112 protein-coding genes, 2 tRNA genes and 1 pseudogene (2 of these 115 cut by a window edge) are annotated in these 109,869 nt (G+C 60.9%); 52 read left to right on the top strand and 63 right to left on the bottom strand.

All coding sequences use genetic code 11. The features are described from left to right. Together ASG68_RS00850 and ASG68_RS31785 are read left to right on the top strand one after the other, a co-directional pair. Nucleotides 1-461: the 3' end of a chromosome segregation SMC family protein gene (locus ASG68_RS00850; RefSeq protein ID WP_062575958.1), read on the top strand. The gene continues 3,004 nt to the left of window position 1, outside the view; 461 of the gene's 3,465 nt are visible here — the last part of the coding sequence; its start codon lies off the left edge, out of view; its stop codon occupies nucleotides 459-461. 81 nt (nucleotides 462-542) lie between these two features. Beyond that, complete coding sequence (locus tag ASG68_RS31785) at nucleotides 543-689, top strand: hypothetical protein (protein ID WP_164491897.1); 147 nt, start codon at nucleotides 543-545, stop codon at nucleotides 687-689. Between the two features lie 37 nt (nucleotides 690-726). On the opposite strand, the gene ASG68_RS00845 is transcribed toward ASG68_RS31785, so the two are convergent. Next, on the bottom strand, nucleotides 727-1,263 hold the full coding sequence (locus tag ASG68_RS00845) for a hypothetical protein (protein ID WP_062575959.1): 537 nt from the start codon (nucleotides 1,261-1,263) through the stop codon (nucleotides 727-729). 242 nt (nucleotides 1,264-1,505) lie between these two features. Between ASG68_RS00845 and ppdK the strand changes: the two genes are divergently transcribed. Continuing rightward, the gene (gene ppdK / locus ASG68_RS00840) at nucleotides 1,506-4,172 is read left to right on the top strand and encodes a pyruvate, phosphate dikinase (RefSeq protein ID WP_062575960.1); all 2,667 of its coding nucleotides are present in this window, start codon (nucleotides 1,506-1,508) and stop codon (nucleotides 4,170-4,172) included. 37 nt (nucleotides 4,173-4,209) lie between these two features. Here ppdK and ASG68_RS00835 read toward each other — a convergent pair whose 3' ends face one another. The 3 genes from ASG68_RS00835 to ASG68_RS00825 form a co-directional block, all read right to left on the bottom strand. Beyond that, the gene (locus ASG68_RS00835; protein ID WP_062575961.1) at nucleotides 4,210-5,058 is read right to left on the bottom strand and encodes an alpha/beta fold hydrolase; all 849 of its coding nucleotides are present in this window, start codon (nucleotides 5,056-5,058) and stop codon (nucleotides 4,210-4,212) included. Between the two features lie 138 nt (nucleotides 5,059-5,196). Further along, nucleotides 5,197-5,457 (bottom strand): hypothetical protein, encoded by a 261-nt coding sequence (locus ASG68_RS00830; RefSeq protein ID WP_062575962.1) that lies wholly within the window; start codon nucleotides 5,455-5,457, stop codon nucleotides 5,197-5,199. A gap of 37 nt (nucleotides 5,458-5,494) precedes the next feature. Beyond that, the gene (locus tag ASG68_RS00825) at nucleotides 5,495-5,884 is read right to left on the bottom strand and encodes a hypothetical protein (RefSeq protein WP_062575963.1); all 390 of its coding nucleotides are present in this window, start codon (nucleotides 5,882-5,884) and stop codon (nucleotides 5,495-5,497) included. A 300-nt stretch (nucleotides 5,885-6,184) separates the two neighbouring features. Between ASG68_RS00825 and ASG68_RS00820 the strand changes: the two genes are divergently transcribed. Further along, complete coding sequence (locus ASG68_RS00820) at nucleotides 6,185-7,093, top strand: DUF1499 domain-containing protein (protein ID WP_062575964.1); 909 nt, start codon at nucleotides 6,185-6,187, stop codon at nucleotides 7,091-7,093. A gap of 3 nt (nucleotides 7,094-7,096) precedes the next feature. Here ASG68_RS00820 and ASG68_RS00815 read toward each other — a convergent pair whose 3' ends face one another. The 5 genes from ASG68_RS00815 to ASG68_RS00795 all read right to left on the bottom strand — a co-directional run bounded on the left by ASG68_RS00815 (nucleotide 7,097) and on the right by ASG68_RS00795 (nucleotide 11,583). Next, entirely contained in the window at nucleotides 7,097-7,990 is an 894-nt protein-coding gene (locus ASG68_RS00815) for a LysR substrate-binding domain-containing protein (RefSeq protein WP_062575965.1), read from the bottom strand. A 200-nt stretch (nucleotides 7,991-8,190) separates the two neighbouring features. Next, nucleotides 8,191-9,882: an SDR family oxidoreductase gene (locus tag ASG68_RS00810; RefSeq protein ID WP_062575966.1), complete on the bottom strand. Its 1,692-nt coding sequence runs from the start codon at nucleotides 9,880-9,882 to the stop codon at nucleotides 8,191-8,193. Further along, a complete protein-coding gene (locus ASG68_RS00805) occupies nucleotides 9,879-10,334 on the bottom strand; it encodes a thiol-disulfide oxidoreductase DCC family protein (protein WP_062575967.1) in 456 nt (151 codons plus the stop codon). The genes ASG68_RS00810 and ASG68_RS00805 overlap by 4 nt, the downstream gene beginning before the upstream one ends. Beyond that, a complete protein-coding gene (locus ASG68_RS00800; protein WP_062575968.1) occupies nucleotides 10,334-11,275 on the bottom strand; it encodes an MBL fold metallo-hydrolase in 942 nt (313 codons plus the stop codon). Before ASG68_RS00800 ends, ASG68_RS00805 begins: the two co-directional genes overlap by 1 nt. Nucleotides 11,276-11,286: 11 nt before the next feature. Then, nucleotides 11,287-11,583, bottom strand: coding sequence for a cupin domain-containing protein (locus tag ASG68_RS00795; RefSeq protein WP_062575969.1), 297 nt, complete (start codon nucleotides 11,581-11,583; stop codon nucleotides 11,287-11,289). A gap of 383 nt (nucleotides 11,584-11,966) precedes the next feature. Between ASG68_RS00795 and ASG68_RS00790 the strand changes: the two genes are divergently transcribed. Together ASG68_RS00790 and ASG68_RS31035 are read left to right on the top strand one after the other, a co-directional pair. Then, nucleotides 11,967-12,041 (top strand) — tRNA-Gln (locus tag ASG68_RS00790). A gap of 177 nt (nucleotides 12,042-12,218) precedes the next feature. Next, on the top strand, nucleotides 12,219-13,166 hold the full coding sequence (locus ASG68_RS31035) for an HNH endonuclease (RefSeq protein ID WP_156373786.1): 948 nt from the start codon (nucleotides 12,219-12,221) through the stop codon (nucleotides 13,164-13,166). Between the two features lie 78 nt (nucleotides 13,167-13,244). Here ASG68_RS31035 and ASG68_RS00785 read toward each other — a convergent pair whose 3' ends face one another. Continuing rightward, nucleotides 13,245-13,664, bottom strand: a complete 420-nt coding sequence (locus ASG68_RS00785) for a hypothetical protein (RefSeq protein WP_062575970.1) — start codon at nucleotides 13,662-13,664, stop codon at nucleotides 13,245-13,247. A gap of 194 nt (nucleotides 13,665-13,858) precedes the next feature. Beyond that, on the bottom strand, nucleotides 13,859-14,371 hold the full coding sequence (locus tag ASG68_RS00780) for a hypothetical protein (protein WP_156373787.1): 513 nt from the start codon (nucleotides 14,369-14,371) through the stop codon (nucleotides 13,859-13,861). A 262-nt stretch (nucleotides 14,372-14,633) separates the two neighbouring features. On the opposite strand from ASG68_RS00780, the gene ASG68_RS00775 reads away from it, so the two are divergent. From ASG68_RS00775 to ASG68_RS32915, 4 genes and pseudogenes are all read left to right on the top strand, one after another. Then, nucleotides 14,634-14,710 (top strand) — tRNA-Pro (locus ASG68_RS00775). 241 nt (nucleotides 14,711-14,951) lie between these two features. Continuing rightward, nucleotides 14,952-15,431: a DUF2938 domain-containing protein gene (locus tag ASG68_RS00770; RefSeq protein WP_062575972.1), complete on the top strand. Its 480-nt coding sequence runs from the start codon at nucleotides 14,952-14,954 to the stop codon at nucleotides 15,429-15,431. A gap of 33 nt (nucleotides 15,432-15,464) precedes the next feature. After that, nucleotides 15,465-15,710 carry a hypothetical protein gene (locus tag ASG68_RS00765; protein WP_062575973.1) on the top strand — a complete coding sequence of 82 codons (246 nt, stop codon included), beginning with the start codon at nucleotides 15,465-15,467 and terminating at the stop codon, nucleotides 15,708-15,710. Nucleotides 15,711-16,295: 585 nt separating this feature from the next. Continuing rightward, nucleotides 16,296-16,496 (top strand): annotated as a pseudogene (locus ASG68_RS32915) (CatB-related O-acetyltransferase); the annotation flags it as partial. Between the two features lie 264 nt (nucleotides 16,497-16,760). On the opposite strand, the gene cysN reads toward ASG68_RS32915, so the two are convergent. From cysN to ASG68_RS00745, 3 genes are read right to left on the bottom strand one after another with little or no spacing between them, the layout of a single operon-like run. After that, a complete protein-coding gene (gene cysN / locus ASG68_RS00755) occupies nucleotides 16,761-18,248 on the bottom strand; it encodes a sulfate adenylyltransferase subunit CysN (RefSeq protein WP_062575975.1) in 1,488 nt (495 codons plus the stop codon). Between the two features lies 1 nt (nucleotide 18,249). After that, nucleotides 18,250-19,203 (bottom strand): sulfate adenylyltransferase subunit CysD, encoded by a 954-nt coding sequence (gene cysD, locus ASG68_RS00750; protein WP_062575976.1) that lies wholly within the window; start codon nucleotides 19,201-19,203, stop codon nucleotides 18,250-18,252. 46 nt (nucleotides 19,204-19,249) lie between these two features. After that, complete coding sequence (locus ASG68_RS00745; protein WP_062575977.1) at nucleotides 19,250-20,020, bottom strand: phosphoadenylyl-sulfate reductase; 771 nt, start codon at nucleotides 20,018-20,020, stop codon at nucleotides 19,250-19,252. 290 nt (nucleotides 20,021-20,310) lie between these two features. Here ASG68_RS00745 and ASG68_RS00740 point away from each other — a divergent pair, with 290 nt between their 5' ends. Continuing rightward, entirely contained in the window at nucleotides 20,311-20,583 is a 273-nt protein-coding gene (locus ASG68_RS00740; RefSeq protein WP_062575978.1) for a YlcI/YnfO family protein, read from the top strand. Then, a complete protein-coding gene (locus ASG68_RS00735; protein ID WP_062575979.1) occupies nucleotides 20,580-20,879 on the top strand; it encodes a type II toxin-antitoxin system RelE/ParE family toxin in 300 nt (99 codons plus the stop codon). Before ASG68_RS00740 ends, ASG68_RS00735 begins: the two co-directional genes overlap by 4 nt. A 3-nt stretch (nucleotides 20,880-20,882) precedes the next feature. Here the strand turns inward: ASG68_RS00735 and betA are convergent, their stop codons facing one another. From betA to betI, 5 genes are all read right to left on the bottom strand, one after another. Continuing rightward, nucleotides 20,883-22,535: a choline dehydrogenase gene (gene betA / locus ASG68_RS00730; protein WP_062575980.1), complete on the bottom strand. Its 1,653-nt coding sequence runs from the start codon at nucleotides 22,533-22,535 to the stop codon at nucleotides 20,883-20,885. Between the two features lie 42 nt (nucleotides 22,536-22,577). Beyond that, complete coding sequence (locus ASG68_RS31030; RefSeq protein WP_156373788.1) at nucleotides 22,578-23,054, bottom strand: hypothetical protein; 477 nt, start codon at nucleotides 23,052-23,054, stop codon at nucleotides 22,578-22,580. Nucleotides 23,055-23,333: 279 nt separating this feature from the next. Beyond that, nucleotides 23,334-24,797, bottom strand: coding sequence for a betaine-aldehyde dehydrogenase (gene betB, locus ASG68_RS00720; RefSeq protein ID WP_062575982.1), 1,464 nt, complete (start codon nucleotides 24,795-24,797; stop codon nucleotides 23,334-23,336). 1 nt (nucleotide 24,798) lies between these two features. Continuing rightward, nucleotides 24,799-26,328 (bottom strand): choline-sulfatase, encoded by a 1,530-nt coding sequence (gene betC, locus ASG68_RS00715; protein WP_062575983.1) that lies wholly within the window; start codon nucleotides 26,326-26,328, stop codon nucleotides 24,799-24,801. Next, nucleotides 26,325-26,951 (bottom strand): transcriptional regulator BetI, encoded by a 627-nt coding sequence (betI, locus tag ASG68_RS00710; RefSeq protein ID WP_062575984.1) that lies wholly within the window; start codon nucleotides 26,949-26,951, stop codon nucleotides 26,325-26,327. Before betI ends, betC begins: the two co-directional genes overlap by 4 nt. 150 nt (nucleotides 26,952-27,101) lie before the next feature. Here betI and ASG68_RS00705 point away from each other — a divergent pair, with 150 nt between their 5' ends. The 6 genes from ASG68_RS00705 to ASG68_RS00680 all read left to right on the top strand — a co-directional run bounded on the left by ASG68_RS00705 (nucleotide 27,102) and on the right by ASG68_RS00680 (nucleotide 32,100). Then, entirely contained in the window at nucleotides 27,102-27,536 is a 435-nt protein-coding gene (locus tag ASG68_RS00705) for a GFA family protein (RefSeq protein ID WP_062576576.1), read from the top strand. Between the two features lie 130 nt (nucleotides 27,537-27,666). Beyond that, nucleotides 27,667-28,278 (top strand): hypothetical protein, encoded by a 612-nt coding sequence (locus ASG68_RS00700; RefSeq protein WP_062575985.1) that lies wholly within the window; start codon nucleotides 27,667-27,669, stop codon nucleotides 28,276-28,278. 147 nt (nucleotides 28,279-28,425) lie between these two features. Next, nucleotides 28,426-28,881: a hypothetical protein gene (locus ASG68_RS00695; protein WP_062575986.1), complete on the top strand. Its 456-nt coding sequence runs from the start codon at nucleotides 28,426-28,428 to the stop codon at nucleotides 28,879-28,881. 187 nt (nucleotides 28,882-29,068) lie between these two features. Next, nucleotides 29,069-29,506, top strand: coding sequence for an EamA family transporter (locus ASG68_RS00690; RefSeq protein ID WP_062575987.1), 438 nt, complete (start codon nucleotides 29,069-29,071; stop codon nucleotides 29,504-29,506). Nucleotides 29,507-29,587: 81 nt separating this feature from the next. Next, nucleotides 29,588-30,136 carry an HdeD family acid-resistance protein gene (locus ASG68_RS00685; RefSeq protein WP_062575988.1) on the top strand — a complete coding sequence of 183 codons (549 nt, stop codon included), beginning with the start codon at nucleotides 29,588-29,590 and terminating at the stop codon, nucleotides 30,134-30,136. Nucleotides 30,137-30,282: 146 nt separating this feature from the next. Continuing rightward, nucleotides 30,283-32,100, top strand: a complete 1,818-nt coding sequence (locus ASG68_RS00680; RefSeq protein WP_062575989.1) for a GGDEF domain-containing protein — start codon at nucleotides 30,283-30,285, stop codon at nucleotides 32,098-32,100. A 114-nt stretch (nucleotides 32,101-32,214) separates the two neighbouring features. Here ASG68_RS00680 and ASG68_RS31025 read toward each other — a convergent pair whose 3' ends face one another. Next, nucleotides 32,215-32,472 (bottom strand): DUF1344 domain-containing protein, encoded by a 258-nt coding sequence (locus ASG68_RS31025; protein ID WP_062575990.1) that lies wholly within the window; start codon nucleotides 32,470-32,472, stop codon nucleotides 32,215-32,217. Between the two features lie 325 nt (nucleotides 32,473-32,797). On the opposite strand from ASG68_RS31025, the gene ASG68_RS00670 reads away from it, so the two are divergent. Further along, a complete protein-coding gene (locus ASG68_RS00670) occupies nucleotides 32,798-33,796 on the top strand; it encodes an NAD(P)H-quinone oxidoreductase (RefSeq protein WP_062575991.1) in 999 nt (332 codons plus the stop codon). 282 nt (nucleotides 33,797-34,078) lie between these two features. Here the strand turns inward: ASG68_RS00670 and ASG68_RS00665 are convergent, their stop codons facing one another. The 3 genes from ASG68_RS00665 to ASG68_RS00655 form a co-directional block, all read right to left on the bottom strand. After that, nucleotides 34,079-34,390: a type II toxin-antitoxin system RelE/ParE family toxin gene (locus ASG68_RS00665; RefSeq protein WP_082499420.1), complete on the bottom strand. Its 312-nt coding sequence runs from the start codon at nucleotides 34,388-34,390 to the stop codon at nucleotides 34,079-34,081. A 9-nt stretch (nucleotides 34,391-34,399) separates the two neighbouring features. Further along, a complete protein-coding gene (locus tag ASG68_RS00660; RefSeq protein WP_062575993.1) occupies nucleotides 34,400-34,678 on the bottom strand; it encodes a CopG family ribbon-helix-helix protein in 279 nt (92 codons plus the stop codon). A 74-nt stretch (nucleotides 34,679-34,752) separates the two neighbouring features. Further along, entirely contained in the window at nucleotides 34,753-35,490 is a 738-nt protein-coding gene (locus ASG68_RS00655; RefSeq protein ID WP_062602636.1) for a DUF3750 domain-containing protein, read from the bottom strand. Nucleotides 35,491-35,564: 74 nt separating this feature from the next. Between ASG68_RS00655 and ASG68_RS00650 the strand changes: the two genes are divergently transcribed. After that, complete coding sequence (locus tag ASG68_RS00650) at nucleotides 35,565-36,569, top strand: asparaginase (protein WP_062575995.1); 1,005 nt, start codon at nucleotides 35,565-35,567, stop codon at nucleotides 36,567-36,569. Nucleotides 36,570-36,590: 21 nt separating this feature from the next. Here the strand turns inward: ASG68_RS00650 and ASG68_RS00645 are convergent, their stop codons facing one another. Continuing rightward, nucleotides 36,591-37,343 carry a DeoR/GlpR family DNA-binding transcription regulator gene (locus tag ASG68_RS00645; protein ID WP_062575996.1) on the bottom strand — a complete coding sequence of 251 codons (753 nt, stop codon included), beginning with the start codon at nucleotides 37,341-37,343 and terminating at the stop codon, nucleotides 36,591-36,593. Between the two features lie 101 nt (nucleotides 37,344-37,444). Here ASG68_RS00645 and ASG68_RS00640 point away from each other — a divergent pair, with 101 nt between their 5' ends. After that, nucleotides 37,445-37,816 carry a hypothetical protein gene (locus ASG68_RS00640; RefSeq protein ID WP_062576578.1) on the top strand — a complete coding sequence of 124 codons (372 nt, stop codon included), beginning with the start codon at nucleotides 37,445-37,447 and terminating at the stop codon, nucleotides 37,814-37,816. Between the two features lie 54 nt (nucleotides 37,817-37,870). On the opposite strand, the gene ASG68_RS00635 is transcribed toward ASG68_RS00640, so the two are convergent. Further along, on the bottom strand, nucleotides 37,871-38,059 hold the full coding sequence (locus ASG68_RS00635) for a hypothetical protein (protein WP_062575997.1): 189 nt from the start codon (nucleotides 38,057-38,059) through the stop codon (nucleotides 37,871-37,873). Between the two features lie 92 nt (nucleotides 38,060-38,151). On the opposite strand from ASG68_RS00635, the gene ASG68_RS00630 reads away from it, so the two are divergent. Beyond that, a complete protein-coding gene (locus tag ASG68_RS00630) occupies nucleotides 38,152-39,054 on the top strand; it encodes a LysR substrate-binding domain-containing protein (RefSeq protein ID WP_062575998.1) in 903 nt (300 codons plus the stop codon). Nucleotides 39,055-39,069: 15 nt separating this feature from the next. Here ASG68_RS00630 and ASG68_RS00625 read toward each other — a convergent pair whose 3' ends face one another. After that, nucleotides 39,070-39,735, bottom strand: a complete 666-nt coding sequence (locus tag ASG68_RS00625; protein ID WP_062575999.1) for a glutathione S-transferase family protein — start codon at nucleotides 39,733-39,735, stop codon at nucleotides 39,070-39,072. Nucleotides 39,736-39,837: 102 nt separating this feature from the next. After that, nucleotides 39,838-41,211: a TIGR03808 family TAT-translocated repetitive protein gene (locus tag ASG68_RS00620; RefSeq protein ID WP_062576000.1), complete on the bottom strand. Its 1,374-nt coding sequence runs from the start codon at nucleotides 41,209-41,211 to the stop codon at nucleotides 39,838-39,840. Nucleotides 41,212-41,442: 231 nt separating this feature from the next. On the opposite strand from ASG68_RS00620, the gene ASG68_RS00615 reads away from it, so the two are divergent. Together ASG68_RS00615 and ASG68_RS00610 are read left to right on the top strand one after the other, a co-directional pair. Continuing rightward, nucleotides 41,443-43,752 (top strand): EAL domain-containing protein, encoded by a 2,310-nt coding sequence (locus ASG68_RS00615; RefSeq protein ID WP_062576001.1) that lies wholly within the window; start codon nucleotides 41,443-41,445, stop codon nucleotides 43,750-43,752. A 198-nt stretch (nucleotides 43,753-43,950) separates the two neighbouring features. Continuing rightward, entirely contained in the window at nucleotides 43,951-44,754 is an 804-nt protein-coding gene (locus tag ASG68_RS00610) for a L,D-transpeptidase family protein (protein ID WP_062576002.1), read from the top strand. Between the two features lie 54 nt (nucleotides 44,755-44,808). Here the strand turns inward: ASG68_RS00610 and ASG68_RS00605 are convergent, their stop codons facing one another. From ASG68_RS00605 to ASG68_RS00595, 3 genes are all read right to left on the bottom strand, one after another. Beyond that, entirely contained in the window at nucleotides 44,809-45,195 is a 387-nt protein-coding gene (locus tag ASG68_RS00605; protein ID WP_162243572.1) for a response regulator, read from the bottom strand. Nucleotides 45,196-45,197: 2 nt separating this feature from the next. Further along, a complete protein-coding gene (locus ASG68_RS00600) occupies nucleotides 45,198-47,129 on the bottom strand; it encodes a sensor histidine kinase (RefSeq protein WP_156373789.1) in 1,932 nt (643 codons plus the stop codon). 80 nt (nucleotides 47,130-47,209) lie between these two features. Further along, nucleotides 47,210-47,689: a MarR family winged helix-turn-helix transcriptional regulator gene (locus tag ASG68_RS00595; protein ID WP_062576005.1), complete on the bottom strand. Its 480-nt coding sequence runs from the start codon at nucleotides 47,687-47,689 to the stop codon at nucleotides 47,210-47,212. A gap of 151 nt (nucleotides 47,690-47,840) precedes the next feature. On the opposite strand from ASG68_RS00595, the gene ASG68_RS00590 reads away from it, so the two are divergent. The 3 genes from ASG68_RS00590 to ASG68_RS00580 all read left to right on the top strand — a co-directional run bounded on the left by ASG68_RS00590 (nucleotide 47,841) and on the right by ASG68_RS00580 (nucleotide 52,376). Beyond that, on the top strand, nucleotides 47,841-48,263 hold the full coding sequence (locus ASG68_RS00590; protein WP_062576006.1) for an organic hydroperoxide resistance protein: 423 nt from the start codon (nucleotides 47,841-47,843) through the stop codon (nucleotides 48,261-48,263). A 138-nt stretch (nucleotides 48,264-48,401) separates the two neighbouring features. After that, nucleotides 48,402-49,145 (top strand): LuxR family transcriptional regulator, encoded by a 744-nt coding sequence (locus tag ASG68_RS00585; protein WP_062576007.1) that lies wholly within the window; start codon nucleotides 48,402-48,404, stop codon nucleotides 49,143-49,145. Nucleotides 49,146-49,316: 171 nt separating this feature from the next. Continuing rightward, complete coding sequence (locus ASG68_RS00580; protein ID WP_062602639.1) at nucleotides 49,317-52,376, top strand: M10 family metallopeptidase C-terminal domain-containing protein; 3,060 nt, start codon at nucleotides 49,317-49,319, stop codon at nucleotides 52,374-52,376. A gap of 106 nt (nucleotides 52,377-52,482) precedes the next feature. On the opposite strand, the gene ASG68_RS00575 is transcribed toward ASG68_RS00580, so the two are convergent. Then, complete coding sequence (locus ASG68_RS00575; protein WP_062576009.1) at nucleotides 52,483-54,036, bottom strand: helicase HerA-like C-terminal domain-containing protein; 1,554 nt, start codon at nucleotides 54,034-54,036, stop codon at nucleotides 52,483-52,485. Nucleotides 54,037-54,314: 278 nt separating this feature from the next. Between ASG68_RS00575 and ASG68_RS00570 the strand changes: the two genes are divergently transcribed. Beyond that, nucleotides 54,315-54,710 (top strand): DUF2780 domain-containing protein, encoded by a 396-nt coding sequence (locus ASG68_RS00570; RefSeq protein WP_062576010.1) that lies wholly within the window; start codon nucleotides 54,315-54,317, stop codon nucleotides 54,708-54,710. Here the strand turns inward: ASG68_RS00570 and ASG68_RS00565 are convergent, their stop codons facing one another. Continuing rightward, nucleotides 54,711-55,886: an MFS transporter gene (locus ASG68_RS00565; RefSeq protein WP_062576011.1), complete on the bottom strand. Its 1,176-nt coding sequence runs from the start codon at nucleotides 55,884-55,886 to the stop codon at nucleotides 54,711-54,713. Between the two features lie 223 nt (nucleotides 55,887-56,109). Here ASG68_RS00565 and ASG68_RS00560 point away from each other — a divergent pair, with 223 nt between their 5' ends. From ASG68_RS00560 to ASG68_RS00550, 3 genes are all read left to right on the top strand, one after another. Beyond that, entirely contained in the window at nucleotides 56,110-57,795 is a 1,686-nt protein-coding gene (locus ASG68_RS00560; RefSeq protein WP_062576012.1) for a calcium-binding protein, read from the top strand. A gap of 70 nt (nucleotides 57,796-57,865) precedes the next feature. Continuing rightward, on the top strand, nucleotides 57,866-58,375 hold the full coding sequence (locus tag ASG68_RS00555) for a MarR family winged helix-turn-helix transcriptional regulator (RefSeq protein WP_062576013.1): 510 nt from the start codon (nucleotides 57,866-57,868) through the stop codon (nucleotides 58,373-58,375). Further along, complete coding sequence (locus ASG68_RS00550; RefSeq protein WP_062576014.1) at nucleotides 58,372-59,049, top strand: GNAT family N-acetyltransferase; 678 nt, start codon at nucleotides 58,372-58,374, stop codon at nucleotides 59,047-59,049. The genes ASG68_RS00555 and ASG68_RS00550 overlap by 4 nt, the downstream gene beginning before the upstream one ends. Before the next feature lie 286 nt (nucleotides 59,050-59,335). Here ASG68_RS00550 and ASG68_RS00545 read toward each other — a convergent pair whose 3' ends face one another. Next, on the bottom strand, nucleotides 59,336-60,169 hold the full coding sequence (locus ASG68_RS00545) for an aldo/keto reductase (protein ID WP_062576015.1): 834 nt from the start codon (nucleotides 60,167-60,169) through the stop codon (nucleotides 59,336-59,338). A 96-nt stretch (nucleotides 60,170-60,265) separates the two neighbouring features. Then, complete coding sequence (locus tag ASG68_RS00540; RefSeq protein ID WP_062576016.1) at nucleotides 60,266-61,447, bottom strand: MFS transporter; 1,182 nt, start codon at nucleotides 61,445-61,447, stop codon at nucleotides 60,266-60,268. A 156-nt stretch (nucleotides 61,448-61,603) separates the two neighbouring features. On the opposite strand from ASG68_RS00540, the gene ASG68_RS00535 reads away from it, so the two are divergent. Further along, nucleotides 61,604-62,497 carry a LysR family transcriptional regulator gene (locus ASG68_RS00535; RefSeq protein ID WP_062576017.1) on the top strand — a complete coding sequence of 298 codons (894 nt, stop codon included), beginning with the start codon at nucleotides 61,604-61,606 and terminating at the stop codon, nucleotides 62,495-62,497. 47 nt (nucleotides 62,498-62,544) lie between these two features. On the opposite strand, the gene ASG68_RS00530 is transcribed toward ASG68_RS00535, so the two are convergent. After that, on the bottom strand, nucleotides 62,545-63,033 hold the full coding sequence (locus tag ASG68_RS00530) for a hypothetical protein (RefSeq protein WP_062576018.1): 489 nt from the start codon (nucleotides 63,031-63,033) through the stop codon (nucleotides 62,545-62,547). Between the two features lie 278 nt (nucleotides 63,034-63,311). Here ASG68_RS00530 and ASG68_RS00525 point away from each other — a divergent pair, with 278 nt between their 5' ends. Further along, entirely contained in the window at nucleotides 63,312-64,058 is a 747-nt protein-coding gene (locus ASG68_RS00525; protein WP_244484065.1) for a gamma-glutamylcyclotransferase, read from the top strand. Here the strand turns inward: ASG68_RS00525 and tam are convergent. The 6 genes from tam to ASG68_RS00500 form a co-directional block, all read right to left on the bottom strand. Next, nucleotides 64,036-64,806 (bottom strand): trans-aconitate 2-methyltransferase, encoded by a 771-nt coding sequence (tam, locus tag ASG68_RS00520; protein WP_062576020.1) that lies wholly within the window; start codon nucleotides 64,804-64,806, stop codon nucleotides 64,036-64,038. The genes ASG68_RS00525 and tam overlap by 23 nt on opposite strands. Before the next feature lie 15 nt (nucleotides 64,807-64,821). Continuing rightward, nucleotides 64,822-65,472, bottom strand: coding sequence for a haloacid dehalogenase type II (locus ASG68_RS00515; RefSeq protein WP_062576021.1), 651 nt, complete (start codon nucleotides 65,470-65,472; stop codon nucleotides 64,822-64,824). Between the two features lie 193 nt (nucleotides 65,473-65,665). Further along, nucleotides 65,666-66,241, bottom strand: a complete 576-nt coding sequence (locus tag ASG68_RS00510) for a phosphatase (RefSeq protein ID WP_062576022.1) — start codon at nucleotides 66,239-66,241, stop codon at nucleotides 65,666-65,668. 140 nt (nucleotides 66,242-66,381) lie between these two features. Next, nucleotides 66,382-66,591, bottom strand: coding sequence for a hypothetical protein (locus ASG68_RS00505; RefSeq protein WP_062576023.1), 210 nt, complete (start codon nucleotides 66,589-66,591; stop codon nucleotides 66,382-66,384). A gap of 62 nt (nucleotides 66,592-66,653) precedes the next feature. After that, entirely contained in the window at nucleotides 66,654-66,821 is a 168-nt protein-coding gene (locus ASG68_RS31780; protein WP_112405649.1) for a Thivi_2564 family membrane protein, read from the bottom strand. 211 nt (nucleotides 66,822-67,032) lie between these two features. After that, nucleotides 67,033-68,073 (bottom strand): zinc-dependent alcohol dehydrogenase family protein, encoded by a 1,041-nt coding sequence (locus ASG68_RS00500; RefSeq protein WP_062576024.1) that lies wholly within the window; start codon nucleotides 68,071-68,073, stop codon nucleotides 67,033-67,035. 154 nt (nucleotides 68,074-68,227) lie between these two features. On the opposite strand from ASG68_RS00500, the gene ASG68_RS00495 reads away from it, so the two are divergent. From ASG68_RS00495 to ASG68_RS32695, 4 genes are all read left to right on the top strand, one after another. Further along, nucleotides 68,228-69,115 (top strand): branched-chain amino acid aminotransferase, encoded by an 888-nt coding sequence (locus ASG68_RS00495; protein ID WP_062576025.1) that lies wholly within the window; start codon nucleotides 68,228-68,230, stop codon nucleotides 69,113-69,115. 131 nt (nucleotides 69,116-69,246) lie between these two features. Next, nucleotides 69,247-70,284, top strand: a complete 1,038-nt coding sequence (locus ASG68_RS00490; protein WP_200943270.1) for a D-alanyl-D-alanine carboxypeptidase family protein — start codon at nucleotides 69,247-69,249, stop codon at nucleotides 70,282-70,284. A 106-nt stretch (nucleotides 70,285-70,390) separates the two neighbouring features. After that, nucleotides 70,391-71,323, top strand: a complete 933-nt coding sequence (locus tag ASG68_RS00485; protein WP_062576027.1) for an MYG1 family protein — start codon at nucleotides 70,391-70,393, stop codon at nucleotides 71,321-71,323. 104 nt (nucleotides 71,324-71,427) lie between these two features. Beyond that, complete coding sequence (locus ASG68_RS32695; RefSeq protein WP_062576028.1) at nucleotides 71,428-72,372, top strand: calcium-binding protein; 945 nt, start codon at nucleotides 71,428-71,430, stop codon at nucleotides 72,370-72,372. 62 nt (nucleotides 72,373-72,434) lie between these two features. Here ASG68_RS32695 and ASG68_RS00475 read toward each other — a convergent pair whose 3' ends face one another. The 5 genes from ASG68_RS00475 to ASG68_RS00455 form a co-directional block, all read right to left on the bottom strand. Further along, nucleotides 72,435-75,377, bottom strand: coding sequence for a calcium-binding protein (locus tag ASG68_RS00475; RefSeq protein ID WP_082478291.1), 2,943 nt, complete (start codon nucleotides 75,375-75,377; stop codon nucleotides 72,435-72,437). A 212-nt stretch (nucleotides 75,378-75,589) separates the two neighbouring features. Further along, nucleotides 75,590-76,402, bottom strand: a complete 813-nt coding sequence (locus tag ASG68_RS00470; RefSeq protein ID WP_062576029.1) for a hypothetical protein — start codon at nucleotides 76,400-76,402, stop codon at nucleotides 75,590-75,592. Further along, nucleotides 76,399-77,679, bottom strand: a complete 1,281-nt coding sequence (locus tag ASG68_RS00465; protein WP_062576030.1) for a hypothetical protein — start codon at nucleotides 77,677-77,679, stop codon at nucleotides 76,399-76,401. Before ASG68_RS00465 ends, ASG68_RS00470 begins: the two co-directional genes overlap by 4 nt. Nucleotides 77,680-77,769: 90 nt before the next feature. Further along, entirely contained in the window at nucleotides 77,770-78,174 is a 405-nt protein-coding gene (locus ASG68_RS00460; protein ID WP_062576031.1) for a VOC family protein, read from the bottom strand. 83 nt (nucleotides 78,175-78,257) lie between these two features. After that, complete coding sequence (locus ASG68_RS00455; protein ID WP_062576032.1) at nucleotides 78,258-78,764, bottom strand: hypothetical protein; 507 nt, start codon at nucleotides 78,762-78,764, stop codon at nucleotides 78,258-78,260. Between the two features lie 272 nt (nucleotides 78,765-79,036). On the opposite strand from ASG68_RS00455, the gene ASG68_RS00450 reads away from it, so the two are divergent. Further along, nucleotides 79,037-79,231 carry a hypothetical protein gene (locus tag ASG68_RS00450; protein WP_062576033.1) on the top strand — a complete coding sequence of 65 codons (195 nt, stop codon included), beginning with the start codon at nucleotides 79,037-79,039 and terminating at the stop codon, nucleotides 79,229-79,231. A 97-nt stretch (nucleotides 79,232-79,328) separates the two neighbouring features. On the opposite strand, the gene ASG68_RS00445 is transcribed toward ASG68_RS00450, so the two are convergent. Next, nucleotides 79,329-80,219 (bottom strand): dihydrodipicolinate synthase family protein, encoded by an 891-nt coding sequence (locus tag ASG68_RS00445; protein WP_062576034.1) that lies wholly within the window; start codon nucleotides 80,217-80,219, stop codon nucleotides 79,329-79,331. A gap of 107 nt (nucleotides 80,220-80,326) precedes the next feature. Then, nucleotides 80,327-80,656 carry a hypothetical protein gene (locus ASG68_RS00440; protein ID WP_062576035.1) on the bottom strand — a complete coding sequence of 110 codons (330 nt, stop codon included), beginning with the start codon at nucleotides 80,654-80,656 and terminating at the stop codon, nucleotides 80,327-80,329. Nucleotides 80,657-80,900: 244 nt separating this feature from the next. Here ASG68_RS00440 and ASG68_RS00435 point away from each other — a divergent pair, with 244 nt between their 5' ends. Continuing rightward, nucleotides 80,901-81,497 (top strand): superoxide dismutase, encoded by a 597-nt coding sequence (locus tag ASG68_RS00435; RefSeq protein ID WP_062576036.1) that lies wholly within the window; start codon nucleotides 80,901-80,903, stop codon nucleotides 81,495-81,497. A 131-nt stretch (nucleotides 81,498-81,628) separates the two neighbouring features. Next, nucleotides 81,629-82,480: a metallophosphoesterase gene (locus ASG68_RS00430; protein WP_062576582.1), complete on the top strand. Its 852-nt coding sequence runs from the start codon at nucleotides 81,629-81,631 to the stop codon at nucleotides 82,478-82,480. 81 nt (nucleotides 82,481-82,561) lie between these two features. Here the strand turns inward: ASG68_RS00430 and ASG68_RS00425 are convergent, their stop codons facing one another. The 3 genes from ASG68_RS00425 to ASG68_RS00415 are packed head-to-tail and all read right to left on the bottom strand — an operon-like array spanning nucleotide 82,562 to nucleotide 83,963. After that, nucleotides 82,562-83,203 carry a glutathione S-transferase family protein gene (locus tag ASG68_RS00425; protein ID WP_062576037.1) on the bottom strand — a complete coding sequence of 214 codons (642 nt, stop codon included), beginning with the start codon at nucleotides 83,201-83,203 and terminating at the stop codon, nucleotides 82,562-82,564. Continuing rightward, on the bottom strand, nucleotides 83,200-83,637 hold the full coding sequence (locus ASG68_RS00420; RefSeq protein ID WP_244484064.1) for an SRPBCC family protein: 438 nt from the start codon (nucleotides 83,635-83,637) through the stop codon (nucleotides 83,200-83,202). Before ASG68_RS00420 ends, ASG68_RS00425 begins: the two co-directional genes overlap by 4 nt. Continuing rightward, nucleotides 83,637-83,963: an ArsR/SmtB family transcription factor gene (locus tag ASG68_RS00415; RefSeq protein WP_244484063.1), complete on the bottom strand. Its 327-nt coding sequence runs from the start codon at nucleotides 83,961-83,963 to the stop codon at nucleotides 83,637-83,639. The genes ASG68_RS00420 and ASG68_RS00415 overlap by 1 nt, the downstream gene beginning before the upstream one ends. A gap of 148 nt (nucleotides 83,964-84,111) precedes the next feature. On the opposite strand from ASG68_RS00415, the gene ASG68_RS00410 reads away from it, so the two are divergent. The 3 genes from ASG68_RS00410 to ASG68_RS00400 all read left to right on the top strand — a co-directional run bounded on the left by ASG68_RS00410 (nucleotide 84,112) and on the right by ASG68_RS00400 (nucleotide 87,026). Continuing rightward, entirely contained in the window at nucleotides 84,112-85,119 is a 1,008-nt protein-coding gene (locus ASG68_RS00410; protein WP_062576583.1) for a LacI family DNA-binding transcriptional regulator, read from the top strand. Between the two features lie 91 nt (nucleotides 85,120-85,210). Beyond that, the gene (locus tag ASG68_RS00405; RefSeq protein WP_062576040.1) at nucleotides 85,211-86,002 is read left to right on the top strand and encodes a 3-methyl-2-oxobutanoate hydroxymethyltransferase; all 792 of its coding nucleotides are present in this window, start codon (nucleotides 85,211-85,213) and stop codon (nucleotides 86,000-86,002) included. Between the two features lie 13 nt (nucleotides 86,003-86,015). After that, complete coding sequence (locus ASG68_RS00400) at nucleotides 86,016-87,026, top strand: sterol desaturase family protein (protein WP_062576041.1); 1,011 nt, start codon at nucleotides 86,016-86,018, stop codon at nucleotides 87,024-87,026. Nucleotides 87,027-87,150: 124 nt separating this feature from the next. On the opposite strand, the gene ASG68_RS00395 is transcribed toward ASG68_RS00400, so the two are convergent. Then, entirely contained in the window at nucleotides 87,151-87,855 is a 705-nt protein-coding gene (locus tag ASG68_RS00395; RefSeq protein ID WP_062576042.1) for a helix-turn-helix transcriptional regulator, read from the bottom strand. 149 nt (nucleotides 87,856-88,004) lie between these two features. Here ASG68_RS00395 and ASG68_RS00390 point away from each other — a divergent pair, with 149 nt between their 5' ends. The 3 genes from ASG68_RS00390 (at nucleotide 88,005) to ASG68_RS00380 (ending at nucleotide 90,274) form a co-directional block, all read left to right on the top strand. After that, on the top strand, nucleotides 88,005-88,643 hold the full coding sequence (locus ASG68_RS00390) for a LysE family translocator (RefSeq protein ID WP_062576043.1): 639 nt from the start codon (nucleotides 88,005-88,007) through the stop codon (nucleotides 88,641-88,643). Nucleotides 88,644-88,823: 180 nt separating this feature from the next. Then, nucleotides 88,824-89,261: a c-type cytochrome gene (locus tag ASG68_RS00385; RefSeq protein WP_062576586.1), complete on the top strand. Its 438-nt coding sequence runs from the start codon at nucleotides 88,824-88,826 to the stop codon at nucleotides 89,259-89,261. A 95-nt stretch (nucleotides 89,262-89,356) separates the two neighbouring features. Continuing rightward, nucleotides 89,357-90,274 (top strand): c-type cytochrome, encoded by a 918-nt coding sequence (locus tag ASG68_RS00380; protein WP_062576044.1) that lies wholly within the window; start codon nucleotides 89,357-89,359, stop codon nucleotides 90,272-90,274. A gap of 4 nt (nucleotides 90,275-90,278) precedes the next feature. Here ASG68_RS00380 and ASG68_RS00375 read toward each other — a convergent pair whose 3' ends face one another. The 3 genes from ASG68_RS00375 to ASG68_RS00365 form a co-directional block, all read right to left on the bottom strand. Further along, nucleotides 90,279-90,683: a type II toxin-antitoxin system HicB family antitoxin gene (locus ASG68_RS00375; protein WP_062576045.1), complete on the bottom strand. Its 405-nt coding sequence runs from the start codon at nucleotides 90,681-90,683 to the stop codon at nucleotides 90,279-90,281. A gap of 4 nt (nucleotides 90,684-90,687) precedes the next feature. Continuing rightward, nucleotides 90,688-90,876, bottom strand: coding sequence for a type II toxin-antitoxin system HicA family toxin (locus tag ASG68_RS00370; RefSeq protein ID WP_062576046.1), 189 nt, complete (start codon nucleotides 90,874-90,876; stop codon nucleotides 90,688-90,690). Between the two features lie 70 nt (nucleotides 90,877-90,946). Then, nucleotides 90,947-91,897: a GlxA family transcriptional regulator gene (locus tag ASG68_RS00365; RefSeq protein WP_062576047.1), complete on the bottom strand. Its 951-nt coding sequence runs from the start codon at nucleotides 91,895-91,897 to the stop codon at nucleotides 90,947-90,949. Nucleotides 91,898-92,001: 104 nt separating this feature from the next. Here ASG68_RS00365 and ASG68_RS00360 point away from each other — a divergent pair, with 104 nt between their 5' ends. After that, complete coding sequence (locus tag ASG68_RS00360; protein WP_062576048.1) at nucleotides 92,002-92,817, top strand: SDR family NAD(P)-dependent oxidoreductase; 816 nt, start codon at nucleotides 92,002-92,004, stop codon at nucleotides 92,815-92,817. Between the two features lie 89 nt (nucleotides 92,818-92,906). On the opposite strand, the gene ASG68_RS00355 is transcribed toward ASG68_RS00360, so the two are convergent. Continuing rightward, nucleotides 92,907-93,410 (bottom strand): GNAT family N-acetyltransferase, encoded by a 504-nt coding sequence (locus ASG68_RS00355; RefSeq protein ID WP_062576049.1) that lies wholly within the window; start codon nucleotides 93,408-93,410, stop codon nucleotides 92,907-92,909. Nucleotides 93,411-93,785: 375 nt separating this feature from the next. On the opposite strand from ASG68_RS00355, the gene bla reads away from it, so the two are divergent. Continuing rightward, entirely contained in the window at nucleotides 93,786-94,676 is an 891-nt protein-coding gene (gene bla, locus ASG68_RS00350; RefSeq protein WP_062576588.1) for a class A beta-lactamase, read from the top strand. A 9-nt stretch (nucleotides 94,677-94,685) separates the two neighbouring features. Here bla and ASG68_RS00345 read toward each other — a convergent pair whose 3' ends face one another. Further along, nucleotides 94,686-96,038, bottom strand: a complete 1,353-nt coding sequence (locus tag ASG68_RS00345; protein WP_062576050.1) for an HD-GYP domain-containing protein — start codon at nucleotides 96,036-96,038, stop codon at nucleotides 94,686-94,688. Nucleotides 96,039-96,210: 172 nt separating this feature from the next. Here ASG68_RS00345 and dmeR point away from each other — a divergent pair, with 172 nt between their 5' ends. Both dmeR and dmeF read left to right on the top strand, forming a co-directional pair. Beyond that, nucleotides 96,211-96,483, top strand: coding sequence for a Ni(II)/Co(II)-sensing transcriptional repressor DmeR (gene dmeR, locus ASG68_RS00340; protein ID WP_062576051.1), 273 nt, complete (start codon nucleotides 96,211-96,213; stop codon nucleotides 96,481-96,483). 24 nt (nucleotides 96,484-96,507) lie between these two features. Beyond that, complete coding sequence (gene dmeF / locus ASG68_RS00335) at nucleotides 96,508-97,542, top strand: CDF family Co(II)/Ni(II) efflux transporter DmeF (protein WP_062609094.1); 1,035 nt, start codon at nucleotides 96,508-96,510, stop codon at nucleotides 97,540-97,542. Nucleotides 97,543-97,642: 100 nt separating this feature from the next. On the opposite strand, the gene ASG68_RS00330 is transcribed toward dmeF, so the two are convergent. The 3 genes from ASG68_RS00330 to ASG68_RS00320 form a co-directional block, all read right to left on the bottom strand. Continuing rightward, entirely contained in the window at nucleotides 97,643-98,782 is a 1,140-nt protein-coding gene (locus ASG68_RS00330; RefSeq protein WP_244484062.1) for a sugar ABC transporter substrate-binding protein, read from the bottom strand. A 62-nt stretch (nucleotides 98,783-98,844) separates the two neighbouring features. After that, nucleotides 98,845-100,203 carry a sensor histidine kinase gene (locus tag ASG68_RS00325; RefSeq protein ID WP_062576053.1) on the bottom strand — a complete coding sequence of 453 codons (1,359 nt, stop codon included), beginning with the start codon at nucleotides 100,201-100,203 and terminating at the stop codon, nucleotides 98,845-98,847. Nucleotides 100,204-100,350: 147 nt separating this feature from the next. Continuing rightward, nucleotides 100,351-102,693: a glucose/quinate/shikimate family membrane-bound PQQ-dependent dehydrogenase gene (locus ASG68_RS00320; RefSeq protein ID WP_062602643.1), complete on the bottom strand. Its 2,343-nt coding sequence runs from the start codon at nucleotides 102,691-102,693 to the stop codon at nucleotides 100,351-100,353. Nucleotides 102,694-103,035: 342 nt separating this feature from the next. Between ASG68_RS00320 and ASG68_RS00315 the strand changes: the two genes are divergently transcribed. Together ASG68_RS00315 and ASG68_RS00310 are read left to right on the top strand one after the other, a co-directional pair. Beyond that, nucleotides 103,036-103,278: a hypothetical protein gene (locus ASG68_RS00315; protein ID WP_062576055.1), complete on the top strand. Its 243-nt coding sequence runs from the start codon at nucleotides 103,036-103,038 to the stop codon at nucleotides 103,276-103,278. Between the two features lie 318 nt (nucleotides 103,279-103,596). Further along, nucleotides 103,597-104,073: a hypothetical protein gene (locus tag ASG68_RS00310; protein ID WP_062576056.1), complete on the top strand. Its 477-nt coding sequence runs from the start codon at nucleotides 103,597-103,599 to the stop codon at nucleotides 104,071-104,073. A 14-nt stretch (nucleotides 104,074-104,087) separates the two neighbouring features. Here ASG68_RS00310 and speC read toward each other — a convergent pair whose 3' ends face one another. The 3 genes from speC to ASG68_RS00295 all read right to left on the bottom strand — a co-directional run. Continuing rightward, nucleotides 104,088-106,340, bottom strand: a complete 2,253-nt coding sequence (gene speC / locus ASG68_RS00305; protein ID WP_062576057.1) for an ornithine decarboxylase — start codon at nucleotides 106,338-106,340, stop codon at nucleotides 104,088-104,090. A 145-nt stretch (nucleotides 106,341-106,485) separates the two neighbouring features. Then, nucleotides 106,486-107,835, bottom strand: coding sequence for a putrescine-ornithine antiporter (gene potE, locus ASG68_RS00300; protein ID WP_062576058.1), 1,350 nt, complete (start codon nucleotides 107,833-107,835; stop codon nucleotides 106,486-106,488). 166 nt (nucleotides 107,836-108,001) lie between these two features. Beyond that, nucleotides 108,002-109,869, bottom strand: partial view of an Orn/Lys/Arg decarboxylase N-terminal domain-containing protein gene (locus ASG68_RS00295; protein WP_062576059.1) — the 3' portion only. It continues 430 nt past the right edge of the window; 1,868 of the gene's 2,298 nt are visible here — the last part of the coding sequence; its start codon lies beyond the right edge, outside the window; the stop codon is at nucleotides 108,002-108,004.

Here is a 109,869-nt window from a genome sequence, read left to right as displayed (position 1 = left end):
ACATCGTCAACGTCCAGTTCCAGCGGCTGTTCACCCATCTGTTCGGCGGTGGCACGGCCGAACTGCAATTGATCGAAAGCGACGATCCGCTCGACGCCGGCCTTGAAATCCTCGCCCGGCCACCGGGCAAGAAGCCGCAGACCATGACGCTGCTATCGGGTGGCGAACAGGCGCTGACGGCCATGGCACTGATCTTCGCGGTGTTTCTCACCAATCCCGCGCCGATCTGTGTGCTGGACGAGGTGGACGCGCCGCTCGATGACCACAATGTCGAGCGCTACTGCAACCTGATGGACGAGATGGCGGCCTCGACCGAGACCCGCTTCGTCATCATCACCCACAACCCCATCACCATGGCCCGCATGAACCGTCTCTTCGGCGTCACCATGGCCGAACAGGGTGTCAGCCAGCTCGTTTCCGTCGATCTGCAGACGGCGGAGCAATTGCGCGAAGCGGTGTGAGTGCTTTCACCCGTTTGCTCGAACAAACCCGCTCCTTGATCGTTCTGTTGGCGTAACCCGTCAATATTGCAAGGAAATTCCGTGAACAAAAACGTCCTCTACATGATCATCGGCGCCCTCATCGTTGTCGTCGGTGGTTTCTCCTATTACGCCTACCAGGAAGAAAAGAAGCCTGACGGTGTCGAGATTCAGGTGGGCAAGAACGGCCTGTCCATTCAGGAGAATTGAGGCTGCCTACCGGGTGTGTATCCCGATGATGCGTCCTTCATTGCCGCGTTTTTATTTCGCGTAAATACGCTTCGACGGCGACGGGAGCCAGGTTCCGTATGTTGGCAAGATATCGGGTATTCCCGATATCTACGCTCAGTTCACGATAGGATTTACCCGCCGAGAAAATGACTTCGTCGTGCCAGCCCTTGGAGTAGGACTGCTCATATCGTCCTCGAAGGCGCTCCAACGGCATCTCGTAACGGTAGTCGTCCAGCATGTAACAGCCCGTTTCGACCAGGTTCGCGCTGTCCGTGAAAAGTTCTCGCCGGTGGTGCTGGAAAAGGACGATCGCACCGAGCATCAGGAAAAGTAACAAGGGAAAAACCCGGAAGCCTTTCACGGCAATCCGGATGTTTCGTGCGCGCCAACCGGTGGCGCTCACGCTGAACCAGCGGCCGGCGAAGATTGCCGCAAGGTGAATGGTGCCGATGGCGACGACCGTGTAGAAAATGCCGAAGCCCGCGACTGTGCGGCAGGAAAACTGAGACCATTCGGCGACATCGAGCAGCACGTTCTTTTCAATCTCCCGCACGTTGCATTTTTGCCGCCCCGACGGCTGGCGAGCATCCTGCTTAAAGCTTGGGAAGCGTCAACGCGATCGGATAAATCCGCTGGAGTTTTCGCCGAGAGACAAAGCAGCCGAGATTTCGCGAATCCGAACTCAGGCTGCGTCGCATTTTTGCTGCATTGCAGCAAAAATTTGCCTCCGATGCATTTTAAACGTGAAAGGGATACTGTAGCGTTCGGTGGGAGCCGAATGGGTGGAGAAATGTAATGAAGAAGTGGGTTTACACCTTCGGCGGCGGAGAGGCCGAGGGCAAGGCGGGCGACAGCCATCTGCTGGGCGGCAAGGGCGCCAATCTGGCGGAGATGTGCAATCTCGGCCTGCCGGTGCCCCCCGGCCTGACGATCATCACCGAAGCCTGCGGACGCTATTATGCCGATGGCCGCACCATTCCGGCCGATCTGAAGGCGCAAGTCTCCGCCGGTATCCATAAAATGCAGGCGATCACCGACCGCATCTTCGGCGATACCAATAAGCCGCTTCTCCTGTCCGTGCGCTCCGGCGCCCGCGCTTCTATGCCGGGCATGATGGACACCGTGCTCAATCTCGGCCTGAACGATCGCACGGTACAGGCGCTCGGCCATGACGCCGGCGACGCTCGCTTCGCTTGGGACAGCTACCGTCGCTTCATCCAAATGTATGCCGACGTGGTCATGGGGCTCGATCACGACGTCTTCGAGGAAATCCTGGAAGACGAGAAGGGCCGGCTCGGCCATGAGCAGGATACTGAGCTGTCCGCCGTCGAATGGCAGCATGTCATCTCGCTGTACAAACGCACGATCGAGGAAGAACTCGGTGAGGCCTTTCCGCAGGATCCGGAAGTCCAGCTCTGGGGCGCTGTTGGCGCTGTCTTTGCCAGCTGGATGAACCCGCGCGCCATCACCTATCGCCACCTGCACAACATTCCCGCCGATTGGGGAACCGCAGTCAACGTCCAGGCCATGGTGTTCGGAAATCTCGGCAACACCTCGGCGACCGGTGTTGCCTTCACCCGCAATCCGTCGACTGGCGAGAACGAGCTTTACGGCGAGTTTCTCGTCAATGCGCAGGGAGAAGATGTCGTGGCCGGCATCCGCACGCCGCAAAACATCACCGAGGCTGCTCGCATCGCGTCGGGCTCCGACCGTCCGTCGCTGGAAAAGCTGATGCCGGAGGCCTTCGAGGAGTTCCAGGCCATCTGCCACAGGCTGGAAAACCACTACCGCGACATGCAGGATCTGGAGTTCACCATCGAGCGCGGCAAGCTCTGGATGCTGCAGACCCGGTCCGGCAAGCGCACCGCAAAGGCAGCGCTGCGGATCGCCGTCGACATGGCCGAGGCCCGGATGATCAGCACGGATCAGGCCGTCGCCCGCATCGATCCCGCCTCGCTCGACCAACTGCTGCATCCGACGATCGATCCGCGCGCACGCCGCGATATCATCGGCTCCGGCCTGCCGGCATCTCCGGGGGCGGCAACGGGTGAGATCGTCTTCACGTCCGATGAAGCGGTTCTCGCCGAAAAAGAGGGGCGCAAGGTCATTCTGGTCCGCGTCGAGACCAGCCCGGAGGATATCCATGGCATGCATGCCGCAGAGGGCATTCTGACCTCGCGCGGCGGCATGACCAGCCATGCTGCCGTCGTCGCCCGCGGCATGGGCATTCCCTGTGTCTCGGGTGCCGGCAATCTCCGCGTCGACGCGCGCAACGAACTGCTGATCGCCGCCGGTATCACCTTGAAGAAGGGTGACATCATCACCATCGACGGTTCCTCCGGCCAGGTGCTGAAGGGCGAAATCCCGATGCTGCAGCCGGAGCTTTCCGGCGACTTCGGCAAGATCATGGCTTGGGCGGATTCCAGCCGCCGCATGACCGTACGCACCAATGCCGAGACGCCGGCGGATGCACGCGCAGCCCGCTCCTTCGGTGCCGAGGGCATCGGCCTTTGCCGTACCGAGCACATGTTCTTCGAGGGCGAGCGGATCAATGTCATGCGCGAGATGATCCTGGCCGCAGACGAGGACGGGCGTCGGGTATCGCTCGCCAAGTTGTTGCCGATGCAGCGCTCGGACTTCGCCGAACTGTTCTCGATCATGCACGGCCTGCCAGTGACGATCCGCCTGCTCGACCCGCCGCTGCATGAATTCCTGCCGAAAACGGATGAAGAGATTGCCGACGTTTCGACCGTGCTCGGCATGAAGCCGGCGGAACTGCGCCAGCGCGTCGATGCCCTGCACGAGTTCAACCCGATGCTCGGCCATCGCGGCTGCCGGCTGGCGATTTCCTATCCGGAGATCTGCGAAATGCAGGCCCGCGCTATCTTCGAGGCCGCGGTGGAGGCCGCCCGTGAAACCGGTGCTCCGGTGGTTCCCGAAATCATGGTGCCGCTCGTCGGGCTGAAGGCGGAACTGGATTACGTCAAGGGCTGCATCGACGCGATTGCAAAAGAGGTCATCGGCGAATCCGGCATCGAGATCGAATATCTCGTCGGTACGATGATCGAGCTTCCGCGCGCCGCCCTGCGTGCCCACGTCATCGCCGAAAGCGCCGACTTCTTCTCCTTCGGCACCAACGACCTGACGCAGACCACCTTCGGCATTTCCCGCGACGATGCCTCGCAGTTCCTCAACACCTATATCCAGAAGGGCATCGTCGAGAAGGACCCGTTCGTTTCGCTCGATTTCGATGGTGTCGGCGAACTCATCCAGATCGCCGCGGAACGCGGCCGGCGCACCAAGAATGGCCTGAAGCTCGGCATCTGCGGCGAACACGGCGGCGACCCGGCATCCATCCGCTTCTGCGAGGAAACCGGTCTGGATTACGTCTCCTGCTCCCCCTTCCGCGTGCCGATCGCAAGGCTGGCCGCTGCACAGGCGGCGATCAACGGGAAGGGGTGATTTGTTCTCCGACGCTGACGTCCGTCGGAGAGCCCAGCTACTTATCAATAAAATCCCGCACCGCCTTATTGTACCCCTCCGGGTCCTGCAGCATGGCGAAATGGCTGGCGTCCTTCAGGATGATCAGTTCTGCGCCCGGAATGGTCTTGGCGAGGTAATCGGTGTGCTCGAGGCTGATCGCTTCGTCGTGGTCGCCGAGCACGATGGCCGTCGGCGTGGTGATCTTCTTCAGGTCTTCATCGGCCCAGTTCGGCTGCGTCGCCCACATATTGCTGATCTGAGTGACGAAAGCGTCGTATTCGGTCGGCGTCGGAGAAATCTTCTTGTAGACCTCGCCCGCATGCTCGATATAGGCCGCGAAGGTCTTGTTTTCCATCACGGTCGGGATGACGCCGTCGATCTTCGAATTGGCCGCGTGGGCGAAGAGGCGCGTCAACCGCTCGGGGTGATGAATGGCGATATCGAGGCCGATAATGCCGCCATCGCTCCAGCCGACGATCGCCGTCTTGTCGACTTTCAGGTAATCCAGCAGGGCCAGATAATCCGAAGACATCAGGTCATAGCTGTACGGATCGGCATTGCGGGTCGAGCGCCCGTGGCCGCGGCTTTCCGCGACGATGACAGTGTGGTCCTTGGCCAGATCAGCCACCTGCGCGCCCCACACATCGGCGTAACCGAGGCCGCCATGGATCAGGAGGACATTGGGGCCAGAGCCATAGATGGCATAATACATGTCGATGCCGTTGACCGGGGCTGTGCCGGTCTTGGCGGCCTGGGGCAGGGCTGCAGGTTCGGGCAGTTCCTCCCAGCGTTCGGCGGACAGGGCAGGGCTGGTGGAAAGGACAAGCAGCGCGCAGAGCGCGCCAAGCACGGCAGTGATTTTCATGAAGTGATCTCCCGTTGGTTGCGGGAACATCATAGGCGCGATTTGCCGCCGCCAAAGCAAAAGAAACGGGATCGTGAGGCTTCCGGAGAAAAATCCGTTCTAGGATCAGAAGCAATCGGCTGAATGGAAACGTGTCGTTCAGCGGTAGACGACCACCGGCCTGTCCCAGCCCCACATCATCGGGTCGCCACCATAGCGGAAGGCACGGCTCTCGGCGCGCCGGTCGAGATCGATCCGCTGCAGGCAGGTTGCCAGAGCGTCGGTGTTGCGGCGGAAGCCGTAGGAGAGGCAGGTCTTCTCGTCCGCCGCACGGCGTTCTTCCGGCGTCATGGTCGCGCAGGAAGAGAGAAAAAGCAGACTGCCGAGGATCGTCAATGACAGGGTCTTGCGGAAATGCATGCTCTGGCCTTGTGAGGTTGCGCAGACCCGATCCCTATCAGATGCGCTGCAGCACATCCACAAAAGCTTCGGCAAAATTGCGCAGGTCCGCCGTCCGTTGATTGGGCATTTCGACCCTGATCGTGGTGCCGTCGCTGTCCAGGCAGGCAAAGATCGTGGCCATTTCGTCGCTGTCATCGGCCGGGATGCGCATGACGGCGATACGCTCGCAATCGGCGATCAGCCCGGAAGCCGGCAGTTCGAATAGAAAAGCACCGTCGATGACCGTTGCAGCGGCGCGCACATGGTCTGCGAATGTTCCGGTGTCCGGTTCGTAGCCGTCGAGGGAAAGCTCCAGTTCGAGCAGTTCCATGGTCAGCCCGGGATCGACCGGGCTCATGGCTGTCTGCGCGCCGGATGTCACCGTTGTTGGTTCGGATGATAGCATGTCACTCTCCTTTCAGGCCGCCGGAACACCGATGTTCGTCGCATGCCTGCAAATGTCGATGTGTGTGCCAACCGGTCCTCCAGCCGCGGAGACCGGGAACACGCCTGATCCCCGTTATTAAGACATGATCAACGAGCATGGCGAATTTGCGGCGCAGCCCTTGGCGGGCAGGGGCTGCGGGGCAAAGGGGCCGCCCGTGGGTGCAGTCGTGCGTTCGAAAACCGCTTCACAGCCTTCGCCAACATGCTCTAAACAGGATGGAGAGGTTGCGGCGTCCGGCCAAGGGATTGATTCTGCCAGATGATGATCAAGTATGAGCGCCCCACCTCCCTTGCCGCCCGCTGGGCACGCCGGATCGCCCGTTTTGCCTTCGCTCTCTTCGTCGCCGCGTTGCTCGCACATCGTTTCGGCCCGCTGATTACGCCGCATTTCATGGCGCTTGCGGCTCTCTCCGCAGGCCTGGCGCTGCTTGCCGTGCTGCTGGCGGTCATCGGTTTTGTCCGCCTCTGGCAGGTGGCGGCCGTCGGCGGCATCGCCTCCTTCGTGGCATTTGTCTACGCCATCGTGCCGATCGGCGCTGCCGGTTATGCGCTCGGCGAATATTTCTCCAAACCTGCCATCTACGATGTCAGCACGGATACCGTGACGCCACCGCCATGGATCAAGATTCCTCAGGTAGAGCAAGGATGGTTGAAGCGAGCGCCGGAGGTAACGCCGGAGGATCGCGAGGCGCAGATCGTCGCCTATCCCGGGCTGACCGGCCGGCGCTATGACGGCGCGCTTGACCGCGTCTTCCAGGGTGTGAAGATCGTCGCGGAAAAGACCGGCATCACCATCGTCGCCCAGGAGGGTGCCGAAAATGCCGAGGCCGACCTGGAAGACATGCCGGCCAAGCCCGAGGAAGCGGCTCCCGCCGACACCGACCCCGACGACGTGCCGATCCCGCTGTCGCGCCCGGATGCTGTCGTGGACATCGAGCAGCCGGGCCGCAGATCAACTGATATCCTCGTCCAGGGCGAATGGCGCACGCTGATCGTCGGCTTCCGCTTCGATGTTCTCATAAGGCTGCGGGAAGAAGCGGAGACCACATTCGTCGACATGCGTGTCGCCTCCCGCTACGGCCCGCACGATCTCGGCCTTGGGTCGGCCTTCGCTGACCAGTTCCTGCATGCGCTGGATGCGGAATTGCTGGGTATTGCGGGGGATTGATCCTCACCCGGCTGCAAAACATTCGCCCATCCAGTCGGCAAACGCTTGGGCCTCCGGTGAAAGCCGCCCGAAATCGCGTGTCACCAGCCAGTAGGCGCCGAGCGGGATCGAGATGTCGAACGGCTGGATAAGGCGGCCGCTGGCAATGTCCTCCTGCACGAACAGGCTGTCGACCAGCGCCACGCCATGGCCGCGGAGCACGGCCTGTAAGGTCAGTGCGCTGTCGGTGTAGATCGGCCCGCGCAGGGCGTCTGCCGGCGGTGAGAAGCCTGCGGCAGCGAACCAGCGCGTCCAGACATCGCGGTTTTCCTCATGCAGCAGAGTATGGGAGAGCAGGTCTTTCGGAGTTGCAAGGGGCGATCCCTCCTGCAGGAGCGTCGGCGAGACGACAGGCACCAGGTGGACGTCGCAGAGATGGCGGGCCTGCGTGCGTGGCCATGCGGTTGACTGGGCGCTGTGGCGGATCGCCAGCGGTGCCGCGTTTCCCCTGAACTCGATCAGTTTGGTATCCGCTTCGACGGAAACATCGATCTGCGGGTGGCGCGCGCGAAAATCCGCCAGATGCGGCACCAGCCAACAGCCCGCAAAGCCCGGCTCCGCGCTGATTGTCAGCACCGATGCGCTGCTCCTCCCGCGAATGTCCTCCAGCCGTTCATCGATGCTGTCGAACGCCGCCGCCAGAGTTTCCAGCAGGCGCGCGCCATCGGCGCTCAGGCGAACCTTACGGTGATGGCGGGTAAAGAGCGGTTTACCGAGCAGGGCTTCCAGTTCACGCACCTGCCGGCTGATGGCCGCCTGCGAGACGAACAGCTCTTCTGCGGCAAGTGTAAAACTCTCCAGCCGCCCCGCCGCTTCGAAACTGCGCAGGGCTGTCAGGGGCAGGCGTCCGCGCTTCATCGCATAACCTCAAGTCACTCGAAGGTGACGATAAGCTCGTTTGTCCACTGCTGCAAGCAGGTTCAGTGTCGGGTCATCAAGGATGGAAAGGACAACGACAATGGGTGTGATCCTCAAACTCTGGATGGATGTGATCCTGCTTCTGACCTTGCAGCGTGACCGGCGCCCCGCAAGTTGCCCGGATGGGCATGGCGGTCGGTTCAACGGTTTTCGGGACGAAGCCAGCCGACATAGCGAACAATGAGCCCGGTGAGCGGACTGCCGATCTCGACATGGAAACGGAACGTGCCGTCCTGCTCCTCCTCGAAGGTCTCGCCGCCCGGTGCGAGAAACAACGGCAACGGCACGCCGAGAAAGCGCCAGCCGCGAATGACCAGCCGCAAACGGCCCTTGTCCGGCACCAGCGCGATCAGCACCCGGAACGGCCCGAAATCCTCGTAGAGCAGACCGGCATCCCGCCCCGTTGCGGCGGACTGCCGGCTGCGAAAGGACCTCGTGCCGAAGGTGCGGATCCAGGTTTCCTGGCCGGCTTCGCAGTCGAAACGGACATGCACGGGAATGTCTGTCGCCTCGGCCGGAAAGCCGATGACGGCGGCGGTGATCCGCGAGAGAAGCCCCTTGCCGCGCTCGACATGCGCCTTGCCCACGACGGTCCGGGTTTCCGTGCTGTCATGCATCGCGGCGACGGCGGGCGTGAGGTCTGCCCAGGCTTCGGCCAGCGCGCGCCGGTAAAGCGGGGCCGTGGGATCGTCGATGTCGTTCCGTATACCCGCGCGGATCGAGAATCGCGAAAACAGCGGCGTGAAATCGGCAAGCGTCAGGGCGCCGGCGGCTGGCCGTGCGCCCGGCTCCGGCTTCCTGCCGGAAAGCCAGCCGCGAATGATTGCCTCGGCCGCCATGCCCGGGATGAACGGGCCATCTTCGCCCTCGGCGATCAGATGCCAGGACCGGGCGAGCGCCTTTCCATGCGCATCCCTGCCGGTGATCGCAACGAACATGCCGCCGCGATGTTCTCCGAAATTCATGACCTGCTGTACACTGTGCATGATCGGTGCCAGCGGCGATAGCGAGGGGAGGAGCCGCAGCCGAACCAACCCGGCGCACAGTCCGAGCAATCGCTGCAGGAATTGCGGCTCGGTGCCGGCGCCGGTGAAGGCCGATTGGATGCCGGGTATGGCGCGGGGCAGCAGGGCCAGATCCGGCGCGTCGGCCAGCACGAACCGGCGCGACTTGAGCGGCACCGCACCGGGCGGCGCGATCGTCCGGCGCACGCCATCCATCAACCCAAATCCCCTGGCCGGCCTGCCATCGCGGACCAGCATCACCCGCTTGCCGGCATAGCTGCAGACGGCTTTCACCACATTCAGACCCATGCGCACGCGGGGTGACGGCGCGATACCGGATGTCACGGTGTCGATGCGCTCGAACCCCGGCCGCAACGCATCGAGCGCCGCGAAGGACAGCGCAGGAAAACTGCTGCAGCCGGACAGAACGAAGATGCCCCGTTCCCGGGCCGTCGCATCCAGGCTGGAAATGCCGGCAACGAAATCCGTCGCGTCCGCCAGATCGAGATAGTTGATGCCGAGCGCGATGCACGCCTTCACCAGATGATACGGATTGGGGCCGGCGTCCTGAAATGGACCGGAGGCATCGACGACGAGGTCGGGTTTCAGCTGAGCGAGGATTTTGGCGGCATCTGCCATCCGGTCCATCGCTATTGGCTGCAGCGTCGCCTTCGCCTTGATCGTCGCGGCAAAAGCCTGCGCCTTGTCGAGCGAGCGTCCGGCGATCAGCAAGGTCAGCCGCGGCTCGTCCGCCAGCAGTCGCACCAGCCTGCCGCCAAAGGTGCCATAGCCGCCGAGGATCAGCACGCGCAAGGGCTGCGCGCTCATGCGATAAACCGGCTGCGATGCTCCGGCGTCGGCACGAAGCAGGCGTTGCGCCGGCCGGCGATGCGATAGCGGTTGCGCGCCACCAGTTCATAGAGCGGATCGCGCAGCGCTCGGGGGATCAGCCGCAGGATGCCGGTCAGGTTCCACGGAAAACCGAGGCCTGCCGCCATCCTGAGCGAACCCTCCGATTTGAAAAAGGCGGTGCCATCCTCGATCAGGATATTGGTTTCGTAATCGCGGCTGTCGAACCCATAATGCCGGTAGAGCGCCGCGCCGAGCGGCGATTGCGCGGTGATGAAGCGATAGCGGCCCTGCCGGTCGTGCCGAAGCACGAAATTGACCCAGCCGGAGCAGAAGATGCATTCGCCGTCGAAGACGATGATCGGATGATCGTCGGCAAAGGCGGGCACAGCCGGATCGTTGCGATAGCTGTAAGCCGGCGGCGACTGCATCAGCTTGCTCCGGTGGGCGCGAGCCGGAAGGCGCCGGTGAGCGAAGGCGTGCCATCCGTTTCCACCTGGCCGCGCTCCAGCAGGTCCTCCAGATGGGCAAAGACGGAGAGCGCTGCGGCGCCATGCAGGCGCGGATCGGTGCTGGCATAGATCACCTTCACCATGTCGGGGATCAGGATATCGCCGGCCCGCACGCGCTCCAGAACCGCGCGCTCGCGCATACGCCGATGGGCGCGCAAGCCTCGAAGGAATGGTGCGGGTTCCTTCACCGGGCCGCCATGCCCCGGCAGATAGAGCCGGTCGTCACGGCCGAGCATCTTCTCCAGCGACGCCATGTAATCGGTCATCGAGCCATCCGGAGGCGCCACGATCGTCGTCGCCCAGGCCATGACATGATCGGCGGAGAAGACCGTGCCGGTATCGCCGTTTGCGTTGCCGAGCGCGAAGGAGGCGTGGTTGGCCGTGTGACCCGGCGTCAGGATCGCTGTCAGCGACCAGCCGTCGCCGGAGACTGTGTCGCCATCTGCAAGCGCGATATCCGGCACGAAATCCATGTCGGAGCTTTCGGCGAAGGGGTTGACCTCGCCCTCATGCAGCAGCCGCGCCGCCCGGTGCGGTCCCTCGGCGACGATGAGCGCGCCGGTCTCCGCCTTCAGCCGGCGGGCCAGCGGCGAGTGGTCGCGATGCGTGTGGCTGACGGCGATATGGGTGACCTCGCGACCCCTTAGCGCCGCCATCAGCGCCTGGAAATGCGCCTCGTCCTCCGGGCCGGGATCGATCACCGCCACCGAGCGGTCGCCGACGATATAGCTGTTGGTACCGTGAAAGGTGAACGGGCCGGGATTGTTGACCGTCAGCCGCTGCACGCCGTCGGCCACATCGACCGCCTCGCCATGGGCCGGCTTGAAATCGAGATCGAATGCCACATCCGGATCGCTCATGCGGCGTCTCTTCACTTGTACTCGATCTCGATGAACGACATGAAGTCCTTGCCGGCATTGACGACATTGTGCTCGACGCCCGCCTCGCGCCGGTAGGCCTGCCCCTTGGCAATATCCACCCGCCGCTCGCCGCCCGGCTCCTCCAGCAGAAACCGGCAATCCGTCATCGGCACGACGACATAGCCCATGCCATGCACATGATGCCCCGTATCCGCCCCCGGCTCGAAATCCCACCGCGTGATGCGCACCACATCGTCATCGAGAAGAACGGTCGGCTTGGCAGGCGGGCGGGCGCGAAAAATGCTCATGTGGGTCTCCGGATTCTGTGGAGGAGACTAGAGCGCGGGGCAGGGGATGGGAAGGGGAAACGGTGCGTCTCATGGTCGCTTGATCGTGCCATGGCTTACGAGGACGCGCCTCCCTTCTCCGTCATCCCGGACTTGATCCGGGATCCAGCGGCGCGAAGTCCTTCGCGCCAGAGAACTCTTTGAATGGTCTGGAATGGCTTGGGCTTGATTCCTCTCGCCGCGCAGACGCGCGTCGGCTGGATCCCGGATCAAGTCCGGGATGACGGGACCTGGATTGCTCTCCGCAAAAATCCGCGCAAACCCGAACTTAAGCGTTGTCGCATCCGTTCACCTTTGCTAAACCGGCTCTCGATTTGGCCCGGCGATTTGCCGGAAGCCGATGGTGGGGCGTAGCCAAGCGGTAAGGCACTGGTTTTTGGTACCGGCATCCCCAGGTTCGAATCCTGGCGCCCCAGCCATTTTTTACATATAGTTTCAAATCTTTATTCTTGACTTGATATAGCGCTTGAAAGCTGTTGGTGGATGTTACCTGCAACGCGGGCGCGACAGTTACTGTCCGTCTTATCCATGGAAATTGCGCAGCTATTTCCATTAGAAGAGAATCGAACGCGGTGGATTCAATTGGGAGTATCTAGTTGATTTATGTCGAAATGGCCCGCGATGTCGATCATGGCGGTGAAGGCTGGTCTTTTCCTTCTTGCCTGTGGGCGCCGACCTTGAAGGAAACGGGAGCACATTGGCCTTTTTGGACCAATGTAAAGCTAGTAAAATCCGGTGATATTATCCTGCATATACGCGGAAAAAAACCTGCGTCAGCATTTGTGGGGCTTTCAATAGCGAGTTCGGATGGCTACGAAACTACGCGACGGCCACCTGTGCCCGGTAAATGGGCGTATTCCAAATCGTTTTACAGAGCAGATTTGCATCAATACGTGCCATTTCCAGAGCCAATCAATTTGGATTTATTATTTCTCTCCAAAAAACAATATTTGGAGGATTATGCAAAAAATAAAAAGATATCATCTAGCCGTTCCAATCTATTTTATGTGATTCAATCAGGCAGATTACAATGTCAGAATGGCGGATATCTATCAGGAGCAGACGATGCACTGTTAGATATTTTGTTCGGAATGACAATTGATGCAGCGTCTAAGCATCCGCCTGTGGTGTCCACGTCAGAGGTTTTGAGGGAGATTAAGGCTAGGGTTGGTCAGCAGCTTTTCAGCGCTATGATCAAAAGCAACTACAATAATAGCTGCTGCTTTCCACAGTGCGGTGTTGTGGATTCTCGATTCCTAGTTGCCGCGCACATTGCGAGATGGAGCGACAATAAGAGACTCCGGGGCCATGCCGGCAATGGCCTTTGTCTGTGTCTTATGCACGATAAAGCGTTTGAGCTGGGTATGTTTACGCTTGATCAAAATTTCGCGATATCAATACAATCTGGTGAAATAGGTGTCGATCAAGCGTCGCAAGATTTGCTTGCGCAGAATGGGAAAGTGATAAAATTAGGGCTCGTTCCCCCATGTGAAGAAGCGCTTGCTGAACATCGTGTCCGAACAAATTTTCACGGAAGAATGTGATTAATATCTAGCGAATCTAGAGAAAACCCGCCGGTTTCCACCGACGGGTCCAACAATCCAATCCAGCCGTCAAAAGCCTTACTTCGCCTTCTCAGCCTTTTCCCCACCCAGAAACTCATCGCACCAGCTCGGCCCGGACGACTTCTTGACGTCGCCGAGCACGTGGATGGAGCGGATGACGTAGTCGGAGGAGACGGTCAGCTGGACGGAGCAGGAGAGGAATTCGGTGCGGGCATTGGCGATCTTCTTGCCCTTCTTGCCGTTTTCGCCTTCGGCATACTGCGCCGGGATCGTACGCTTCTTGTAGCCGCCCTTCCAGGCGTAGACCGTGTTGTCGCCGTTCTGGACGTCGGACTGCGGCGGGCCGAACTGGGCGAAGAAGGTGCCGGCCGGCTGGCCGTTCCAGCGGGATTCAACGGCGTTGCGGGCGGGTCCCACGGTGGTGCAGCCGGCAAGAGCCAGCGCAAGGCTGGCCACGGTCATCAAGCGGAAATTCATCTGTCCAAGTCCCTTTGGCGTTCGTTCTGAAACATCGGTCTGCCAAGGCGGCGCAATCGCTTGTGGCCAAGGCTTTTCGCCTCAGCCTCTAGCGCTAAACCGTTTGAAAGAAAATCGGTTCAGGCACTTATATGCATGGTTGCGCGCATAAATTCACAAGCGTTGCCGAAAGGTCCCACGGACAGGCTCCCGGCCTACTTGGTGACCTCGAGAACCTCGGCGCAACGCGACAGGCTGAGGCCTGCGCCGGTCGTGTCGTTGCTGGCGCGGATGCTCATGATGCGGTCGTCCGCACCGGCATTGATCTGCACTTCGCAGAACAGTTCCTCGGTGCGCGCCGGCGAGATCATCCGCGGCGTGTTGTCGGAAAAGCCGATCGAGGTGCGCGTGGTGGTCGTCACCTGCTCGTCGCCATCGTCGGAGGTGCGGGTGACGGTCCGCGTCTTCGTGCGGGCGAAGTCGTCGTCATCGTCGGGCGTGACATATTGCGCCGGGATGTAATTGGTCTTTTCGCCACCGCGCCAGGTATAGATCGTGCCGCCGTCGCGGGTCGGGAAATCATTGACCGGCGGCCCGTAGCGGGTGAAGAAGGCATCGGCCGGCTGGCCGATCCAGCGCGACTGGATGGCGGTGTTGGCCTCTTCGGTGGTCGTGCAGCCGGACAGCATTGCCACAGCAACTGCCATCATAGTCAAACGGTATTTCATCTGTGTCCCCCATATCGGCCGGCCGGCCGCAGCGCCGCATCCCGGGCCCTCCCAATTCCCCGGGCGCAATGAACCAACGGCTGTGGGTGGCGTCAAGTGTTGTCGAGCAAAATCAAGCGCTTCATCCCCACCTGCAATGTGACGATGTGTGACGTGTCTGCGGTATCGCTGCGTTCGGAAACTTTTCCACCGGGGCCTCATATTTTTGTCATTTGCGGCTTGTGGAATGGAAACGGCTGTTCTATAGAGGCGCCGCTGGTCACGGAGTGTAGCGCAGTCTGGTAGCGCACGTCGTTCGGGACGACGGGGTCGGAGGTTCGAATCCTCTCACTCCGACCAGCTAAAATTCCGACCCGTTTATGCCGGTCGGGATGCCGAATTCCCGAAGAACACACTCTTCCACGACGCCTTTGTCTTCTAATTTCGCGCCGAAACTCCCTGTATCGCGCCACCGCCTTCCTTGACCCAAAAAGCGAAGATGAATTACAACGGCTGGCGCCCGCATTCCTGCGGGCTTCCGTTTTTCGCGTGACCGTCCCCCTTTGCGATCATGCTTCCCGAGCCGACAGGAATCCTTGCCATGTTCGATATCTTCTGGCGTTGCGCGCTGATCGGCGTCGGTGGCACGGTGCTGATGGATATCTGGGCCATCCTCCTGTCCTTCTTGCCGGGGCAAAGCAAGCCGAACTGGGCGCCGGTCGGCCGCTGGTTCTGGCATCTGCGCAACGGCAAGGTTTTTCATGACGATATCGGCAAGGCCGAACCCTATGCGCATGAATTGGCGCTCGGCTGGATCGGCCATTATGCCGTCGGTATCGTCTACGGCTTCCTGCCGCCGGTGATCGCCGGTACCGCCTGGCTCGCGGCGCCGACCTTCCTGCCGGCCTTCATCGTCGGCATCGTCACGGTCGGGGCAGGGTGGTTCCTGCTGCAGCCGGGCCTCGGCATCGGCTGGGCGGCCTCGAATACACCGAACCCCAACAAGGTCCGTTTCCTCAATCTCGTCGCCCATACGGTGTTTGCCGCCGGCATGTACTGGACGGCGTTGTTGATCAGCTAAGCCGACGCGCGACCGCCTTTTAAGGACTGCTCTTTGAAAAAGATCGACGATCTCATCGCCTCCGTCACCAGCATTCACGATCGCTACAAGGCGGGCCGGATGGAGCGAGAGACGGTGCGCGAATGGGTGCTCGGCCTCGGCGGGTATCCGGCACCGTATGCAGAGCCGTTGCAGGAGGCTGCCGCCTGGTTCCGCCCGATTCACATGCTGGAGCCGGACACGCTGAAGGTGGATGATTTGCAGAGGCTGAAGGCGATCATCGAGGCTGGTCGGGCCTGAGGCCAAGGTCGTATAGTGCAGCCAAGCCGCTCAAAGATGAGCGTTTTCATTTGTGTTAGAGTTTTATCGGTTTGGTTTCACATGTGCCGAGAGTATTGATGCAATTCATCCACTCACTAGGCAGCACCTGTTTGTCAGGGCTGCGAGGTGACCTGGAAGACGGAAGGTTCCCCATAAACAATTGATCCACTGCAGTTTGATCACACGGTTGTGCGCATGAAGTTCGACAAGCAGACCATCGCAGCGGCCGCAAAGGCTGGCATTGCCCTAAACAGCCAGATGACCCTTGAGAAGTCGGCGGCGGTGCTGGTGGAGCCCAACGTCAAGATTTCCTCTGTTCAGCTGTCCCTAAAGGGCTCAATCGGCGCCTACAGCTATCTTCGCTCCGGCGGTCGCATTGCCGGCCGTACCGAGTGCATCGGGCGTTATTGCTCGATCGCGCCGGGCGTGACCATCGGCGACGGCGATCATCCGACGGACTGGCTGGCGACACATCCCTTTCAATGGGCTGCCAATGGCTGGGTGACCAAGGAGGAACGGGAAACACATCGATTTCCGGCCTCCAAGGTCAAGCCAATGGTGAAAATAGGCAATGACGTCTGGATCGGTGCCAATGTCATCGTCTTGTCGGGGGTTGAGATTGGCGACGGTGCCATCGTTGCCGCAGGCTCCGTCGTGACAAGGAATGTTGAACCGTACACGATCGTGGCGGGCATCCCCGCGAAAATTATCCGCCCGAGATTCAGCGGGGAAATCATTACGCGCCTGGAAGCCCTTAAGTGGTGGCTTTATACGCCGCAGTCCTTGTTTGGTGTTCCATTCGACAAGATCGAGCAGGCCGTCTCAGAATTGGAGAGGCGCAAGAAGGCGAAGACGTTGGTACCAATCCCGCAGATACTGTTCAAGCTGTCGACGGCTGGCCTCTCTCCTGTCGACGGCATGTGGGAGAAGCACAAATATTTTAGGCGCTATAAGTAACTGACGCCTGGAGATCAAAAGGATAAGGGGCCAATCGGCCCCTTTTGCATGTCGATTTTGCCAATCTTGGGCTCAGATGTCGATGGCCGCATCCTTGAAGATGTCGGCTGCCTCGGTCGAGGTCATGCGGCGCACTTCGGTCTCATCACGGCGGCGCGAGAAGAGTTCGGTTGCCATCAGCTGGTCGGCGAGGTCTGCCGGCAGCGAGAGGACGACGCGGGCTTCTTCCGAGCGGATGCCGGTCAAAGTCGAGCGCTTGGCGGTGATCATGCCGCCGGCGACCGTGTTGTGCGTGTCGGCATCGATCAGGATGAAGGCGCCGGTCGTGCGGTTCTGGTCGTAGGCGTCAAACACGGCCTGTTCGTCGAAGGACAAGTGGACCTTGCCGATCGCGTTCATGGCGAGAACACCGTCCTGCGGGTTCCAGCTGCCGGTCTTGAGATCGAGCTGGCTCACCGGATTGACGCTGACGCGCTGGCGCCGCGCGCCGCTCTTCAGCCAGTAGCGACGGCCGGGCTGGATGCCTTCCGGCTGCAGCGAGACGAGCTGGGCGTCGAAATCGAGGCCGACCTGCGGCTGGCTGTCGATCGAAACGATCATGTCGCCGCGCGCCACGTCGACCTGGCGGTCGAGAACGAGCGTGATCGCATCGCCCGAAACGGCGGCGTTGCGCACGAGGTCGAAGGTAATGATCTTGGCGACGTTTGCAACCATGCCCGAGGGCAGGATGACGACGCTGTCGCCAGGCTTCACCGAGCCACCGGCAACCGTGCCCTGATAGCCGCGAAAGCTTTCGCCAGGGCGCGAAACGCGCTGGACCGGCAGGCGGAAGCCGACGGTCTGGGTCGAGCGGACGGTCGCCAGCTCCAGTGCTTCGACGAGCGTCTGGCCGTCATACCAGGGCATTGAGGCCTTGCCGTCATAGACGACGTTTTCGCCCTTCAGTGCCGACATCGGAATTGCCGTGATCTGGCGCACGCCGAGCGACAAGGCCAGTTCGCGGAAATCATGGGTGATCTGCTCGAAACGGGCGCGGTCATAGCCGACGAGGTCGAACTTGTTGACGGCCAGAACGAACTGCTTGATACCCATCAGCGAGGCGATGGTCGCATGGCGGCGGGTCTGCTCCAGGAGGCCGGTGCGGGCATCAACGAGCAGCACGGCGAGATCGGCTGTCGAGGCGCCGGTTGCCATGTTGCGAGTGTACTGTTCATGGCCGGGCGTGTCGGCGACGATGAAGGAGCGCTTGTCGGTGGCGAAATAGCGATAGGCGACATCAATGGTGATGCCCTGTTCGCGCTCGGCCTGCAGGCCGTCAAGCAGCAGCGCAAAATCCGGCAGGCCGAGATCGTTCTGCTTGCCGCTGGAATCGCGGCGCAGGGTTGCCGCCTGGTCTTCCTTGACCGCCTTGGTGTCCCAGAGCAGACGGCCGATCAGGGTCGACTTGCCGTCATCGACCGAACCGCAGGTGATGAGGCGCAAGGGGCGCGTATCGCGGGAAACGACGGCGGTCTGGGCATCCGGCAGGGCGGTTGCGAGTGCTGTTACGCTTGCGGTCATCTCAGAAATATCCTTCGCGTTTCTTCTTCTCCATCGAACCGGACTGGTCGCGGTCGATGGCCCGGCCCTGACGCTCGGACACGGTTGCAATTTCAAGTTCTGCGATCACCTCGTCGAGGGTCTGCGCCTGCGAGCGGATGGCGCCGGTCAGCGGCCAGCAGCCCAGCGTCCGGAAGCGGATGTTGTCTTCTTGGATCTGTTCGCCCGGCAGCGGCTCGAAGCGCGGATCCTCGGCCCAGACCAGCATGCCGTCGCGATCGACGAACTTGCGCTTGGCGGCGTAGTAGAGCGGCACCAGCGGAATGTCTTCCGCCTGGATGTAGCGCCAGATATCGACTTCGGTCCAGTTCGACAGCGGAAAGGCGCGCACGCTTTCGCCGCGGCGGATCATGCCGTTGTAGATGTTCCAGAGTTCCGGACGCTGGTTACGCGGATCCCATTTGTGATCGGGCGTGCGGAACGAGTAGATGCGCTCCTTGGCACGGCTGGCTTCCTCGTCGCGGCGAGCGCCGCCAAAGGCAGCGTCATACTTGCCGGCATCGAGCGCCTGGCGCAGCGCCTCGGTCTTCATGATATCCGTATAGAGCGCCGAACCATGGGTGAACGGCGTGATGTTCTCGGCCGCGCCGCGCGGGTTCTTGTGCTCGATCAGGTCGAGGTCGTAACGCTTGGCGATCTCGTCGCGGAACGTGATCATTTCCGGGAACTTCCAGCCCGTATTGACGTGCAGGAGCGGGAAGGGCACGCGGCCGGGATAAAAGGCCTTGCGGGCGAGATGCAGTAGGACGGACGAGTCCTTGCCGATCGAATAGAGCATGACCGGCTTGTCGAACTCGGCGGCCACTTCGCGGAAGATGTGGATCGCTTCGTTTTCGAGCGCCTTCAGATGCGGATCGAGCGGCGCCTTGGCCGACTGGGGATTATGCAGTTCCGTTTCCGGAAGGGTACTGGGCATTTCAAGTCTCCGGGAGAAGTTCTGGTTGGCGGGCAGCCCGCGCGGATCAACGCGCAATGCTGCTTGCCAGAATGGAAGATTGCGGAAGGGCCGAGGCAGCGGTTTCCGGCACATGCAGGCCGCATTCGCGCTTCTCGTCGTTTTCCCACCACCAGCGGCCGGCCCGTTCGGGCTCGCCGGGCTTGATGGCGCGGGTGCAGGGCTCGCAGCCGATCGACGGATATCCGCGCGCATGCAGCGGATTGACCGGGATCGCTTCCGCCGCGACATGGGCGCGGATCGTCTCGATGTCCCAGTCCGCGAGCGGATTGATCTTGATCAGGCCACGGTCGAGATCAGCCTCGGCAAACGGCGTGTCAGCACGATTACCGGACTGGCCGCGTCTGAGGCCGGTGATCCAGAAGGATGCCCCCTCGAGTGCGCGCGCAAGGGGCTTTACCTTACGCGCGCCACAACAGGCATGCCTGGCTTCGACGCTGTCGTAAAAGCCGTTCATGCCGTACTTGGCGGCAAAAGCGTCGATATCGTCCTGTTCGGGGTAGAAGCGCTTGATGAGAATGCCGTAGGCTTCCTCTGTCTCGTCGATCAGCGCCACGGTCTCGTTGAACAGGCGGCCGGTTTCCAGCGTCGAGACTTCGATGCCGAACCTGCCGGTGCCGATGGCGGCGGTGATGACCTGATCCTCGATGCCGAGGCTAGTGGTGAAAACCGATTTTCCCTCGAGCGAAGCAACGAGTGCCAGTCGACCCGACAGGTCGAGGCCTTCGAGTTGGCTGTTGAGCGCGTGGGCGCGGTTTTCAAGCGATGCGGATGTCATGGGGAGGATATCCTGATTTTCGTATGCCGGAATATCGCAGTCATGTGTGACAAAAGACAGAAAAACGGATTTCTAATGTCAGCGGATCAGAGCAAATATCTCTCCGAACAGCAAAAAACGCAGAATAGTGGGCAGAATGCCGCGTTTTATGCCTAAAATCTATAATTTTTGTAGTTTATATATGCGTCTTTCCACCGTGATCCGCGCGGCGTGCGGGTTGCGCTGCTTCGTTGAAACGCTCGCCTTTTTTTGATATCGTGCATCGCAATTGCAACGCGAGAGGCACGATTATGAAAACTGCGACACTTCCTTCGCTCAGGGTCGATCCGGAATTGAGAGCCGCCGCCGAAGGCGTGCTGCAGAAGGGCGAGACACTGTCCGCCTTCGTGGAAAATGCCGTCAAGGCGCAGGTGCATTATAGAAAAACACAGGCCGAATTCATCGCCCGTGGCCTTGCATCGCTCGAAGAGGCGAAGCGCACCGGAGTTTATCACAGTTCGGAAGATGTCCTGGCTATGCTGAAGGCAAAAATTGATTCAGCCAAAGCCTCGAAACAGAAATGACCTATACAATCCGCTATACCAATGAAGCGCTGGAGGATTTTGATCGCCTCTATGACTATTTGGTTGTTTTCGACGTTGCGTTGGCGGATCGCGCTTATGAGGCTCTCCAGCAGGCAATAAAGCTGCTGGAGAGTTTTCCTTTCAGTTGCCGAAAAGTCTCGACGGAAAATGCCCTGCTGCGCGAGCTCGTCGTTCCATTCGGTGGATCAGGCTACGTCGTGCTTTTTCGGATAGACAGCAATGACGTTGTGACCGTCGCCGCTGTCCGCCATCAGCGCGAGGACGATTACCACTGAGCCTTACCTATCGCTCGTCTCCCAGCGCGGGTTGATCCAGGGCTCCTGGTTGCTGCGTGCCAGCATGCCCTTGCCGAGAATATGGTCGGCGGCCTTTTCGCCGGTCATGATCGAGGGGCCGTTGAGGTTGCCGTAGGTGACATGCGGGAAGATCGAGCTATCCGCGACACGCAGGCCATCGACGCCGATGACGCGGGTCTGCGGATCGACGACGGCCATCGGGTCGTTCGCATCGCCCATCCGGCAGGTGCCGCAGGGATGATAGGCGCTTTCCAAGTGCTCGCGCAGAAACGCGTCGATCTGATCGTCGGTCTGCACGGCTTCGCCCGGCTGGATTTCCGGGCCGCGATACTGGTCGAACGCTTTCTGTCCGAAGATCTCGCGGGTGAGGCGCACGCAGTGGCGGAACTTTTCCCAGTCTTCCGGATGGCTCATATAGTTGAACCTGATCACCGGATCGGCCTTCGCGTCCGGCGAGCGTAGCGTGACATTCCCGCGCGATTTAGAGTGGTTGTAGCCGACATGCACCTGGAAGCCGTGGCTCTTCGCCGCCGCCTTGCCGTCGTAGGAGATGGCGACCGGCAGGAAGTGATACTGGATATCCGGCTGGCGCACGCCCGGTGCGGAGCGCAGGAAGGCACAGGATTCGAACTGGTTGGAAATGCCGAGCCCCGACTTGGTGAACAGCCACTGCGCGCCCGCGACACCCTGCCAGAACCAGGGAAGCCAGGAATAGAGCGAGACCGGTTTGGTAGAGACCTGCTGGAAATAGAACTCCATATGGTCCTGCAGATTGGCGCCGACACCCGGCCGATCGACCTTCACCTCGATGCCCATGTCCTTGAGATGCGCCCCCGGGCCGATACCCGACAGCATCAGCAGTTTCGGCGAATTGAACGACGATGCCGAGACGATGACCTCGCGGTTCGCCTTCACCACCTCGATCTTGCCACCACGCTCGATCTCGACGCCGATGGCGCGGCCATTCTCGATCACCACCTTGCGGGCAAAGCAGCGCAACAGTTCGACATTCGGGCGCTTGAGGGCAGGGCGCAGATAGGCGGAAGCAGCCGACCAGCGGCGGCCATTGTGCACCGTCTGCTCCATCAGGCCGAAACCTTCCTGCTTGGAGCCGTTATAATCGTCGGTCAGCTCGAACCCGGCCTGCTGGCCGGCATCGACGAAGGCTTTGAAAAGCGGGTTCTTGTAGGAGCCGCGCCGCACATGCAGCGGGCCATCGGTGCCGCGCCAACCGTCCTCGCCGCCATGGGAATTTTCCATGCGCTTGAAATAGGGCAGCACATCCGCATAGGCCCAGCCCTGGGCGCCGAGCTCTTCCCACTCGTTGTAATCGGTCATCGAACCGCGCACATAGACCATGCCATTGATCGACGATGAACCGCCGATGACCTTGCCGCGCGGCGCCGTGATCCGCCGGTTGTTGAGGTTCGGCTCGGGCTCGGACAGGTAACCCCAGTTGTACCGGCTCATGCTCATCGGCCATGCCAACGCCGCCGGCATCTGGATGAACGGCCCGATATCCGAGCCGCCATATTCCAGCACCAGCACTGTATTTTTCCCGTCCTCCGACAGGCGGTATGCGAGAGCCGATCCGGCCGAGCCGGAGCCGATGATAATATAGTCTGCCTGGTGCATGGTTGTGGCTCGCTTAAGATTTGTTAGGCATGGTTAAATGTTTCAATGCCGGATGTTGGTTCTCGATTGAAATACCGCGAGATCGGCACGACCTTCGTGGATGTATTCGTGTTCTGGATTGGCGTGTGAATGACTGCGAAGGGCTTCCGGGGAAGGCTGCTGCAAAAGCTGAGCACGACGGAGCGTGACCGTCTGGCAAGCGAGGCCATCCGTATCAAGAACAAGCCGCGCCCCCGCTTCAAGGTGCATTGGGATCGCATTGGAAATGCGTTTCTGCAGGACATGCGCTTTTTTCTGAAAATATGCGCCGTGATCTTTGCGTGGATATTGGTCGCTATACTGGCGGGACATATTTCGCCGGTCCTGGCTGTCGCCTGGGTTCTCGCGTCCTGCCTTGTCGTTCTTTATGGCATGTGCCGATTTCTGTTCGTCGTCGTCAGCGCGATATACGCTACGCTGACCTGGAAAAGCCCCAGATAGGCGGCTTCCTGAGCTGATGTAGTCATATATCTGCTGCATGAAATTCCCCCTTGGGGTCTTTACGGAACCGCTAAATAAACTTCGGTGGGTGGTGTCGAACCCCTCACCAACTTCGGCCAAGGGTTCGACTGCGTCTCACCCGGCCTTCGTATCCTCTCCCACAAGGGGAGAGGTAAACCCGCGGCGCCGTCCTTGCGTCAGACGAGGACCGACGTTTGTGGCACCCTACCTCTCCCCTTGTGGGAGAGGATAGGAAGTCCCCAAGAGCCGAAGGCGATTGGCTGGACGAACTTGGTGAGGGGTTGATCCCTCAGCGCCTCAATACGGTGCCTCGACCTTCCCCATCGCGACATAGACGCTCTTCAGCTCGGTATAGTGATTGAGCGCCGCCAACGAATTTTCCCGCCCGAAACCGGATTGCTTCGAGCCGCCGAAGGGCACTTCCACCGGCGCGAGGTTGTAGGTGTTGATCCACAGCGTGCCGGCTTCAAGCTGGTCGACGACGCGGTGGGCGCGGGTGAGGTCGGATGTGAAGACGCCGGCGGAGAGGCCGAGTTCGGTGGCGTTGGCGCGGGCGATGACCTCTTCCTCATTGTCGAAATCGAGCACGCACATCACCGGCCCGAAGATCTCCTCCCGCGCGATTGTCATGTCGTCGGTGACATCAGCGAAGACGGTCGGCTGGATATAGGTGCCCTCGGCCGAGACCGCGTTCGGAATGCCGCCGCCTGTCAGCAGCGTCGCGCCTTCCGCCTTGCCCTTCTCGACATAGGAGAAGACCTTGTCGAGCTGGGCGCGCGAGACCATCGGGCCGAGCTGCGTCGCCTCGTCCATCGGGTCGCCGATGACGATCGCCTCGGTGCGCTCCTTCAGCCGGGCGAGGAACCTGTCCTTGATGCCCTTCTGCACGAAGACGCGGGTGCCGTTGGAGCAGACCTGGCCGGTAGAGTAGAAATTGCCGAGCATGGCTCCGCCGATGGCGCTTTCGAGATCGGCATCGTCGAAGACGATCAGCGGCGACTTGCCGCCGAGTTCCATCGTCACATGCTTGAGGCTGGAGGCGGCAGCACCCGCCACCTTGCGGCCGGTTTCGACCGAACCAGTCAGCGAAACCTTGGCGACATCCTTGTGGTTGACCAGCAGCGGCCCGGTCGAGCGATCGCCCTGAATGACGTTGTAAAGCCCCTTCGGCAGGCCGGCCTCGATCAGGATTTCGGCAATCTTCAAGGCGCCGAGCGGCGTGTTTTCCGATGGCTTGAAGACCATGGAATTGCCGGCGATCAGCGCCGGCGCGCCCTTCCAGCAGGCGATCTGCTGCGGATAGTTCCACGCGCCGATGCCGACGCAGACGCCGAGCGGCACACGCTTGGTGAAGGCGAAATCGCCGCCGAGCGGGATATAGTCGCCATTCAGCGCCGCCGCCGCCACGCCGCCGAAGAACTCGAAGGCGTCGGCACCGGAGGTCGGGTCGGCGACGATAGTTTCCTGGATCGGCTTGCCGGTATCGAGCGTCTCGAGTTCGGAAAGCTCGCGGTTGCGTGTCCGCATTATGTCGGCGGCCCGCTTGAGGATGCGGCCACGGGCCGTCGGGCTCATGGCGGCCCATTCCTTTTGCGCTCGCTTGGCGGCGGCAATCGCCTTTTCGACGATGGCAGGTGTTGCGGCATGGAGCTTGGCGATCACCTCGCCGGTGGCCGGATAGATGCTGTCGAACGGCGTGCCCGCCGTGTCCTCGACGTATTCGCCGTCGATGAAGTGGGAGGCTTTGGGTTGGGCTCTCATCTTATTCTCCCCGCGGAAAGCGTTTGGATTCTTCGAGATTGTCGAGATTCATGTGGTTGCGCATGTAGCGTTCGGACGCCTTCTGCAGCGGCTGATGATCCCAGGGGTAATAGGCGCCGTTGCGCAGCGCCTCGTAGACCACCCAGCGCCGCGCCTGGCTTTCGCGGACGCTCGCGTCGAAGGCCTCCATATCCCAGCGGCTGTCGCGCATTGCCTGGAAGGCGCGCAGCGTCGGGGCATGGGCAGGAACCTCGGCGAGATTGGTCAATTCCAGCGGATCGGCATCGAGATCGTAGAGCTGGTCGGGATCGAGCGCGCAGTGGATATATTTCCACTTGCCTTCGCGAATGCCGACCAGCGGCGCGTAGGAGCCTTCGGCGGCATATTCCATCACCACCGGCGTGGTGCGCTCGGTGCCGTTGATGACCGGCACCAAGCTTTCGCCGTCGGTCCACGGCATGATCTCGTCCATGGAAATGCCGGCGAGGTCGCAGAGCGTCGGGGCAACATCGAGATTGGATGTCGGCGCCAGATGCAGGCCGGGCGTCACGCCGGGGCCGGCGATCATCAGCGGCACACGGGCTGATCCTTCGAAGAAGTTCATCTTGAACCACAGGCCGCGTTCGCCCAGCATGTCGCCATGATCGGAGCAGAAGAGGATCAACGTATCGTCGAGCATCCTTGTGCGCGTCAGCGTGTCGACGAGTTCGCCGACCTTCTCGTCGAGATAGGAGATATTGGCGAAATAGGCCTGGCGCGAGCGGCGGATATTCTCCTCCGTCACCGCAAAATTCTGGTAGTCGCAGGAATGGATCAGGCGCTGCGAATGCGGATCCTGTTCAGCCAGCGGGATTTCGCCGACTTCGGGCAGAAGATGCTCGCAGTCGTTATAGAGGTCCCAGAATTTGCGGCGGGCGACATAGGGGTCATGCGGATGAGTAAACGAGACCGTCAACGCCCAGGGGCGGCGGGCCTCGTCGCCATGTTCGCGGCTCAGATGATAGAGCTTCTGGTTGGCGAGGAAGGCGACTTCGTCGTCATATTCCATCTGGTTGGTGATCTCGGCCACCCCGGCGCCGGTGACGGAGCCGAGATTGTGATACCACCAGTCGATCCGTTCGCCCGGCTTGCGATAATCCGGCGTCCAGCCAAAATCGGCCGGGTAGATATCCGTCGTCAGCCGTTCCTCGAAACCGTGCAACTGGTCCGGGCCGACGAAATGCATCTTGCCCGACAGCGCCGTGTAATAACCGGCGCGGCGCAGATGATGCGCATAGGTCGGGATGGAGGAGATATATTCGGCCGCATTGTCATAGACCTGCGTGCGGCTCGGCAGCTGGCCGGCCATGAACGAGGCGCGGGCAGGGGCGCAGAGCGGCGAGGAGGTATAGTTGTTGCGGAACCGCGCCGACCGCTTGGCCAGCGCCTTCATGTTCGGCGCATGCAGGAACTCGGCTGGACCGTCGGGGAAGAATTTCCCGTTCAGCTGATCGACCATGATGATGAGAATATTCGGCTTCTGCGCACTCACGGCGTCGGTCCTTTGGTTTTCGGTATCGAAATGTCTTGATTTGAAACGAGCCGCAGATGCGCCGTGACATAATCCTCCACCAGCGCAATCGAGGAATCGATGCTGACGGGAGCAGATTTCAGGCCTTGCCGCAGGTAAAGCCCGTCGATCATCGCCGACGCCCCCTCGGCGATCCGGGCGGCATCGGCAAGCGGGCAGAGTTCGCGCAGGCTCGCCAGAAAGTTCGAACGTAGCCGGCGCGCATAGACGACCAGCAACCGGCGGGTTTCCTCGGAACGCTGGGCTTCGGTGTAAAACGCCAGCCAGGCGGCGACCGTTTCCGGGGCGAACTGATGCGCCTGGAAATTCACCCGGATCACCGCCGACACTCTCTCACGCGGGGTCGTTGCCGCACCAAGGGCCGCCACCGTATCCGCCCGCAATTGCCGCAGTAGGCTGCGAATGGTTTCCAGCACCAGCTGTTCTTTGGACCCAAAATAGTGATGTGCGAGTGCCGCCGAAACACCGGCATGGCGGGCGATTTCCGACATGGTGACGGTCAGCGACCCGTGATCGCCCACGGCCCGCAACGTCGCATCCACCAGCGCCTTCCGGCGCACCGGTTCCATCCCGACCTTCGGCATTCGAAATCCCCTTGTTGAGGATGAGCTTATTTTTGATTGATCCATCAATCAATAAAAAAATGAACTGTGATGTGATCGATTTAGCTTTGATCGGCAGAGTTGCTTGTTGCTAGTCTGCGGAACACGACGCCGTTGGTCGAGGAGACGCAGATGGATAGCAATATCAACGAAATCGACGGCGCCTGCCACTGCGGCACGGTCCGGTTTCATGTGCGTCTGACCGATGGTCTCAATACGGCAAGGCGGTGCAATTGCTCCTATTGCCGTATGCGGGGCGCAGTGGTCGTTTCGGCCGATCTGGATGCCATCGGCATATCGGAGGGCGAAGAGGCACTGAGTCTGTATCAGTTCAACACGAAGTCGGCGAAGCATTATTTCTGCTCGAAATGCGGGATCTATACCCATCACCAGCGCCGCTCGAATACCAATCAGTACGGGGCCAATGTCGCCTGTCTCAAGGGCATAAGCCCGTTCGATTTCCAGAGCGTGCCGGTCAGCGACGGTGTTTCCCATCCGGCGGATGACAAGACAGGGCGCGGGGCGCGGCTCGCAGGCATCCTGACCTTCACGCCCTCCGAGGATTGAAGGGCGGACGGAGAGCAAATCCTCTGCCATCTCGGGCTTGGGCGCTGTTATACTCCGCCCTTGCCGCAATGGTGACGATTTGGCTGGCGAGATATCGCGTGTGTGTGGCTTGCAGCAAGGTTCGATTTGAATGGGCGCCAAAGAGGTTGGCGTTATCTATCTGAAAAGCCTGGGATGGATCTTGGTCGCAATTGCCTCGGCTGTTACGATTCATCTGTCGCTTGAAGTTCTCATCATCGATTTTATTCACGAGAACCCAAACAGACCGAAATCGAACGCCGCTCTGATGCTGGTCGTCACCACGCCGATTTTCGCAGTGATCAGTTCCGTGCTGGCAGCCTTGGTCCTGGCCTTGCCGCAATCATTCGAGGCGTTTTGGACCTGGCTGATGGCTCGACAAGTCGGCGTGAGAGGGCAGTTTTCGCCAGTGTTTGCCCTGCCGTTTACGGCGGTCGTTACCTGGTACTGCTACGATTATCTGACGCCCAGCAACATGAACCTTGGAATCAACGAGGGCGCCGACTGGGTGCCATATGAGCATGGTCTCACCCTCAGCCGATATGCTGCCGCTTTGGCCTGTCAGGCGCCGGTCACGCTCTTTAACATCGGCTATCTGGAAGCACGCACTCGGAAGGCGCCTAAAAGGTGCTTGGTCCTGATGGTTTTGGGATTAGCGGTTGTGATCGAACTCATCGTCCGCCTCAGCCCTCTATCAAACCTCAGCGAAATCGGCGCGTGGTGAGGTCGGCAGGTTGCGATTGGCCCCAATGAGGATACAATCGAAGCCTTATCCGGTTCGCGTAACATCGACGGTTTTCCAGCCGTTCAAATACGCCGGGGCCTTCTCGTTTTTGGCTCAAACTCATATGCCACAAATGACAACGTATTGATGGCGTTCAAGGATCTTGCGAATCCGTTTTTCCATTTGGCCCAACGATCTCAATATCGCTTTCTGATGAAAGCTGTATCGTCGTGGCACGAGGACCGTGACCCAGATCTGTTCCCGGATGAGCGATCTCAACCGGGGATTCCTGCGGATATCACGGCGCAGTTCGGGAAATCGCGACAGAATTTCAAGCCAGGTTTCTCGATCGACCCATGTGACGCCCCAATGGCGGTAATTTGGCCCCCAGTCCGGAAAAAACTCCGCCACGATACTTTCGACAAAATAAAAAGCTTCTTCCCTGACGCTGAAGACATCGGGATGGAGACGGTCATAGTCGAGATTGCCGCTATCAGCATGGTTACATGGGATGAAATTGAAGGTCAATCCGCCTCTGGGGCCGGACAAAACCTTGTAGTGCTTTCGCATTGGAAAAGCGGGCACCGTGTGCCGCACAAGTGAACGATGACTTTCGATAACAGGAGAATCCTTGAAAGGTCAACGTCTGCCGTAGCGTTGGATCGGGGGATGCGCGGGTTCTACGGCGATAGAGCCATGACGGGTTCTATCTGTTCTCTCACATTGAAACTTGCGCTTCGATCGTGAAGAGTCCCGGGTAATATTGCCTCTTCCTGATCGGAGACCCATCTTGAAATCCCTCCTTCTATCTTGGCAGGCCTGGGCGCTGCTCTCCGCCGGCTTTGCCGCACTCACCGCCATCTTCGCCAAGGTCGGCATCGAAAACGTCAATTCGGATTTCGCCACCTTCATCCGCACCATCGTCATTCTCCTGGCTATCGCCTTCATGCTGTCCGTCACCGGAAACTGGCAGGCGCCGGGGACCGTCTCGGCGAAAAGCTGGCTGTTTCTGGTCCTGTCGGGGCTGGCGACCGGGGCGTCCTGGCTGTGTTATTTCCGGGCTCTGAAGCTCGGCAATGCCGCGCAGGTCGCGCCGGTCGACAAGCTCAGCGTCGTTCTCGTCGCAATCTTCGCGGTTGTATTCCTCGGCGAACGGCTGTCGCCCGCCCATTGGGCTGGCGTCGCGATGATCGCTTCGGGCGCGGTGCTGCTGTCACTGAAGATTTAATCGACGACCTGCTTTGCTTTCTTGCGGAATTATTGCTTTATTTGCACCTCTAAATTGTTTGCGTATCATGGAGACTGCATCTTGGCTGAAGCTTTCAACCCCTCTGCGAAGTCCGTGCCCAGCGATAAGTGGGGCTGGTTCGTGGCGCTCGGTGTCCTGATGATCATGGGCGGCGGCATAGCCTTCGGCAATGTGCTCGCCGCCACCGTCGCCTCGGTCTATACGGTCGGTATCGTCATGCTGGTCGGCGGCATCCTGCATCTGGGCCAAGCCTTTCGCGTCAAGTCCTGGGAAAGCGCCATCTACTGGAGTCTGAGCGGGGCCTGCTACACGATCGCCGGTATCTTCGCCTTCTTCAATCCGCTGCTCGCCTCGGCCATTCTCACTTTCCTGATGGCGGTCGCCCTCGTTGTCGCCGGAGCCTTCCGCATCTGGACCGCGTTCAAGCTGCGGCCGCTGGCCGGCTGGGGCTGGATCGCGCTGGGCGGCGCCCTGACGCTTCTTGCCGGCCTTGTCATCGCCGCCGGCTGGCCGGTCAACAGCCTGTGGCTGCTCGGCCTGTTTCTGGCGATCGACCTTGTGATGCAGGGGCTGGCGCTGATTGCCTTCGGGGTTCTCGCGAAGGGATAAGGTAATTGCCCGGGGGTGGTTGCATATTTCCGCTAACGCCCGGCAGTCATTGAACTTTCATGAAACTGTCATGTCCGGGAAACGGAAAATTCAGGTCTGGAAGGCGATCTTCCGCGCGACCTTAAAGTCCGTCCCGGAGTTCCCGCATGTCCGCCGTCCCGAGTGCCGTCCCCGTCGAAATGCTGTCGCTCCGCCGCTTCGGCGACGACCAGATCGTCACGCTTGCCAAGCTGGCTATCGAAAACGCCTTCCAGCCGATCGCCGAGATCGCGACAGGCTCCGTCTTCGGTTACGAGACGCTGATGCGCGGTTTCGAGCGGCTGGGCTTCAAGTCGCCGATCGAACTGCTCGACAAGGCGGAGGAGGCGGGGCAACTGCTGGCGCTGGAGCACATGATCAACACGCGCGCCTTCGCCGGTTTCGCCGGTCTTCCGGATTTCGCGTCGCGCACGCTGTTCGTCAACTTCGATAGCCGGCTGATCGGGCTGGAAGGCGATGTGGTCGAACGGCTCGGCAGTCACCTGAAGCGGTCCGGCATTCCGCCGTCTTCGATCTGCTTCGAACTGTCTGAGCGTTTCGACAGCGGCAAGATGCCGGATTTTTCCAAGCTGGTGAAAAAGCTGCGGCAGGCCGGCTTCAAACTGGCGATCGATGATTTCGGCGTCGGTTTCAACGGGCTGAAGTTGCTCTGCGACCAGCCCGTCGATTATGTGAAGATCGATCGGCATTTCATTTCCGGCATCGAATCCAGTCCGCGCAAGCGCCATATCGTGCGCCATACGGTCAACACGGCGCATGTGCTTGGCACGCGGGTCATTGCCGAAGGCGTCGAGACCGAGGCAGAATTCGCCACCTGTCGCGATCTTGGCTGCGACCTCGTCCAGGGCTATTTCGTCGCCCGGCCGACAGTGCATTTCGCCGATCTCCAGCCCGCCTATCCGCATCTCGAACAGACGGCCAGCACCCGCCGGCAATCCACCTCGCTCGACAGCATCCTGATCCGCAAGCAGATCGAGCAGGTGCCGGCGCTGCGGGAGAACGACGATCTCGACTCGGTCTTCGAACTCTTCCGCCGCTCACCGCAGCGCAGCTTCTTCCCGGTAATCAATGCCAATGGCGAGCCGCGTGGCGTCCTGCATGAATATCACGTCAAGGAGATGATCTATCATCCGTTCGGCCGGGATCTGCTGAAGAACCATATCTATCAGCGGCATATCTCGCATTTCGTCAGCCCGGCGCCGATCGCCGACCTCGAGACGCCAGCCGATGAAATGCTGAAGATCTTTGCCGGCATGGATGGCAGCGATTGTGTCATCCTGACGGAAAACATGCGCTATGCCGGCATCCTGTCTGCCTCGTCGCTCCTTAAGATCATCGGTGAAAAGCAACTGAAGACCGCGCAGGAGCAGAACCCGCTCACCGGCCTGCCGGGCAATCGCGCCATTCGGGACTATGTGCAGGGCGCCGTGCTCGATGCCGACGAGGCGCGTTACTTCTGCTACTGCGATTTCGACAGTTTCAAGCCGTTCAACGATCACTACGGTTTCCAGAAGGGCGATCTGGCGATCTCGCTGTTTGCAGCCCTGATGCGCCGGCATTTCATCGGCGAGGAAAAATTCCTCGGCCATGTCGGCGGCGACGATTTCTTCATCGGCGTCAGCGGCTGGACGTGCGACGAGGTCGGCGCGGTGCTGTCTCGGGTCCTCTCCGAATTCAGCAACGATGTCCGCCAACTCTATTCGGCCGAACATCGCGAGGCCGGTTACATGACCGGTCACGGCCGCAGCGGCGAGGCGACCATCTTCCCGCTGATGCGCTGCTCGATCGCCGTTCTGATCCTGCCGGAGGGTTTTGCATTCTCCGATGCCCAAGCCGTCAGCGCCCGCATTGCGGAGATCAAGAGCTTGGCGAAGGAGAGCGACAACGGGCTTGTGTTCGAGACCTTTGGCGGAGAGGTCGACTGAACCGATCACCTCAAAAAGCGGCGGGCTGGATCCCATCATGGGGTCCAGCCCGTTTCTGCATGATCCCGAAGCGTCTAGCCGCGATCGGGTACGCTCATGCGGACGCTATGCGTGTCACTGCGCCAGCGTCACCGCCGTTGCCTGATGTTTCTTGCCGATCATTTCATAGGCGACCTTGACCTTTTCGCCGACCTTGATGCCGGGGTCCTTGAAGCTGGCCGGCAGCATGTAGCTGGTGCCGTCCTTCAAGGTGAGCGTCTGGGCCTTGGCGTCGAAGGCGCGGACGGTGCCGGTGGCGGTACTGGCCGCAAAAGCGGCTGACGAAAGGGAGATTGCGGAAATGAGGGTAAGCGAAGTCAGAAGAGCACGCATGGGTGTCGTCCTTGATATGGTCCAGTCATCGGGACCGATAGTCTGAAACCGTCCGGAGTTCGTCGCGTCGCGGCCTGGGGGAAGCCGCCGGCGTCTCCCGGTTTCGAGGACGAAGCTAGGCCCGGTTTTCTGCCGTTTCAAATTAAAGAAGTTTAATTTTCGGAAGGCTTTAGCGCGCGCAATTTTGCCATGATGCGGCGCAGCATCGCGCTGCTTCGCTGGGTTTTTGCCGCAATGTTTAAGGGGCTCCTGGCACAAACTTGGCTTTGCCGTTTGCATGCGGCGCGCTAGATAGTCGGCAACGAGAAAATCCAGGGAGAGTGCCGTGAGCCTGCCGACCGAAATGACCTATGTCGATCTTCCATCTCCCGGCGGGCCGGAGAAGATGGTGCTGGCGCGCGGTCCGCTGCCGGATCTGAAACCCGGAGATATCCTCATTCGCGTCGAAGCCTCCGGCGTCAACCGGCCGGATGTGTTGCAGCGCCTCGGTAATTATCCGCCGCCGCCCGGCGCGAGCCCGATCCTCGGATTGGAGGTCGCAGGTGAAGTCGTGGCGATGGGCGCGGGCGCGGAAGGCTTCATCGTCGGCGACAAGGTCTGCGGCCTCGCCAATGGCGGCGGGTATGCCGAGTTTTGTGCCCTGCCGGCAACGCAGGCCATGCCTTGGCCGAAGGGATACGATGCGGCCCGCGCAGCGGCACTGCCGGAAACCTTCTTCACCGTCTGGGCCAATGTCTTCCAGATGGCCGATCTGGTCGAGGGTGAAAAGATCCTCATCCATGGCGGATCGAGCGGCATCGGCACGACCGCGATCCAGCTTGCCCGGGCGTTCGGCGCTGAAGTCTTCGTCACCGCAGGCAGCAAGGACAAGTGCGATGCCTGCGTCTCGCTCGGCGCCAAGCGGGCGATCAATTATCGCGAGGAGGATTTCAAGGCTGTTATCCTCGAGGAAACCGGCGGGCAGGGCGTCGACGTCATCCTCGACATGGTCGGCGCCCCCTATTTTGACCGCAATATCGGCTCGCTTGCCAAGGATGGCCGCCTGTCAATCATCGCCTTCCTCGGTGGTGCCGTCGTCGAAAAGGCCAATATCGCCGCCATCCTCGGCAAGCGCCTGCATGTCATGGGCTCCGCCATGCGGCCGCGCACGGCCTCCGAAAAGGAGGCGATCCGCGATGATCTGGAGGACAATGTCTGGCCGCTGCTGGAAGACGGCGACATCGCGCCGGTCATGCACGCCATCGTGCCCTTCACCGAGGTGGTCGAGGCACACCGGCTGATGGAGGCCGGCGATCACATCGGCAAGATCGTCATGACCTTCTAAAGTCCAAGGCTGATGCCCTTGCAATTCGGCGAAATGGGACTACCTTTGAATCATGTTCAACGTAATGAAAGGAAGGTGGTCCAGTGTCTAATGAGATTTCGAACCTCGTAGCAGGCATGGGAATTGTGGTGGCAACGACGAGGCAGCCCTCGATCTGAACCAGCCTTCCTGCGGGTCATGTTCCAGCAGAACATGGTCCGGGCCTGTTACCTGGCCAAAACCTCATGGAGGGTCGCTGCGAAGCGGCCCTTTTTGTTTGTCTGGAGGGTCGTGAATGTTCGACTATTCCTTCTCCCCGGGATCGGCAAGCGTGCCCGGATCAAGAGGATAACGTCTGGCGCTGTAGATGCGCAGGATGAACACGACGTCATCAATGATCGTGTACGGAATTATAGACCCGTAACGCGGCTCGACGAGTTCGCGAATGTCCTCTCGCAGAGTCTTGCGGCCAATGACGGGATGGTCGGCAACAGGCCGGATTGTTTTGGATATCTGTGCCGCGACCGATTTGAAACCGGCGGGATTTTTCAGGCGAAGCCATTCCTTCAGATCGTCGAGGTCGCGCATCGCATGGGACGTGAACCGTATCCGCATCGGGCGGTTCTATCGCTTTGAAGGCTCGGGTCTGCCTTTTTCGCTGTCGCTGTCCCAACTGTCGAGCCAATCCAGCACATCGGCGCCGTCATAGGATTGCCCTTGCTTCGCATCGAGAACCGCGGCGTCCATATCCGTCAGCCAGCGAAGCTGGTTGTTGACATAGGTGTCGATGGCTTCATTGACGATGACTGCACGAGACCGTCCGGTTTTCTGCGCCAGCGAAGCGACCTGCGCCTCCAAGCTTTCCGGAAGCTCCACGATCTGACGTTTCAATGATTGCGTCATGTCTGTCTCCGCACGGGATTTCCAAGTCGATCCTATCACAATTTTTCAAAGTCACATCCCGCAAGCAGTCTGTCTTACACCCCGAACCGCCCCAGTGCCGGAACCTTGATCGCCGGGCGCATCACGTCGATGCCGGCCACAAGGCCCATGAAATGCAGTTCGAGACCGCTGCGTGCGCCGACCGAAACGCCGAGCAGGCCGTAGAGCGTCGCATGCGCGTCGAGCCCATCTGCATCGAGCGAAAACAGCTTGCCTTCCGGCAGGTAGTCGCGGCCCACGGCATCCGGCGGCAGCACGGTGCCGATTTCGGGCACGGACCGCAGCACATGGGCGACGAAGGTGTTGGAGTTCGGTCCCGGCCAGATGCGATATCCGCCCGGCTTTGAATAGGGGTAGGAGCGGATCGCCGCTTCGATCTTCGGGATCAGCCGCGTCGCCTCGTCGCCATGGATGGCGGTCACAAGATGCGGCAGGTTGGAATACCAGCGTGCATCGGCGGCATAGGCGTTGCGGCGGATCGGCGATCCCCAGCCGACCTTGTCATACCGGTTGTAGCTGTCATCGCCCTCCTGCTTGGTGACGATCCAGGAATGGCTGGCAACGGCCCCCTTCATGCCGCCGGTCGTGGCGGAGAAGACGTAGATGGCCGCTTCCCTGTTGTCCTGCGGCTTCGGCAGGATTCCCGTGGAAGACCAGTCTGCCTCCCGCCAGTTCGCCGGCCTGTCCTTGACATACCACCATCCGGCGGAGGCGAGTGCCGGCAGCAGGTAGACAAACAGGATGGCGAGAAACAGCCGTTTGAGAAATTTCATGGCGGGTCCGGGTTTTGCAAGATTTCGTCTTGCGATAAGACACTGCCGGAACTTGGATTTTTGAGGGCATAAAAATGTCGAACCCGGTACTTGTTGAAGTCACGCGCGGCAATCTCGTCGAAAGCCGCCATCGCGGCATGGTGATCGCGGTCGATGGCGACGGAAAGACCGTGTTTTCGCTCGGCGAGACCGATGCCGGCGTCTTCCCGCGTTCGGCCTGCAAGGCGATGCAGGCGCTGCCGCTGATGGAGACGGGTGCGGCCGATGCCTACGGCTTCGACAACCGGGCGCTGGCGCTCGCTTGTTCCTCGCACAATGGCGAGCGCGAACATGTAGAGCTTGCGGCCGCCATGCTCGCCGCTGCCGGGCGTGACGTGTCGACGCTGGAATGCGGCGACCACTGGTCGTTCGATCAGCATACGATCATCGATCAGGCCCGCACACTCTCGCATCCCACAGCGCTTCACAACAATTGCTCCGGCAAGCATGCCGGCTTCGTCTGCGCATGCTGCCACAGCGGCGAGGAAACGGCGGGTTATGTCACCTACGATCACCCGCTGCAGCGTGAAATCCGCGGCGTCATGGAAAACCTCACTGGTGCCGTTCTCGCGCACGACAATTGCGGCACCGACGGCTGCTCGATCCCGACCTATGCCGTGCCGCTCAAGGGTCTTGCCCACGGCTTTGCCAGGATGGCGACGGGCAGCGGCCTGGAGCCCCTGCGTGCCAAGGGCTCGAAACGCCTGATCGAGGCCTGCATGGCCGAGCCGTTCTACGTTGCCGGCACGAAGCGCGCCTGCACGCGGCTGATGCAGACAGCCCCCGGCCGCATCTTCGCCAAGACCGGCGCTGAGGGCGTTTTCTGCGCGGCCATCCCGGAAAAGGGCATCGCGATTGCGCTGAAATGCGAGGACGGCACTACCCGCGCCGCCGAAGCCATGGTCGCCGCCACGCTTGCCCGCTTTTTTACCGATGAACCGGACCTGCACGCCGCCCTGATGGCGCAGGCCAATCATTCGATGAAGAACTGGAACGGCATCCATGTCGGCGATGTCCGGGTGACCGAGGCCTTTGCCTGAGCCACGCCCGGTCTGAGACCGTCAAGCCTCAATGATATCGACGTGGCTTTGCCGGTAGGGGGCGATCCTGTCTTCGCCCAGCCCGGCGGGCAGGATCATCCTCGCCATGTCGCTGATGCCGGCGATGTGATGCGGTGAGACGGCGTCGAGCTTCTTATCCGTCAGAAGGGTGACGGTTTCGGCCGATTGGCCGATAATGGCGCGCTTGATGGCCGCCTCTTCATGGTCGCCGGTCGAAAGCCCGTGGACGGGGTGAGCGGCGGTCGCGCCGAGAAAGAAGATATCCGGCCGCAGCATGCCGATGGCAGCCAGAGCCGCTGCCCCGGTCGCGACCATGGAATGCTTGTAGAGCCGTCCGCCGATCAGGATTACCTCGGCCCGGTGCTTTTCCAACAGAGACGCAATCGCCGGGCTGTGTGTGGCGATCGTGATCGGCATCTCCCGCGGCAGCGCATGGACGATCTCCGCATTCGTCGTTCCGCCATCCAGGAAAATCAGTTGTCCGGCCCGCACCATCTGCGCCGCTGCCCGGCCAAGGCGCTTTTTCACGTCCGTTGAGATCGCCTGGCGGGTTTCCAGATCCGGCAGCGGTGCATCGACCGGCAGTGCGCCGCCATGCACGCGCTTCAGGAGACCGGCGGCAGCCATGTCGCGCAAGTCGCGCCGGATCGTGTCTTCCGACAGGTCCAGTTCCTGCGCCAGCGCGCCGGCAATCACCTGCCCATCACGTGCAAGCCGCTGCAAAATCAGCGCCCGCCTTTGTGTCGTCAGCATGCCTGTCTCCGTGTCATATCTTGACATTGCACGATATTGCATGATTTATCACGAAATATCCAGAATTATCTGGAGATTCGTGCAAATGTATGGAGCTGCACATGCTGATTTTGATTGCCGGTCCCTATCGTTCCGGAACGGGAGACGATCCCGCCAGGATGGCGGCCAACCTGAAACGGCTTGAAGCGCCGTCTCATGAATTGTTCAAGGCCGGTCATGTGCCGATGATCGGCGAGTGGGTGGCATTGCCGGTGTGGCATGCGGCCGGCGGCCGCGAGATCGGCGATGACCTCTATGAGCAAATCTTTCATCCGGTCGCTGGGCGGCTTCTGCAGCTTTGCGATGCCGTGCTGAGGCTGCCCGGTGACTCGAAGGGCGCGGACAACGATGTGCGGATAGCCCGCGAGCGCGGCATTCCTGTCTATTTCAGACTGGAAGATGTTCCGGGCTGCGCGGCTCTTTCGCCGGCCTGACACCTGTGATGACCCCGGCGTGCGTCACGCAGCGCCGGGGGGGCATCGCTGACATCAGGAGTAGCAGGTTGCGGCTGCCCGCACCGGCCGGGCAGGAAAGGGCAGGTCCCCCAGTTCGCGCGGATCCATCCGGGCAATGTCCGGATGTCGTAGGGGGTCGGTGCCCCAATCCACGGCTGTTTCGTTTCGGTCCCGGTCATCGGCCGTCAGGAACCGCTCAAGCAGGGAAAGCAGGTTGATCATGGCATCACCTTCGATGTTGTATGCCCCTACACTCTGCCTGCCACGGCTGCTTTTCAATTGAGTTTGCTGGGACGCTGCTATAGAAAAACTATATGAAACATCTCAATGCCGTTCATCTCAACGGACTGCGCGCCGTCGAGGCTGCCGGCCGCCTCGGCTCGCTGCAGGCGGCAGCGGATGAGCTTGGCGTCACGGTCGGGGCCGTCAGCCAGCAGATTATCAAGACGGAACGGCAGTTGGGCCGCGCCCTGTTCGAGCGCACCACCCGTGGGCTGGCGGCCACGTCCTTCGCTGAAGGTTTCCTGCCACGCTTGACTGGCGGTTTCGAAACGCTCGATCAGGCGGTCGCAACCGCCCGGCGGCGCGACGAGACGGTCCTGACCATTTCCGTGGCTCCGGTTTTCGCCGCCCGCTGGCTGGTCTGCCGGCTGGATCGCTTCGCGGAGAAGCATCCGGATATCAGCCTGCGCATCGATGCGACGACGGCCCTGGTCAATCTCGAAAATTCCGGCGTCGATCTCGGCATTCGCGTCGGCACCGGCAACTGGCCGGACGTCAAGGCGGAGCTGTTGCTGGAGCAGGAAGTCTTTCCGGTCTGTTCGCCCGCCATGGCGGAGGGATTGAAGACACCGCGGGACCTGCTCGATGTTCCCGCCGTGCTGGATGGCCGTTCGATGTTCAGTTGGGAAACGTGGCTGCGCGACGTCGGCCTCTCGGGTGAAGCGATGAAGGCACGCCATGTCTTCAACGAGGCCTCGCTCTGTCTGGACGCCGCCATTGCCGGGCAGGGCGTCATGCTCGCCTGGCAGACTCTGGCCGGTTATTCGATTATCGAAGGCCGCCTTGTCGTGCCGTTTCCGGTAAGGGTGAAAACCGGCTTCGGACACTATTTCGTCACGCCACCCTCGCGGCGTGAGACGCGAACGGTCACCGCCTTCAAGCAATGGGTGCGCGAGGAAATCGAAGACAGCATGCAGAAGCTCGGTTTCGCCTGAGCGCTCGCCGCCGGATCAAGCCTCCGCCACTTCCTTCTGCCGCGCCGCCATCATTCGCCCGAAGGCCGGGCGAGCGTGGCAGCGGACGAGCCAGTCCTTTACATGGCTGTATTTGTCGAGCAGATAGGTCTCGCTCATCGCATAGCGCATCACTTCCGCGAGGTTGAGATCGGCGACGGTGAAGCGGTTGCCGACCACGTAATCGCTAGCCTGCAGATGGGTGTTCAGGCGCGCCAAAGGCTTTTCCAGTCCCTGGACCGCGGCCGCAATGACCGCCTGTCCGTCCGGCGTCTTGTCGAGGGCATTGTCATAGGTCAGCACGATTTTCACGGAATGTGGCTCGACCTCCGTCGCCGCCCAGAGCGTCCAGGTCATCATCTCGCCTTCCTCGCGGACATCGGCGCCGGAGAGCGGACCGCCATGCTTGCGCGCGAGGTAGAGATTGTTGGCGAGCGATTCCGCCAGAACCAGTCCGTCATCCTCGATCACCGGGATGAACCCCATCGGATTGACCGAGAGAAAGGCCGCGGATTTGGTGTTGAGGGGCGCGCCGGGCGACAGCGGATCGGCAAGGCGTCTGGCCTGGATGACCGGCACGGACAGGAAGGGAATGCCGAGTTCCTCCGCCATCCAGTAGTTGCGCGATGCGCGTGAGCGGTAAACGCCGTAGATCGTCAGCATGGTCATTCCTCCTCGATCGATCGGCGCAGGGTAGGCGAGACAGAACGGCGCAAGAAGCGAATACCGGTGATATCAGCCATGAAATCTTTTGATGTTTTCGGCTCAGCTGACGCGATTGCCTGACAGGGTGAGATGCTTGAAGGCCTCGCTGCCGCTCTTCATCAGGTCGCCGGTGGTCTTCTCGTTCCAGCGATAGCCGAGGATGCCGCCGTCTTTCACGTCCTGGAACAGATTGTTGGCGATGAGCGCGGTGCCGGCCCCCTCGACCACCGTGACGTAGCAGCCGCCACCGACGCCGCGAACCAGGTTTCCGGTGACGACGACATCGCGCATGAAGGGTCCCCATCCCAGCATCAGCCCCCATTTCGGCGCGTTCTCGATCACATTGCCGGTGACGACCGTGTCGGCCTCGACCGCGATGCCGAAACCAAAGCCGGCACCATCGTGGATATAGGGGCCGTCGACATGCAGGTTGCGGATGATGTTGTCGTTGACCGTCGCGAGCCGCCCGCCCTCGTTGAAATTGCAGACGATGATGCCGTTGGCGGCGCCATCGATCAGGTTGCCGGAGATGATCGCGCCCTGAAAGCCGAACTCTGAATAGATGGCGGTCTCGCCCGAGCGCAGGCATTGATTGTCTGATATCTGCACATTGCTGGCGCTGTTGGCGCGAATGGCGGAAAAGGCGCAGTCGGAAATGTGATTGTCCGTCACCATCACGCCCGCGGCGCGGAAGATGTTGATGCCGTTGCCATTTTCCCCGGTGCCGCCATCCTTTGCCGAGATGCGGTAGACGCGGTTGCCGCTCACCATCGTGTTGTCTTCGCCCGTCTCCCAGCGATGGACCAGGATACCGCCATTGCCGCAGTCGAACACGGTGTTGCCGGTGATCGCCAACCTCTCGCTTTCCACCGCGTAAATGCCGGAAAAGGCAGCGCCGGAAATGCTGTTGTCCTCGATCCGGCCGCCGCAATGTTCGGCATTGATGCCGTGTTTTACAGAGCCGGTGATCGTGCAGTTGCTGATAGTAAGGTCCTTGACGGCGCGCAAGTTGAGAAGCCCCTCGACGTCGTCCGAAAGTGATTTGCCGCCCCCGTCGAAAACGAGGTCCGACAGGGTGAGCTTGCCGAGCCCTTCAGCAGTCATGAAGCTGCTAGCGCCCGCATGGATCAACCGCGTCCGGCCGGGGACGCCGCTCAGCCACAGATCGTCGGGTAGGACGATGCCGGCAACGAGGTAATCCCCGGCAGGCAGGAAAACCGGCAGGCCCTGAACGGCTGCATCCCGCAGCAGCCGGTTCATTGCCTGGCTTTGGTCCGCCACTCCGTTGGGAATGATATCATAGCCGGATATGTCGATCGTGCCACGCAACCCGTCGGTTTGCGGCTTCAATTGTGCGGCCATGGCGAGCCTGCCGGTGGCGGCGCAGAGGCCAAGCGAAGCGATCGAGGAGAGGAGCAAGCGGCGGGTGTACATGAGCAATCCTTTATGCTTGCCAAGCATAGATCGTGCCAATGCTTTGTGTATCGAAATGATACGAAATTTCAGCATTTCGCGATGGAATAAACGGAAATTGGCGGTGGAGGAAAGCATTATTCGGCCAGTTGCGAATACTGTCTTTAGGGAAGAATAACTTCTCGCTGCTAGAACTCGGGGTGGCAAAAGGCAAACGACGGTTTATCGACGCATCCGTCCCTGGAGGCTTGCTTGACGAAGAGCTTTGACCGGTTTCGAAGGGATGGCAGTGCCAGGATTGCCAGCAACGACGACACACAGCGCCTGATCGCCGCAAGCCAGCGCCTGGCTGCCGAAGTTTCCCGCATGTTCGCCCCTGAACCAGACATCGCCGATCGCCATTACTGGCTCGAGACGATGATGAACCATATTCCCGACTACATCTACGCCAAGGACCTCGAAGGACGCTTTCTCATCGCCAATCAGGCGACCGTTGTCGATAACGGTTTCGAGGAAATGCAGGATATCGTCGGCAAGACCGATTTCGATCTGCATCCGGCCGAAATGGTCGGCCACATGGCGGCGACGGAACGGCACGTCATGGAGAGCGGACAGGCGGTCTTCGGCATGGAGGAAAAGGCCTTTGTCAGCAAGGGCAAGGAGCGCTGGCTGATGACCTCGAAGGTGCCCCTGCGCAACAAGCAGGGTGCCACGATCGGCATCGTCGGCGTCTCCCGTGACATTTCCGACCGGAAGCGGACGGAACGGCTGCTTCTCGGCCAGGCGCGGCTGCTCGAAATGATCGCAACGAGCACGCCGCTCAATATCTTTTTCAACGAGCTCATTCTGATGATCGAGGCGCATCTGCCCGGGATCATCGGTTCGATCCTTTTGTTGTCGCCGGACAGGAAGCACCTGTTGACTGGCGCCGCGCCCGGCCTTGACGCTGCCTATTGCGCGGCAATCCACGGTGTGCCGATCGGCCCAAAGGTCGGGTCCTGCGGCACCGCCGCCTGGCGTGGCGAACCGGTCTTCGTCGAAGACATCATGACAGATCCACTGTGGGAGGACTTCGCAGCGCTCGTCCAGCCGTTTGGATACCGGTCCTGCTGGTCGATGCCGATCCGCTCCTACCAGGGAGAGGTGCTCGGTACCTTCGCCCTTTATTCCTGTGTTCCCGGCGTTCCGACGACGGAGCAGAGTGAACTGATCTCCATGGCCGCGCATCTCGCAGGCATTGCCATCGAGCGCCGCCAGTCGGAAGAGCGTATCCAGTTCATGGCGCATCATGACGCTTTGACGGGTCTGCCAAACCGCGTTCTGTTCGATGAGCGCGTCGCCAATGCTTTGCATCTGGCGAAGACGAGTGGCCAGTGGGTGGCGCTCGCTTTTCTCGATCTCGATAATTTCAAGCTGATCAACGACACGCTGGGCCACAAGGCCGGTGATGAACTGCTGCGCATCGTTGCGGCGCGCATGCTGGCTTGCGTTCGAAAGTCCGATACGATCGTCCGCGTTGGCGGGGACGAGTTTATCGTTCTCCTCAACGGGTTGCCGGCAGAGAGCGATATCTTTGTCTCCCGATTGGAAGAAATACGCGCGGCCATTGGCGCTCCGATGGTGCTCGACGGCCGCAGCCTTCAGGTCAGCTGCAGCATGGGTGTCGTCTGTTATCCCGATCATGGTCAGACAGCTACCGAACTGCTTGCCAACGCCGATTCCGCCATGTACCGCGCCAAGGAAGTCGGCCGCAACAATCTGCAGGTCTTCGATGCGGAAATGGCGGCCAAGGCGCATGAGCGGCTGCAACGGCACGAGGAACTGCGCGATGCTGTTACCCGCGGCGAATTCGTGCTGCACTACCAGCCGCAGATGAACCTCAAGACCAACAGGATTTTTGCCGCGGAATCACTCCTGCGATGGCAGCATCCGCAGCGTGGCCTGATCTCACCTGCTGATTTCATTCCGCTGGCGGAAGAGACCGGGCTGATCGTGCCGATCGGTGATTGGGTGCTGAACGAAGCCTGCCGCCAGAACAAAGCCTGGCAGGATGCCGGCCTGCCGCCGATCGTCGTCAGCGTCAACGTCTCGGCCCGGCAGTTCCGCGAGCGCAACTGGGCATCGCGCGTTGCGGCAGCGCTCGAGGACAGCGGGCTTGAAGCCTGCTATCTCGAACTGGAACTGACCGAGAGCCTGATCATGCAGGATGTCGGCAGCGCGATCGCCACCATGCACGAACTGGAGGCGCTCGGCGTGCACCTCGCCATCGATGACTTCGGTACCGGCTATTCGTCTCTCAGCGCGCTCAAGAGCTTTCCGGTTCGCCGGTTGAAGATCGACCGTTCTTTCGTCCAGGACCTTCCCGGCGACACCGATGACAAGGCAATCACTGGTGCGATCATCTCGCTGGCTCAGAAACTGCAGATGCAGGTCATCGCCGAAGGGGTCGAGACGCAAGCCCAGGTCGATTTCCTGCGGTCCAGCGGCTGCGACGATATTCAAGGCTATCTGATCAGCCGCCCGGTTGGCGCAAACGCCTTCGTCGCCCTGCTTTCGGCCTGAGCCCCCCGCCAGACATTGTGCTCTTTTTGCATCGGTCATTCCGTGTTGCGCTGCAACGGCGGAACCGGATTGCCGCAAGCCCCGTTCCAGCCGCAATTGCCATACTTGTGGCAGGGACCGGTGTTTCATCTCCGGATTGATGCCGCGTGGTCCCTGCCGCGTATCCGCCAATCCGCGTCAACGGAATTATAGAGTTCAATGACCCTGTCCAAATCCTTCTCCCGCCGGCAGTTTCTGACCGCGTCCGGGCTGGCCGTCGCGTCAGCAGGGCTTGCCGGCTGCACGTCTTCCATGAATGCCGACCGTTTCCGGGCCGAGACCGCCCCCTATTTTCGCGATCCGCGGCTGGAAGGCCGCTACTTCGGCCCCCGCTTTGACGGCACACCCGAACAGGCCGTTGGAAACGGCCTGCCGGAAGCCCGGGTGGAGCCCAGTGGCCTGCCGGCGCAATCGGCCTACTATGCCGAAGTGTACGGCCCCGAATATGATGGCGGCTTCTCCATTCCCGCCGTTCCCTATCAGCAGATAGATCCGCGCTTCTATCGTCAGGAGGTCGAAAACACCTTCGGCGAGAAGCCGGGCACCATCATTGTCGATACCGGCGAGCGCTTTCTCTATCTCATCCTGTCGAACGGCCGGGCGATGCGCTATGGCGTCGGCATCGGCCGCGAGGGCTTTGCCTGGTCGGGCAGGGGTGTCATCCAGTGGAAGCAGACATGGCCGCGTTGGAAGCCGCCGAACGAGATGGTCGCGCGCCAGCCGCATCTCGAGCAGTATTCCATCGCCAACGGCGGCATGGCGCCAGGGCTAAACAATCCGCTCGGCGCGCGCGCCATGTACATCTTCAAGAATGGCGAAGACACGCTCTACCGCCTGCACGGTACGCCGGAATGGCAATCGATCGGCAAGGCGACATCGTCGGGCTGCGTGCGGTTGATCAACCAGGACGTCATCGATCTCTATGGCCGCGTGCGCGACAAGGCGCCGATCCTCGTCATCTGACCGGGGTTTTATGGTCCGACGGGCTCTCGCCATCGGCGGGAGCCGCGTCCACGTTCAGGACCCGTGCCTTTCGTCTCCCAGAAGAACGGCCATCGCGCGCAGGTTTTCGGGCGTCAGCGGTTTTTCGAAATAGCTTTTGACGAAGTCGTACTTCATCGCCTTTTCGCGATCGGCGGCGTGGTGCGAACTCGTCAGCATGGCGACCACCGGCGCATGGGTCTCGAACTCCTTGGTATAGTGTTCCAGGAATTCGAAACCATTCATGACCGGCATGTTGATATCGAGAATGATCGCATCCGGGGTGGTGTCTTTCAGCACGCCCAGGGCCTCAAGCCCGTTCATCGCCTTCAGCACCTTGATGTGCGGGTCGAACCTGCGGATCGTGTAGGTGCAGATGAACTGGTCGTTTTCATCATCGTCGATGGTCAAGATCGAGTGCATCTTCATCTCCTGTTATCCTCCGGCAATGTCACTGTAAAAATGCTGCCCTTGTCCTGTCGTCGGTAGGCGACCGTGCCGCCGAGGTGCTCGACGCTCTTGCGCAGGATATAGAGCCCGAGCCCGCTGCCATGGGCGTGTTGCGGGTGAAAGCGCTTGAACATCTGGAAAAGCTGCGGTTCGTATTCCCGCGGAATGCCGATGCCGTTATCGGCGACGGAGAGCACGAAGCGCCCTTTGACGCGCGATGCGCGAATGAAAACTTCCGGCGAAGATTCACTGGGGTCGTGGAAAATGATCCCATTCGAGATCAGATTGTCGAGAATGATCTGGAATCGGCTGACCTTCTTGCTGATGACCATCGCTTCCGGAATGTCGATATGCACGGTCACGCGCCGCTCCCCATCGGAATAATGCAGCCGGTCCACGGTATCGCGCACCATCGCAGCGACTTCGATCGGGCTGTCCGCTTCGTCCATCATCTTCGTCCGCGTGAGGTAGATGATGTTGTGGATGAGATGGTCCAGCTTGCGAAAGCTGCGTTCGATACGGGACAGGACCGGCTGCAACTCCTTGACGTCGATGCCCTGGCGGATCATGTCGTCGGCAATCGCGACCAGCCCCAGTGACGAGGCGATCGGCGAGCGCAGGTCGTGTGACGTCCGGTAGGAGAATTCCTCCAGTTCGGCATTGGCATCGAGAATGTCGCGCTCATAAGCCTTGCGTTCGGATATATCGCGAACGATGCCGCTGTAGATGATCTGGTGGTCGAGATCGATCCGGGCGATCGAAAGATCGAGCGGAAAGGTCGAGCCGTCCTTGCGCTGTCCTTCCGCCTCGCGCCCGATGCCGATGATCTTGGCTTGCCCGGTTTGCCTGTAATTGGCCAGATACTGGTCATGCTCGCCGTGATAAGGCGGCGGCATCAGCATCTTGATGTTCTGCCGCAGCATTTCTTGCTCGGAATAGCCGAAAATCCTCTCGCAGGCCGGATTGATGGATAGGATCGTTCCGCGTTCGTCGATGGTGATGAAGCCGTCGACGGCGGTATCGATGATGGCAGCCAGTCGCTTGCGGCTTTCCGACAGTTGCGTCGCCATGCCGCGGGAGCGTTCGGCACTTCGAAACGCGTAGATGATCAGGCAGGCAAAGACACTGCCGGAGAGTAGCAGCACGCCGAGCAGCGTCGAGCGAGCATTGACATTCTCGCTGGCCGGCAATTCCTGCGTGAACAGCACTTCCTGGCGCATGAGTTCAATGTAGGTCAGCGACAACAGCAGGAGATAGGTGGCCGCCGCAAGCGTCGCCGCCACGATCGCGGGATTGTAGCCGATCTTTTCAAGTCCGAAGAAGATCAGCCCCGTCGAAAGAGCGAAGAAGCACAGCGCCGTCTGTGGCGACATGCGCGCCAATGGCAGCCAGTCCTGTGCGGTCGTGATGCTCAGCGCATAGCCAATCAGGGCGCTGACCGAAATCATGCAGACAAGTGCTGCGCAGACAAGCCGTGGATTCGAGTTGCGCCTGAGCAATGCCGTCAGAACCACGGCCGTATTGATCAGGATGAAGCAGAAGGCAGTATTGGGCGCCATGCGCCCCGGGTGGCTTGCCCCGTTGGTGAAAAAAGGCGTGATGAACAGCCGGTCGACGTTGAGGTCGATCGCGAACAGTTGCTGGGAGAGAATGAAGGCTGCAAATGCGGCCGTGAAGATGGCTGGAAGAATGGCTTGCCTGTGAAGGCTTGTAAAAAGCAGGCAATAGGCGCCGCCGGTCACCAGAAAACTCAACGCGGTGTTGAATTGCATCGCAAACAGCATCGGCACGGCTTTCGCCAGCGCCTCGGGACGGATGAGCCAGAGCGACATCATGGTGAGGCCGATGGCCATGCTCAGGCATCCAGCGCCAAGGCCGAGCTTTTCCCATGTAAACCCGCTGCGCACTGGTACTGCCTCCCAGCGTCAAGAATCGCTGATACAGACATTAGCGCGATGGTTGCGCATTGGAAGGCTGGGCCAGCGCTTTAGCTGCGTTGATTGTCATCCAGATGGCGGTTGAGGTCGCTGAGTGCAGTGCGCAGCGCCGCCGCTTCTTCCATGCTGCAGCCCGTCGCCTTGCCGATTTCCATCAGGATACCGAAGGCTTCCGTCTTCAATTCCCGGCCTTTGGGGGTCAGCGCGATGATCACCTGGCGCTCATCGCTCTTGTCGCGCGTGCGGCTGACAAAGCCCGATGTTTCCAGTCGCTTGAGCAGGGGAGACAGGGTTCCGGAATCCAGCCGCAATTCCTCGCCGATGCCTTTCACCGTCATGCTGTCCTTCTGCCACAGGGCAAGCAGCACCAGATATTGTGGATAGGTCAGGCCGAAACGATCGAGAAGCGGCTTATACGTCCGGTTGAATGCATGCGCCACGGAATAGACGGCAAAGCAAAGCTGCTGGCCGAGCGCCAGGGCTTCCCCATCTTTCAGTACCGTCCCATGGATGTCATGATCGCTGCTCATAACCACATTCTCGCAGTTCCGCCGATGTTTTGCAATTTGCAAAATTGTATTGTGTCCAATTAAATTATGCGCTATTGAAAATCCAGGCAACGAATTTGCCGCGCAATTAACCGCCCCGAACTCAGATAAACCTGGAACCAAGGAGACAGACATGCCCATTCTCTACACAACCAAGGCATCCGCCACCGGTGGCCGCGCCGGCCGCGCCGTGAGTGAAAACGGCGTTCTCGACGTCACGCTGACCGTTCCGAAGGAACTCGGCGGTGACGGCGCCACCGGTACCAATCCCGAGCAGCTGTTTGCGGCCGGTTACTCCGCCTGCTTCCTCGGCGCGCTGAAGTTCGTCGCCGGCAAGGAAAAGGTAAAGATTCCGGATGACGCCACCGTGACCGCAACCGTCGGCATCGGTCCGCGCGAAGATGGCACCGGTTTCTACATTTCGCCGTCGATTTCGGTGAACCTGCCGGGCGTCGACCGCGAAGTCGGCGAAAAGCTCGTCGCCGCCGCGCACATCGTCTGCCCCTACAGCCACGCGCTGCGTACCTCGACGGAAATCTCGGCAACGCTCGCCTGAGCTAATCAGCAGTTCATTGAGAAAAGCCCGGTGGAGCAATTCACCGGGCTTTTCGTTTTTCTGGAAAGGGACGCGACTTGTCAAAGTCCACCCGATGTTCTTCACTGCATACCGCTGGAAGGCATCGGGGGCACTCGCATGGATATGCATATCGGCGATGTCGAGCCGGGCGACATCTTCGCCGCGATCAACGATATCCTGCGGGCGACCGACGCCGAGACGTGCACCGCCATCTTCCGTTCTGTCCTCGATCGCTGCGGCATCGACACCTTTGCGTCGGGCGAGGTGGACCTCAGGTCGCGCTCCCGCTCCGTCTTTCATGTCATCGATTGGCCAGACGATTGGCGCGCCTACTACTTTGGCTCCGGCCTTGTTCATCGTGATCCGCTGGTGAGTGCGCTTGAACACCGTGTCAGCCCCTTCACCTGGGCGGAGTTGCGATTGGACCGCACCTTGCCGCAAGTGGGCACCGAGGCCCTTGAGCGGACTGCGGAAGCCGGCTGGGTCGATGGTCTTGTCGTTCCCCTTCCAAGAGGCGGCGGCAAGCGGGTCGGCATCGTCAGCATTGTCGCGCGAAGATCCATGATCTCTGCCGCTCAGAAACACCTGCTGCCGGCGCTCTGCATCTGCTATCACGAACGCCTGCGCGGCCTCATCTCCGCGCAACGCCTGCCGGTCGCCCCCGCAGGACTGACCTCACGGGAATTCGATTGCCTGCAGCTTGTCGCGCGGGGCATGTCGGACCGCCAGATCGCCGCCGAACTCGGCATCGCCGTCTCGACCGCCCACGAACATGTCGAAAACGCCCGCAAACGCTTTGAAGCCGCCACCCGCGCCGAACTCGCCGCTGCCGCGGTGTCCTTGGGCATTATCCATTTTTGACGCGCGACGCGCCGTGAACGTGCCTGTTAATCCAGAAGAACAATTCTTCTCGCCGCGATTGTTTGTCACACAACCCTTGCTATAAATCATTCATCGCATATCGCGGCAGGGCATTAGGTTCGTCATAGCTTAACCGCCTGAAATGGTTTCGAAACGGGTGGATAGCTGGGCATGGCGAGGATTGTCGGGAAGACGAGCGCGGACGAGACGCTGAGGGGCACGAGCGGTGACGATGTCATCATTGGCGGTGTGGGATACAATACCCTCTTTGGCGGCGGTGGGGCAGATGTCTTTGTGGTCGGCAGCGGTTTCGGTCGCTACAGTTATGATACTATCGAGGACTTCCAGCGTGGAATCGACAAGATTGACGTTTCAGCGATCGGATTCTCCAGTTTCAGTCAGATGATGGATTATGCGTCGGGATATAATCTGTCTCTGGCGACCGGAGTTTCCGCAAATTCTCGGGGATTTGAGCTTGGAAATCTGAAACTTTTCAGATTGTCCCCGGATGATTTCATTTTCAATACATCGAAAACCTATGTCGATCGATCGACAGGCGAAAGCGAAGATCTATTCGGGACGGCCGCCGACGATGTGATGGTTGCCCAGAGAGGAGACTGGGGAGGTGACACGCTGTACGGCGGCGACGGCAACGATGTCATGGATGGCCGGGGCGATATGAGCGCAAGGCTTTATGGCGGTGACGGTAACGACACGATGATCTCCATCGGCAACGATGTCTATGGTGGAAACGGCAACGATACCTTGACGTTTTATGGGGGAGGCATCGCCCTTCTGAACGGAGGTCAGGGCGCGGATATCTTCAAGGTTCCGCCGCGCGTGATCAGCGAGTATTCCGGCCCCCAGGCTGTCATTGAGGATTTCAAGATCGGTATCGACAGGATCGATGTCAGCGGTTTTGGCGTCACCAGCTTTGCCCAGTTGAAGGCGCTCTTTGAGCTGCCTGAGAGAGGTGGCCGCGGCACGTATTTCGACGCCTACTACGGCGCCACCGGGTGGTACTCGGAAGGTGAATACTCGGTCGAAATCCGTGGCATCCGCATGGAAGACCTGAGTGCGAGTGATTTTATCTTCGCGGCATCCACGACAAAACCGCGCGCTGGAACCGCGCTGGATGACGTCATTTTCGCGGGAAGCGGGAATGACAGGATCAACGGCAGCAGCGGGTACGACAAGCTGTTCGGCGGTGCCGGAAACGACGTTCTCATCGGTGGCTATGGTACCAATGAGCTGTACGGGGAAGAGGGATCGGATACCTTCGTCATCAACGCGGCAAGGAATGGGAAACAGTCCTCGCAGCATATCGGGGACTTCGAGGCCGGCGTCGACAAGATCGATCTGTCCGCGACGGGGATTTCCGATTTCGAGCAGCTCCAGTTCATTCTGGAACCGATGGACGGGCAGTTGCGGTTCAGAATGGCAATCGACGAATACGAGCACTCCGTGCTTCTCCGCGGTGTGCGTGCAGGGGATCTTAAGGCTTCCGATTTCATCTTCTATCAAGGCGAGGGGAAGGTGGTTTCCGGATCCACTTTCATGGACCGCATGTTCGGAAGCCGTTTCGCCGATACGCTGAGCGGCAGGGTTGGAAACGACGAACTGCTCGGGGGCGGCGGAAACGACCGCCTCCTCGGTGGGGATGGCGACGACACGCTGTACGGAGGCGCGGGAAACGACATCCTAGAGGGCGGCGCCGGCAACGATCGGCTGTATGGGGGGACGGGCACAGACCTCTTCAAGCTGACACATCGGGGGGGCAGCATGACGTGGCTCGCCGATTTTCAGGCGGGCGTCGATAAGCTTGATCTGTCGATCCTCGGGATTTCGAGCCTTGATCAGGTGCAGATGATGCTCAAGCAGGAAGGCGCTGCCAAGTCATCTTTCACCATTCATTTCCTTGACCGTCTGGTCACCGTCGTCTGGGAAAATTTCGACATCCTGAAGCTCACTGCAGGAAATTTCGTCTTCAACCAGTCAGGATCGAAGAACCTGGTTGGCACCTATGATCGCGATGATCTCTTCGGCAGCACGAAATCAGACACACTGAAGGGTGGTATGGGAAGCGACAGGCTTTTCGGCGGCGACGGCAACGATACGCTTTACGGAGACGACTACGACGACCAACTGTATGGAGGCAGGGGCGACGATACTATCTTCGGCGGCGACGACAACGACGCGATCACTCCGGGCTTGGGCAAAGATCGCGTTGATGGCGGGGAGGGGATCGATACGATCCATTTCGTTTCAAGCGTCGTGCTTGACCTCACAAGCCCCGCCAACAATACCGGCGAGGCCAAATCGGATACCTACACCAATATCGAGGTGTTTCGCGGTTCGGCCTCCGATGACCTGATGACTGGGGACGCTCTGGTAAACACATTCTACGGCGAGGCCGGCAACGATATCGTCAAGGGGATGGCCGGCAACGACAAGCTGGACGGAGGAAATGGCGACGACCGGCTGTATGGCGGTTCCGGCGATGATCGGCTTCTGGGTGGCCGGGGCAATGACCGGCTGTACGGCGAAGCCGGCTTCGATGCGATCGAGGGTAGGGATGGCGACGACACGATCGTGGCGAGCAGCTGGGATGAGGTTAACGGTGGGGAGGGCGTGGACCGGGTCGTGTTTTCAAAGCCCGTCGTGGTGAGTGTAGGCAGACCTTCACTGGGCGAGGGGGAGGCTGAGGGGACGCGCTACTACTCTATCGAAATCTTCGAGGGCTCCAGCGGTGACGACATCATGGCGGGCAGCAGCTATGCCGAAACGCTACGCGGCGGCGGTGGCGACGATGCGCTGGGCGGTATGGCGGGGAAGGATGTCCTGTCAGGCGGCGATGGCGCGGACCTCGTGTATGGCGGTCTGGATGCCGACATGCTTTATGGCGGGAAGGGTGCAGACCTCTTCGCCTATGACGTGGTCTCCGATTCCAGGGTTGCGGAAGCGACGCGCGATACGATCTTCGATTTTTCCGGCAAGGAGGGAGACAGGATCGAATTATCCAACGTCGATGCCAATACGAAGCTCGCTGGCAATCAGGACTTTATCTTCCTCGGCACTGCCGCGTTCACCGGCAAGGCGGGCGAACTCCGCTACGACAAGGCTGCATCCGACACCTATATCTACGCCGACATCAATGGTGATACGAAAGCGGATTTCGCCATCCATCTGGATGATGCCATGGCCCTGTCGAAAGGCTACTTCGTGCTGTGAAGAGGTTGCCCGCTGACACAGCGGGTTTGGGACCCTTGTTGCTCCAAAACAAAAAAAACGGCGGCTCCATCGGGCCGCCGTTTTGCGTTGTGAATGCCGAACGATCCTACCGCTTCAGGCTTCCGAGAATCCCGCGCACCAAAGCCCTTCCGAGCGAAGAAGCGACGGTGCGGGCGACGGATTTCATGGCGGCTTCGGCGACGGTTTCGCGCTGGTAGCCGGAGCGGGCCTTCGGCTTGGGCGATTGCGGCGCGCTGTCGTCACCGAAGCCCGGAAGCGTCCAGCCGCTGCCGCCGGGGGCTGCCGGTGGCGGAGCGTCTTCTGTCTCGCGCTGGGCCTCTGCCTGCTGTGTCGCCTTGGCAGCGCGCTTGGCCAGCAGTTCATAGGCGGATTCCCGGTCGAAATCCTCGTCATAGAGCCCGGCGACCGGGCTGATCTTCATGATGTTGGCGCGCTCGGCCTCTGTCAGCGGGCCGGCGCGGGATGACGGCGGGCGCACCAGCGTGCGCTCGACCATCGAGGGCGAACCTTTGCCTTCGAGCGTCGAAATCAGCGCCTCGCCGGTGCCGAGCGTCGTGATCACGGTGGCGCAATCGAAGTCTGGATTGGGGCGGAACGTGTCTGCCGCCGTTTTTACCGCCTTCTGCTCGCGCGGCGTATAGGCGCGCAGCGCGTGCTGGACGCGATTGCCCAGCTGGGCCAGCACGGTTTCCGGCACGTCGAGCGGGTTCTGCGTGACGAAATAGACGCCGACGCCCTTGGAGCGGATCAGGCGAACGACCTGCTCGACGCGCTCGACCAGAACCTTCGGCGCGTCGTTGAAAAGCAGATGCGCCTCGTCGAAGAAGAACACCAGTTTCGGCTTGTCGGGGTCGCCGATCTCGGGCAGTTCCTCGAACAGTTCGGACATGAGCCACAGCAGGAAGGTTGCGTAGAGCCGCGGGTTCATCATCAGCTTGTCGGCGGCCAGCACCGAGATCGCGCCGCGTCCGTCGCGGGTGGTGCGCATGATGTCGGAGACCTTGAGCGCCGGTTCGCCAAAGAAATTCTTGGCACCCTGCTGTTCGAGGATCAGCAATTCGCGCTGGATCGAGCCGACCGAAGCCTTGGAAATGAAGCCGTATTTGTTGGAAAGCTCGGTGGCGTTCTCGCCCATATAGTTGAGCATCGCCTGAAAATCCTTCAGGTCGAGCAGCGGCAGGCCGCCTTCGTCGGCGATCTTGAAGGCGATGTTGATGACACCTTCCTGCGCGTCCGTTGCGCTCATCAGGCGCGACAGCAGGAGCGGTCCCATTTCCGACATGGTGGTGCGAACGCGGTGACCCTTTTCACCGTAGATATCCCAGAAGATCACCGGGAATTCCTGGAAGGCGAAATCGTTGAAGCCGATCTGTTCGGCACGCTTGGTCACCCAGTCTTTCGCTTCGCCCATCGCGCCGATGCCGGACAGATCGCCCTTTACGTCGGCGCAGAAAACCGGCACGCCGGCATTGGAGAAGCTCTCCGCCAGCACCTGCAGCGTCACCGTCTTGCCGGTGCCGGTGGCGCCGGTCACAAGTCCGTGACGATTGCCGAATTTCAGCTCCAGATACTCGCCCTTGTTGATCGTGTCGTCGGGTTTGCGGCTTGTGCCGATATAGAGCTTTCCGTCCTCAAGCATGCGGGCCTCGTCTCCGTTTCGTGTTGAAAGCGCGGGTAACTGCCTTCATCACATTGTTTTCTCAACGCTGTTATAGGAGGAGTGCCTGTCACCGGCAACAGAAGGATTGCGATGGCGCATCGCCCCAGACATGGCCTTCGCGTCGCATTGTCATTTTGTGCGAGGCATGAAACGATAACCCTGTTCGCGCAGCGGATACCCGATCCGGCTGGCGCTTGAGTTTCCATTCCAGATAATTTACCTTGACGTTCACGTCAATTAAACGAGGAGAATCACCTATGAATGAACTGGTCACCCGCGTGGCGGACAATGTCGGCATCGACCCGGCAACCGCTGAAAAGGCCATCGGCATGATGCTCGGATTCCTGCAGCGCGAAGCTGCGGATGGTCCGGTCGCGAAGATGATCGAAGCCATTCCCGGCGCGTCCGAACTGGTCGCCAAGTTCAACGGCGAAGGCTCGGGCGGCGGCGGGCTGCTCGGTGGTCTGCTGAGCGCTGTCGGTGCCGGCGGCGGCGTCATGGCGCTCGGCCAGCAGTTGATGAGCCAGGGCCTCGGCATGGGCGAAATCACCGCGCTTGCCAAGGAAACCATCGGTTATGCCAAGGAAAAGGCCGGCGCCGAGACGGTGGATGAAGTCGTGGCCTCCGTACCCGGCCTCAGCCAGTTCGTCTGATCAGTCAGCTTTCCCGTTCACAGCCGGTTTCGCCAGCGCGAAGACGGCCGTGAATACCACCAGCGCCAGGCCGACGCCGACGGGTGCTGCGGACGGGCCGAACAGGTCCATCACGGTGCCTGTCGCGCCCGAGCCGGCACCGCTTCCCACTGCATAGGCGAGCGTGAAGGCGGCACTGCCCGCCACCAGCATTCCGCCCCGATATTGTTCGCCGAGCATCGTCAGCGCGCAGGTGTAGAGCGAAAAGCTCGCCGCGCCGAGAAGCGCGAAGTCGATCAGGATCGCTGCCTGCGATGTCAGGAAGGGAATGACGAGGAAGGCGACAGCACCGATCGCTGCCGTTACGGTTGCCACCTGATGGCGCGGCAGGCGGTCGAGCGCCATGCCGATGAAGGGCTGGGCAAGCGCCGTTGGCAGCGCCAGCACGGTGACGCTCAGCGCCGCGAAGGCCTCCGAATGGCCGGTCTTGACGAAATAGACCGGCATGACCGAAATCGCTGCGATATCCGAAAATCCGAAGGCCAGAACCATGGCGACCAGAAGCGGCGCCTTGCCGAAAAAGATGAAGACGTTGCGCGTCGAGGACGCCTCGGGCGTGGTCTTCGTCGACAGCGTCAGGATGGCGGTGGCAAAGGCGACGAGCGCCACATAGACGGCGGTCAGCGCAAAGCCAAAGCCGCCTTCGGTACCAACAAGCGGAATGACCAGCGGACCGGCGGCAAAACCGCCGCAGACGCCGGCGCCATAAAGGCCGGATACCCGGCCGCGTAGCCGGTCGGGGCAGGCGGAATTCATCCAGGCCTCGCCGAGCATGAAGATCAGGCTGGCGAAGAATCCCAGAAGAAATCGCGCCAGAAACCAGGCCGGCAGCGACACGGTTGCGGCAAAGGTCGCAAGGCACAGCGAACAACCGATCAGGCTGACGATGATCAGCCGGTCGGTGCGGATGCGCGAGGTCAGCTGCCCGAGCATCAGCGTCGAGGCGGCGAGACCGAAAGCGAAACCGACGGCATTGAAACCGATCATCGCCGGGGTTACGCCACGGCTTTCCAGTGTCAGCGAAATCAGCGGATAGGTGATGCCCTGTGCCACGGAAAAGGCCGACGCGCCGAGAATGACGGCAACGATGGCCGCCCAATCCGGCATGAAGTCGGCTGTGGCGTTTTGCGTGTGCATGCTGTCCTCCCGGCATCAGGTATTGACGCCCCTCATATCCGAACTTCGACCGGGATGAAATGGCGGTTCAAAGGACGTCTCGATGCGTGTCGCCCATCCGCACTGACCGGCAATCACCCAAAAATAGTCGGCATCACCCCAGCGAAGATCCGAGACTTTTGGCGGCGCGCGCGTAAGCTCTGCGCTCTTCCATTGCTTTCAGTCAACGATCGGGAATCGCATCATGGCGTCCATCATCTTCAATACGGATTCGGTCGGTTCGGGTATCCGTGCTTCTCTGGTCACCTACGAGACGGCATTCGTCGGACTGGGCGTCACGGTCGGATCGACGGATGGCATCGCCATCGACGGTCTCGGCGATGGCATCAATATTAACGTGCAGGGAACCGTCATCGGCCAGACGGCGGCGATCGCCTGGGGATCGACTGGCAATTTCGGCAGCAACTTGTTCATCGGCAAGAGCGGTTATGTCGGCGGCTTTACGACCGGCATTTCGATCGCCGGTTTTGATGGCAGCATCGACAATCGCGGAACGATCTGGAGTGCCGGCACCGGCATCGAGATCGATGCCCAATCCCCTGTCGGGAACTTGAAAACCAGCGAGATCAGCAACAGCGGCGCGATCGAAGGCGAAACGGCAATCCTGAACAGGAATACCGATGCGCTCTATATCCTCAACACCGGCACGATCGAGGGGTCGGCCGATGCCTTCGTGTCGGAGGCTGCGGCCAGCGACATCATCGTCAACGAGGGCACGATCATAGGTGATGTCCTGCTTGGCGATGGTGACGACGACTATGATGGCTCCTCCGGCGTTCTGGAGGGAACGCTCTATGGCGGTGCCGGGCAGGATTATATCACCGGTGGACAAGGCGCGGATGATCTCGATGGCGGTGATGATGCCGATGACATTGCCGGGTGCGCCGGCGATGACTACATCACGGGAGGTTCGGGCACGGACCTGCTGGCTGGCGACGCCGGCGACGATGAAATCTATGGCGGTGCCGATGAGGACATCATCGACGGCGGAACGGGCGCCGATTTCATGGTCGGCGGCTCAGGCAGCGATCTCTATCTCGTCGACGATGAGGATGACCTCGTGATCGAGGCTGCCGGCGGCGGCAGCGATGCCGTATTGACGCTGGTCAGTTACGCGCTGGAATACGGCCAAGTCGTCGAGCAATTGGTTTTCGCCAACCTGTCGAGCACCGTCACGGACGTCACGTTGACCGGTAACCAGCACAGGCAGGCGATTTTCGGCGGTGACGGCAACGATACGCTGAATGGCGGCGGCGGCACGGACCGGCTCACCGGTCTGATCGGGAATGATATCTATATCGTCGATGGCAGCGATACGATTGTCGAGGCTGCGGGCGAGGGGATTGATCTCGTCCAGGCCTATGCTGGCTATACGCTGGCTGCCAATGTCGAAAATCTGACCCTGATGGGCGCCACGGATTTCAACGGGGTGGGCAACGACCTTGCCAATATCATCACCGGCAACAGCGGCAAGAACACGCTGACCGGCAATGCGGGCGACGATACCATCAACGGCGGCCTTGGCCGGGACAAACTCTCGGGCGGCCTTGGTAAAGATAGTTTCGTCTTCGACACGGCCCTTTCTGCGGATAATGTCGATTCCATCGGCGCGTTCAACGTCGCCGATGACACGATCTGGCTTGAAAACGCGATTTTCACCGCGCTCACGACCACGGGCACGCTCGCTTCCTCTGCTTTCGCCAGTAACCTGACCGGACGTGCTACCGATTCCGCCGATCGGATCATCTATGAGAGCGATACGGGGAAACTGTTCTACGATGCCGATGGCAACGGATCGGTAGCTGGCATCCAGTTTGCGGTGTTGGGGAAAAACCTTGCGGTAACGGAGGCCGATTTCATCATCATCTGATGATCGGGCGCCGCGGAGAAACCATGATTGCTTGACATTTACATAACGCGTTATATAACAAGTTATGTAAATGGAGGCGAGCGTGGACGATATCCTTCGCAATCTTGGTTTTTTGTGTCTCGGTTCGCGCCTGAAGCGGATCGGCGAGCGCTTGCAGGCCGATACGCAGAAGATCATGGATGATGCCGGTGTCGGCATCGCGCCCGGGCAATACCCATTGCTTGCGGCGCTGGACCGGCTTGGACCCTTGTCGGTCGGCGATCTTGCTGAAGCGCTGGGAGTCAGTCAGCCGGGCGTCACCCGCAGCCTGTCGCAGTTGGCGGCGCTCGGTCTCGTTCATCAGCAACCGATACCGGGCGATCAGAGGCGCAAGGTGGCCAGCCTGTCGACGGCTGGGGAGCAGCTTGTTGCTACGGCCAAGGCGGAAATCTGGCCGCGCATCGAAAGCGCGGTAATCGATCTCTGCGGGACATTCGACGGCCCTTTGCTCTCCCAACTTGCGGCCATCGAGGACGGATTGGCAGAGCGACCACTGTCCTTGCGCGGTTCCGGAGCCAGCCGTCCGGAGGACAAGCCATGAGCCACATCCTTGATCGTCCGATCTGGAGCGCGCTTCAAACGCGCCACGCCTCCTTGGCGCAGGGCGACGCGCTCGCCCTTCGTTATCCGCCGACCGTCAGCCTCTTCGCTGCGACCGGCGATGATCGCGCGGAAAGTCTCGACGCCCTCCGTGCTTTGGCATCCCCCGGCGAAACCCTGCTTGTCGTGCAATCCTCCGAAGCGCTGGTGCCGGCGGGTATGAAGGCCGTATCGCGGGCATCGCTGGTGCAGATGATGGCGGTGGAACCCTTGCCCGAAATCGCCGATCCGCGTCTCGAACTGCTGGGGCCGGGCGATGCGCAGGCCATGCTGGATCTCGCGACCCTGACGAAGCCGGGACCGTTCACGCTCGGCGCCCAAAGCTTCGGTTCGTTCTGGGGCATCAGGCAGGGTGGACGGCTGGTGGCGATGGCGGGCGAGCGGCTGAAACAGCCGGGCTATACCGAACTCAGCGGTGTCTGCACTCACCCCGACGTGCGAGGGCAGGGGCTCGGGCGGCTGATGTCCTTGTATGTCGCCGGCAAGATCTCGGCGCGCGGCGACCGGGTCTATCTGCATTCCTATAGCACCAACACGGCGGCGATCACGCTTTACGGCTCGATCGGCTTCAAGCTGCGATCGGACATGCATGTGACGGCGCTGGCGCTGGTGTAGCGGACTGCATGGAAATTTCCAGCAGCGCACATAGTTGTTGATCGCCTTGATACCGCAGCCTGCGATTTGACGAGATCCGCACGCATTCTCCCTCATCCCCGCCCTCGTGGCGGGGATCCAGCGACCCGACGTCTGTCGGGTCAAAAGACTCTTTCAGCCCAAGGACTTGGGCTGGCTGGATTCCCGTGACAAGCACGGGAATGACGGAGTGGAAGGCGGCTACGCCATTTCCAGGTTGCCTATAAAATCGTCAGGACAGACTTTCACTGACAGTTTGTAACGTGCCTTAGGCAGCCTTGTCCCAGTCCGGTGCGAGCCCACCCGGACTGACGATGCGGCCGTTCGGGCGGGCGAGCTTGTGAATCGCGGCCATCTCGTCGGCGGACAATTCAAAGTCGAAAATATCGAAATTCTCCGACAACCGGCTTTCCGTCGCCGTCTTCGACAGCGTCACGACATCCTTCTGCTGGATCAGCCAGCGCAGAACGACCTGCGCCGCTGTCTTGCCGTGTCTTGAGCCGATATCCTTGAGAAGCGGCTCGTTCGGCACCTTGCCGTCGGCCATGGCAAAATAAGCTGTTATCGACATGCCGGTAGCGCGGGCGGTATCCAGCACCTTCGTCTGGTCGAGATAGGGGTGGTACTCGATCTGGTTTGTGGCAATCGGCGCGTCGCTCAATTCCACCGACTTCGCCATCAGGGCCGTGGTGAAATTGCTGACGCCGATATTCTTGACCTTGCCGGCTTTCTGCACCTCGTTCAGGGCGCCGATCTGTTCGGCCAGCGGCACGCTGTTGTTCGGCCAGTGCAGGAGCAGAAGATCGACATGGTCGGTGCGCAGCTTCTTCAGGCTTTCATCGACCGAGGCGATGAAATCGGCGTGTTTGTAGTTATCGACCCAGACCTTGGTGGTGAGAAAAATCTCGTCGCGCGGAACGCCGGAAGACTGGATCGCTTCACCGACCTGCGCCTCGTTGCGGTAGGCTTGTGCGGTGTCGATATGGCGGAAACCGGTCCTGATCGCCTGCGGCAGGATGCGCAGCACCTGTTCGCCGGGGATGCGGAACGTGCCGAAGCCGAGAACAGGCATATTGGCGCCGTTGGCGTTGACAGTTTTCATGGGAATGTCCTTTCGGGAGGAAGACCCAGCGGGCGGCCGGGTCTGGAATGACGGTTTATAGATGTGGCGTTTGCCGGTGGGTTCAAGCTGCCTGTCTTACGCGGCCTGTGCAACCGCATCCGGCTTGCGGTCGAGGGCGCTGCTGACCAGCGTCAGGACCAAGGCTCCGGTCACCAGAATGGCGCCCACCCACGGCGTTGCCTGCAGGCCGAGCGGCGAGGCGACGACCAGCCCGCCGATCCAGGCGCCGGCGGCAATGCCGAGGTTGAAGGCGGCGATGTTGAGCGCCGAGGCGACATCGACTACACCGGGGCGATGCTGCTTGGCGAGTTGCACCACATAGAGCTGCAAGCCGGGTACATTGGCAAAGGACAGGAAGCCGAGGGCAACCAGCGTGACCAGGGCTGGAACGGTCGAAACCGAAGTGAAGGTGAAGAGAACCAGCACGGCGGCCTGCGCGGCAAACAGCCAGATCAGCGCCTTCACCGGATTGCGGTCGGCAATGCGGCCGCCGATAATGTTGCCGGCAGCGATCGCCAGACCATAGAGCATCAGAACGAGGCTCACCGACGAGGCGGCAAAGCCGGTAACGTCCTGCAGCATCGGCGCCAGGAAGGTGAAGGTGACGAAGGTGCCGCCATAGCCGAGCGCGGTCATAGCGAAGACCAAGAGCAGGCGGCCGGAAGCGAGAACGCGAACCTGATCGAGAATGCTGGCGGGCGCAGCCTTCGACAGCGTCGAGGGCAGGAGTACGGCAATCGCGGTCAGAGCCATGGCGCCAAGGCCGGCAACGGCAAAGAACGTGGCGCGCCAGCCAAACGTCTGGCCGATCAGCGTGCCAAGCGGAACACCGGTGACGATGGCGACTGTCAGGCCCATGAACATCAGCGCGATGGCCGAGGCACGGCGGTTTTCCGGCACGAGATCGGCCGCGATGGTGGCGCCGACGGAGAAGAAGACACCGTGGGCGAAGGCGGAGAGGACGCGGGCGACGAGCAGCATCTCATAGGTGGGGCTGATTGCTGCGAGCGTGTTGCCGGCGATGAACAGTGCCATCAGGCCGAGAAGCAAAGGCTTGCGCTCGATACGGCCGGTGAGTGCCGTCAGGATCGGCGCGCCGAAGGTGACACCGAGCGCATAGATGGAAACGATGAGGCCAGCGAGCGGAAGGGTGATGCCGAGGTCGGTCGCAACCGTCGGCAACAGGCCGACGATGACGAATTCGGTGGTTCCGATCGCATAGGCCGCGATCGTCAAGGCAAAGAGAGCAAGTGGCATTGGAGCACCTTTGTCGCCCGTGGGAGGCGGGCTGTGTTGGTGGCGGTTGTTCACCGTCATTGGGTTTCGTTGTGTGGAATATGGGCCAAAGCCACTTGCGCGATAATCCGATGGAATGGATAAATGGCTGTGAATTGAATTCACAAGGATAGGTCGATGGACAATCGGGCAGGGGAGATGGAGGTCTTCGTCGCGGCAGCGGAGCTGAAGAGCTTTTCGGCCGCGGGGCGTCGGCTGCAACTCTCGCCATCCGCCGTCAGCAAACTGGTGACCCGCATCGAGGACCGGCTCGGCACCCGCCTTCTGGTGCGCACCACGCGCTCCCTGCTTCTGACTCCGGAAGGGGAAATTTATCTCGCCCGGGCGCAGCGCATCCTGTCTGATATCGCCGAGACCGAACTGGTGGTCGCCAATGGCGGCCGGGCGACGCCACGAGGGCTGCTGCGCATCAACGCCACCGTCGGCTTTGGCGAGCGCTACATCCTGCCGCTGGCTGGCGAATTTTTGGCGCTTTATCCGGAGGTGCGGCTGGATATCTCGTTGACGGACGGCGTCATCGATCTGATCGAGGAGCGCACCGACATCGCCATTCGCGTCGGCCCGATGCGCGATTCAACGCTGAAGGCGCGCAAGCTGATGGAGAGTTACCGCATCACTGTGGCGACGCCGGATTATCTGGCGCGACATGGTGCGCCCCTGACGCCGGATGAACTCATCCATCACAATTGCATCACCTTCACCTTCGGGCGCAATCCGCGCGAATGGCTGTTTCGCGATCCGGTCAGCCGCGCCACCTATACCCGGCCGGCGCCGGGCAATGTTCAGGCTTCCAGCGGTTCCATCGCCCGCAATCTGTGCCTGACCGATCTCGGGATCGCCCGTATCGGCAAGTTCGATGTCGAGCCGTTCATCGAAAAGGGGGCACTGGTGGAGGTGCTGGCGGATTACAATCCGCACGAGCCGGAACAGGTCCATGCGGTCTTTGCCGGGCATGACCATCTGGCGGCCCGCATCCGGGCCTTCATCGATTTCCTGGCTGCGAAGATGTAAGAATTCAGGCGGATGGCGTCATGCCACCCGCCCGAACCACGGTCTCGTTAAAGCGGCTTCAGCGAGCCGATCATGGCCTGCAGTTCCGCACCATGTGCTTCCTGCATGCCCTTCGTGCCCCAATAGGTGATGACCATGATCTTGTCGGGCTTCGGCGAGACGAAGGTCAGGCTGATGCTGACGTCGCCGTCATTGTCCTTGCCATCCCAGTTGAGGCTGGTTGCCTTCATGCCGTTGAGTTCGCCGGCCGATTCCTTCTGAGTGGCGAGATCGACGGTGACGCCGCTGGTCTTCAGGTATTCGACACAGCCGTCGATGACCTCCTGCGTGCCCTTCTCGTCGGTAACGTCGATGGAAAGGTAGATGGCATCGTCGCCGGCATTGGCCTCGATACCGTCATCGGTGACCGTCGGGCTCCAGCTGTCGGGAATATCGATCGATGCCGCCGGCTCCTCGCTCGGGAATTGAAGGGCGGCGGCATAGGATGCAGTCGGCAGGAAAGCGGCGAACAGGGCCGCAGCGATCAATTTCTTCATGGGGGTTACCTCCTCATTTTCGCAAAGTCTTCGGAATGGATGCAATCGGGTTCACGCGGATAAAGGCAAATCTGCCGGCATCGTACAGTTCGACCGTTTCGCGCCTGTCGGCCATGAAGCCTTGAAAGGCGTTGCGGATCGGTCCACATCCCTAGAAATACCTGAAATTCCGCTGGAGGCAGCGTCCAACTTTGGGGCATTGTGCTAGAGGTCGCATTCCGATGCGAAAACCTCCGTCCCTAATCCCGCCGATCCGAATCCCGTTCGAGACCCGTTGAATGCCCAAGCCGAGAACCATGTCCCTGACGCCTGACCTCGTTGCGCTTTGCCATCGGGAAGAGGCCGATCCGGGACCGGACCCGACATATTCGAAGCTCAGCGACGCCGATTACCGGCAGCTGGCCGAAAGGCTCGCCAGCGAATGCGATCCGGATGGTCTCTGGGTGTTTGCCTACGGCTCGCTGATCTGGAAGCCGGAGTTCGATGCGATCGACAAGCAGCGGGCGACAGCCTTCGGCTGGCACCGGGCCTTTTCCCTGTCCATCAAGCGCTGGCGCGGCTCCGAGGAGCAACCGGGCCTGATGATGGCTCTCGAACGGGGTGGCCGCTGTGATGGCGTCATCTACCGCCTGCCGGATGGCGACCGCGTGCAGCAGATCGAACGGATGCTGCGCCGTGAGGTGACCTATCACGAAGGCGTGGGCTCGATCCGCTGGCTGCCGGTCAGGGCAGAGACCGGGCACCTCAAGGCGCTGGGCTTCTGGGTGGGGGTGACCGGTGAGCGGCGCGCAGAAAAGGGCGAGCCGCTGGAGGCTGTCGCCTCCGTTCTCGCGCGCGCCTGTGGCCACATTGGGTCCTGCGCCGAATATCTTTACAATACCGTCTCGCATCTGGAGGATTTCGGCATTCACGACCGCAATCTCTGGCGGCTTCAGCACCTCGTGGCGCATGAAATCCATTCGATCCATGGAATCGAGCAGCCGTCTGTGCGTGGGGCGTTGGTCAGCCCTTCACCGCAATCATGAACAGTCTTGGAAACCGCAGGACCACGCGCCCGTTCGCGAGCGGCGGATAGGCCGCCCGGATGCGTTCGAGATAGGCGGCGAGATAGGCCTGCTTCGCCTCGTCGGGCAGTACGTCCAGGTAGGGACGCAAACCGGTGCCCTTCACCCATTCGACAATCGCTTCGGCATTGGCGAGGCGATGATAATAGACCGTGTGCCAGATATCGACATAGGCGCATTTGGGCATGAGCCTGTTCAGATAAACGGATGGCTCCGGCAGCGCATCACGGCGCTTTCCGCCCTTTGGGTAGAAGCGCGAAAAGCGCGTGTCCTCCGCCAGTTCGCGCATGCAGACATGCGTCGGCTCATCCAGATTGTCCGGCATCTGAACGGCCAGAACCCCGCCAGGCAGAAGTGCATCCATCAGCCGGTCGAACACGCTGAGGTGATCCGGCAGCCACTGGAACACGGCGTTGGCGAAGAACAGCGCGGCGGGCTCCGGCGGCACCCATTGTGTCAGGTCCCCTTGCTCGAAACTGATATCGGTGAGGCGCGTGCGGGCGGCTTCCAGCATGTTGTCGTCACCGTCGACGCCGGTCAGCAGGTAGACCGGAAAGCGGTCGCGAATGAGTGCGGTGGAATTGCCCGGGCCGCAGCCAAGATCGTAAAGCGGCCCGTCGGGAATGCTGGAAACCTTGTGGAGAAGGTCGCGGGCAGGGCGGGTGCGCTCGTCCTCGAACTTGACATATTGTTCCGCCGACCAGGCCATTATCGTCTCCGTGAGTTATAGGCTTTCCAGCGAGGGCAGGATCAGCGCCGGCCCGAAATCAGTGTATTCGTCCGGCATGTCGCTGCGATTGATCCAGACCGTACGGAACCCGAACTTCGTCGCCCCGGCAATGTCCCAGCGATTGGAGGACTGGAAGGACACGGCATCCGGGTAAAGCCGGTAGCTGGTGGTCACCATGTCATAGACGGCGGGCGCCGTCTTGAAGGACCGCACGGCCTCGACGGAAAAGATGTCATCGATGATCAGGTCCAGCCCCGCCTTCTTCACCGCCGATTGCAGCATCTGCGGCGTACCGTTCGAGAGGATGGCGATGCGGGCGCCGCGATCCTTGAGGTTCTTGAGGACACCCGGCACTTCCGGGTAGCAGTCCAGATGCCAGTAGGCATCGAGCAGCGCCGCCTTGAGGCTAAGGTCGGCGGAGGGAAAGCGCGCGAAGGCATAATCCAGCGACTGTTCGGTCAGCGTCCAGAAATCGGTGTAATTGCCCATCAACGCCCGGATCCAGGAGTATTCGAGCTGCTTGGCGCGCCACAGCGTCGAAAACGCCTCGCCATCCGGACCGATCCCTTCCGCGTGCTTGCGCACGGCCGAATGCACGTCGAACAACGTGCCATAGGCATCGAACACATAGGCAGCATGAGCCATCAACTTCCTCCTGTCATTCCAGTCGTGGCGAGCAACCTCACTCCCGAAAGGCTTGCCTCCACGTCATTTTCGACCGCACCGCTGTTTTGGCGGCCCGTTTTCCAAGCCTTGCGGTCCTCGCTCATCAGCGATGTTAGCTAGGATCATGGCAAAGATTTGTGCGGCGCACAATCATTTGCCAAGAGGGGCTGGATCAACTTTTCGCGGGTTTCCAGACCTTGGCGGGAAAGCGCAGGGCCTGCTTGGCAAGCTTGCCCTTGAGCCCGAGGACCGTGTCGCAAAGACCGGTGACATGCCGGTTCGGCTTGGCTTCCGGGCGCAATCCGTGCAGGGCGGCGGCAGCCTCTTCCGGGTCCATGTAACGGGCGAGAATGCCCATGGTCAGCGCGGTCGAGCGGCCGATGCCGCGCAGGCAGTGGACCAGCAGATGCGCGTCCTGTGGCAGCTGGTCGACAAAGGCGAAGGTCCGCTCGATCGCCTCGGCCCGCGCCGCATCCGGCTCGTCCGAATCCGTCACGTCGCCGAACAGCAGTTCCAGATGGCTTCCGGCGGGAAGGTCGATCATCGACAGAAGCTTGGAACCCGTCGCGCGAATCGAGATCAGATGCGTCGGCGCCCAGAGCGCCCGGTTGTGCCGCGCTTCGGTCTGCGAACTGACGATGATCCGGATCGGCCAGCCATTCGGATGGGCGGGATTGGTGCTCAGCAGCGGGGCATAGAGCGCCTCCGCCTGCTTGTCGACTGCCTGCTTCTCCGCCGCCAGTGCCATGGATCGCCTCGTTGATTCCTCTTCATGGAGAAAATAGCGATGCCTCATGGACGCGAAAAGACCAAAAGCGCACTGGCCGCATCTTGCCCGCACCATGCTGAATAAGAGTTAGCGGTGGGCTTGAGAAATACGGGCTGTAGTTACGCCTTTTTCTTCTTTGCCGTTCCCTTTTTGACCGGCTTTTCCTCGGCAGGCTCCTGGGCAAGCCGCAGCGCCTTGAGCATGGCGGTTTTCTTGTTGCGGGCGATCAGTTCGGCATTGATGATGCCGAGCGCAGCAACGGTCGTCTCATCCGGGCTTCGGCGGACCGTCGGCTTGGCCGGAGCCTTGACGTCATTCTTGTTTGCCAATGGGTGCACTCGCTTTCCGGTTCGGGGAGGGTGGCTGCGGGAGATCGCTCTCCCGCCCGTGATCAGAAGACCGCGAGGTATTTCAGCAGTGAGATGATGCCGATGATGATGACGATGATCTGGACGATCTGCTTGGCGCGACCGTCGATGGGCAGTCTGGCAACCAGATACAGAACGAGCACAATAACGAGAAACGTGATCAGGATGCTGATCAGCATGGATGATGCCATGGTCTACTCCATTGATAACGACGCCACGCAGCGTCTGCCACTGTAAGTAGGGCGGTCTCGACCGATTGTAAGCCGTTGCTTGAGATGAATCTCGTAGCCCGACGAGATCAGCGTCGGGTTATTCGCAAACGGCTTTGCCGTGCTGCCGCCGTCGATCATGGCCGCCGCAGCGACAAGAAATGCCGTGTCGTTTCCTGTGTGGCCTGCTCTCTCAAAACCGCGTGATGACGCTGATCCCCAGATCCTGCGCCGTATCCATCGTCATCAGCGCCGGCACGGCTTCCTCCAGGCTGATATGGCGGCCGATCAGTTTTTGCGGGTTGAGCTTGCCTGTCTCCAGCATGGCCATCATTTCCTGGTAGCGCCAGGCCTGCATGCCGTGGCTGCCGTAGATTTCCAGTTCATGGCCGATCACCTGTGCCATCGGGATTTGCGGGCTGGCATGGTCTCCCAGCATCAGTCCGACCTGGACGTGACGGCCGCGGCGGCGCAGGTTCTTGATCGAGTTGAAGCAGGTGACGGGCGAGCCCAGAGCATCGATCGAGACATGCGCGCCGCCCCTGGTGATCTCGCGCACGGCGTCAGCCACATCGCCGGTGACGCTGCCGTCGATGGTGGCGACGGCGCCGATCTCGCGGGCGAAGGAGAGTTTCGTTTCGGAAATGTCGATGGCGATGACATTCGCACCGAGTGCCGTGGCGATCATGATCGCCGACAGGCCGACGCCGCCGCAGCCATGCACCGCCACCCATTCGCCGCCGCGCACCCGGCCCTGGTCGACGATGGCGCGAAAGGAGGTGGCAAAGCGGCAACCGAGGCTGGCGGCCGTGGCATAATCGAGGTTTTCGGGCAGATGCACGAGGTTCTGGTCGGCGAAATCGATCGCCACATATTCGGCAAACGAGCCCCAGTGGGTGAAGCCCGGCTGGAACTGGTTGGCGCAGACCTGCTGGTTGCCGGAATGGCACTCGCCGCAGCGGCCGCAGCCGGAAACGAAGGGCACCGTCACCCGGTCGCCGACCTTGTAGCGCAGCACGCCCTTGCCGGTCGCGGCAACCGTGCCGGCCAGTTCATGACCCGGCACATGCGGCAGGGCAATATCGGGATCATGGCCCATCCAGCCATGCCAGTCGCTGCGGCAAAGCCCCGTCGCCTCGACCTTGATCACGACGCCATCCGCGCTTGGCGTGGCGTCCGGCAGTGTCCGGATTTCCGGCGTCTTGCCGAAGGCGTCATAATACATGGCTTTCATGGGACGGGTCCTTTTCGCTTCGGGCGGCAGACTATGCGAGTGGCCGATCGGCTTCCAGATTGGACGGCATGACTTTTTTTGATGTACCTATTTACCCCAGTTCTCGATTTTCGGGTTATGCCCATCGAAGAAAAACGAAAAACAGGAGAGCCCCATGGCCGTCGATACATCCCCGCGCAGCACCACATGGACCTTTGTTGATGGCGAATGGATGTCCGGCAATCCGCCGCTGATCGGGCCGACATCCCATGCCATGTGGCTGGGTTCGACGGTGTTCGACGGCGCGCGCTGGTTCGACGGCATCGCGCCGGACCTCGACCTGCATTGCCAGCGTGTCAATCGTTCGGCGCTGGCGCTGGGCCTGAACCCGGTCGTGACGGCGGAGGATATCGAAGGCCTTGCCTGGGAAGGCGTCAAGAAGTTCGATGGCCAGACGGCGATCTATGTCAAGCCGATGTATTGGGGCGAGCATGGCATGCCCGGCAGCGTCGTCGCCGTCGATCCGGATTCGACCCGGTTCGCGCTCTGCCTGTTCGAAGCGCCGATGGGTGAAGGCCCGGGCGGCCAGACGCTCACAGTCTCCCCCTTCCGCCGCCCGACGATCGAATGCATGCCGACCGATGCCAAGGCCGGCTGCCTCTATCCCAACAATGGCCGCATCCTGGTCGAGGCGCGCAAACGCGGCTTTTCCAATGCGCTGGTGCGCGACATGCTCGGCAATATCGCCGAGACCGGTTCGTCGAATGTCTTCATGGTCAGAGACGGCGTCGTCTTCACGCCGGCCGCCAACCGCACCTTCCTCGCCGGCATTACCCGCACCCGCGTCATCACGCTTTTGCGCGACGCCGGCTTTGACGTGGTCGAGACGACGCTGACGCTCGCCGACTTCGAAACCGCCGACGAGATCTTCACCTCCGGCAACTATTCCAAGGTGGTCCCCGTCACCAAACTCGAAGACCGCGACCTCCAGCCCGGCCCGATTGCTGCCAAGGCGAAGGACCTTTACATGGACTGGGCACATTCGACGGCGACGGATTTGTGATTGCATGACCGCTCGTTCATCGAGCGGTCACACCCGGCGGAATGACGGTAAATCGCTTGTCCTTTCGCGACGCATGATGCAATGAGATGCCTTCCTCCGGAGACAGGCATATGAACAGGAACACACGCGGAATGATCGGACGATCATGGAAAGGACTGTCGTTCGCGGCATGTCTGCTGGCCGCGACGTCAGCGGCGGCGACACCTGTGCTGGTCGTCGATGCAGACAGTCACAAGGTTCTCTATCAGGAGGATGCCGGTGTATCGTGGTATCCGGCCTCTACGACCAAGCTGATGACGGCCTATCTGACCTTCGAGGCCCTGCGTGCCGGCACCGTGACGATGACGACACCGGTGAGCATGAGCCGAAATGCCTCGAAACAGGCCTTTCTTGAATCCGGCCTGACCTTCGGGCGGACCATGACGCTGGAGGATTCGCTCTTCGCGACGATCACCGCCTCCGCCAATGACGTTGCCGTTGCGCTTGCCGAAACGGTCGCCTCTGACGAGGTGTCGTTTGTCCTTCACATGAACGAGACGGCTCTCCGTCTCGGCATGACGGGAACCCATTTTACCAGCCCGAATGGCCTGTTCGACAAGAGCAACTATACGACCGCGCGCGACCTCGCGATCCTGGGTCTGGAAGTGGACCGCCTCTTTCCGGAATACCGCCGCTTCTTCCTGGCGACCGCCGTCACCATCGATGGCAAGGAGATCAAGTCCAACAATCAGTTGCTGACCCGTTTCAGCGGCACGGTCGGCATGAAGACGGGTTTCCTCTGTGCCTCCGGGCGAAACTATGTCGGGCTGGCGGAGCGAGACGGCCGCCGTGTCATGGTGGTCATGATGGGCGCGACGACGGAACGCGAACGCAACGAACGCGCCGCGCAATTCCTGACGCAGGCCTTCGGCGGCCAACTCTCCGCCACGGCCACGTCTGTCGAAGACCTGCAGAACCGCACGGACGTGGCCGCGCAGGATATGCGGGTGCGCCTGTGCACGGACCAGAGCGTCGCCTATGAGGCCAGCCGCAACGCGCTTTATCCGATGGGCCTGCCGGGCAATGTCAGCTATCTCAACGATCAGATCCCGGAACAGGTCCACGTCATCCGCACCTGGCAGAACGATAACATGAGCGACGTGCCGATCCCGGTGCGCCGCCCTTCGTGACGTCATCGCTCGTGAAACTCTCCTGAAATGACGGGTTGAGCGAACCGGCTGCAACGGCTATCTGATGCCGATCTGATATAACCGCAAGCGACAAGGCACACCCGGCATGACCCCAGACTTTCTCGTCACCCATTCCGGTGGCTTCCATGCCGATGAGCTCCTGTCCAGCGTCATCCTCACCCGGCTTTTTCCGCAGGCGAAGATCGTGCGCAGCCGGGCGCCGGAATGGATCACGCCCGGTGCCGGCAAGGTCATCTACGACGTCGGCGGCGCCTATGATCCGGACCTTGCCGTTTTCGATCACCACCAGCGGGGTGCGCCGCTCAGGGACGACGGACAGCCCTACAGTTCCTTCGGTCTGGTCTGGAAACATTACGGCCGCGACTATCTCCGCGCCTATGGCCTGCCGGAAGCGCATGTCGATATCGTTCACGCCTCCTTCGACGCCGGCTTCGTGCTGCCGGTCGATCTCGCCGACAATGGCGCACTGAGCCCGACAACAGCCGGCCTGCTCAGCCCGCTCACCCTGCCGGTTCTTCTCGAAACCCTGAAACCCGTGTTCGACGATGCGGATGCCGACGCTGACGATCGCGGTTTCCATGTGGCACTCGGTGTCGCGCGTCTTTTCGTCGAAGGGCGGATTGCCCAGAGTGCCGCGAAACTGCGGGCAGAAGGGATCGTGCAGCAGGCGATCAGGGATACGGGCGAGGGGCGTGTGCTGGAACTGCCGGCCGGCATGCCGTTCCGTCCGGCCATCGTCAAGGCGGGCGCCGACCATCTGCTGTTCGTCGTTCATCCGCGCGAGCGCGACTGGTGCCTGACCACCATCCGCCGTTCCGACGAAGGCTTCGAGGTCCGGGCCGATCTGCCCGCCGCCTGGGCCGGCCTGACCAACGGCGATCTGGAGGCCGTCTGCGGCATTGCAGGCGCGAGCTTCTGCCACAATGGCCGCTTTGTCGCCGCTGCGAAGACGCGGGAGGCAGCGCTTGCGATGGCGGACCTGGCCGTCGCCGAACATCTTGCCGCCGGCCTGCGTTGAACGGCGTCAGGCAGTCCACCCGCAAGGATCAGCGAAGCCTTAATCATGGTTAACGAAACGTTTACCCGGTCCGCCTATTGTGTCCATCGACGCGGAGCGGGTGAATGGGTTTCAACGGCAAGGTACTGCACCATCAGTTTTTCTTCGGAAAGATCGGCACGACCTATGGTCTTGGCTCCGATACGCTGATCAATGGCCCGACCAAGATCAATGGCGTGACGGTCAAGGGCACGCAGGTTTACACTGCGACCGTGACCGATGCCGCGATCGGCCTCGATTTCCATGGCATGGCGCTGTGGCGCACCGGCTATCTCGACCTCACGACCGGCAAAAACAAGCCGGTCGACTTCAACGGACCGGTCTTTGCCGACCTGAAGGACAAGATCGAGCCGATCATCGGCGTGCGGCTGAAAACCAATATCAAGGAAATCGACGCCACCGACCTCCGCTTCGCGCATGACGGGATCGCCATCGATCTCCAGGGCGCGACCACGTTCGAGACATCCTATATCCAGCTCAATGTCGTCTTCCAGACGAAGACCGATGCGCCGATCACCTTCCGGGCAGGCGATGAAAGCGTGCTCGTGCGCGGCCAGCGCGGCGCCGACAAGCTTTATGGCGGCAAGGGCAACGATGTCTTCGAAGGGGGCGACGGCAAGGACTTGCTGAGCGGCGGTGCCGGCAACGATCTCCTGAACGGCGGGGGAGGCGCGGACGCTCTTTATGGCGGCGCCGGCAACGACCGCTTCATCTTCAAGTCCGCAACGGACCTGGGCACGTCGAAAACCGCGACCGATACGATCTTCGATTTCACCGGGGATGATGACATCGATCTCTCCGCCATCGACGCCAACACCAAGCTTGCCGGCGACCAGCCCTTCACATTCCTCGGCACGAAAGCATTCAGCGGAAAGGCCGGCGAACTCCGCTATGACAAAGCCGCATCCGACACTTACATCTACGCCGATATAAACGGCGACAAGAAAGCCGACTTTGTCCTGCATCTGGATGATGCGATGAGCCTGACGCGGGACATGTTTATTCTGTAGGCGCAGTTTCAGGGCCTCCGCTCCCGTCACGCGAGGGGTGATAGAGCGGAGGCCATTCGGTCTCAGACGAGAATGAAATCGCTGGTCGAGAGCGTCGTGACGTTCTGCAGAATGGCCACGAGTTCGAGATCGGCCACGGTGCTCTTGCCGTCCGCATCGAACCAGAGGCGGCCATTGTCGCTTTCGAACAGGAACGTGCCCTTGGTGCCGGTCGCGACGGGATCGGCCCCGACGACGAGCGTAACGGTCTTGTCGGCGACAGCGATGTTATAATCGCTCCTGTCGATCACCAGCTTGTCCTGACCACGGGTGAAGTCGGTGATCACATCGCCGTCGATGCTGCGTGCGTAGAAATCGAAGACGAACTTGTCGTTCCCCTTGCCACCTGTCAGCCAGTCGTCACCCCACCCGCCGTTCAGCGTGTCATCGCCATCCCGGCCGTGGAGCACGTCGTCGCTTGCGCCGCCCTGGAGAATGTTTGCGTTGGCATCACCGCGGATATCGTCATCGAGTGCGCTGCCTTCGATGATCTCGATATTCTTGACGGTCAAACCAAGTGCCAGCCCGTTGTTCTTGCTGTGCGTCATCAGATCGATGATGACGTAGCCTGAGCCGACGAAAGGCTCTTCGAACGACAGCGTATCTGTCCCGGAGCCGCCGTCGAATACATCCTTGCCGATCGGGTTAAAGACATCCTTTCCATCAGTCGATGTGCGGATCAGCCAGTCGTCGCCCTTGTCTCCATAGAGTTTGTCGCTGCCAGAACCATCCTTGAGTAGATCGCTGCCGCCAGCCCCCTTGAGGATGTCGTTCCCGCCATTGCCGACGAGAAAATCGCCCAGTTCGCCGCCTGTTACGGTGTCGGCGCCCTTGCTGCCGAAATAGTGCAGTGTTTGAAATGCACTAAACGACGTGGTTGCGTCGACATCGACCTTCCCTGTCGAGAAGACGAAGCTGATATCCTTCGTTTGCTCCGCCACGTTGAGGGAGATCCAGTCATTGCCGGCGCCACCGTCTGCCTTGTCGCCAATGCCGGCATAGATGATGTCGTCACCGGCTTCACCATAAATCTTGTCCTTGCCACCGGTGACGCCGTCAGCATCTCCGTAGACTGTGTCGTTGCCGCCGCCACCCTTGAGCGTGTCATTGCCCTTGCCGCCGCGCAGGTCGTCGTTCAGGCCGCCACCGGTGAAGGTGTCGTTGCCGCTGCCTCCCAGCAGCGCGATCCGCTCGACGTTCTTGACCGTCACGGGCAGGTTGGCAACCGTCACGGTGGTGGCGAGCTGGAAAGTGATCCCCGCTGTGGACTTGCTGAAGTCAAGCGACGCGAAGTCTATTCCGGCTCCGGCCTGAAGATTGAGCTTCTTGGTCGATGCCGTGCCGTGGAAGATGTCATCCCCCGCACCCAGATCGACAGTGTAATTGCCGTCAATGGCGCTGCCGTATGGGTCGCTCGCATAGACACTGTCATTGCCGTCGCCGGCGGAAATGACGTTGGTACCTGCATTGTCGTAGATGAGGTCATCGCCGGCGCCCGATGTCAGGCGATCGTTGTCATAGCCTCCGTACAACTTGTCTGCCCCGTCGGTGCCGATCAAGATATCGTCGCCGCTGCCACCCTCAAAACTGACACTTAGTGCCGCTCCCACGGATTTGACGACATCGTCGCCGTCACCGAACGATACGATATAGTGTTCGAAGTTCTTGAGAACGGTTCCACCGGTGATCGTGGCCGTTGTTCCAGTTACGGTAAAGATCTGACCATCATCGGGGCCGCCACGGATGTCGGCAGTATCGATGCCGCTGCCTCCATCGCTGAAATCAGCCTCATAACGGCCGAACTTGACCGTGTCATTGCCGCCGCCGCCGTAGATCGTATCCTTGCCGTCTCCGCCATTGAGCAGGTCGTCGCCAGCACCGCCATTGATCCAGTCGTCGCTGGAATTGTAGGTCTCGACGATGTCGTTGCCTGCGCCGGTCGTGATTTTGTCGGATTTGCCGTCCCAGACCTGAATTGTAAAATGCTCGAAGCCCGTGAATGTCGTTCCATTGGCGAGCGTTGTGATCTCGGTGGATGCCTTGGCTGTAAAATTCCCGGTCAAATCGAACTCCAGGCGATCGCTTCCGCTGGAGTCGGTGACGGTATCCCTGCCAAAGTTCAGGAAAACGATGTCGTCGCCGCTACCGCCTTCGATGATATCGTCACCGCTACCGCTGTAGATTCGGTCGTTCCCCGAGCCACCATTCAGCGTGCCGTTGCCCTCGTCGCCGTTCAACTCATCATCGCCGCTTCCGCCGGAAAGGTAATCCGTGCCGGTTCCGCCATAGAGATAGTCGTTACCGCTTCCGCCGTAGAGCTTGTCATTTCCGTCGCCACCATCAAGGCTGTCGTAACCCTGATCGCCGTTGAGAATGTCATTGCCATCTTCGCCGAACAGGTAGTCGTTACCGCGTCCGCCGGACAGCGTGTCCTTGCCGTCGCCACCTTTGAAGCTGTCGTAATGGTTGCCGCCAACGAAGATATCGTCGAATTTGCTGCCGGTTATCCGAAAACTTTCGACGTTGATAATCTGGATGCCGCCCGCCAGGGTCTGGGTCGAAATCCAGTCCTTGATGGTGATGTTAAGTTTGACGGAGGAGAGCCTGTAGTCGATTTCAATCCTGTCGTTACCGGAACCTCCGTCCACGGTTTCACCCGTTGCCGTCGCGAGGGGCCCGAGCCTGATCGTGTCTCCGCCGCTGCCGCCGTAATAGGTGTCCTTGCCTTCACCGCCTTCCAGCGCGTCACTACCGCTGTTGCCGGCCAACGTATCGTTGCCCTGTTCGCCGAAGATCCTGTCGCTGTTGAAGGAACCGGAGAGATTGTCATTGCCTTCACCGCCATAAATCTCATCCTGACCGATTCCGCCATCGATCTTGTCGATGCCCTCGAGGCCGATGATGAAGTCTTCAAAATCCGTGCCGACCAGAACGTCATTGCCTGCGGTACCTGTAATGTCAGCCATGCGATATCCTGTCGGGTTTCCACACGGAACGCATTCGTGCCGTTGCATATTTTGATGATCAGATGTTGTGGGCGTGGCGGGTCAGAGGCGGGTTACGAAATGTCTAACCGCGAGTCGCTAATGCAGCAATCCCGAAAGGCAGGGAATTTTCAACTTGAGGTCGATTTTCCAAATCGATTGCGGTTGAAGTTAATTCGGTGCTCGGGCCGTGCCTACGGCTTTGCATCAGCCGTTTTCGCATCGTCCGTCGTCAGCGCGAAATCCTTCATTTCCTCGGCCGTGAGGTAATACAGCCGGTCCGGCGGTGTCTCCATCGCGTGCAGCCAGACGCCGGACTTGATGCCCATGGTTTCGAGATGGCGGTTGATATCGGCGGTGGTGCGCTGGGCGTCGGACATGGCCTGCTCAGCCGAAAGCTTCACTGTCGAGCCGTTGAAGATCTGGTGCACGCCGACGACGGCGCCCTTGTCGGCCGCGCGGGTGATGCCTCCCGCCATAACGATCGGGCAGGATGAGGCGCAGAGCGCGCCGGAGGCAACCTTCGTGCCCAGCTTTTTCTCGCGGATCAGCTTCGACATGGCGAGCGCGTCGGCGACCGAGCCACCAGGCGAGTCCAGTTCGACAACCTTCACATATTCGCCGCGCGCCTCGATCTCCGCCGCGAAACGAGCCGCAGCACCCGGTTCGATCGACCCCTGCGCGGTCAGGATGCCACCCGGCCTGAGTTCGAAACGGATCGCCTGTTTCAGAACCTGCGGATCGGCTGTGATCTCGGAGGGCGCATTGTCCGGCTCACCTTTGGTGAGCGCCGGCGGCAGGATGGGCGTGGTCTGCGGTTGTGTCACGTCAAAGTTGGGATCGGTGTCTCCGGTCGCGCTCAATTCGTTCCAGTCGATGACGATGAAGACAGCCGAGGCGGCCAGCAGCGCCTGGAAAGCGTGGCGCATCAGCGTGCCGTCATCGGCTGACAGCAGATAGGTCTTCAACCGCTGTCCATACCCTTGCAGCCGCGCCTGCGCCGTCATTTGCGCGGCCCCTTACCGGAGAGATCGAGGCTGGTGATGTTGGACTGGTCGCGCGCCTCGGCTTCCGCGATCGCCGTGTCTATCTCGACACCGCTGCGCTGCAGCGCCTTCTGCACTTCGAGCGCTTCCAGAAGTTCGGCGGCGGTGATCCGCTCGGCAAAGGGCAGGCTCTGTTCCTGTCGCCGCAGCGCGCCATGGGCGATCGACAGCATGAAGACCAGCACAGCCGGCAACAGGTCGATGGCGATGGCGCCGGCCCAGCTCGGGATGAAATCGGAGGCATAGCGCAAGACGGCAGCGGCCGAGGACAAGGGCACGAACCGCCGCTCGCCGACCGGCTCGCGCGTCAGGATCTGGTCGGCGGCTTCCGACAGCACCTTGGACTGGGCGGCAACCGATGTGCGGATGGTCTCCATCACCTGGTCCTGCCGATTGGCGAGATCGGCCTCCAGGCCGCTTGCTACCGGGGCGATGAAGCCGAGCGACAGGTCTTCGGCCGCGCGTTTCACCGAGGCTGCGATCGAGGTCTGTTCCAGCGCGGTGATTGTGCCGGTCAGCGCCACGACTTCGGCTGCGAACTGGTCGGCGCGCGGATCGATGGCGCCGGGGGCGGAGACCAGCCCGCGCATGGTGGCGAGATGCGCCTGGCCTTCACCGAACAGGGTCGCGACGCGCTCGCGCGAGGCGGTGATGCCGGTTTCCAGCTCTTTCAGCTGGGCAGCCATCTGGCCGAGCAGTTGTACGACGCTGCCGGCGCCGGTCGTTCCGGTCAGCGCGCCGCTTTCGCGCTCCTGGTCGGAAAGCCGTTGGAAGCGTTCGGACGTGCGCTGGATGTCGGGCAACAGGCTCTGGGCGGCAAGGGCATTCTGGTGCGCCTTGTCGAGATCGGCGGTGTAGTCCTCCACCGTTTCGGCCAGATGCTGCTCAAGCGCCGCCGACCCGGCAAGGGCCGCGGCATTCAGCCAGCTTGCCATGGCAATGATCATCATGCAGCCGAGCGCCATGATGCCGAGCATGGCCGTACGGTTCGCGGCCCCGACAATATGCGGATAGAACCGCGCCATGTAGGTCCAGAAGGCATAGATGGCGACGGACACGGCGCAGGAATAGATCAGTGCCGCAAAGAAGACGGCTGTCGCAGAACCATCGAGGATCGAGCGGACCCCGAGATAGGTATAGACGCCAGACGCCAGCGCCAGAACGGCAAGCGCGAAGCGGGTCATGGTCTCGACGGCTTCGATCCCGTCCTGCAAGCGATGCGATGCGCCCAGCGCCATATGGATGTTCCCGGTTTGTCGTGGCTTAACAAACCATTAAAATCCCGGCGAAATGAAGGCTGGCATGGCCAGCCTGCCGGCGCCTCGCGATCATGTGGGCGTAATGGTCACATCGACGGCGGACCGTACGTTTGGACCGTGGTGCACCGCCTCGATATTGTTCCCATCGGGATCGAGGATGAAGGCGGCGTAATAGCCGGGATGATAGGGGCGCTCGCCCGGCTTGCCATTGTCGGTGCCGCCGTTGGCAAGGCCGGCCGCATGGAAGGCGTGGACGTCCTCGCGGGTCCGGGCCTGAAACGCCAGATGCAGGTGGGTGACATAGTCGTCGGCGGCATCGACATAGAGCTCGTCGGCGGCGAAGGCCGTGTCGCTCTCATGCTGGATGTTGACCCCGACGGTAGCGAGCACGGCCCGGTAGAAGCGTTTCGACGCGGCCAGATCCTTGACGCGCAGATGCACATGATCGATCAGCCGCCCGCGATGAAACTCCATCGTCACTCTCCTTGGAGGTTGGATGCACGTCAACGCCGGACGACGGCGCCGGGTTCCCGGCGCCTTTGATCATACGGCTGACTTCACGCGGCGAGCCCCGGCGTGCCAGAGCGCCGATGCATCATCCAGGCCTGCAGACAGATGCCGGCAAGGAAGAGCAAAGCCCATATGGCCGTCACCGTCTGCACCGGCGGTGAATCCGGACCGTTGCCGATCGGGCTCGACGGCGGCAAACGCGACAGTGTCTCGTTGATGGCCGGCACCATCAGCAGGAAGAAGGTGAACGACATCGACAGCGCCTGGAGGTAGCGGTTCAGCCGCCCGAACCAGCCGAGTTGGGCAATCACAATGGAAAAGACCGCCGCCAGCATGGCGAGAATGCCGATCGCATGGCCGGCATTGAAGCCGCCGGTGCTCGACAGGCCGAAGGATGTGATGGCCGAGAGAAACAGCGTGATCACATAGATTCGCCCCGAATTGGTCTTCGGAATGATCGCCGCATATTTGGAAAAGGAATAGAGCCCGGCCACGACCGGCACGAGGCTGATGACAGTGTGGACGATGCCCAGCGTGGACAACGGATTGGCCATGAAAGTCCCCCTGAATGATGGATGTCTCGGATATTGATGGGCATGCAAATCAAGCGGGGCCATGCAGTCCGGCGCAATATGCCGGAGGCGACCCGTCGGGAGTTTGGTCTGTTCCGGATGGTTGCGCAATGGGGTTTGTTGGGGGCACGCGTGCATTGCTGTAGATGGCTCTAACTGGACGAGTGCTCCGGGTGCCAATGTTGTGAATACCCCCGCTGACGGAACAATCCTGCACCTGTCTCGTTCATCAACCTCGCGGAAAGGGGAATGCCATGGGTCAGCAATATCAGTTTCATGTCGAAAACGATGAACTCCTCTCGGAGGCCGAGCGGGCTTTCGATTTGTCAGCCCGTCAAGCATCCATGCCGAAGCAGGCTGCGTCAGCATCGAGCGAACCGGTTCGCCGTTCTCTGTTTCCCTCGATTGCGGGCTTATTCTCGTTCGGTGGCGCCAGCGAAAGGTTATAGAATGCAGGTCTTCAGCTTGCAGATTTCTCGATCAGGTCTCAAATGCGGTCTCCCGCCCGCATATCGCCTGAAAATTATCGCGTAAAATCGGGACGCCTCACACCCCCGCCAAACTCTCCAGCGCCGCCTCCAGCCTGCCTCGCTCGTTCTCCGCCAGCGGCAACATCGGCCGTGGCGGCTGATGTGAACTTAAACCGAGCAGGTTGGCCGTGGCATGGACCACGCGGTAGCTGCTCAGTTCGCGAAACAGCGCCCAGAAGGGTTCGAACAGGCCGTTGATGCGCTCGACTTCCGCCGTGTCACCGGCTTGCGCGGCGCGCATCAGCTTCACCGAGGGTTCCGGCAGCAGGCCGGCGATGACGCTGTACCAGGTGACGCCACCGGCAAGGATGGCGCCGGCGGCCAGCCAGTCGCCGCTATAGCCCACAGCGAAACCGGCGGGGACTGCGGCTTGCGTTGCCCGGTGCGCGGCAACCATGTCGGCGGCGGACAGGGCAGGGTTCTTGACCGCGACGATGGTCTCGACGCCGGCAAGCCGGTTCAGCAGCGCATTGCCGATGGTAAAATGGGTGGTGCCGGGATTGTTGTAGACACTGAGCGGCAGGCCGATCGCCCTGGCAACCGTTGCATAGTGCTCGAAGACCTCGTCGTCGGTCAGCGGTGTATAGGAGACCGGCGCCATCAGCAGGCCCTGTGCCCCGGCATCGCGCGCATCGCGGGCGAAGGCCACGGCATCGTCGGTGCGAAGCGCGCCGATACCGACGATCAGGGGCGTGCGGCCGCCGAGGCAATCGACCGCCGTCTCGATGGCGCGCCGCCGCTCGGTTCGCGGGAGATACATGTAGGATCCGGTGCTGCCGAGCAGGCCGACGCTATCGGCGCCGGCCGTGTCGATCCGTTGCAGCAGGACTTTCAGCGCTGACGTATCGACGCGCCCCTCGCTGTCCATGGGCGTGATCGGAAAGGCGGACAGGCCGTGAAACAGCATGGGGATCTCATGTGCGACTGATGATCCACCATCTGTGACGGCATGCCAGGCCGAAATCAACGCCGGGATTGTCCCGGTGTCATTTTATGAGCGTCATTTTGCCGACCTTACTGCGCCTCGCCTTTCAGCATGTCCTCGGTCAGTTCACCGCCGAGTTCCACGGCTTTCGTCTGCTTGTTGTAGACGCAGATCTGGCTGACCTTTCCTTCGGCGCCCTTCGGCTTGCCGCTGACAAGCGCGAGGCCGAAGCTTTCCGAGCCGAAGGGATCGACGACAGCCTGCGGTGCCTCGATCGAGCCGGCGGCTGCCTCCAGGCATTTGGCCGAGACATCGGCGCGCATCGCCTCCCAGGCGTCATCCGAGGAGGCGAGGGCGGCGACTGGCAGCAGGCCGGCAACAAGAAGCGGGATCGCGGCGAAGCGTTTGGAAAAAGGCATTGGATTTCCTTGGATTTTGATTGCGGGCGAGTCGGATGTGACCTTGTCGAAGGATCGTGTCCATTCTGTGCCGCTGCGGATGAATGGAACAATCGTGGCCGGGAACTATTTTCCAAGCCTGTGGCGAAATTTGGCATGGTCCCGGTTGCCTGTTGCGGCGGTGGTCCCTATGTTCCGGCTCACAGATTTCCGTCATGAATTCCAACCCGGCTTTCATGAACCCCGCCAGCAGAGGAGACACCACATGGCTTTCGAATTGCCGAACCTGCCTTACGACTACGATGCGCTCGCCCCCTACATGTCGCGCGAAACGCTCGAGTATCACCACGACAAGCACCACCTTGCTTACGTGACCAACGGCAACAAACTTGCCGAAGAAGCCGGCCTTGCCGACCTCTCGCTCGAAGAGATCGTCAAGAAGTCCTACGGCACCAACCAGCCGCTGTTCAACAATGCCGGCCAGCACTACAACCACCTGCACTTCTGGAAGTGGCTGAAGAAGGGCGGCGGCGGCACGCAACTGCCGGGCAAGCTCGACGCGGCCATCAAGTCCGATCTCGGCGGCTACGACAAGTTCCGCGCCGACTTCATCGCTGCCGGCACGACGCAGTTCGGCTCCGGCTGGGCCTGGCTCTCGGTCAAGGGCGGCAAGCTGGAAATCTCCAAGACCCCGAACGGCGAAAGCCCGCTGGTCCACGGCGCAACGCCGATCCTCGGCGTCGACGTCTGGGAGCATTCCTATTACATCGACTACCGCAACGCCCGTCCGAAGTACCTCGAAGCCTTCGTGGACAGCCTGATCAACTGGGACTACGTACTCGAGCTTTACGAAGCCGCGTAAGCTCCGGTCACTGGACATCAAAACCCGGCAGCGATGCCGGGTTTTTTGTTGGTCTCGATACCCAAATGTCTGATCCCGTCGAACAGGAGTGGCGTCACCAAACCGTCACGCAGACCCGTTATCCAGCCGCCATGACAACAGAAAATCCCATTCTCCGCTTCGGCATCATTGCCGACCCACAATATGCCGATATCGAGCCGGATGAGGTGATGAACCGGTATTATGCCGCCAGTCTCGCCAAGCTGTCCGAGGCGGTCGATGCGTTCAACGCGACCGATCTCGATTTCGTCATCACGCTCGGCGACATCATCGATCGTGGCTGGGAGAATTTCGACGCCATCCTTTCTGTCTATGGGACGCTGCGCCACAAAACTCATTTCCTGCTCGGCAATCATGATTTCGCCGTGGCGCCGAAGCATCTGGGCGAGGTTTCCGGCCGCCTGTCCATGCCCTCGGCCTATCACGACTTTGCCATCGGTCAATGGCGCTTCGTCATTCTCGATGGCAACGATGTCAGCGTCTTTTCCGCGCCTGCCGGCGATCCGCGCTCTATGCTCGCCGCCGAACGCCTGCGGACACTGCAGGCCGAAGGCGCGATCAATGCCCATCCCTGGAACGGATCGCTGAGCGAGGCACAATTTACCTGGCTGTCCGGTGTTCTGGAAAACGCGGAAGCCGATGGCGAATCCGTTCTCGTCCTCTGCCATTACCCGATTTTCCCGCCCAACCGTCACAACCTCTGGGACAGCCAGCGACTGATAGATTTGCTCACCGGCTTTTCCTGCTTCCGCGGCTATTTCTGCGGCCATAATCACGACGGCAATTTCGGCGAGGTCGCGGGCCGTCCCTTTGTGACCTTCAAGGGCATGGTCGATACGCCGGATCAGAACACCTTCGCGATCGTCGAACTGTTCGAGGACCGTATCGAGATCAAGGGTTTCGGGCGGGAAGAGAGCCGGGCGCTGTCGTTTTCGCGTGTTTGACAGCTGATTCAGGCCCGGCTTTTCGCCCGCGTTCGAAATTGCAAGCCTATCAGCGATTGCGTGAGGATGATGGCTGTACCCTCAATCCGCAGCCGCGAAATGTGCCATCTGGTCGGCATGCGCCTTGGTGAACGCCGGACGGTCGGTGGCGCGGGTGACGTAGCGGCGGCAGGCGGGGTAGTCGGCCAAGCCGTCGAAGCGATCGACCAGCCGCAGCACGTCGGCCATCAGGATATCGGCGACGCTGAATCCGCCGGTTAGCCATTCCCGGTCCGTCAGTACCGTTTCCATGTGCTTCAGCCGGTGCTTGTGCAGGAAGTCGTCGAGGAAGGTCCAGCCCGGCGTGTCGCTGGTCTTGCCCATGAACTTGAGCAGCGACCAAGGCAGGCTTGCCATCTCGACGGAATTGAGCGCCGCAAACAGCCATTCCTTTACCTCGGCACTGCCGCGTGGATCAGGTGGCATCAACTTGTCGCTGCGTTCGGCCAGATGCAGCAGGATCGCGCCGCTTTCGAAGATCGAGAGGCCGTCATCGATCAGCCACGGCACCTGCCCGAACGGCTGGTGCGAAAAATGCTCCGGCCCGCGATCCTTGAAGGGAACGCTTTCGACGCGATAGGCTAGGCCAGCTTCTTCCAGCGCCCAGCGTACACGAATGTCGCGAACGAAGCCGCGCGGCATGTCGGGAACCCAGTCATAGGTCGTCAGGATCAGGTCGCTCATATCTCTTCTCCCAGAAAAACAGGCAATTTGTCGAGCAGGCCGCTCCAGCCGGCCTCATGGCTTTCGCGCGCTTCGTCGTCGGGAAGATTGGCGTGGATCAGCGTCAGCTCGGTACCGCCGTCGATCGGTTCCAGCAGAAAGGTGACCAATGACTCGCGTTCCGGCATTTCCGGCCATTCCCAGGTGAAGACCAGCTTTCTGTCGGGAATGACCTCCTGGTAGACGCCGGTCGGATTGTGCTCGTCGCCGTTCATCAGCCGGAACACGACACTGAAGCGGCCGCCCGGCCGCACATCAGCTTCCGCGCTGAGTGTCGGCCCGGCATCCGGCCCCCACCATTGCAGCATCTGCGACGGCTCGGTGATCGCCTTGAATACCCGGGCCGGGGACGCCTTGATCCTGCGTACGATGGTCACGCTCGGCAGATGTTTCATCATTCTTCCTCATCCTCTTCCACCAGCGCGACGAGTCGATCGAGGCTGACCGTCCACAGTTGCTCGTAGCGCCGCAGCCAGTCCATCGCTTCCTGCATCGGGCCTGCCGACAGATGCACCGAGACGGTGCGGCCGGTCTTGATACGCGTGATCAGCCCCGCATCTGTCAGAACGTCCAGATGCTTCATCAGGCCGGGCAGTTTCAGGGACAGTGGTCGTGCAATTTCGCTGACCGACAGGCCCGGTTCTCCTTCCAACCGCATCAGGATATTGCGCCGGGTCGGATCGGAAAGTGCCGAGAACGTGCGGTCCATGCTGGATGTCAAATACTTCGCCATATGGTGAAGTATTGCATTTGTCCTCTCGGGAGTCAATGCGTGATGGTTCCGAGCGCGAGAGGCGGCGATGACGGCTTGTGCCGGCCGTGCCTTTGCCTATTTTGGCTGTTCAAACCCGCAATCGTCCGAGGCGATCATCGTAAAACCCACGTTCCAGAACATCGCTCGAGCAGCAGGCGTCGGTACCGCGACCGTCGAGCGGGTTCTGAACGGGCGCGGCGGCGTGCGCCCGGCGCTGGCCGAGAAGGTGATCGCGGCGGCACGTGCGCTCGATTATCCGCGCCGGTTGCCGGAGCTTCACCGGGGCATCCTGCGCATCGACGTTATCCTGGTACGGCCCGAAACGACGTTTTTCGCTCGCCTTTCCGACGCTTTCGGCCGGATTGGCGGCACGCTTGATGCGTCTGTTTCCATCCAGCGGGTGTTTCTGAAGGAGCATGATCCGCAGGCGATCGCCGAGCGGATCGCCAATCCGCAGGCCCGCCGCGCCGGCCTTATCCTCGCCGTCCCGGACCACCCGTTGATCCGCGCCGCCCTTGCCAAAGTCACGGGGGAAGGGGTGCCTGTCATCCAGATCGTCACGAGGGCGGAAGGCGTGGCGGCGGAATATGTCGGCATCGACAATTATGCCGCCGGCCGCACCGCCGGTCTTTTCCTGTCGTGCATGCAACCGGCGTCCGGTACGGTCGTGGCGCTCTGTCACAGCCAGATCTATTCAGTCCATCGCGACCGTATCCGCGGTTTTTCCGATTATTTCGCGGAGAAACCGCGGGCAGGGCTGAATTTCGCTGCCACCCTGTTCGGCCGCGACGATGCCGCCGATAGCACCGACCGTTTGTTCGAAGCGCTTGACCGCTGGCCCGACATGGTCGGCCTCTACAATTCCGGCGGCGCCAATGCCTCGCTGTCGGCCGTGCTGCGCAAACATCCGCGCAGGCGCGACATCTTCTTCATCGGCCATGAACTGACCCAGCGCAGCGCGGAAGCGCTGCGCCAGGGCGTGATGTCGGTGGTTCTCGACCAGGCGCCGGAAGCCCAGGCACGCCGCGCCATCGACCTTATGCTCTCCCGCCTCGGCCTGATCGCCGAAAGCGTGGCGAATGATCCCATCCGGTTTGTCACGATCACTGCGGAAAATCTCTGAGGTTTCGGCTTTGATCAAATCTGATCAGTATAGAAGCGGACCCGGCAGGGTCGGAATCCTATGATGCTTGCCAAAACGAGGGGGAGGCATCATGACAAGACGGACGACGGTTTACGACCTGCAGAGCCTGAAGGGCCGGCGCAAATGGCTGCAGTTGCATGTCGATAATGCCGAGGAGGCGGCAGCGGCCGTCGCCTGCGACATCACCATTCTCTCCTGCGAGCCGGATCATCATCTCGAAGGTATCCGGTCGGCTGCGCCATTTGCTTTCCTTTCCGTGGGCATGCCGCATGGCGCCATCGCCTCACCGGAAGAGGCGATCGGGCTCGGCTTCCAGATGCTCAAGCGCGGTGCCGACTCGATCTACTGTTCCCACTCGCCTTTCTTCATCGAGGCGATGGCGCGTGAGGGCATTCCAGTCACCGGCCATGTCGGTCTCGTGCCCAACCGCGCGACCTGGACCAATTTTCGCGCCATCGGCAAGACGCCGGAGGAGGCGCTGCGCGTGCTGCGCTCGGTCAAGGATCTGGAAAACGCCGGTGCGGCCGCCATCGAGGTCGAGGTGGTGCCGGTCAGGCTCGCCGATTACATCACCCGCCGCACGCCGCTGATCACCATGGGCATGGGCTGTGGCCCGGTCTGCGATACGCAATACCTGTTCTCGTCGGATGTGCTTGGCACCCATGCCGGCCACTATCCCCGACACGTCAAGCGTTATGCCGATTTTGTCACTCTGATGGCGGACCTGCAGGCGAAGCGCATCGACGCCTTCCGCGCCTTTGCTGCCGATGTCGAAAGCGGCACCTATCCCGAACCGAAGCATCAGGTGGACATGGACGACACCTCCTTCGACCGCTTCACCACCCTTGCGCAATCGCTCTGACGGAGACACGACCATGGATGACACGACCTTTGGCAAGCGCAACAAGCGCGGAGATTGGGCTCCGGATGGCCGGATCGAAACCGCTCCTGTCTTCCGCCTGCCGCCCCGGCCGCTCGAATTCCTGAAATGGCTGCCGCATTATTTTCTGCCGTGGAATGTGATCTTCGCGGCCTCGGCGCTCGCCTACTGGTATCTGGTCATACCCGAAGCGGCGGTGATGCAGACACCGGGCTGGCAATGGATCGCCCGGCTGTTCATCGTCAACTGCATCGCCGTCTTCCTGTTCTACGGCTCGTTCGAACTGCGGCTCTATATCCTGCGCCGGCAGGGCAACCGGTTCAAATACAATGGCCGCTTCCCGAGCGAACACAAGAGCCCGGCCTTCCTGTTCAACAGCCAGAACCTCGACGGCATCATCCGCACATTCTCGACCGGCGTGCCGATCTGGACGGCGCTGGAGGTCGGTATGCTCTGGGCCTGGGCCAATGGCTACGGCCCTTGGGTCAGCTTTGCCGATCACCCCTGGTATCTCATCGCCATTGTGCTCGTCATGCCGGTCTATCACGAAGCCCATTTCTTCATGATCCACCGGCTGATCCACTGGGGACCGCTTTATCGCTGGATCCATTCGGTGCACCACAACTCGGTCAACCCGTCGCCCTGGTCGTCGCTGTCGATGCATCCGGTCGAACAGCTGCTCTATTTCTCATCGGCGCTTATCCACATCGTCATCCCGTCCAACCCGATCCTGATGATCTACCAGCTGCACTATTCCGGCTTCGGTGCCGTGGTCGGCCATATCGGCTTCGACAAGATCGAACTGGGTGAAAAGGCCGCGATGGACAGCCATGCCTATACCCATTACCTGCACCACAAGTTCTTCGAGGTGAACTACGGCGACGGTCTCGTGCCCTTCGACAAATGGTTCGGCACCTGGCATGACGGCACGAAGGAAGGCGAGGCTCTGATGCAGGCCCGCTACGAAAAGCGGAAGGCCCGGGCAAACGCGGCGGCCGGCCAGTAACTCGCGCATGAAACGAGAAGGGCTGTGCCGCGAAAACGGCACAGCCGTTCCATGTCCGGAGCGTTTGAATTCTATCGGCGCATGGTCATCGGTCAGATGGCTTCTATTTGGCGATCGGCACCGTCTAGGATTCCATCTCCACCCCGCCATTCACCGTCCACCCGCGCATCCACGCGTCCCGTAACCTGTCACCTTCACCACGAAAATGCTCGTCCAGCGGTTCGCAAGCCTCCACACGATCGGCGCGGAAGTTGCGGATGGCGGTGCGCAATTCGCACCAGCCGACCATGACGGCCGTCGCGGAATAGTAGATCAGTGCCAGCGGACGGATGGTGCGTTCGGTGGCGCGGCCGAATTCGTCGCGATAGTCTATCAGCAGCTTGCGTTCGTCGCGGATCGCCCGGCGGACCAAAGCAAGGTCGAGGCCCGACGACGGCGGCGCGATCGTGCCCCAGGCGTGCAGCGCCTTCGTCTGCAGGGTCTGGCGCAAAGGTGCCGGCATGGCACCGGCGATCTTCTGGTTGACGCGCTTGGCGGCCATTTTCAGTTCGTCGTCGCCGGTGCGCTCCAGGAGCGCCAGCGCCAGCACGATCGCCTCGGTTTCCTCGATCGAAAACATCAGCGGCGGCAGGTCGAAGCCGGGGCGCAGGATGTAGCCGATACCCCGCCCGCCCTCGATCGGCACACGCATCGCCTGAAGGGCAGCGATATCGCGGTAGATGGAGCGCACCGTCACCTCCAGTCGTTCGCCAATCTCCGCCGCCGTGACCGGCCGCGCCGAAAGCCGCAGGATCTGAATGATCTCAAACAATCGCGAGGCCTTGCGCAAAGGGATGCCTTTCCTGCCGAATGATGGCGCCGGGTAAACGCTCCTGACAGAACCCTGTCAGTTGGGGCAAGCTATAGAATGTCCGAAAGCGCTTGAAAAACAAGCGCTGCACCACTGCCATCACGCAGTTTCAACGACGGACAACTGACATGACCTACGCGGAAAATCTCTGGCTCTTCTTCACCCTTCTGTTCGGCATCATCATCGTGCCCGGCATGGACATGGTCTTCGTCATGGCCAACGCGTTGACCGGCGGGCGCGCGTCCGGCCTGACGGCGACGGCGGGCATCATGGCGGGCGGCATCTTCCACACGCTTTATGCGGCGCTTGGCGTGGGTTTCCTGCTGCATCTCGTGCCGCAGCTATTCAACGTCCTGCTTTTGGCCGGCGCCACCTATATCGCCTGGATCGGCATATCCCTTGCCCGCAGCAGTATCGCCATCGCGTCGGTGGAGCCGGGCGCGCGGCTGTCGCTTTGGACCAGCTTTCGCCGGGGGGCGATGACCAGCCTGCTCAATCCTAAAGCTTATCTGTTCATGCTGGCTGTTTATCCGCAGTTCCTCAAACCCCAGTTCGGGCCGCTCTGGTCGCAGGTGCTGGTGATGGCGATCATGATCTCGGTGACGCAACTCGCCGTCTATGGCGGCCTGGCGCTGGCGGCTGGACGCAGTCGAGATGTCATCGTTGCAAGCCCGCGCGCCACTGCAATCGTCGGCAAGACGGTCGGCGTCGTCCTGATCATCGTGGCGGCGCTGACGGCCTGGCACGGATGGGTGACGCCAGGCTGATCGAAAATAACATGAGTATAATACTCCCGTTAAATCAAGCCGTTGCAACGGCTGAAATAAATTCGATCTCAAAAAAATGTTACTTTCATCGCCAACGCAAAATGCAATCATGCCGGCGCATCGATTGAGAGAACCCGCTTGCCGAATCCGGGCGGCGTCTCGCCAGAGCTGGAGACTTTGATGAAGCTGAAAACAATACTGACGGCACTCGTGATTGCAGGCTGCGGTGTGAGCGCCGTTATCGCCGCGGATGATCCGGTCAAGGTCCGTGAAGGGCTGATGAAGCAGATCGGCGGCTCGATGGGTGCCATCGCGGGCATCGCCAAGGGCGAGAAGCCCTATGACGCCGAAGTGCTCAAGACGGCGCTGACGACGATCAGCACCAATATCAAGGCTTTCCCGGATCAGTTCCCGGCCGGCTCCGACGCCAATTCGGAAGCAAGCCCGAAGATCTGGGAAAACATGGACGACTTCAAGGCTCATGCCGCCAAGCTCGGCACTGACGCCGATACGCTGCTGGCGCAGCTTCCGGCGGATCAGGCTGCCGTTGGTGCTGCGGCCGGCATGCTCGGCAAGGATTGCGGTGCCTGCCACGAGCTCTATCGCGTCAAGAAGTAGCGATAGAGCTGATCCTCCCCGAATATGATTGATCAGGCGCCCGGCATTTTGCCGGTGCGCCTGATCCAGTATAATCCCGACGGCAGGAGACATGCATGGGCGCGCGGGTTCGAAGACTGGTATCCACCGTGGTTTTCCTCGGCGTCGTGGCCGCAGCCGGCGGCTGGTTCCTGACCAAGCCCGAACCATGGCCCGCGGCGCATTGGGACAATCTCGGTGAGCCGGATCTTGCCAATGGCGAACAGATGTTCTGGGCTGGCGGCTGCACGAGTTGTCACGCGGCGCCGAAATCCGAGGATGCCGCCAAACTGGTGCTTTCCGGTGGCCTGCCGCTTAAAAGCCCTTTCGGCACTTTCCACGTCCCCAATATCTCGCCGGATGAAACCGCTGGGATCGGCAGCTGGACGCTCGCCGATTTCGGCAATGCCATGACGCGCGGCGTCGGCAAGGACGGCGAGCATCTCTATCCGTCCTTCCCCTATGGCTCCTATGCCCGGATGTCTCCGAAGGACATCAACGATCTCTGGGGCTTCCTGGAGACCCTGCCAAAAAGCGCCAATGTCGCCCCACCGCACGACCTGCCGTTTCCGTTCAACATCCGCCTGTCGCTCGGCGGCTGGAAGCTGTTGTTCTTCACCGACAAGTCGCGCGTGACGGTCGATACGACCGATCCGAAGCTCGCCCGTGGCCAGTATCTGGTCGAGGGCCCAGGCCATTGCGGCGAATGCCACACGCCGCGCAATGCGCTCGGCGGTTTCGAGAGTGCGCAGTGGCTGGCTGGTGCGCCCAATCCGGAAGGCGAGGGCCGTATTCCCAACATCACGCCGGGGTCGAAGAGTATCGGTTCGTGGAGCGAAGGCGATATAGCCAGCTATCTCGAAACCGGCTTCACGCCGGAATTCGATTCCGTCGGCGGCTCGATGGTCGAGGTGCAGCGGAACATGGCCAAGCTTTCAGCCAGCGACCGGGAGGCGATCGCGGCTTATCTGAAGGCGGTGCCGGCGGTGGAGTGAATTTTCAAGCCGCGTCTTCGCGGGCGATCTCGTGCAGTGCCGCGCGGGCAATGAAGCCTGAGCGGGTCAGGCCGTTGGCCTCGGCAAAACTGTCGATCCGGCGAAGAACATCTTCCGGCAGCGTCACGTTGACCCGTACCGCCTTTCTGGTTTCGACCTTGGTCTCGACGAGAATGGCAACGCCGCTCCGATTGTCCCCGTCTGCCATGATTGCTTCGAGGCTGGAAGGTTCAGGAATTGTTTCCCCGTCTTCCAGGAGACCTTCGAGATGAAAAGCCAGTGCCTCGGCCGCCATCCGCCGCGCATCGTCGAGATCAATCCCGGCGGAAACGAGACCGGGAAAATCGGGGAAGGACACGCCGTAGTCACTGGCGGCTTCCTTGTGGATCAACCCGATATAATTGCGCATGGCGTCACCTCAGCTTCAGTCCGGACTGTTTTTCGATGCTCTTGAGCGTCCCGATCGGAATATCGCGTTTGGGATGCGGAACCGTGACACGATCGGGCTTACTCGGATGCTTAAACTGCACGTGGCTGCCCTTTCGCGCCACCTCGATCCAGCCATCCTTTTTCAGGACGGATATAATGTCCGAGCTCAACATTGAATGACAATACACACTCGTGTGTATAATTCAACTTGGTGCGGATTACCAGGCCAACGATCTCAAAACATCACCCCTCCACGACCTCATCCGCCGTGCCTCGCGCCAGTCTGCGCATCGCCTGCGGCGGTTGCCCGAAACCGCGCAGGAAGGCGCGGCGCATGCGGTCGCGGTCGGCAAAGCCGGTTTGTTGGGCAACGACATCGATCGAGTGGCGGCTGTCCTCCATCAGGATGCGGGCGGCCTCCAGTCGCATCAGTTCGATCGCCTTGGCCGGTGACTGCCCGGTTTCCGACTGGAAGGCACGGCTGAATTGGCGCGGGCTGAGGTTGGCGGCCTCGGCAAGTTCGGTGACGCTGAGACGGTTTGCCAGGTTGCGGCGGGCATAGGTCAGCGCCTTCTGGATCCGGTCGGATTTCGGCTCCAGTTCCAGGAGCGTCGAGAATTGCGACTGGCCGCCGGCGCGGCGGTGATACATGACGAGTTTCTTCGCCACCGTGCGGGCAAGCTCTGCCCCGAAATCGTCCTCGATCAAGGCCAAGGCGAGATCGAGGCCTGCGGTCATTCCCGCCGATGTCCAGACATTGCCATCGTTGATGAAGATCCGGTCTTCCTCGACCTTCACCCTGGGAAAACGCGCCTGCAGTTCGCGCGCCCGCATCCAGTGCGTGGTCGCGCGCTTGCCGTCGAGCAGGCCGGCTTCGGCAAGCACGAAGGCTGCCGTGCAGGTCGAGGCGATGCGCCGGCAATGGGCGGGGGCCGCCCGGATGAAGTCGATCAGTTCCGGCCTGGCATCCTCCATCCCGCCGCCGACGATCAACAGGTCGAAATGCCGGCCGGACAGGTGCTCGGTCTCGACCGAGAAACCGATCGACGTGCGCACCGGGCCGCCGGTGACTGACAGGAGATGCAACTCATATTGTGGCTCACCGGATACCAGATTGGCGATCTCGAAGGCGGTGATCACGGCAAAACCCATCGGCGAATAACCGGGGTGCACGATGAATCCGATATTGCGCATGTCTTCTCCTGCGTCCTAAAACGCCGTTATTATGACATTTGAGACATCAATCGGCAAGCGTATGGTCTTTCTCAACATAAACGCTTTCAAGCAGGAGAATGATTATGAGCGAACATCAGACAAAGGGCACGGCGCTGATCACCGGCGCATCCAGCGGCATTGGCGCCATCTATGCGGATCGGCTGGCGCGGCGCGGTTACGACCTGATCCTGGTCGCCCGCAATGCCGAACGGCTTCAGACGGTTGCCGACGCCGCCGTGAAGGCGACGGGCCGGGCCGTGAGGACCGTTGTCGCCGATCTCGGTGAACCAGCCGATGTCGCCCGCATCGAGGCCCTCCTGCGAGACGATGCCACCATCACGATGCTGGTCAACAATGCCGGTGTCGGCGCGGTGACGCCGCTGATCCAGTCGGATATCGGCGCGATGACCCGGATGATCGATCTCAACGTGACAGCCCTGACGCGGCTGACCTATGCGGCCGTTCCGGGCTTTGTCGCACGGGGCGCGGGCGCGATCATCAATATCGCCTCTATCGTTGCGATCTCCCCTGAAATCCTCAACGGCGTCTACGGTGCTAGCAAGGCCTTCGTGCTGGCGCTTACCCAGTCGCTTCAGCATGAACTCGCCGACAAGGGTATTCGCGTGCAGGCCGTCTTGCCGGGTGCGACGGCGACGGAATTCTGGGAGGTCGCGGGCATGCACCATTCGGACCTGCCGGAAAGCTGGGTCATGACCTCGGCTGATTTGGTCGATGCCGCGCTGGTCGGCTTCGATCTCGGTGAGGTCGTGACAATCCCGCCTCTTCAGGATGAGAAGGACTGGTCCGCCTATGAGACCGCCCGCCGGGCGATGTCTGAGAAACTGTCGAATGCCAGGCCGGCTGCGCGCTACCTGCCGGCGAGTTCGAAGGTCGCCTGAGCCGACACGGTTCATCGAATATCGCCTGCCAAGCATCAACCGGCTGCTGCAGAAGCCGGGATGCGATGGCAGGCGTCATTCGTTTTGGATCAGGCCAGCGTCTGCAGATAGCGCATGCCGGTCACCGGACCGGGAATGAAGTTCTCTGATTCATAGAATCGGTGGGCCTGGAAGTTACCGGTGGCGGCGCTGACGGAGAGGTAGGTTGCGCCGGCCATGCGGGCCTGTTCGCGGGCCTTGGCGACGAGGTGACGGCCGATACCGGTGCCGCGGTGGGCGGCGCGAACGTAGAGATGATGCAGTTCCATGCCGCGCGCACCCTGCTGGGCGCGGTACAGCGGAACGAGAATGGCGTAACCGATCAGTTCGCCGCCGGCTTCCGCCACAAGCGCGGTGATCCAGGGCATGCGGCCGAACAGGTCGCGCTCGAGGTTTTCCGGCGTGACGGCGGCGGCGTCGCCATGATGGGCGGCAAGCTCGGCAATCAGTTCGCGCAAGCCCGGAAGGTCGCGTTGCTTGGCGGTGCGGATGGTGACCATGGGGGCACGTGTCGCGGGATGGAGAAGAGTTGTGGGGATGGCGGTCTGCAGCATTTCGAAGGTCCTTATGGCTTTGCGCCATCAGGTGCCGTCCAAAACAAAAGCCGCCTGATGGCGGCTTGTTGAACGAGATCAGACAGCCGCGCCTATGGGAGCAGCGTAAAATACCAACGGTTGATGTTCGCGGTTCTGATCATGGCGGGCAATTTGTCCTTTTCCGGAAATTTGTCAACCGGAATCTTAAGGCGTCTTTACGCCTGCGGCAAAAACAAGATCCGCGCATGCCCCAATTCCGGCAAAAGGACGCCACATTCGATGCTTACCGATCATGTTCGCCGGGGCATGGAGAGGGCAGCCGCAGAACCTATATTCTGCCATTTTTTCATGGGCTTGCCGGCAATCGACGAATCTCTTGCGGAGGATGAGCGCATGCTGTCAGAGTTCAATCGCAGAACTTTCCTCATCGGATCCAGCCTGCTGCTCCCGGCCATGACATTCGGTGCCGGCAGTGCGTTTGCGGCCACAGACGATGCGGATGTCCGCCTGGCAGCGCTGGAAAAGGCGACCGGCGGACGGCTCGGCGTCTCCGTTATTGATGTGGCGATGAACATCTCCTTCGGCCGCAGGCAGGACGAGCGTTTCGCCATGTGCTCGACCTTCAAGATGCTGGCAGCCGCCTGTATCCTTGCGCGGGTGGACAATGGCGAGGAACGGCTCGACCGCAAGATCGCCTATTCCAAGGCCGATCTCGTCGATTATTCGCCGATGACGGAGAACCACACCGAGGACGGCGGAATGACCGTCGCGGAATTGTGCGAAGCCGCCGTCACTGTCAGTGACAACACGGCGGCCAACCTGCTGCTAGCCAGCATGGATGGGCCGGAGGGGCTAACGCGCTGGCTTCGCGGGATCGATGATCAGGTCACGCGCCTCGATCGTATCGAGCCCGAACTCAACGAGGCGAAGAAGGACGATCCGCGCGACACGACGACGCCGCACGCCATGCTGACGACCATGGGCAAGCTGCTGCTCGACGATGCCCTGTCTGAGAAGTCGCGCGATCAACTGACCGCCTGGCTTGTCGGCAACAAGACCGGGGACAAGCGGTTGCGCGCCGGGCTGCCGAAAGGCTGGACGGTGGGAGACAAGACCGGCACGAGCGCCACAGGCGCGATCGGCGACGTCGCCATCGTCTGGCCATCGCCCAACAGGCCGATCCTGATCACCGCCTATATCGCCGAGGCGACGAAACCGGCGAAGGAACTCGAATACATCTTCGCCGAGATTGGCAAGATGGTGGGAGAGATGGCCAAGGCCTGATTTAGGAGCTTAGGCCGCGGCCTTTTCCAACCTTTGCATGGCGTTGCTGATCGCGCGAAAACAGTCGGGATCGAGTGCCGTGCCGATATCGCGCTCCATGATGCCGAGCGCCTGCGACACCGGCATGGCGGCGCGGTAGGGGCGGTCGGCGGTGAGCGCATCGAAGATGTCGGCTGTGGTGACGATGCGTGTTTCCAGGCAGATTTCGTCGCCGCGAAGACCGTTCGGATAGCCCTTGCCATCCAGCCGCTCATGATGAGCGCCGGCGATGCGTGACAGGTCCTTGAAGGCAGTGATCTTCGACAGGATCTGTTCGCTCAGCGCCGGATGGCTGCGGATCGAGGTCCATTCGCTGTCATCGGGTTTGCCCGGCTTGTCGAGGATCTGGTTGGAAACGCCAAGCTTGCCGATATCGTGCAGCAGCGCCACGCGTTTCAAATAGCGCCGCTGTTCCTCTCCGATCCCCATTTCCTCGGCAATCATGTCGGTGAACAGCGCAACACGCTTGCTGTGGCCGCTAGTAAACGGGCTTTTCGAATCCACTACTTCGGCAAAGGCCGCCGCCACATCGTCGAGATAGTCCTCGTCGATCCCATCGGTGTCCTCGTCACCGGCCATGGCGATGACGGTCTCCTTGAGGTCAGGGGCGGCGAGTGTCGCCCAGAAGGCCGGGTCCTCGGCAATCTTCCCGAACACCTTCACCAGATCGGGATCGAACCATGTGCCCGCCCGGCGCGCCACTTCCTTTTTCGCAGCCACCTGGCCTGCGCTGGTGTGGAACACGTCGACCACCTGCGCGATCAGGCCGATGCGGGCGTTGAGCGCGATCTCCTTGCCCTTCAGCCCCACCGGCTTGCCCTTGCCGTTCCAGTATTCGTCGAGATCGAGGATGCCGGACGCCACCCGTTCGGAAAACCGCATCATCCGGACGATCTCGGCGCCGCGCTGGCAGCGGGTCTCGATCAGTTCGCGAGCGATCTCGCCGCCGGTGGTAAAGATCGTCACCAGCGAGCGGAACCGCTCGGAGAGGCCGGCCTTCAAGCCTGTATGAGACAACACGAAGCGCAGCACCTGCGGCAGGCTTTCGTCCAGCAGCTTGGCGTCGCGTTTGAATTCCAGATCGTCGGTCAGATAAAGCTGGCAGATACGCGCCGCATTACTGGAGCAGCCGATATCCTTCAAAAGCAGGGTATAATAAAGGTCGCTCAACTCATCCGGCGCAAGGCCTATCGCCCGGCCGATATTCATCCCGATCCAGCAGCAACGCACCCCGTGTCCCTCCGGCTGGCCTTCGGTCAGGTCTAGCGCGTAGCTCAGCGCGCTCAGCAACTCGGCCTTGCCAATATGCAGATCGGAACTCATGGAACGGCCCTTCGGGAACGCGAGACGGTCTCTACCCCGCCGCGATCATATCCGCCGTCCCTAAAGGAAGTGTCTAGGACGGGCACGGTTTCCGGAGGAAGCTGATCCGAAAGAGGCTTCTCACATCCATGACATTATAGTATACCCCCCTATATTATTTTCGAGGCAGCCTATGTCCCATACTTATCGCGAAAAGACCAAACTTCTGGCCCGGGTGCGCCGTCTGAAGGGCCAGCTTGAAGCCGTCGAACGGGCGCTGGAGGCGGAGACGCCGTGTGGCGATATCCTGCAACTCCTGTCCTCTATCCGAGGCGCGCTGAACGGGCTGACGGGGGAGGTGATGGAGGATCACTTGCGCGAACATGTGCTGCTGGCAGAAAGCGATGCGGCACGCGAGCAGGCCGTCGATGAATTGTCCGCCGTGCTGCGGACCTATGTGCGCTGAGCGCATGATGTGAAGGATTGCCCCATGACACAACACACTGAAAATCTCGGCCATGAGCACGTCTTTCTCGGCGCTGGCCATCAACGCAACGAGCGCAGGGTCTGGCTGGTTATCGCGCTGACGGCATCAATGATGGTCGCGGAGATCGTCGCTGGCAACCTGTACGGCTCGATGGCGCTGGTCGCCGATGGCTGGCACATGTCCACCCATGCCGGCGCCATGCTGATCACGGCGCTCGCCTACCTCTATGCCCGGCGCCAGGCCCGCAATCCGCGCTTCACCTTCGGCACCGGCAAGCTTGGCGATCTCGCCGGCTTCGCCAGCGCCATCATCCTGGGGCTGATCGCGCTGGTGATCGCTTGGGAAAGCCTGCTGCGGCTCGCCAATCCCGTCGAAATCAGCTTCTCGCAGGCGATCGCCGTCGCCGTGGTCGGCCTCGCCGTCAATCTCGTTTCAGCTTTTCTGCTGAAGGACGATAACGGCCACGCGCATGGCGCACATTCACACGGGAGCCATTCCCACAGTGGACACGGGCATCACGGCCATGCGCACGGGCCTCATGCCCATGGCCAGCCACACAGCTATTCCCCTCACGCCCACCATGGCGATCACCATCACAGCCATGCCCCGGCGCGCGACAACAATCTTCGGTCCGCGTATCTCCATGTCATGGCCGATGCGCTGACCTCGGTGCTCGCCATCCTCGCACTTCTTGCCGGCAGTTTCTATGGCTGGCTTTGGCTCGACCCGGCCATGGGTATTGTCGGCGCGCTGGTCATCGCCCGCTGGTCCTGGGGCCTGATCCGCCAGACCGGCCTGATCTTGATCGACGCGACGGACACTGTCGATGATCTGCAGATGGAGATCCGCGAGCGCATCGAAACGCCGGAAGAGACGATCACCGACCTGCATGTCTGGCAGGTCGGCCCCGGTCACAACGCCGCGATCGTCGCTATCGCGACTCGCCATCCGAACCCGCCGGCCTTCTACAAGGACAAACTGGCTGCGGTGTCGGGCCTCTCGCACCTGACGGTAGAGGTGACTCCGCTGGCGGCTTGAGGGGATGGGGATGAAGCGAATTCTATGATCGTTGGACAATCAGGATTGCTTTTGCGGCCAGTCACAATTGCACACCGACCTCCGGCACCCATGGCCGACCTTACCGGTCCGATGACCATGGGAAATTGATGAAGCGGTCTCGGCTGTCATAGCAGATGTTGCCGTATTCCCTTAGATATTCGCGGTGCTTGCCGGTGTCGGAAAAAACAGCTGCCGGGTCCTTGAGGTCAGCCTCGTAGCTGGCCAGGTTGCTCGGTGTCAGTACCTTGGGCAGGATATCCATCGCCTGCGGCACGCTTTTCCCCTCCAGCCAGTCAGCGGCGTAATGACCGAGCGCATAACCGAAAACGGGAGAGGCGAGGCTGACACTGACTTTGTACGGGCTTTGGCTGTCGCGCAATTCCGCGATCGCATCGGGCTCGCCATCGATGCCACCCAGAAACTGTTGCGGGGATGCGAGCCCTGCCTCCCGCAATGCCTTCAGCGCGCCGATGACAACGGTATCGGCGCCAAGAACGACATCGATCTTGGGATGAGCAAGAAGGATCAGCTTCATCGTCTCGTAGCCACCCGCGGCATCGACCGTCGCGGGGGAAATATCGGCAACGATCGTCACGCCGGGCAGCTTGCCGAGCACATCCCGCATCGCCGTAAAGCGCGGCGACAGGAATTGCAGGCTGTCATGGGTGAGAAGGACGACATTGGCCTTCCCGTTCAACGTTCGGGAAATGTAGTCGGCGGCGGCAAGCGCCAGACGTTCCCCCGTCAGATATTGCGGCGCATTGAGGATCGTGACAGCTGGCGGCGGCACCACCGTTCCGACATAGCTTCCAGCCGAGATTGCGGCCTGCAGCGATGGTGCCAGGCCAATCGCATCGACGGGCGCTGCAATGATGGCGCCGGCATGCGCCTTGATGGCGGCATCGACGCCGGCCATCATTTTCGCCGCGTCATTGTCGGCCAGTTCGTTCGCGAAGCTCAAACCGTGCTTTGCGGCCGCCTTTTCCAGCCCGAAACGCACACCCTGCATGAACTGCCGGTCGTTGTCCTGAAAGAACACGAGCTGCCGCTGCAATCCTGGTGGGGCGGTGCAGGAAGGAGCCGTCTGCTCAAAGGCCGGCAAAGCAACGGGAGACGTGATACCGGGAAGCAGGGGCGTCTGCGCATGGCCCACGCCTGCACAGAGAAAAACGGCGGCCGACAGCGCGGCCCCGCGAATGCCTGGAAATATCGTACCCACTTTGCTCCCCCCCGATCGCCAAGCTATGGAGCAAATTGGAGCGAACAACTAGGATTTTTTGCTCATCTGGCGGCAAGAGGAAACGAAAAGCGGGCGATCGTTCCGGGTGATCCCGCCACATAGTCGATCGTTGCTCCCATGCTGGACGCCATCGCATTGACGATCCGGGTGCCGACGCCGGTGCCCTTGGGCTTTTCCTGGGCGCTTCGGCCAATCCCGTCATCCTCGACGTGAAGGATGCCAAGGCCGTTGCCATCGGCGTCAAGCCGGACGCGGACTTCCCCTTTTCGATCGGGATAGGCGTATTTGAATGCGTTCATGACCCATTCCGTCACGACCACGCCGAGATTGATGCTCGCATCGGTCCTGAGCCGCACCGGTTCGAATTCATATTTCAGCGTGATCCCCTCGGCGGCTTCCACGGTTGTCTTGAACTGCTCGAGCAGGCCGGTCAGATATTCGTCGAGAGCAACTTCCCGGACATCGCCATCGTCGTAGAGCCGGCGATGCACCATCGCGATCGCCTGTACCCTGGCGCGCGTCTCGTCGAGCGCTGCCTTGGCGCTGGCGCTTTCCAGCGTACGCGCCTGAAGCCCGATCAGGGACACAACCAGCGACAGGCTGTTGGCGACGCGATGATTGACCTCCGCCAGAAGAGCGCGGGCGCGATCGCGCGCGTTGCGCATTTCGGTATTGGCAATGGCGAGTTCCTCGGTCCGTGCCGCAACGCGCATCTCAAGCCGGTCATTGGCGAAGGTGAGTTCGTTGCGAGCGAGGTTGAGTTCCTTGGTGTAGCGAACGATGGTGAAGATCCCCAATGCGGCAACGGCAAGGATGACCATGCCGCCGATGACGGAAACCAGCCGGAGCTGCAGTGCATTGTCCGTCTGCTCTCCAACCAGTTCGGCCAGACGGTCGTCGGCAGCGATGACGATGCCGTTGGTGAAAAGGTTTATCTCGTCCATCAACAGCTTGCCGCGATTGGTTCTGACCAGCGCAAGCGCGGCAGCATCGTCGCGATCCTGCTTGTTGCGGACAAGTTGGTCCATTTCCTCGATCTTGTCCGAGATCGTGGTCAGGAGGCGGGAGACAGCGGGCTGCAGCGACGGGTAGGAGGCCGTCATGTCCGGCAGTTGCGCCGCAGCCTTCAGCGCTCGCTCCTTCGCTAGCCCATAAGGCGCGAGGTAAATTTCGTTGCCTGTATAAAGAAAACCGCGCTGGCTCGATTCCGCAGTCTGCAGTGCGCCCCGCAGATCGACGGCGATCGCCTTGACATCGCGCGCCTCTATGACCTCACGGGAATAGATGCGTGCCCGCTCGCCCAGCCAGATGTTCGTGCCAAGGATTGCGCAGAGCGCGAAAAAGCCGATCGTCAGCAAAGCGAGGGTTGAGCCGACAAATTGACGCGTACTGATGGGCATGCGTTTTCATGACAGATAAGCTGTTTACTGGCGAGTCATTTCCACGGAGAGACCGCAGCGCGGTAGTGGCATGACGAGGGTAGCGGTGGATTGATATCGAGCTCCACCAAGGCGTTGGCCGGCGGATCGCTCCGCCGGCTCTATTTGCTATTTCGCCAACCGATACGCGATCACATAATCTCCCGGCTTCGTCCCGACCGAGCCATGGCCGCCGGCAACGATGAGGACGAACTGCGTGCCGTCGTCGGTGGCGTAGCTCATCGGCGTCGACTGGCCGCCGGCAGGCAGGCGGCCGGTCCAGAGCACCTTGCCGGTGGTCAGGTCATAGGCGCGCAGGTAGTTGTCGACGGCGGCACCGAGGAAGGCGAGGCCGCCCTTGGTGATCATCGGGCCGCCGATGCCGGGCACGCCGACCTTGAAGGGCAGGGGCAGCGGCGTCATGTCGGTGACGGTGCCGTTGCGATGCTTGTAGGCGGTCTTGCCGGTCTTCAGGTCGACGCCGGCGACATAGCCCCATGGCGGCGCCTGGCAGGGAATGCCGAGGGGCCCAAGGAACGGACCCATGAACACCCCATAGGGCGCGCCGTCGTTGCGGTTGAGCCCCTGTTCTGAACCCTTCTGGTCCTGTTCCTTCGGCGGGATCTGGTCGCGCGGCACGAGCCTCGACGTGAAGGCGAGATAGGTCGGCATGCCGAACATCACCTGCCGTTCGGGATCGACGGCCACCGAGCCCCAGTTGAATACCCCGAAATTGCCGGGATAGACGAGCGTGCCTTCGAGCGATGGCGGCGTGTAGCGGCCTTCATATTTCAGCCGCTCGAAATCGATCCGGCAGGCGAGCTGGTCGAACATCGAAATGCCCCACATGTCCTTGCCCGTCAGCGGCGGCGGCGAGAAGGTGAGGTCGGAGATCGGCTGCGTCGGGCTGGTGAAATCCTCCGGGATTGCGCCCGTCGGAGCCGGGATTTCCTTGATCGGAATGATCGGTTCGCCGGTACGCCGGTCGAGCACGTAGAGATCGCCCTGCTTGGTCGGGCCGACCAGTGCCGGCACCGGCTGGCCATCCTTGCCGGTGATATCAATCAGCACCGGCTGGGCCGGAACGTCCATGTCCCACAGGTCGTGATGCACCGTCTGGCGCACCCAGCGCACGGCGCCGCTGGCAATGTCGAGCGCGACGATCGAGGAGGAATATTTCTCGACATGCTCGCTTCTGCCCATGCCGAGCTGGTCCGGCACCTGGTTGCCCATGGGTATGTAGATCAGACCGAGATTTTCATCGACGCTCGAGACGGACCAGCTGTTGGGGGAGTTGGTCGTGTAGGTCTGACCCTCCGGCAGCGGCACCGTGACATCGGGATTGCCGCTGTCCCAGTTCCAGATCAGCGCGCCGCTCTCGACGTCGTAAGCCCGGATGACGCCGGATTGAGACTCGGTCGAGTAGTTGTCGTTGACGGCACCGCCGATGATGATCTTGCCGGCGACGATGACCGGCGGCGAGGTGGAGTAGTAATAGCCGGCCGGATTGTACTTCATGCCCTGTTCGAGATGCAGCGTGCCCTTGTCGGCGAAACTTTCGCAGACCCGGCCGGTGGCGGCATCGAGCGCGATCAGACGGGCATCGGCGGTCGGCAGGTAGACGCGCTCGGCGCAGGCGCTGCCGGCAACGGCGGCCGTGTCCGCATAGTAGCTGACGCCGCGGCAGGTCTGGTGCTGACGGTCCGGGTTCATGCCGGAATTGGCGTCGAACTTCCATTTTTCCTTGCCGGTCGCCGCATCGAGCGCAATGACCAGATTGTGCGGCGTGCACATGTAGAGCGTGTTTTTCACCTTCAGCGGCGTGACCTGATAGGTGGTTTCGCCGACATCGTCAGGCCGCTTGACGTCACCGGTCTGGTATTGCCAGGCGACCTCCAGATTGCTCACATTCTCTGGTGTGATCTGTGCGAGCGGCGAATAGCGCTGGCCATAGGGCGTGCGGCCATACTGATGCCAGTCGCCGTCCGGTACATTGCCGCCGAGATCGGGCGTCGCTGCCGCCGTCTCGGTCGGCAGCTCGCCGGCGAGATCGAGCGGATCCTGCGTCATCGAGTAACCGGCCACGGCAATGGAAACGATGACCGCCGCGGCGAGGGGCAGGGCGCTTGCCGCATAGACCTGTCCGGTCGGGCTGACGAAGCCGAGCTGGCGGCGGATCGCCGGGATCAGCAGCCAGAGCCCGAGCAGGATTATGACGCCGCCGCGCGGCCCGAGTTGCCACCAGTCGAAGCCGACTTCCCAGATCGCCCAGGCAAGCGTGCCGAGAATGAGAAGCGCATAGACGGTGAGTGCGGCTCCGCGCCGGGCAAACAAGAGGAAGGCGGTGAGGAGAAAGCCGAGGCCGGCAATCAGATAGTACCAGCTGCCGCCGAGCACGATGAGCCAGAGCCCGCCGCCGCCGAGCGCAAGACCGATCAGAGCAAAGACAATGGCTGTCAGGATGAGAAGCATGGAAAGGTCTCCCAGGGGTGGAGAGACGTGACGGCAACGGAGCCGTCACGAGACTGAAGCCGCGTGTCGGAAGGCCCGCGGAGGATGAACAGAGGCGGAGCGGTGTGCGTCGAGCGGGAATGCGGGATGCCCATGATCCGTGACAAGGCAACTAACGCGCAGCGCCTGCCTTTCAATAGCCACAGTTCGCCCGCGCCATGCAGTATGCGCATATCTGGCATTCCAGAGTTGCAACTGCTTCCAGGCGAAATGGGTTGCACACCGCCTGTGGACGCGCGTACCGGGGGACTGGTGGCTTTACCGCGCGCTGCTACTGTCACCACCGAAACCCCGGGAGGAACCATGAAAAGACTGCTGACCGTGCTGATCGTTGCCATCATCGCCGTTTTCGGCGTGATCGGCGGCCGCTGGCTGATGTATGTCACCAATACCAGCGACCCGCTGGACGAAGTCGGCATCGAACTCAACAGCCGCATGCCCGAGCCGCTGCGCCAATGGGGCTGCGCCCAGCTGAAATCCAACTTCGAATCCCGCCTGCCGCCGTATGGCTGCTCGGCTGCGGATGGCAGTGGGGGATGGGAGTAGGGTCGAGACCTGCTGAATGAGAATCAGCTTAGATTGCTGACAAAGTCATCTTTCCGCGACCTCGGACGTCATTTGGAATATATGAAGCCACCATCCTCTCCGTCATTCCTGTGCTCGTCACAGGAATCCAGTCAGCCCAAGTCCTTGGGCTGAAAGAGTCTTTTGACCCGACAGACGTTGGTCGCTGGATCCCCGCCAGGAGGGCGAGGATGAGGGAGGGTGGGGTTGCCGCATTGAAGCCAAATTCAGTTGGCTGCCCGGTCGAACTACTACCGACAATCCGCAAGGTCGCGGATTTCGAAACGATGGTGAACTCAGATGATGTTCAGGTCCAAGAGTGCAGGTCGCAACAATTCCATGCGCGTTGCAATCGCTGGTCTAGTGGCCGGCTTCGTAATTGCCGCCCCTCCAGCGAACGCCTGCACATCGCACGCCTGGTTTCGACTTTCCGATCTATTGGCGGCAGACGTGGTCGTCATTGCGAATATCGAGACTTTTGAGTTTGACCGGAGCAAAAAGACAACTTTTCTAAAGCTGCAGACCATCGAGACTTTGATAGGCTTTTCGAACTCGGAATGGCAGGCAAAGTGGACCAGATGGGATTTGAGCGAGCCGCGAAACCTCGGGAGAGGCCCTGTCTTGGTTGGTCTGCGCGGCCGGATTGAAAATGACGGCAGTTTTTCGGTTGCCGTCGTCGACAAAGCTTGCACCGCAACTGCATTGCTTTCGATCGAGGATTCAAGCGGTGAGACCATCTTGACCGAACTACGGCAAATGCTCGGCGGAAACCCCTGACAAAGGCGGATCGTCTATTCCTTGACCACGTAGGTATAGAAACGGATTCTTCCCTCTTCGCGGATCTGATAGACGCCCTGGACCTCATAGGAGAAGCCCGGGAACCTGTTGCAGCTTTCCTCGAAGGTCAGGAAGTAGTCGATCATCGGCTGGGCGCTATCATCATAGCGTTCGCCGGGAACGATGATGCCGATGCCCGGCGGATAGATCAGTGCCAGGGTTGCGGCGATCCGGCCCTTGACCTGATCCATCGGCACGAAATCGACCTCATCGCCGACCAGCGCTTCATTCGCATCGCGGGCCGACATGGCCTGTTCGGGGAAGGACTCGTAGCGGAAGCAAAGTCGTTGCAACTCCTTCACGTTCTTTTCCGCGTAGAAGTCGTGCATTTCCTGGGCGAGTTGCTTGAGCGTGTAGCCGCGATAGCGGTCGGCATTGCGGGCGTAGAGCCCGGGCACGACGGCGGACATGGGGCTGTCGGCGTCGTAATGTGCTTTGAAACGCTCGAGCGCCGAAAGCAGCATTGCCATCTTGCCCTCGCCGACGGCCGGGGTCATCAGGAACAGGATGCTGTTGAGGTCGTTCTTTTCGGGGATGACGTTGATTTCCCTGAGATAGTTGGCCAGGATCGTCGCAGGCAAGCCGCTTTTCTGGTAGTTGCCGGTGGCGCGATCGATCCCCGCCGTCGTCAGCATGAATTTCGTCGGATCGACCATGGCCGCGTCTTTGCCGAGGTTGCGGTAACCATGCCATTTGGCGCCCGGCGTCAGTTGCCAATATTGCTGTTCCCGCGCCAGCACGTCGGTCGGCACATCCTCCCATTTCACGCTCTTGCCGCCGTAATCGACGACATCCGGCACGAATGGATCGAGGAAGCCGTCGAAACGCTGGCGCACGGCCTTACGTCCGTCGATGCCGAGCTTCACCATGTCGTCCCACAGAACGCGTCCTGCCTTGTCGGCATGCATCTGCGCATTGACGTCGAGACTAGAGAACAGCGGATAGAAGGGCGACGTCGAAGCCTGCAACATGAACGCTTCGTTGAAGCGCTTGTGGTTCGTCCGGAAGGGCTTGTCACGGATGTGTTCGTCTCGAACATGGATCTGCGAGGCCTGGGAGAAACCGGCCAGCTGCTTGTGGGTAGATTGGGTGGCGATCACGCCGGGATCGTTCGGGCCGAGCTCGAGACCCATGGCGAAATGATGTTCCATCAGCGGATGGAAGGCGCCGAAGCCCGCCCATGCCTCATCGAAGTGAATATACTGGCAGAGATGGCCGATCTTCTCGAGAACCTTGCGGGCATTGTAGACGCTGCCGTCATAGGTGCACTGTTCGATGATCGCCACGCGGATCGGGCGCTCTTTTTTCCACGCATCCGTTCCCTTCAGGCGGGGATGATTCCGCAGCCGTTCACGAATCGTGTCTTCTTCAAATGCCGACCAGTCGATCGGCCCGACCATGCCGAACCCGTTGCGGTCGGCCTCGAGATAGATCGGGATCGCACCGGCGATGAACAGGGCGCCGTGATGGTTTGACTTGTGATTGTTCCTGTCGAACAGAACGACGTCGTTCCGCCGCAACAGCGATGTATTGACCACCTTGTTGGATGAAGAGGTGCCGTTCAGGACGAAATAGGTGCGGTCCGCGCCGAAGACCTTGGCGGCCGCCTGCTGCGCCGCCAGCGCCGGCCCTTCGTGGATCAGCAGGTCGCCAAGCGAAACCATCGCGTTGCAGATGTCGTCGCGGAAGACATTCTCGCCCATATGCTCGTAGAACAGGCGTCCGGCCGGATGATGCATGAAGAACTGGCCGCCCTGGTGTCCCGGGCACGCCCATGCACGGTTGGCGTCATAGTCATATTTCATCAGTTCGCCGAAGAACGGCGTCAACAGGGTCTCGGCATAGGCTTCAACGGAAGCACGCAGCCGCTTCTCGTAGAATTCGCGGGTTTCGAGGTCGGCGATGAAAATGCCTTCCAGGTCCTTCAGGTAGGGCTCGCCGAACTTTTCGTCTTCCCTGCGGCTCAGCAGAAAGACGGGCATGCGGAAACCGCGTTCGTCGCGTGCCTTGATGACCGCTTCCGCCGCCGCTCGCGAGGTCACGATAGCGCCGAGATCGGCGCCGCCATGGATGGCGGACGCTGCCTCCTCGTCGCCGCAGACCGTCGTCTTGAAATCCAGATGGTCCTCGATCAGTTGGGCAATCCTGTCGCCATACTGCGTTCCCACCACAAGAATCCGAAAATATTCGGTTACCGGGATCGTCATGGAATCCTCCGTCAGTCAAACCGGGTGATATGTTCAGACGCGCCCACGCTGCCTCGATCAGGGCATGAGCGGAATAGGCCGCGAGTGCGGCAAACGCCCGAGGCCAGTTCTGCCTCGGGCCGAAGTTTGGGTCATGCCCCTGCGGTCAGGCCTGCAGGGACTTGCCAGGGTCCTTGACGTGGGCTTCCACCTCCATCCGGTAGAAGCGGGCGCTGACGAAGCCGAAGAGCGTCCAACCCATGAAGACGGAGAGGCCGCCGAGCATCAGGGCCTGCTGACCGGAGCTGATCAGTGCATAGAAGCTGTAGGCAGTCGCGATCATCGCCACAATGTTGGTGAGTAGCGCCTTGCCTGCGGGTACGCCGGAAATCTTCTGGATGGTGATCAGGGCCGCCATGGACATGACGTAAGGCACCAGGTTGGTGACAACGGCGAGGTCGACCACCTTCTGGAACTGGCTGGTCAGTTCCGGGCTGATTGTCATCAGGGCAAGGGCAACCTGTGCCACGAGCAGGATAAGCATGCAGACGATCGGCGTGCCGGACTTGGTGGCCTTGCCGAAGATCGGCAGGAAGTAGCCGACATCGGCGGAGCTCTTGAACACCTGCGCGACGGTGAATTGCCAGCCGAGCAGGGAGCCGATGCAGGCAATGACCATCAGCGCGGTGACGATGCTGCCGATGAACGGGCTGAACATGGTTGCGAAGGCCAGACCGAACGGTGCGTTGGACGCTGCGAGTTCGGCATTGGGAATCATGCCGGCGATCACGTTGGTGGAGATGATGTAGATGATGGCAGCAGCGATGGTGCCGCCCAGAACGGCGATCGGTACGTCCCGCTCCGGATTTTCAACCGCATCGGCGTTGGCGCAAGCCGATTCCAGCCCGAGGAAGGCCCAGAGCGTGATGGAAATCGAGCCGCCGACGGCGGGGAGGAATTCGAGATTATGCGGGTTCCAGGCCGCAGCCCAGGTTGAACCGCTGAACCAGAACCAGCCAAGCAGCGACACGATGACCACGGGGATGATGACGCCCCAGACGGTGACCGCACCGATGCGGCCGGTAATCTGCGCTCCGCCGAAATTGGCCACCGTGGTCAGGATGAGCAGGACAATGGTCCACAAACCCGTCTGCAACGGTGTCAGCGTGGCACCGAACAACACGGTGCCATAGCCGACGGCAGTGATCGCGATCGCCACGTTGGCGATGACAAGGGAGAGGCCGTATGTGTAGTTCGCCATGTAGTTGCCGGCCTTGCCGAAGGCATATTCGGCGTAGCCACCCATGCCGCCCGGCTTGCGGCTCAGCATGCCGCAACGGGCGAAGGCATAGGCAAGAGCCAGCGAGCCACCCGCGGTTATCAACCAGGAGAAGATGGAAATCGTGCCGACCTGAGCCAGTTTTGCGGGCAAAAGGATAATGCCCGAACCCATCATGTTGACGGCAGTCAAAATGGTCAGCTGTGTGACCGTCATTTTGTTCTGCGTAGCAGCCATTTCAATCCCCTCGTTACGACGTTTCCAGCGGATGGTCGCTGTTTCTGTTTTTGAACGTGCTGGAAGTCCTGTTGAAAGTCCCGCCGGCTTCGCGCTTTTCTCATTCCGCGCAAGCCGCCGGTTCATTGCAAGAAATTGCCGGCCCTCGCGGGCCGGCTGGCAGAAATCAGGTCCGTTTCAGGCAGTAGACGTGATAGACACCGTCTTCGACTTCGACGCCGTGGGTATCGTGGGTGAAGCCGGGGAAACGGGAGTCATAGGCTTCCAGTGCCTTCAGATATCCGAGCAGCGGTCCATCGGCCGGCCCGGCATTTTCACCCGGCATCATCAGCGGAATACCCGGCGGATAGGGCACGACACCGGTCGCGACCGTCCGTCCGGCCAGTTCGTCGAGCGTGACCTTTTCGACATCGCCGCGGACGAGCACTTCATAGGCGCGCACAGGGCTCATGTCGGGAACGGGCAGGGTCGAGAAACCGGCGGCCATCATTTCCGTCGTCTTGAACTGATCCATTGCCGAGAACATCGTATCGGCCAGATCCTTCAGGCCCATATTGGCATAACGGTCACCGTAGTCCGCCATCAGCTTCGGCAGGGCGACTTCCAACGGCACGTTGGCGTCGTAATCGCGCTTGAAATCGCAAAGAGCACTGACCAGCGATCCCCACTTGCCCTTGGTGATACCGATTGAGAACAGGAACAGGATGGTGAAATCCGTTGTTTTCTCGGCGACGATACCGCGATGGTTCAGATAGGCCGTGACGATACCCGCGGGGATGCCGACCGGCATCAGGCCGCCGCCCGGCGCGACGCCAGGGGTCACGATCGAGACCTTGATCGGATCGAGCATGCAGTAGCCATCTTCGATCTCGCCGAAACCATGCCATGCGGCACCCGGCTTCAGGACCCAGCACAACGGGCTCGTGGTCAGCGACTCGAACGATGCCTCGTGGAAAGGCTGCTTGCGCCCGGTCTTCGGGTCGATCACCGTTTCCGGCTGCCAGCAATCGAAGAACCATTCGCTCCTGTCGGCGAAGTCGTTGTTCAATCGCGCGATCATCTGGCGGAAGGAGACCGCCTCCTCGATGGCTTCGCTGGTGAGCGCTTGCCCGCCGGGGCCGTCCATCATGGCGGCGGAGACATCGTTGGAGGCGATGATCGCATAGTTGGGCGATGTCGAAGCGTGCATCATGAATGTTTCATTGAACACGCTGTGGGGGATTGCCTTCTTGCCGTCACGCACATGGATGAAGGAGGCCTGCGACAAGGCCGCGAGCAGCTTGTGGGTCGAATGCGTGGCAAAGACCGTCGGCTTGTCGGGACCGTGATCCTTGGCGTCGCCGTGCATGGCGTGCCGCTCGCGGTACATCGGATTGAACCGCGCATAGCCATACCAGGCTTCGTCGAAATGCAGCCGGTCGACGCTGGCGCCCAGCAGTTCCTCGACCCGGGTGACATTGTAGCAGAGGCCGTCGTAGGTCGAGTTCGTGATGATCGCGTGCTTCGGTTCGCGATCTTCGATTCCGTCGGCGAGCGGATTGGCATCGATCAACTTGCGGATGGCAACGGCCGTCAGCCTTTCCGGCGGGATCGGCCCGATAATGCCATAGTGGTTTCTGGTCGGCAGCAGATAGGTCGGGATCGCACCCGACATGGTCATCGCGTGCTCGGCCGACTTGTGGCAATTGCGATCGCACAGCGCGATCTGGTCACGGCTGACACTGGCCATGAGGATGACGCGGTTGGAGGTCGATGAACCGTTCGTGACATGGTAGGTCCGGTGTGAACCGAACACGCGGGCGGCATATTTCTCGCTGGCGCCGATCGGGCCGGAATGGTCGAGAAGAGAACCGAGCTGCCCGACCGAAATCGAAAGGTCGGAGCGGAAAAGCGGCTCGCCGAAATATTCGAAGAAGGCCCGGCCCGCTGTCGATTTCAGGAAGGCCGTGCCGCCGGTATGTCCGGGCGTGTGCCACGAATATTCGTAAACCTGGGAAAATCGCGCGAGTGCGCCGAACATGGGCGGCAGCACCG

The organism is Rhizobium sp. Leaf453 (assembly GCF_001425605.1).
GTDB lineage: Bacteria > Pseudomonadota > Alphaproteobacteria > Rhizobiales > Rhizobiaceae > Pararhizobium.
The sequence above is the reverse complement of the archived record's forward strand: the minus strand, read 5'-3'. Positions and strand labels throughout refer to the sequence as shown.

What these genes read in the sequence shown, in the direction of transcription:
- ASG68_RS00625 (WP_062575999.1), bottom strand. Translation starts at nt 39,735, where the DNA reads ATGCTGACGATCTACGGCGTTTACCGCTCACGCGCATCGCGCAACTAC.
- ASG68_RS00815 (WP_062575965.1), bottom strand. Translation starts at nt 7,990, where the DNA reads ATGAAGCGCGGACGCCTGCCCCTGACAGCCCTGCGCAGTTTCGAAGCG.
- ASG68_RS00700 (WP_062575985.1), top strand. Translation starts at nt 27,667, where the DNA reads ATGGGCGCCAAAGAGGTTGGCGTTATCTATCTGAAAAGCCTGGGATGG.
- ASG68_RS00705 (WP_062576576.1), top strand. Translation starts at nt 27,102, where the DNA reads ATGGATAGCAATATCAACGAAATCGACGGCGCCTGCCACTGCGGCACG.
- ASG68_RS00795 (WP_062575969.1), bottom strand. Translation starts at nt 11,583, where the DNA reads ATGAGCATTTTTCGCGCCCGCCCGCCTGCCAAGCCGACCGTTCTTCTC.
- cysD (WP_062575976.1), bottom strand. Translation starts at nt 19,203, where the DNA reads ATGCCCAGTACCCTTCCGGAAACGGAACTGCATAATCCCCAGTCGGCC.
- ASG68_RS00650 (WP_062575995.1), top strand. Translation starts at nt 35,565, where the DNA reads ATGTCGAACCCGGTACTTGTTGAAGTCACGCGCGGCAATCTCGTCGAA.
- ASG68_RS00575 (WP_062576009.1), bottom strand. Translation starts at nt 54,036, where the DNA reads ATGCTTGAGGACGGAAAGCTCTATATCGGCACAAGCCGCAAACCCGAC.
- ASG68_RS00780 (WP_156373787.1), bottom strand. Translation starts at nt 14,371, where the DNA reads ATGAAATACCGTTTGACTATGATGGCAGTTGCTGTGGCAATGCTGTCC.
- ASG68_RS00630 (WP_062575998.1), top strand. Translation starts at nt 38,152, where the DNA reads ATGAAACATCTCAATGCCGTTCATCTCAACGGACTGCGCGCCGTCGAG.
- ASG68_RS00565 (WP_062576011.1), bottom strand. Translation starts at nt 55,886, where the DNA reads ATGCACACGCAAAACGCCACAGCCGACTTCATGCCGGATTGGGCGGCC.
- ASG68_RS00465 (WP_062576030.1), bottom strand. Translation starts at nt 77,679, where the DNA reads ATGGCGCTGGGCGCATCGCATCGCTTGCAGGACGGGATCGAAGCCGTC.
- ASG68_RS00810 (WP_062575966.1), bottom strand. Translation starts at nt 9,882, where the DNA reads ATGAGCGCGCAGCCCTTGCGCGTGCTGATCCTCGGCGGCTATGGCACC.
- ASG68_RS31025 (WP_062575990.1), bottom strand. Translation starts at nt 32,472, where the DNA reads ATGCGTGCTCTTCTGACTTCGCTTACCCTCATTTCCGCAATCTCCCTT.
- ASG68_RS00770 (WP_062575972.1), top strand. Translation starts at nt 14,952, where the DNA reads ATGTTCGATATCTTCTGGCGTTGCGCGCTGATCGGCGTCGGTGGCACG.
- ASG68_RS00390 (WP_062576043.1), top strand. Translation starts at nt 88,005, where the DNA reads ATGACCTACGCGGAAAATCTCTGGCTCTTCTTCACCCTTCTGTTCGGC.
- betB (WP_062575982.1), bottom strand. Translation starts at nt 24,797, where the DNA reads ATGAGAGCCCAACCCAAAGCCTCCCACTTCATCGACGGCGAATACGTC.
- ASG68_RS00515 (WP_062576021.1), bottom strand. Translation starts at nt 65,472, where the DNA reads ATGGCTCATGCTGCCTATGTGTTCGATGCCTATGGCACGTTGTTCGAC.
- ASG68_RS00655 (WP_062602636.1), bottom strand. Translation starts at nt 35,490, where the DNA reads ATGAAATTTCTCAAACGGCTGTTTCTCGCCATCCTGTTTGTCTACCTG.
- dmeF (WP_062609094.1), top strand. Translation starts at nt 96,508, where the DNA reads ATGACACAACACACTGAAAATCTCGGCCATGAGCACGTCTTTCTCGGC.
- ASG68_RS00550 (WP_062576014.1), top strand. Translation starts at nt 58,372, where the DNA reads ATGAGCCACATCCTTGATCGTCCGATCTGGAGCGCGCTTCAAACGCGC.
- ppdK (WP_062575960.1), top strand. Translation starts at nt 1,506, where the DNA reads ATGAAGAAGTGGGTTTACACCTTCGGCGGCGGAGAGGCCGAGGGCAAG.
- ASG68_RS00695 (WP_062575986.1), top strand. Translation starts at nt 28,426, where the DNA reads ATGGCGTTCAAGGATCTTGCGAATCCGTTTTTCCATTTGGCCCAACGA.
- ASG68_RS00490 (WP_200943270.1), top strand. Translation starts at nt 69,247, where the DNA reads ATGATCGGACGATCATGGAAAGGACTGTCGTTCGCGGCATGTCTGCTG.
- ASG68_RS00620 (WP_062576000.1), bottom strand. Translation starts at nt 41,211, where the DNA reads ATGTACACCCGCCGCTTGCTCCTCTCCTCGATCGCTTCGCTTGGCCTC.
- ASG68_RS00530 (WP_062576018.1), bottom strand. Translation starts at nt 63,033, where the DNA reads ATGAAGAAATTGATCGCTGCGGCCCTGTTCGCCGCTTTCCTGCCGACT.
- ASG68_RS00805 (WP_062575967.1), bottom strand. Translation starts at nt 10,334, where the DNA reads ATGCAGTCGCCGCCGGCTTACAGCTATCGCAACGATCCGGCTGTGCCC.
- ASG68_RS00420 (WP_244484064.1), bottom strand. Translation starts at nt 83,637, where the DNA reads ATGAAACATCTGCCGAGCGTGACCATCGTACGCAGGATCAAGGCGTCC.
- ASG68_RS00800 (WP_062575968.1), bottom strand. Translation starts at nt 11,275, where the DNA reads ATGAGCGATCCGGATGTGGCATTCGATCTCGATTTCAAGCCGGCCCAT.
- ASG68_RS00590 (WP_062576006.1), top strand. Translation starts at nt 47,841, where the DNA reads ATGCCCATTCTCTACACAACCAAGGCATCCGCCACCGGTGGCCGCGCC.
- ASG68_RS00445 (WP_062576034.1), bottom strand. Translation starts at nt 80,219, where the DNA reads ATGCTGTTTCACGGCCTGTCCGCCTTTCCGATCACGCCCATGGACAGC.
- ASG68_RS00835 (WP_062575961.1), bottom strand. Translation starts at nt 5,058, where the DNA reads ATGAAAATCACTGCCGTGCTTGGCGCGCTCTGCGCGCTGCTTGTCCTT.
- bla (WP_062576588.1), top strand. Translation starts at nt 93,786, where the DNA reads ATGCTGTCAGAGTTCAATCGCAGAACTTTCCTCATCGGATCCAGCCTG.
- ASG68_RS00345 (WP_062576050.1), bottom strand. Translation starts at nt 96,038, where the DNA reads ATGAGTTCCGATCTGCATATTGGCAAGGCCGAGTTGCTGAGCGCGCTG.
- ASG68_RS00610 (WP_062576002.1), top strand. Translation starts at nt 43,951, where the DNA reads ATGACCCTGTCCAAATCCTTCTCCCGCCGGCAGTTTCTGACCGCGTCC.
- ASG68_RS00375 (WP_062576045.1), bottom strand. Translation starts at nt 90,683, where the DNA reads ATGCGCAATTATATCGGGTTGATCCACAAGGAAGCCGCCAGTGACTAC.
- ASG68_RS00555 (WP_062576013.1), top strand. Translation starts at nt 57,866, where the DNA reads ATGGAGGCGAGCGTGGACGATATCCTTCGCAATCTTGGTTTTTTGTGT.
- ASG68_RS00315 (WP_062576055.1), top strand. Translation starts at nt 103,036, where the DNA reads ATGAAAAGACTGCTGACCGTGCTGATCGTTGCCATCATCGCCGTTTTC.
- ASG68_RS00820 (WP_062575964.1), top strand. Translation starts at nt 6,185, where the DNA reads ATGATGATCAAGTATGAGCGCCCCACCTCCCTTGCCGCCCGCTGGGCA.
- ASG68_RS00640 (WP_062576578.1), top strand. Translation starts at nt 37,445, where the DNA reads ATGCTGATTTTGATTGCCGGTCCCTATCGTTCCGGAACGGGAGACGAT.
- ASG68_RS00425 (WP_062576037.1), bottom strand. Translation starts at nt 83,203, where the DNA reads ATGAGCGACCTGATCCTGACGACCTATGACTGGGTTCCCGACATGCCG.
- tam (WP_062576020.1), bottom strand. Translation starts at nt 64,806, where the DNA reads ATGGCCTGGTCGGCGGAACAATATGTCAAGTTCGAGGACGAGCGCACC.
- ASG68_RS00510 (WP_062576022.1), bottom strand. Translation starts at nt 66,241, where the DNA reads ATGGCACTGGCGGCGGAGAAGCAGGCAGTCGACAAGCAGGCGGAGGCG.
- ASG68_RS00665 (WP_082499420.1), bottom strand. Translation starts at nt 34,390, where the DNA reads ATGCGGATACGGTTCACGTCCCATGCGATGCGCGACCTCGACGATCTG.
- ASG68_RS00385 (WP_062576586.1), top strand. Translation starts at nt 88,824, where the DNA reads ATGAAGCTGAAAACAATACTGACGGCACTCGTGATTGCAGGCTGCGGT.
- ASG68_RS00500 (WP_062576024.1), bottom strand. Translation starts at nt 68,073, where the DNA reads ATGAAAGCCATGTATTATGACGCCTTCGGCAAGACGCCGGAAATCCGG.
- ASG68_RS00460 (WP_062576031.1), bottom strand. Translation starts at nt 78,174, where the DNA reads ATGGAGTTTCATCGCGGGCGGCTGATCGATCATGTGCATCTGCGCGTC.
- ASG68_RS00355 (WP_062576049.1), bottom strand. Translation starts at nt 93,410, where the DNA reads ATGCTGCAGACCGCCATCCCCACAACTCTTCTCCATCCCGCGACACGT.
- ASG68_RS00525 (WP_244484065.1), top strand. Translation starts at nt 63,312, where the DNA reads ATGCCCAAGCCGAGAACCATGTCCCTGACGCCTGACCTCGTTGCGCTT.
- ASG68_RS00405 (WP_062576040.1), top strand. Translation starts at nt 85,211, where the DNA reads ATGACAAGACGGACGACGGTTTACGACCTGCAGAGCCTGAAGGGCCGG.
- ASG68_RS00430 (WP_062576582.1), top strand. Translation starts at nt 81,629, where the DNA reads ATGACAACAGAAAATCCCATTCTCCGCTTCGGCATCATTGCCGACCCA.
- cysN (WP_062575975.1), bottom strand. Translation starts at nt 18,248, where the DNA reads ATGACCGCAAGCGTAACAGCACTCGCAACCGCCCTGCCGGATGCCCAG.
- ASG68_RS00680 (WP_062575989.1), top strand. Translation starts at nt 30,283, where the DNA reads ATGTCCGCCGTCCCGAGTGCCGTCCCCGTCGAAATGCTGTCGCTCCGC.
- ASG68_RS00645 (WP_062575996.1), bottom strand. Translation starts at nt 37,343, where the DNA reads ATGCTGACGACACAAAGGCGGGCGCTGATTTTGCAGCGGCTTGCACGT.
- betA (WP_062575980.1), bottom strand. Translation starts at nt 22,535, where the DNA reads ATGCACCAGGCAGACTATATTATCATCGGCTCCGGCTCGGCCGGATCG.
- ASG68_RS00435 (WP_062576036.1), top strand. Translation starts at nt 80,901, where the DNA reads ATGGCTTTCGAATTGCCGAACCTGCCTTACGACTACGATGCGCTCGCC.
- speC (WP_062576057.1), bottom strand. Translation starts at nt 106,340, where the DNA reads ATGACGATCCCGGTAACCGAATATTTTCGGATTCTTGTGGTGGGAACG.
- ASG68_RS32695 (WP_062576028.1), top strand. Translation starts at nt 71,428, where the DNA reads ATGGGTTTCAACGGCAAGGTACTGCACCATCAGTTTTTCTTCGGAAAG.
- ASG68_RS00735 (WP_062575979.1), top strand. Translation starts at nt 20,580, where the DNA reads ATGACCTATACAATCCGCTATACCAATGAAGCGCTGGAGGATTTTGAT.
- ASG68_RS00485 (WP_062576027.1), top strand. Translation starts at nt 70,391, where the DNA reads ATGACCCCAGACTTTCTCGTCACCCATTCCGGTGGCTTCCATGCCGAT.
- ASG68_RS00380 (WP_062576044.1), top strand. Translation starts at nt 89,357, where the DNA reads ATGGGCGCGCGGGTTCGAAGACTGGTATCCACCGTGGTTTTCCTCGGC.
- ASG68_RS00310 (WP_062576056.1), top strand. Translation starts at nt 103,597, where the DNA reads ATGATGTTCAGGTCCAAGAGTGCAGGTCGCAACAATTCCATGCGCGTT.
- ASG68_RS00400 (WP_062576041.1), top strand. Translation starts at nt 86,016, where the DNA reads ATGGATGACACGACCTTTGGCAAGCGCAACAAGCGCGGAGATTGGGCT.
- dmeR (WP_062576051.1), top strand. Translation starts at nt 96,211, where the DNA reads ATGTCCCATACTTATCGCGAAAAGACCAAACTTCTGGCCCGGGTGCGC.
- ASG68_RS00570 (WP_062576010.1), top strand. Translation starts at nt 54,315, where the DNA reads ATGAATGAACTGGTCACCCGCGTGGCGGACAATGTCGGCATCGACCCG.
- ASG68_RS00440 (WP_062576035.1), bottom strand. Translation starts at nt 80,656, where the DNA reads ATGCCTTTTTCCAAACGCTTCGCCGCGATCCCGCTTCTTGTTGCCGGC.
- ASG68_RS00475 (WP_082478291.1), bottom strand. Translation starts at nt 75,377, where the DNA reads ATGGCTGACATTACAGGTACCGCAGGCAATGACGTTCTGGTCGGCACG.
- ASG68_RS00365 (WP_062576047.1), bottom strand. Translation starts at nt 91,897, where the DNA reads ATGCGCAATATCGGATTCATCGTGCACCCCGGTTATTCGCCGATGGGT.
- ASG68_RS00785 (WP_062575970.1), bottom strand. Translation starts at nt 13,664, where the DNA reads ATGAATTTCCGCTTGATGACCGTGGCCAGCCTTGCGCTGGCTCTTGCC.
- ASG68_RS00540 (WP_062576016.1), bottom strand. Translation starts at nt 61,447, where the DNA reads ATGCCACTTGCTCTCTTTGCCTTGACGATCGCGGCCTATGCGATCGGA.
- ASG68_RS00370 (WP_062576046.1), bottom strand. Translation starts at nt 90,876, where the DNA reads ATGTTGAGCTCGGACATTATATCCGTCCTGAAAAAGGATGGCTGGATC.
- ASG68_RS00660 (WP_062575993.1), bottom strand. Translation starts at nt 34,678, where the DNA reads ATGACGCAATCATTGAAACGTCAGATCGTGGAGCTTCCGGAAAGCTTG.
- potE (WP_062576058.1), bottom strand. Translation starts at nt 107,835, where the DNA reads ATGGCTGCTACGCAGAACAAAATGACGGTCACACAGCTGACCATTTTG.
- ASG68_RS00745 (WP_062575977.1), bottom strand. Translation starts at nt 20,020, where the DNA reads ATGACATCCGCATCGCTTGAAAACCGCGCCCACGCGCTCAACAGCCAA.
- ASG68_RS00560 (WP_062576012.1), top strand. Translation starts at nt 56,110, where the DNA reads ATGGCGTCCATCATCTTCAATACGGATTCGGTCGGTTCGGGTATCCGT.
- ASG68_RS00580 (WP_062602639.1), top strand. Translation starts at nt 49,317, where the DNA reads ATGGCGAGGATTGTCGGGAAGACGAGCGCGGACGAGACGCTGAGGGGC.
- ASG68_RS00825 (WP_062575963.1), bottom strand. Translation starts at nt 5,884, where the DNA reads ATGCTATCATCCGAACCAACAACGGTGACATCCGGCGCGCAGACAGCC.
- ASG68_RS00740 (WP_062575978.1), top strand. Translation starts at nt 20,311, where the DNA reads ATGAAAACTGCGACACTTCCTTCGCTCAGGGTCGATCCGGAATTGAGA.
- ASG68_RS00450 (WP_062576033.1), top strand. Translation starts at nt 79,037, where the DNA reads ATGGGTCAGCAATATCAGTTTCATGTCGAAAACGATGAACTCCTCTCG.
- ASG68_RS00455 (WP_062576032.1), bottom strand. Translation starts at nt 78,764, where the DNA reads ATGGCCAATCCGTTGTCCACGCTGGGCATCGTCCACACTGTCATCAGC.
- ASG68_RS00830 (WP_062575962.1), bottom strand. Translation starts at nt 5,457, where the DNA reads ATGCATTTCCGCAAGACCCTGTCATTGACGATCCTCGGCAGTCTGCTT.
- ASG68_RS00320 (WP_062602643.1), bottom strand. Translation starts at nt 102,693, where the DNA reads ATGCTTCTCATCCTGACAGCCATTGTCTTTGCTCTGATCGGTCTTGCG.
- ASG68_RS00605 (WP_162243572.1), bottom strand. Translation starts at nt 45,195, where the DNA reads ATGCACTCGATCTTGACCATCGACGATGATGAAAACGACCAGTTCATC.
- ASG68_RS00470 (WP_062576029.1), bottom strand. Translation starts at nt 76,402, where the DNA reads ATGACGGCGCAGGCGCGGCTGCAAGGGTATGGACAGCGGTTGAAGACC.
- ASG68_RS00495 (WP_062576025.1), top strand. Translation starts at nt 68,228, where the DNA reads ATGGCCGTCGATACATCCCCGCGCAGCACCACATGGACCTTTGTTGAT.
- ASG68_RS00360 (WP_062576048.1), top strand. Translation starts at nt 92,002, where the DNA reads ATGAGCGAACATCAGACAAAGGGCACGGCGCTGATCACCGGCGCATCC.
- ASG68_RS00585 (WP_062576007.1), top strand. Translation starts at nt 48,402, where the DNA reads ATGGATATGCATATCGGCGATGTCGAGCCGGGCGACATCTTCGCCGCG.
- ASG68_RS00545 (WP_062576015.1), bottom strand. Translation starts at nt 60,169, where the DNA reads ATGAAAACTGTCAACGCCAACGGCGCCAATATGCCTGTTCTCGGCTTC.
- betI (WP_062575984.1), bottom strand. Translation starts at nt 26,951, where the DNA reads ATGCCGAAGGTCGGGATGGAACCGGTGCGCCGGAAGGCGCTGGTGGAT.
- ASG68_RS00635 (WP_062575997.1), bottom strand. Translation starts at nt 38,059, where the DNA reads ATGATCAACCTGCTTTCCCTGCTTGAGCGGTTCCTGACGGCCGATGAC.
- ASG68_RS31780 (WP_112405649.1), bottom strand. Translation starts at nt 66,821, where the DNA reads ATGGCATCATCCATGCTGATCAGCATCCTGATCACGTTTCTCGTTATT.
- ASG68_RS00535 (WP_062576017.1), top strand. Translation starts at nt 61,604, where the DNA reads ATGGACAATCGGGCAGGGGAGATGGAGGTCTTCGTCGCGGCAGCGGAG.
- ASG68_RS00595 (WP_062576005.1), bottom strand. Translation starts at nt 47,689, where the DNA reads ATGAGCAGCGATCATGACATCCATGGGACGGTACTGAAAGATGGGGAA.
- ASG68_RS00325 (WP_062576053.1), bottom strand. Translation starts at nt 100,203, where the DNA reads ATGCCCATCAGTACGCGTCAATTTGTCGGCTCAACCCTCGCTTTGCTG.
- ASG68_RS31030 (WP_156373788.1), bottom strand. Translation starts at nt 23,054, where the DNA reads ATGCAGCAGATATATGACTACATCAGCTCAGGAAGCCGCCTATCTGGG.